General features: G+C 70.8%; 106 protein-coding genes, 3 pseudogenes and 1 riboswitch (2 of these 110 running past the window's edge). Of the genes and pseudogenes, 39 read left to right on the forward strand and 70 right to left on the reverse strand.

Annotated elements, in window-relative coordinates:
• Nucleotides 1-163 carry the beginning of a vWA domain-containing protein gene (locus OHA64_RS12235; protein ID WP_405612078.1) on the reverse strand. The gene continues 563 nt to the left of window position 1, outside the view, so 163 of the gene's 726 nt are visible here — the first part of the coding sequence; its start codon is at nt 161-163; the stop codon falls past the left edge of the window.
• A gap of 70 nt (nt 164-233) precedes the next feature.
• Between OHA64_RS12235 and OHA64_RS12240 the strand changes: the two genes are divergently transcribed.
• Entirely contained in the window at nt 234-1,202 is a 969-nt protein-coding gene (locus OHA64_RS12240; protein WP_405612080.1) for a chitosanase, read from the forward strand.
• A 27-nt stretch (nt 1,203-1,229) separates the two neighbouring features.
• Here the strand turns inward: OHA64_RS12240 and OHA64_RS12245 are convergent, their stop codons facing one another.
• Together OHA64_RS12245 and OHA64_RS12250 are read right to left on the reverse strand one after the other, a co-directional pair.
• Entirely contained in the window at nt 1,230-2,150 is a 921-nt protein-coding gene (locus OHA64_RS12245; protein ID WP_405612082.1) for a glycoside hydrolase family 113, read from the reverse strand.
• A 241-nt stretch (nt 2,151-2,391) separates the two neighbouring features.
• Nucleotides 2,392-2,949: pseudogene (locus OHA64_RS12250) on the reverse strand (RNA-guided endonuclease InsQ/TnpB family protein); the annotation flags it as partial.
• On the opposite strand from OHA64_RS12250, the pseudogene tnpA reads away from it, so the two are divergent.
• Nucleotides 2,912-3,121 (forward strand): annotated as a pseudogene (tnpA, locus tag OHA64_RS12255) (IS200/IS605 family transposase); the annotation flags it as partial. The pseudogenes OHA64_RS12250 and tnpA overlap by 38 nt on opposite strands.
• A gap of 377 nt (nt 3,122-3,498) precedes the next feature.
• Here tnpA and OHA64_RS12260 read toward each other — a convergent pair.
• The 3 genes from OHA64_RS12260 to OHA64_RS12270 form a co-directional block, all read right to left on the reverse strand.
• Nucleotides 3,499-4,962 carry a glutamate synthase subunit beta gene (locus OHA64_RS12260; protein WP_405612084.1) on the reverse strand — a complete coding sequence of 488 codons (1,464 nt, stop codon included), beginning with the start codon at nt 4,960-4,962 and terminating at the stop codon, nt 3,499-3,501.
• Nucleotides 4,955-9,556, reverse strand: coding sequence for a glutamate synthase large subunit (gltB, locus tag OHA64_RS12265; protein WP_405623950.1), 4,602 nt, complete (start codon nt 9,554-9,556; stop codon nt 4,955-4,957). Before gltB ends, OHA64_RS12260 begins: the two co-directional genes overlap by 8 nt.
• Nucleotides 9,557-9,926: 370 nt before the next feature.
• On the reverse strand, nt 9,927-10,658 hold the full coding sequence (locus OHA64_RS12270; RefSeq protein WP_405612086.1) for a VIT1/CCC1 transporter family protein: 732 nt from the start codon (nt 10,656-10,658) through the stop codon (nt 9,927-9,929).
• A 259-nt stretch (nt 10,659-10,917) separates the two neighbouring features.
• Between OHA64_RS12270 and OHA64_RS12275 the strand changes: the two genes are divergently transcribed.
• Genes OHA64_RS12275 through OHA64_RS12300 form a run of 6 tightly spaced genes read left to right on the forward strand, consistent with a single transcriptional unit; the run spans nt 10,918 to nt 17,989 of the window.
• A complete protein-coding gene (locus OHA64_RS12275) occupies nt 10,918-12,030 on the forward strand; it encodes an ADP-ribosylglycohydrolase family protein (RefSeq protein WP_405612088.1) in 1,113 nt (370 codons plus the stop codon).
• On the forward strand, nt 12,027-13,316 hold the full coding sequence (locus OHA64_RS12280) for an ADP-ribosylglycohydrolase family protein (RefSeq protein ID WP_405612090.1): 1,290 nt from the start codon (nt 12,027-12,029) through the stop codon (nt 13,314-13,316). The genes OHA64_RS12275 and OHA64_RS12280 overlap by 4 nt, the downstream gene beginning before the upstream one ends.
• A gap of 8 nt (nt 13,317-13,324) precedes the next feature.
• Nucleotides 13,325-14,500: an ADP-ribosylglycohydrolase family protein gene (locus OHA64_RS12285; protein ID WP_405612092.1), complete on the forward strand. Its 1,176-nt coding sequence runs from the start codon at nt 13,325-13,327 to the stop codon at nt 14,498-14,500.
• On the forward strand, nt 14,488-15,948 hold the full coding sequence (locus OHA64_RS12290; RefSeq protein ID WP_405612094.1) for an ADP-ribosylglycohydrolase family protein: 1,461 nt from the start codon (nt 14,488-14,490) through the stop codon (nt 15,946-15,948). Before OHA64_RS12285 ends, OHA64_RS12290 begins: the two co-directional genes overlap by 13 nt.
• Nucleotides 15,945-17,162, forward strand: coding sequence for a CaiB/BaiF CoA transferase family protein (locus tag OHA64_RS12295; protein ID WP_405612096.1), 1,218 nt, complete (start codon nt 15,945-15,947; stop codon nt 17,160-17,162). Before OHA64_RS12290 ends, OHA64_RS12295 begins: the two co-directional genes overlap by 4 nt.
• Complete coding sequence (locus OHA64_RS12300; RefSeq protein WP_405612098.1) at nt 17,159-17,989, forward strand: HpcH/HpaI aldolase/citrate lyase family protein; 831 nt, start codon at nt 17,159-17,161, stop codon at nt 17,987-17,989. Before OHA64_RS12295 ends, OHA64_RS12300 begins: the two co-directional genes overlap by 4 nt.
• 237 nt (nt 17,990-18,226) lie before the next feature.
• Here OHA64_RS12300 and lgt read toward each other — a convergent pair.
• The 11 genes and pseudogenes from lgt to hisI form a co-directional block, all read right to left on the reverse strand.
• A pseudogene (gene lgt / locus OHA64_RS12305) lies at nt 18,227-19,088 on the reverse strand (prolipoprotein diacylglyceryl transferase); the annotation flags it as partial.
• 94 nt (nt 19,089-19,182) lie between these two features.
• Entirely contained in the window at nt 19,183-19,959 is a 777-nt protein-coding gene (locus OHA64_RS12310; RefSeq protein WP_405612100.1) for a DsbA family protein, read from the reverse strand.
• 89 nt (nt 19,960-20,048) lie between these two features.
• Nucleotides 20,049-20,867, reverse strand: coding sequence for a tryptophan synthase subunit alpha (gene trpA / locus OHA64_RS12315; RefSeq protein ID WP_405612102.1), 819 nt, complete (start codon nt 20,865-20,867; stop codon nt 20,049-20,051).
• 14 nt (nt 20,868-20,881) lie between these two features.
• Nucleotides 20,882-22,168 carry a tryptophan synthase subunit beta gene (gene trpB / locus OHA64_RS12320; RefSeq protein WP_405612104.1) on the reverse strand — a complete coding sequence of 429 codons (1,287 nt, stop codon included), beginning with the start codon at nt 22,166-22,168 and terminating at the stop codon, nt 20,882-20,884.
• A 131-nt stretch (nt 22,169-22,299) separates the two neighbouring features.
• The gene (gene trpM, locus OHA64_RS12325) at nt 22,300-22,467 is read right to left on the reverse strand and encodes a tryptophan biosynthesis modulator TrpM (protein ID WP_189947481.1); all 168 of its coding nucleotides are present in this window, start codon (nt 22,465-22,467) and stop codon (nt 22,300-22,302) included.
• A gap of 22 nt (nt 22,468-22,489) precedes the next feature.
• Nucleotides 22,490-23,299, reverse strand: coding sequence for an indole-3-glycerol phosphate synthase TrpC (trpC, locus tag OHA64_RS12330; RefSeq protein ID WP_405612106.1), 810 nt, complete (start codon nt 23,297-23,299; stop codon nt 22,490-22,492).
• Nucleotides 23,300-23,476: 177 nt separating this feature from the next.
• Nucleotides 23,477-23,932: a DUF2752 domain-containing protein gene (locus OHA64_RS12335; RefSeq protein ID WP_405612108.1), complete on the reverse strand. Its 456-nt coding sequence runs from the start codon at nt 23,930-23,932 to the stop codon at nt 23,477-23,479.
• Between the two features lie 95 nt (nt 23,933-24,027).
• A complete protein-coding gene (locus tag OHA64_RS12340; protein WP_405612110.1) occupies nt 24,028-24,279 on the reverse strand; it encodes an HGxxPAAW family protein in 252 nt (83 codons plus the stop codon).
• A 161-nt stretch (nt 24,280-24,440) separates the two neighbouring features.
• The gene (locus OHA64_RS12345; RefSeq protein ID WP_405612112.1) at nt 24,441-25,079 is read right to left on the reverse strand and encodes a TIGR02234 family membrane protein; all 639 of its coding nucleotides are present in this window, start codon (nt 25,077-25,079) and stop codon (nt 24,441-24,443) included.
• Nucleotides 25,080-25,149: 70 nt separating this feature from the next.
• Nucleotides 25,150-26,637, reverse strand: a complete 1,488-nt coding sequence (locus OHA64_RS12350) for an anthranilate synthase component I (RefSeq protein WP_405612114.1) — start codon at nt 26,635-26,637, stop codon at nt 25,150-25,152.
• Nucleotides 26,638-26,648: 11 nt separating this feature from the next.
• Nucleotides 26,649-27,047, reverse strand: coding sequence for a phosphoribosyl-AMP cyclohydrolase (gene hisI / locus OHA64_RS12355; RefSeq protein ID WP_405612116.1), 399 nt, complete (start codon nt 27,045-27,047; stop codon nt 26,649-26,651).
• A gap of 83 nt (nt 27,048-27,130) precedes the next feature.
• Between hisI and OHA64_RS12360 the strand changes: the two genes are divergently transcribed.
• Entirely contained in the window at nt 27,131-27,766 is a 636-nt protein-coding gene (locus tag OHA64_RS12360; protein ID WP_405612118.1) for a TIGR03085 family metal-binding protein, read from the forward strand.
• Between the two features lie 11 nt (nt 27,767-27,777).
• Complete coding sequence (locus OHA64_RS12365; RefSeq protein WP_405612120.1) at nt 27,778-28,176, forward strand: VOC family protein; 399 nt, start codon at nt 27,778-27,780, stop codon at nt 28,174-28,176.
• A gap of 6 nt (nt 28,177-28,182) precedes the next feature.
• On the opposite strand, the gene OHA64_RS12370 is transcribed toward OHA64_RS12365, so the two are convergent.
• The 10 genes from OHA64_RS12370 to hisD form a co-directional block, all read right to left on the reverse strand.
• On the reverse strand, nt 28,183-29,430 hold the full coding sequence (locus OHA64_RS12370; protein ID WP_405612122.1) for an MFS transporter: 1,248 nt from the start codon (nt 29,428-29,430) through the stop codon (nt 28,183-28,185).
• A 14-nt stretch (nt 29,431-29,444) separates the two neighbouring features.
• Complete coding sequence (locus OHA64_RS12375) at nt 29,445-30,026, reverse strand: ArsR/SmtB family transcription factor (RefSeq protein ID WP_405612124.1); 582 nt, start codon at nt 30,024-30,026, stop codon at nt 29,445-29,447.
• A gap of 139 nt (nt 30,027-30,165) precedes the next feature.
• Nucleotides 30,166-30,921: an imidazole glycerol phosphate synthase subunit HisF gene (gene hisF / locus OHA64_RS12380; protein WP_405612126.1), complete on the reverse strand. Its 756-nt coding sequence runs from the start codon at nt 30,919-30,921 to the stop codon at nt 30,166-30,168.
• Complete coding sequence (locus OHA64_RS12385) at nt 30,918-31,316, reverse strand: RidA family protein (RefSeq protein WP_405612128.1); 399 nt, start codon at nt 31,314-31,316, stop codon at nt 30,918-30,920. The genes hisF and OHA64_RS12385 overlap by 4 nt, the downstream gene beginning before the upstream one ends.
• Nucleotides 31,313-32,062 (reverse strand): bifunctional 1-(5-phosphoribosyl)-5-((5-phosphoribosylamino)methylideneamino)imidazole-4-carboxamide isomerase/phosphoribosylanthranilate isomerase PriA, encoded by a 750-nt coding sequence (gene priA, locus OHA64_RS12390; RefSeq protein ID WP_405612130.1) that lies wholly within the window; start codon nt 32,060-32,062, stop codon nt 31,313-31,315. The genes OHA64_RS12385 and priA overlap by 4 nt, the downstream gene beginning before the upstream one ends.
• Complete coding sequence (gene hisH, locus OHA64_RS12395) at nt 32,062-32,709, reverse strand: imidazole glycerol phosphate synthase subunit HisH (RefSeq protein WP_405612132.1); 648 nt, start codon at nt 32,707-32,709, stop codon at nt 32,062-32,064. Before hisH ends, priA begins: the two co-directional genes overlap by 1 nt.
• Nucleotides 32,700-32,864 carry a hypothetical protein gene (locus OHA64_RS12400; protein ID WP_405612134.1) on the reverse strand — a complete coding sequence of 55 codons (165 nt, stop codon included), beginning with the start codon at nt 32,862-32,864 and terminating at the stop codon, nt 32,700-32,702. Before OHA64_RS12400 ends, hisH begins: the two co-directional genes overlap by 10 nt.
• A 180-nt stretch (nt 32,865-33,044) precedes the next feature.
• Nucleotides 33,045-33,638, reverse strand: coding sequence for an imidazoleglycerol-phosphate dehydratase HisB (hisB, locus tag OHA64_RS12405; protein ID WP_123988567.1), 594 nt, complete (start codon nt 33,636-33,638; stop codon nt 33,045-33,047).
• The gene (locus OHA64_RS12410) at nt 33,635-34,753 is read right to left on the reverse strand and encodes a histidinol-phosphate transaminase (protein ID WP_405612136.1); all 1,119 of its coding nucleotides are present in this window, start codon (nt 34,751-34,753) and stop codon (nt 33,635-33,637) included. Before OHA64_RS12410 ends, hisB begins: the two co-directional genes overlap by 4 nt.
• Nucleotides 34,750-36,075 (reverse strand): histidinol dehydrogenase, encoded by a 1,326-nt coding sequence (gene hisD / locus OHA64_RS12415; protein ID WP_405612138.1) that lies wholly within the window; start codon nt 36,073-36,075, stop codon nt 34,750-34,752. Before hisD ends, OHA64_RS12410 begins: the two co-directional genes overlap by 4 nt.
• Nucleotides 36,076-36,248: 173 nt before the next feature.
• Between hisD and OHA64_RS12420 the strand changes: the two genes are divergently transcribed.
• From OHA64_RS12420 to ybaK, 4 genes are all read left to right on the forward strand, one after another.
• Entirely contained in the window at nt 36,249-37,826 is a 1,578-nt protein-coding gene (locus OHA64_RS12420; protein WP_405612140.1) for an oxidoreductase, read from the forward strand.
• A gap of 148 nt (nt 37,827-37,974) precedes the next feature.
• Nucleotides 37,975-39,045 carry a hypothetical protein gene (locus OHA64_RS12425; RefSeq protein ID WP_405612142.1) on the forward strand — a complete coding sequence of 357 codons (1,071 nt, stop codon included), beginning with the start codon at nt 37,975-37,977 and terminating at the stop codon, nt 39,043-39,045.
• Nucleotides 39,046-39,056: 11 nt separating this feature from the next.
• Nucleotides 39,057-39,797 (forward strand): LON peptidase substrate-binding domain-containing protein, encoded by a 741-nt coding sequence (locus OHA64_RS12430; RefSeq protein ID WP_405612144.1) that lies wholly within the window; start codon nt 39,057-39,059, stop codon nt 39,795-39,797.
• A gap of 38 nt (nt 39,798-39,835) precedes the next feature.
• The gene (gene ybaK, locus OHA64_RS12435; RefSeq protein ID WP_405612146.1) at nt 39,836-40,336 is read left to right on the forward strand and encodes a Cys-tRNA(Pro) deacylase; all 501 of its coding nucleotides are present in this window, start codon (nt 39,836-39,838) and stop codon (nt 40,334-40,336) included.
• A gap of 146 nt (nt 40,337-40,482) precedes the next feature.
• Here the strand turns inward: ybaK and OHA64_RS12440 are convergent, their stop codons facing one another.
• From OHA64_RS12440 to OHA64_RS12455, 4 genes are all read right to left on the reverse strand, one after another.
• Nucleotides 40,483-41,187 carry an AAA family ATPase gene (locus tag OHA64_RS12440; protein WP_405612148.1) on the reverse strand — a complete coding sequence of 235 codons (705 nt, stop codon included), beginning with the start codon at nt 41,185-41,187 and terminating at the stop codon, nt 40,483-40,485.
• Between the two features lie 34 nt (nt 41,188-41,221).
• Nucleotides 41,222-42,043: an ABC transporter permease gene (locus OHA64_RS12445; protein WP_405612150.1), complete on the reverse strand. Its 822-nt coding sequence runs from the start codon at nt 42,041-42,043 to the stop codon at nt 41,222-41,224.
• 82 nt (nt 42,044-42,125) lie between these two features.
• Nucleotides 42,126-43,091 carry an ABC transporter ATP-binding protein gene (locus OHA64_RS12450; RefSeq protein ID WP_405612152.1) on the reverse strand — a complete coding sequence of 322 codons (966 nt, stop codon included), beginning with the start codon at nt 43,089-43,091 and terminating at the stop codon, nt 42,126-42,128.
• Between the two features lie 132 nt (nt 43,092-43,223).
• On the reverse strand, nt 43,224-44,447 hold the full coding sequence (locus OHA64_RS12455) for an NYN domain-containing protein (protein ID WP_405612154.1): 1,224 nt from the start codon (nt 44,445-44,447) through the stop codon (nt 43,224-43,226).
• A gap of 222 nt (nt 44,448-44,669) precedes the next feature.
• On the opposite strand from OHA64_RS12455, the gene OHA64_RS12460 reads away from it, so the two are divergent.
• A complete protein-coding gene (locus OHA64_RS12460) occupies nt 44,670-44,834 on the forward strand; it encodes a hypothetical protein (protein ID WP_405612156.1) in 165 nt (54 codons plus the stop codon).
• Between the two features lie 91 nt (nt 44,835-44,925).
• Here OHA64_RS12460 and dnaE read toward each other — a convergent pair whose 3' ends face one another.
• On the reverse strand, nt 44,926-48,465 hold the full coding sequence (gene dnaE, locus OHA64_RS12465) for a DNA polymerase III subunit alpha (protein WP_405612158.1): 3,540 nt from the start codon (nt 48,463-48,465) through the stop codon (nt 44,926-44,928).
• A gap of 226 nt (nt 48,466-48,691) precedes the next feature.
• On the opposite strand from dnaE, the gene OHA64_RS12470 reads away from it, so the two are divergent.
• The 5 genes from OHA64_RS12470 (at nt 48,692) to OHA64_RS12490 (ending at nt 53,960) form a co-directional block, all read left to right on the forward strand.
• The gene (locus OHA64_RS12470) at nt 48,692-50,041 is read left to right on the forward strand and encodes a DUF2252 domain-containing protein (protein WP_405612160.1); all 1,350 of its coding nucleotides are present in this window, start codon (nt 48,692-48,694) and stop codon (nt 50,039-50,041) included.
• A 79-nt stretch (nt 50,042-50,120) separates the two neighbouring features.
• Nucleotides 50,121-50,819, forward strand: a complete 699-nt coding sequence (locus OHA64_RS12475; RefSeq protein WP_405612162.1) for a hypothetical protein — start codon at nt 50,121-50,123, stop codon at nt 50,817-50,819.
• A gap of 114 nt (nt 50,820-50,933) precedes the next feature.
• Nucleotides 50,934-51,743, forward strand: a complete 810-nt coding sequence (locus tag OHA64_RS12480) for a thioredoxin domain-containing protein (protein WP_405612164.1) — start codon at nt 50,934-50,936, stop codon at nt 51,741-51,743.
• Nucleotides 51,744-51,837: 94 nt separating this feature from the next.
• Entirely contained in the window at nt 51,838-53,508 is a 1,671-nt protein-coding gene (locus OHA64_RS12485; RefSeq protein ID WP_405612166.1) for an alkaline phosphatase D family protein, read from the forward strand.
• Nucleotides 53,509-53,606: 98 nt separating this feature from the next.
• On the forward strand, nt 53,607-53,960 hold the full coding sequence (locus OHA64_RS12490) for an SH3 domain-containing protein (RefSeq protein ID WP_405612168.1): 354 nt from the start codon (nt 53,607-53,609) through the stop codon (nt 53,958-53,960).
• Between the two features lie 124 nt (nt 53,961-54,084).
• Here the strand turns inward: OHA64_RS12490 and OHA64_RS12495 are convergent, their stop codons facing one another.
• On the reverse strand, nt 54,085-54,654 hold the full coding sequence (locus OHA64_RS12495) for a dienelactone hydrolase family protein (protein ID WP_405612170.1): 570 nt from the start codon (nt 54,652-54,654) through the stop codon (nt 54,085-54,087).
• Between the two features lie 119 nt (nt 54,655-54,773).
• Between OHA64_RS12495 and OHA64_RS12500 the strand changes: the two genes are divergently transcribed.
• Nucleotides 54,774-55,913, forward strand: a complete 1,140-nt coding sequence (locus tag OHA64_RS12500) for a mechanosensitive ion channel family protein (protein ID WP_405612172.1) — start codon at nt 54,774-54,776, stop codon at nt 55,911-55,913.
• Between the two features lie 241 nt (nt 55,914-56,154).
• Here OHA64_RS12500 and OHA64_RS12505 read toward each other — a convergent pair whose 3' ends face one another.
• The 5 genes from OHA64_RS12505 to OHA64_RS12525 form a co-directional block, all read right to left on the reverse strand.
• Nucleotides 56,155-57,741 carry a Na+/H+ antiporter gene (locus OHA64_RS12505; RefSeq protein WP_405612174.1) on the reverse strand — a complete coding sequence of 529 codons (1,587 nt, stop codon included), beginning with the start codon at nt 57,739-57,741 and terminating at the stop codon, nt 56,155-56,157.
• An 89-nt stretch (nt 57,742-57,830) separates the two neighbouring features.
• Nucleotides 57,831-58,301, reverse strand: a complete 471-nt coding sequence (locus tag OHA64_RS12510; protein ID WP_405612176.1) for a GNAT family N-acetyltransferase — start codon at nt 58,299-58,301, stop codon at nt 57,831-57,833.
• Nucleotides 58,298-59,242 carry an RluA family pseudouridine synthase gene (locus tag OHA64_RS12515; protein ID WP_405612178.1) on the reverse strand — a complete coding sequence of 315 codons (945 nt, stop codon included), beginning with the start codon at nt 59,240-59,242 and terminating at the stop codon, nt 58,298-58,300. The genes OHA64_RS12510 and OHA64_RS12515 overlap by 4 nt, the downstream gene beginning before the upstream one ends.
• A gap of 72 nt (nt 59,243-59,314) precedes the next feature.
• Entirely contained in the window at nt 59,315-59,935 is a 621-nt protein-coding gene (gene lspA, locus OHA64_RS12520; protein WP_405612180.1) for a signal peptidase II, read from the reverse strand.
• A 70-nt stretch (nt 59,936-60,005) separates the two neighbouring features.
• The gene (locus OHA64_RS12525; RefSeq protein WP_405612182.1) at nt 60,006-60,611 is read right to left on the reverse strand and encodes a TraR/DksA C4-type zinc finger protein; all 606 of its coding nucleotides are present in this window, start codon (nt 60,609-60,611) and stop codon (nt 60,006-60,008) included.
• Between OHA64_RS12525 and OHA64_RS12530 the strand changes: the two genes are divergently transcribed.
• Nucleotides 60,610-61,203, forward strand: coding sequence for a hypothetical protein (locus tag OHA64_RS12530; RefSeq protein ID WP_405612184.1), 594 nt, complete (start codon nt 60,610-60,612; stop codon nt 61,201-61,203). The genes OHA64_RS12525 and OHA64_RS12530 overlap by 2 nt on opposite strands.
• 876 nt (nt 61,204-62,079) lie before the next feature.
• On the forward strand, nt 62,080-65,235 hold the full coding sequence (ileS, locus tag OHA64_RS12535; protein WP_405612186.1) for an isoleucine--tRNA ligase: 3,156 nt from the start codon (nt 62,080-62,082) through the stop codon (nt 65,233-65,235).
• 169 nt (nt 65,236-65,404) lie between these two features.
• Here the strand turns inward: ileS and OHA64_RS12540 are convergent, their stop codons facing one another.
• The 16 genes from OHA64_RS12540 to rsmH all read right to left on the reverse strand — a co-directional run bounded on the left by OHA64_RS12540 (nt 65,405) and on the right by rsmH (nt 83,383).
• Nucleotides 65,405-66,577, reverse strand: coding sequence for a DivIVA domain-containing protein (locus OHA64_RS12540; protein WP_405612188.1), 1,173 nt, complete (start codon nt 66,575-66,577; stop codon nt 65,405-65,407).
• Nucleotides 66,578-66,623: 46 nt separating this feature from the next.
• Nucleotides 66,624-66,908, reverse strand: coding sequence for a YggT family protein (locus OHA64_RS12545; protein WP_362662074.1), 285 nt, complete (start codon nt 66,906-66,908; stop codon nt 66,624-66,626).
• A 72-nt stretch (nt 66,909-66,980) separates the two neighbouring features.
• Nucleotides 66,981-67,640 (reverse strand): cell division protein SepF, encoded by a 660-nt coding sequence (locus tag OHA64_RS12550; RefSeq protein WP_405612191.1) that lies wholly within the window; start codon nt 67,638-67,640, stop codon nt 66,981-66,983.
• Between the two features lie 130 nt (nt 67,641-67,770).
• Complete coding sequence (locus OHA64_RS12555; RefSeq protein WP_405612193.1) at nt 67,771-68,490, reverse strand: YggS family pyridoxal phosphate-dependent enzyme; 720 nt, start codon at nt 68,488-68,490, stop codon at nt 67,771-67,773.
• 6 nt (nt 68,491-68,496) lie between these two features.
• Entirely contained in the window at nt 68,497-69,228 is a 732-nt protein-coding gene (gene pgeF, locus OHA64_RS12560) for a peptidoglycan editing factor PgeF (protein WP_405612195.1), read from the reverse strand.
• A gap of 10 nt (nt 69,229-69,238) precedes the next feature.
• Nucleotides 69,239-70,441: a cell division protein FtsZ gene (gene ftsZ / locus OHA64_RS12565; protein WP_405612197.1), complete on the reverse strand. Its 1,203-nt coding sequence runs from the start codon at nt 70,439-70,441 to the stop codon at nt 69,239-69,241.
• A gap of 283 nt (nt 70,442-70,724) precedes the next feature.
• Nucleotides 70,725-71,519 (reverse strand): cell division protein FtsQ/DivIB, encoded by a 795-nt coding sequence (locus OHA64_RS12570; protein WP_405612199.1) that lies wholly within the window; start codon nt 71,517-71,519, stop codon nt 70,725-70,727.
• A 25-nt stretch (nt 71,520-71,544) separates the two neighbouring features.
• A complete protein-coding gene (gene murG / locus OHA64_RS12575) occupies nt 71,545-72,642 on the reverse strand; it encodes an undecaprenyldiphospho-muramoylpentapeptide beta-N-acetylglucosaminyltransferase (protein WP_405612201.1) in 1,098 nt (365 codons plus the stop codon).
• Between the two features lie 6 nt (nt 72,643-72,648).
• A complete protein-coding gene (ftsW, locus tag OHA64_RS12580; RefSeq protein WP_405612203.1) occupies nt 72,649-74,004 on the reverse strand; it encodes a putative lipid II flippase FtsW in 1,356 nt (451 codons plus the stop codon).
• Between the two features lie 90 nt (nt 74,005-74,094).
• Nucleotides 74,095-75,543 (reverse strand): UDP-N-acetylmuramoyl-L-alanine--D-glutamate ligase, encoded by a 1,449-nt coding sequence (gene murD / locus OHA64_RS12585; protein WP_405612205.1) that lies wholly within the window; start codon nt 75,541-75,543, stop codon nt 74,095-74,097.
• Nucleotides 75,525-76,613, reverse strand: coding sequence for a phospho-N-acetylmuramoyl-pentapeptide-transferase (mraY, locus tag OHA64_RS12590; RefSeq protein WP_405623951.1), 1,089 nt, complete (start codon nt 76,611-76,613; stop codon nt 75,525-75,527). The genes murD and mraY overlap by 19 nt, the downstream gene beginning before the upstream one ends.
• Entirely contained in the window at nt 76,613-78,019 is a 1,407-nt protein-coding gene (gene murF / locus OHA64_RS12595) for a UDP-N-acetylmuramoyl-tripeptide--D-alanyl-D-alanine ligase (protein ID WP_405612207.1), read from the reverse strand. The genes mraY and murF overlap by 1 nt, the downstream gene beginning before the upstream one ends.
• A gap of 4 nt (nt 78,020-78,023) precedes the next feature.
• Nucleotides 78,024-79,553 (reverse strand): UDP-N-acetylmuramoyl-L-alanyl-D-glutamate--2,6-diaminopimelate ligase, encoded by a 1,530-nt coding sequence (locus OHA64_RS12600; protein ID WP_405612209.1) that lies wholly within the window; start codon nt 79,551-79,553, stop codon nt 78,024-78,026.
• Between the two features lie 206 nt (nt 79,554-79,759).
• Complete coding sequence (locus OHA64_RS12605; RefSeq protein WP_405612211.1) at nt 79,760-81,736, reverse strand: peptidoglycan D,D-transpeptidase FtsI family protein; 1,977 nt, start codon at nt 81,734-81,736, stop codon at nt 79,760-79,762.
• Between the two features lie 5 nt (nt 81,737-81,741).
• The gene (locus tag OHA64_RS12610; RefSeq protein ID WP_405612213.1) at nt 81,742-82,332 is read right to left on the reverse strand and encodes a septum formation initiator family protein; all 591 of its coding nucleotides are present in this window, start codon (nt 82,330-82,332) and stop codon (nt 81,742-81,744) included.
• Nucleotides 82,333-82,423: 91 nt separating this feature from the next.
• A complete protein-coding gene (rsmH, locus tag OHA64_RS12615) occupies nt 82,424-83,383 on the reverse strand; it encodes a 16S rRNA (cytosine(1402)-N(4))-methyltransferase RsmH (RefSeq protein ID WP_405612215.1) in 960 nt (319 codons plus the stop codon).
• Between the two features lie 419 nt (nt 83,384-83,802).
• Between rsmH and OHA64_RS12620 the strand changes: the two genes are divergently transcribed.
• From OHA64_RS12620 to OHA64_RS12635, 4 genes are all read left to right on the forward strand, one after another.
• Nucleotides 83,803-84,351, forward strand: a complete 549-nt coding sequence (locus tag OHA64_RS12620) for a beta-class carbonic anhydrase (RefSeq protein ID WP_405612217.1) — start codon at nt 83,803-83,805, stop codon at nt 84,349-84,351.
• A gap of 335 nt (nt 84,352-84,686) precedes the next feature.
• Nucleotides 84,687-85,721, forward strand: coding sequence for an AAA family ATPase (locus OHA64_RS12625; protein ID WP_405612219.1), 1,035 nt, complete (start codon nt 84,687-84,689; stop codon nt 85,719-85,721).
• On the forward strand, nt 85,721-87,085 hold the full coding sequence (locus tag OHA64_RS12630) for a DUF58 domain-containing protein (protein ID WP_405612220.1): 1,365 nt from the start codon (nt 85,721-85,723) through the stop codon (nt 87,083-87,085). The genes OHA64_RS12625 and OHA64_RS12630 overlap by 1 nt, the downstream gene beginning before the upstream one ends.
• The gene (locus OHA64_RS12635) at nt 87,082-89,472 is read left to right on the forward strand and encodes a DUF3488 and DUF4129 domain-containing transglutaminase family protein (protein WP_405612222.1); all 2,391 of its coding nucleotides are present in this window, start codon (nt 87,082-87,084) and stop codon (nt 89,470-89,472) included. Before OHA64_RS12630 ends, OHA64_RS12635 begins: the two co-directional genes overlap by 4 nt.
• A gap of 249 nt (nt 89,473-89,721) precedes the next feature.
• Here the strand turns inward: OHA64_RS12635 and OHA64_RS12640 are convergent, their stop codons facing one another.
• The 3 genes from OHA64_RS12640 to OHA64_RS12650 all read right to left on the reverse strand — a co-directional run bounded on the left by OHA64_RS12640 (nt 89,722) and on the right by OHA64_RS12650 (nt 91,975).
• Entirely contained in the window at nt 89,722-90,126 is a 405-nt protein-coding gene (locus OHA64_RS12640; protein ID WP_405612224.1) for a DUF3040 domain-containing protein, read from the reverse strand.
• Between the two features lie 286 nt (nt 90,127-90,412).
• Nucleotides 90,413-91,183, reverse strand: coding sequence for a methyltransferase (locus tag OHA64_RS12645; protein ID WP_405612226.1), 771 nt, complete (start codon nt 91,181-91,183; stop codon nt 90,413-90,415).
• Between the two features lie 225 nt (nt 91,184-91,408).
• A complete protein-coding gene (locus OHA64_RS12650; protein ID WP_405612228.1) occupies nt 91,409-91,975 on the reverse strand; it encodes an SAV_6107 family HEPN domain-containing protein in 567 nt (188 codons plus the stop codon).
• A gap of 236 nt (nt 91,976-92,211) precedes the next feature.
• On the opposite strand from OHA64_RS12650, the gene OHA64_RS12655 reads away from it, so the two are divergent.
• From OHA64_RS12655 to OHA64_RS12665, 3 genes are all read left to right on the forward strand, one after another.
• Nucleotides 92,212-92,841, forward strand: a complete 630-nt coding sequence (locus OHA64_RS12655) for a TetR/AcrR family transcriptional regulator (RefSeq protein WP_405612230.1) — start codon at nt 92,212-92,214, stop codon at nt 92,839-92,841.
• Nucleotides 92,842-93,297: 456 nt separating this feature from the next.
• Nucleotides 93,298-93,912, forward strand: coding sequence for a DUF4126 domain-containing protein (locus OHA64_RS12660; protein ID WP_405612232.1), 615 nt, complete (start codon nt 93,298-93,300; stop codon nt 93,910-93,912).
• Nucleotides 93,913-93,979: 67 nt separating this feature from the next.
• Complete coding sequence (locus tag OHA64_RS12665) at nt 93,980-95,482, forward strand: phytoene desaturase family protein (RefSeq protein WP_405612234.1); 1,503 nt, start codon at nt 93,980-93,982, stop codon at nt 95,480-95,482.
• A gap of 28 nt (nt 95,483-95,510) precedes the next feature.
• On the opposite strand, the gene OHA64_RS12670 is transcribed toward OHA64_RS12665, so the two are convergent.
• From OHA64_RS12670 to OHA64_RS12695, 6 genes are all read right to left on the reverse strand, one after another.
• Nucleotides 95,511-96,470: a hypothetical protein gene (locus OHA64_RS12670; RefSeq protein WP_405612236.1), complete on the reverse strand. Its 960-nt coding sequence runs from the start codon at nt 96,468-96,470 to the stop codon at nt 95,511-95,513.
• 56 nt (nt 96,471-96,526) lie between these two features.
• Nucleotides 96,527-97,450 (reverse strand): methylenetetrahydrofolate reductase [NAD(P)H], encoded by a 924-nt coding sequence (gene metF / locus OHA64_RS12675; protein WP_405612238.1) that lies wholly within the window; start codon nt 97,448-97,450, stop codon nt 96,527-96,529.
• 117 nt (nt 97,451-97,567) lie between these two features.
• Nucleotides 97,568-98,221 carry a thiamine phosphate synthase gene (gene thiE / locus OHA64_RS12680; RefSeq protein WP_405612240.1) on the reverse strand — a complete coding sequence of 218 codons (654 nt, stop codon included), beginning with the start codon at nt 98,219-98,221 and terminating at the stop codon, nt 97,568-97,570.
• Nucleotides 98,222-98,339: 118 nt separating this feature from the next.
• Nucleotides 98,340-98,711: an Rv2175c family DNA-binding protein gene (locus tag OHA64_RS12685; protein ID WP_362442167.1), complete on the reverse strand. Its 372-nt coding sequence runs from the start codon at nt 98,709-98,711 to the stop codon at nt 98,340-98,342.
• Between the two features lie 63 nt (nt 98,712-98,774).
• Nucleotides 98,775-100,016 (reverse strand): NAD(P)/FAD-dependent oxidoreductase, encoded by a 1,242-nt coding sequence (locus OHA64_RS12690; protein ID WP_405612243.1) that lies wholly within the window; start codon nt 100,014-100,016, stop codon nt 98,775-98,777.
• A 28-nt stretch (nt 100,017-100,044) separates the two neighbouring features.
• Nucleotides 100,045-100,398: a hypothetical protein gene (locus tag OHA64_RS12695; protein WP_405612245.1), complete on the reverse strand. Its 354-nt coding sequence runs from the start codon at nt 100,396-100,398 to the stop codon at nt 100,045-100,047.
• 52 nt (nt 100,399-100,450) lie between these two features.
• A riboswitch (TPP riboswitch) is annotated at nt 100,451-100,562 on the forward strand.
• On the opposite strand from OHA64_RS12695, the gene thiO reads away from it, so the two are divergent.
• The 5 genes from thiO (at nt 100,560) to OHA64_RS12720 (ending at nt 105,901) form a co-directional block, all read left to right on the forward strand.
• Nucleotides 100,560-101,798, forward strand: a complete 1,239-nt coding sequence (gene thiO, locus OHA64_RS12700) for a glycine oxidase ThiO (RefSeq protein ID WP_405612247.1) — start codon at nt 100,560-100,562, stop codon at nt 101,796-101,798. It overlaps the preceding riboswitch by 3 nt.
• Entirely contained in the window at nt 101,795-101,995 is a 201-nt protein-coding gene (gene thiS / locus OHA64_RS12705; protein WP_405612249.1) for a sulfur carrier protein ThiS, read from the forward strand. The genes thiO and thiS overlap by 4 nt, the downstream gene beginning before the upstream one ends.
• Nucleotides 101,996-101,998: 3 nt before the next feature.
• Nucleotides 101,999-102,793: a thiazole synthase gene (locus OHA64_RS12710; RefSeq protein ID WP_405612251.1), complete on the forward strand. Its 795-nt coding sequence runs from the start codon at nt 101,999-102,001 to the stop codon at nt 102,791-102,793.
• Nucleotides 102,794-103,032: 239 nt separating this feature from the next.
• A complete protein-coding gene (gene pknB / locus OHA64_RS12715; RefSeq protein WP_405612253.1) occupies nt 103,033-104,967 on the forward strand; it encodes a Stk1 family PASTA domain-containing Ser/Thr kinase in 1,935 nt (644 codons plus the stop codon).
• 34 nt (nt 104,968-105,001) lie between these two features.
• The gene (locus tag OHA64_RS12720; protein WP_405612255.1) at nt 105,002-105,901 is read left to right on the forward strand and encodes a deoxyribonuclease IV; all 900 of its coding nucleotides are present in this window, start codon (nt 105,002-105,004) and stop codon (nt 105,899-105,901) included.
• A gap of 55 nt (nt 105,902-105,956) precedes the next feature.
• Here OHA64_RS12720 and OHA64_RS12725 read toward each other — a convergent pair whose 3' ends face one another.
• Complete coding sequence (locus OHA64_RS12725) at nt 105,957-106,604, reverse strand: sulfite oxidase-like oxidoreductase (protein WP_405612257.1); 648 nt, start codon at nt 106,602-106,604, stop codon at nt 105,957-105,959.
• A gap of 175 nt (nt 106,605-106,779) precedes the next feature.
• Between OHA64_RS12725 and bfr the strand changes: the two genes are divergently transcribed.
• Nucleotides 106,780-107,259 (forward strand): bacterioferritin, encoded by a 480-nt coding sequence (gene bfr, locus OHA64_RS12730; protein ID WP_405612259.1) that lies wholly within the window; start codon nt 106,780-106,782, stop codon nt 107,257-107,259.
• 11 nt (nt 107,260-107,270) lie between these two features.
• Here the strand turns inward: bfr and OHA64_RS12735 are convergent, their stop codons facing one another.
• Nucleotides 107,271-107,513 carry a bacterioferritin-associated ferredoxin gene (locus OHA64_RS12735; protein ID WP_405612261.1) on the reverse strand — a complete coding sequence of 81 codons (243 nt, stop codon included), beginning with the start codon at nt 107,511-107,513 and terminating at the stop codon, nt 107,271-107,273.
• Nucleotides 107,514-107,661: 148 nt separating this feature from the next.
• Nucleotides 107,662-109,014 (reverse strand): class II 3-deoxy-7-phosphoheptulonate synthase, encoded by a 1,353-nt coding sequence (locus OHA64_RS12740; RefSeq protein WP_405612263.1) that lies wholly within the window; start codon nt 109,012-109,014, stop codon nt 107,662-107,664.
• A 96-nt stretch (nt 109,015-109,110) separates the two neighbouring features.
• On the opposite strand from OHA64_RS12740, the gene OHA64_RS12745 reads away from it, so the two are divergent.
• Complete coding sequence (locus OHA64_RS12745) at nt 109,111-109,167, forward strand: trp operon leader peptide (protein ID WP_082319877.1); 57 nt, start codon at nt 109,111-109,113, stop codon at nt 109,165-109,167.
• Between the two features lie 140 nt (nt 109,168-109,307).
• Nucleotides 109,308-111,203, forward strand: coding sequence for an anthranilate synthase family protein (locus OHA64_RS12750; protein ID WP_405612265.1), 1,896 nt, complete (start codon nt 109,308-109,310; stop codon nt 111,201-111,203).
• 97 nt (nt 111,204-111,300) lie between these two features.
• Here the strand turns inward: OHA64_RS12750 and OHA64_RS12755 are convergent, their stop codons facing one another.
• From OHA64_RS12755 to OHA64_RS12770, 4 genes are all read right to left on the reverse strand, one after another.
• Nucleotides 111,301-112,329: a 6-phosphofructokinase gene (locus OHA64_RS12755; protein WP_405612267.1), complete on the reverse strand. Its 1,029-nt coding sequence runs from the start codon at nt 112,327-112,329 to the stop codon at nt 111,301-111,303.
• Between the two features lie 125 nt (nt 112,330-112,454).
• A complete protein-coding gene (locus OHA64_RS12760; RefSeq protein ID WP_405623952.1) occupies nt 112,455-113,105 on the reverse strand; it encodes a response regulator in 651 nt (216 codons plus the stop codon).
• Nucleotides 113,106-113,143: 38 nt separating this feature from the next.
• Entirely contained in the window at nt 113,144-114,376 is a 1,233-nt protein-coding gene (gene macS, locus OHA64_RS12765; RefSeq protein ID WP_405612269.1) for a MacS family sensor histidine kinase, read from the reverse strand.
• A 37-nt stretch (nt 114,377-114,413) separates the two neighbouring features.
• A complete protein-coding gene (locus OHA64_RS12770) occupies nt 114,414-115,169 on the reverse strand; it encodes a lysophospholipid acyltransferase family protein (protein ID WP_405623953.1) in 756 nt (251 codons plus the stop codon).
• A gap of 160 nt (nt 115,170-115,329) precedes the next feature.
• Here OHA64_RS12770 and OHA64_RS12775 point away from each other — a divergent pair, with 160 nt between their 5' ends.
• Nucleotides 115,330-115,343, forward strand: the beginning of a protein-coding gene (locus OHA64_RS12775; RefSeq protein WP_405623954.1) for an alpha/beta hydrolase. 766 nt of this gene lie beyond the right edge of the window; 14 of the gene's 780 nt are visible here — the first part of the coding sequence; its start codon is at nt 115,330-115,332; the stop codon falls past the right edge of the window.

Consider the following 115,343-nt stretch of genomic DNA (forward strand, 5'->3'; position numbering starts at 1 on the left):
TCTTGTAGTAGCGCCGCATGGACCCGGAGTGGTCGACGACCAGGTAGACCGCGGCCCGCAGCCCGTCCAGGCCGTGCCGCTCCAGTGCCGCCCCGGCGCTCTTGTACAGGCTGACCAACGCGGGCGCCGTCTCCGTCACCTTGCGCAGACTGATCGCGGACATCGGAAGTCCCCCTCGCTCACCGAACCGTCCGCCGACGCTACGGCACCGCGCGACCGTACGCTTGGGCACCATGAAACGTGCCGGTCTGCTTCTGCTCGCCGCCGTGCCCCTCGTGGTCGCGGCGACGGTCTACGCCACGACGGCGATCCCCTTGGACGGGGACGCCGGGGGCGACGGGGACGGCGGAGCGCGGGCGAGCACGAGGCCGACGGCCGCTGCCCGTACACCGGCCGTGGCCGCGCCGACCGCCCGTACGCCGGCCGTGGCCGCACCGGCCGTGGGTACGCCGACCGCCCGTAAGCCGGCCGCGCGTACGTCGGCCGCCCGGCCCGCGAGCCTGGCCGACCCCGGCAAGAAGGAACTGGCCCAGCGGTTGGTGGCCAGCGCCGAGAACTCCACCCTCGACTGGCGCGCCGCCTATGCCTACATCGAGGACATCGGTGACGGACAGGGCTACACGGCCGGCCTCATCGGCTTCTGCACGGGCACCCACGATCTGCTCACCCTCGTGCAGACCTATACCGACAAGCACCCCGGCAACGGCCTCGCCCGCTACCTCCCCGCCCTGCGTGACGTCGACGGCACGGACTCCCACGACGGTCTGGACCCCGGCTTCACCGCGGCCTGGAAGGCGGAGGCCGCACGTCCCGCGTTCCGCAAGGCCCAGGACGCCGAACGCGACCGGGTCTTCTTCGACCCCGCGGTCCGCCGCGCCGAGCAGGACGGTCTGGGTGTCCTCGGCCAGTTCGTCTACTACGACGCGCTCGTCTACCACGGCCCGGGCAGCGACCCCACCAGCTTCGACGGCATCCGCGCCGCGGCCGTGCGCCGCGCGGCCACCCCCGCCCGGGGCGGCTCCGAGAAGGCCTACATCGAGGCCTTCCTCGACGTCCGTCGCGCCGCCATGGACACCCTGCACCCCGGCACGGACACCAGCCGCGTCGACACCGAACAGCGCCGCTTCCTGGACGAGGGCAACCTGCAGCTCACCACCCCGCTGGAGTGGAAGGTGTACGGGCAGACGTACAGGGTGGCGTAGGCCCTGTAGCGCTGTAGCCCTGTCCGCCTAGGAGGCGCCCCACCTCTCCCGCAGCACCCGCTCCGCCGGCTTGCCGTGCGGTGTGTAGGCCAGCGCGGCCGGGGTCTCCCCGCTGTCCGGCCAGTCGTCCCACATCCACCAGCACACCCCGGCCCACCACGGGCGGTCGGTGAAGGTGTCCAGCAACGCCCGGTAGGCGGCGGCCTGTTCGGCGTCGCCGGTGCGACTGCTGATGTCCCAGGCGTACGGCGCGGGCGTGGAGCCGTGCTGGCTGACGTATCCCGCCTCGGTGAACAGGATGCGCCGGTCGTGGCGTCGGGAGAACGCGGCCAGTTCCTCGCTGATCGGTTTCCAGGCGCGGCGCAGCCGTGCGGTGTCGTCGGTGGGTCTGCCGGACAGTGGCCAGTAGGCGTCGATGCCGATGAGGTCGAGCTCCTTCCAGAAGCCGATCCTCGTGTACTCGTCGTAGTTGGCCGCGTAGGTCAGAGGGCCGTCGTAGTGCCGGCGGACGGTGTCGACGACCCGGGTCCACGCCTCGCGATCGCCGGAGACCCCGGCGAGTTCGGTGCCCACCGCGAACTGCTCGGCGCCCGTGTCGGCGGCGAGGTCGGCGTAGTGGGTGATGAAGCGGCGGTAGGAGGTGAACCAGGCGGCGCGGGCACGAGGGCGGATCCCGGCGCGATCGCCGTCGCCGGGCAGGTCCACGTGCGGCTTGAACATCACCTTGAGGCCGGCCGTGTGGGCACGGCGCGCGATCCTCCTCAGGCTCGCGTCGCTCGCGGTCTCCTCGGTGGGACGCATTAAGGAGTCGGTGCGCCGGTGCTGGTACCAGGTCGGGGTGAGGGTGACCCAGCGTGCCCCGGTCGCCCTGATGTCCCGCAGATACCGGCCGGCGGCGGGGCTGTCGTAGTCGGTGCGGTACCAGGAGGGCAGGGTGATGCCCCGCATGGTCCCCGTCGGCTCCTTCCCGCGGGAGGAGCCGGTGGCTGTGCACCCTCCGGCGGCGAGGAGGACCGCCACCGCGGCAGCGGCGACGGTCCTCCTCCGCGCGACCGGTGCTCTCACAGGCTCGTCGGGCTGACGAAGGTGTAGCCCAGGGCCTTGATGCCGTCGATCGTGTCCTTGAGGGGCTGGGTCGGGTAGTACGGGTGTTGAAGTGCTCTCCCGGCTGGAGCCGGGAGATTCCTGCTTACCTTGCGGCAGCGGGCTTGACGCGCTTGGCGCGCCTGACGACTGCCCTCCCGGCAGCCGGGACGAGCGCGAGGCCCATCCGGTACAGATGCAGGACGTTGCGGGCTGCGTTGTGGTCGGCGTTGCCCGACCATCCGCAGTCCGGGTTCTTGCACACGAACACGGCCTGGGACTCCCGGCTGCCGGGCGTGGTGCAGCCGCACGCCGAGCAGCGCCGGGAGGTGCCGGGGGCGGGGACCTTGACCACGGTGCCGCCGAGCTGTGCGGTCTTGTACGTCAGCATGGTGACCGTCCGGCCCCACGCCTCCCCACTGATGGAGCGGTTCAGCCCGGATTTCCGGGCCACGTTCTTCCCCGGCTCTTCGATCGTTCCCTTGGCGGACTTGACCATGTTCGTGATGGTGAGTGCTTCGACCACGACCGTGCCGTACGTGCGGGCGATGGCGGTGGTCGTCCGGTGCTGCCAGTCCAGGGCCCGGCACTTGGCTTTCGCGCGCAGTCCTGCGATCTGGTCGTAGGTGCGGTGCAGCCGGCGGCTGGTGCGCTCGCCTGGCCTGCACGTTCACTTGGTTTTCGTCACCAAGTTCAGGCGGAATGCGTTCACGGACGCCATGCTGACCCGCACCGAAGAGATCATGCGGGAGGTCTGCGCCGACTTCGAAGCCGAGCTGAAGCAGTTCAACGGAGAACAGGACCACGTGCACCTGCTCGTGCACTACCCGCCCAAGCGCGACCCCGCCTATCCGGGCGGGCAGCGCTTCCTGGCGACCGGGCGGACGACGTACCCGGTGGGTGGCTGGTACGACGTGCGGGTCGAGCAGCGGGGGCGGTGCTGTCGGTGTCGGTGGGCGGGACGCCGCTGGTGACGTTCACGGACGCCGAACGGCCTTACCACCGGGGCCGGGTGGGCGCGTACTCGGAGGACGCGACGGTGGAGTTCGAGGGCCTGGAGGCGAGTTCGGGCTGAGGGCCGGAAAAGCCGACGGCGCCTGCCCCTCGTCCGGTCGGGGACTGAGGGGCAGGCGCCGTCTCGGGGGGTCCGGGGGCGTACCCCCGGATATCCCGCCCGTACGCCTTTGTACGGGACGTCTGTCGATCCTGCGGATCAGACCATCAGCGAGCGGTCCGTCGGGCGGATCGGGGCGTGCAGCTCGCTGCCACCCGTCAGGAAGCGGTCGACCCCGCGGGCGGCCGAGCGGCCCTCCGCGATGGCCCACACGATGAGGGACTGGCCGCGGCCGGCGTCACCGGCGACGTACACGCCCGGCACGTTGGTCTGGAAGTCGGCGTCGCGGGCGACGTTGCCACGCTCGTCGAGGTCCAGGCCGAACTGGTCGACCAGGCCGTTGTCGCGGTCGGTGCCCGTGAAGCCCATCGCGAGGGTGACCAGCTGGGCGGGGATCTTGCGCTCCGTGCCCGGCTTCTGGGTCAGCTTGCCCTCGACGAACTCGACCTCGGTGAGGTGCAGCCACTGGACGTTGCCGTCCTCGTCGCCCTCGAAGTGGGTGGTGGAGACGGAGTAGACCCGCTCGCCGCCCTCCTCGTGCGCGGACGTGACCTTGTACAGCATCGGGAAGGTCGGCCAGGGCTGGGAGACCGGGTTCCGGTCGTCGTTCGGGCGGGGCATGATCTCCAGCTGCGTGACCGAGGCCGCACCCTGGCGGTGGGCGGTGCCCACGCAGTCGGCGCCGGTGTCGCCACCGCCGATGACCACGACGTGCTTGCCCTCGGCGGAGATGGGGGGCGCCACGAAGTCGCCCTCCTGCACCTTGTTGGACAGCGGCAGGTACTCCATGGCCTGGTAGATGCCCTGGAGTTCACGGCCGGGGACCGGGAGGTCACGCGCGGTGGTCGCGCCGGCGGCGATGACGACCGCGTCGTACCGCTTCTTCAGGTCGCTCGCCTTGAGGTCGCGGCCGATCTCGATGCCGGTGCGGAAGCGGGTGCCCTCCGCGCGCATCTGCTCGATACGGCGGTTGATGTGCCGCTTCTCCATCTTGAACTCGGGGATGCCGTACCGGAGGAGGCCTCCGATGCGGTCCGCGCGCTCATAGACGGCGACGGTGTGGCCGGCCCGGGTGAGCTGCTGGGCGGCGGCGAGTCCGGCGGGGCCGGAGCCGATGACCGCGACGGTCTTGCCGGACAGCCGCTCCGGGATCTGCGGGGCGACGTCACCGGTCTCCCACGCCTTGTCGATGATCGAGACCTCGACGTTCTTGATGGTGACGGCCGGCTGGTTGATGCCGAGCACACACGCCGACTCGCAGGGCGCGGGGCACAGCCGGCCCGTGAACTCCGGGAAGTTGTTCGTCGCGTGCAGACGCTCGGAGGCGGCCGCCCAGTCCTCGCGGTAGGCGTAGTCGTTCCACTCGGGGATCAGGTTCCCCAGCGGACAGCCGTTGTGGCAGAACGGGATGCCGCAGTCCATGCAGCGGCTGGCCTGCTTGCTGATGATCGGCAGCAGGGAGCCGGGGACGTAGACCTCGTTCCAGTCCTTCGTGCGCTCTTCGACGGGGCGGGTCTTGGCGACCTCACGGCCGTGGTTCAAAAAGCCCTTCGGGTCAGCCATTGATCGCCGCCTCCATCATCTTCTCGGTGATCTCGGTCTCGGTGAGACCCGCTCGCTCGGCGGCGTCCTTGGCGGCGAGCACTGCCTTGTACGTACTGGGGATGATCTTGCTGAAGCGCTCCACGGACACGGTCCACTCGGCGAGCAGCTTCTCGGCGACCGTCGAGCCGGTCTCCTCGGCGTGCCGGCGCACCACGTCGTGCAGCCACTGCTTGTCGGTGTCGTCCAGCGCCTCGACCGCGTCGACGTTGCCCACGTTGACGTTGTCGCGGTTCAGGTCGATGACGTACGCGACGCCACCGGACATGCCGGCCGCGAAGTTGCGGCCCGTCTCGCCCAGGACGACCGCGTGACCGCCGGTCATGTACTCGCAGCCGTGGTCGCCCACGCCCTCGGAGACGACCGTCGCGCCGGAGTTGCGGACGCAGAACCGCTCGCCCGACCGGCCGCGCAGGAACAGCTCGCCGCCGGTCGCGCCGTACGCGATGGTGTTGCCCGCGATCGTCGAGAACTCGGCGAGGTGGTCGGCGCCCCGGTCGGGACGGACGATCACCCGGCCGCCGGAGAGGCCCTTGCCGACGTAGTCGTTGGCGTCGCCCTCCAGGCGCAGCGTGACACCGCGCGGCAGGAAGGCGCCGAAGGACTGGCCGGCGCTGCCGGTGAAGGTGATGTCGATGGTGTCCTCGGGCAGGCCCGCACCGCCGAACTTCTTCGTCACCTCGTGGCCGAGCATGGTGCCGACCGTGCGGTTGATGTTGCGGATGGCGACCTGGGCGCGCACCGGCTGGGCGTCGGTCGCGGAGTCCGCGGCGAGGGCGTCGGCGGCGAGCTTGATCAGCTCGTTGTCGAGCGCCTTCTCCAGGCCGTGGTCCTGCTCGATCACCCGGTGCAGTGCGGAGCCGTCGGACAGCTCGGGCACGTAGAAGAGCGGAGCCAGGTCCAGGCCCTGCGCCTTCCAGTGGTTGACCGCGCGGGTCACGTCGAGCGTCTCGGCGTGACCGACGGCCTCCTCGATGGACCGGAAGCCCAGCTCGGCGAGGATCTCGCGGACCTCCTCGGCGATGAACTGGAAGAAGTTCACGATGTATTCGGCCTTGCCGGTGAACCGGTCCCGCAGGGTCGGGTTCTGGGTGGCGATGCCGACGGGGCAGGTGTCCAGGTGGCAGACGCGCATCATGACGCAGCCGGAGACGACGAGCGGCGCGGTCGCGAAACCGAACTCCTCGGCGCCGAGCAGCGCGGCGATCACGACGTCGCGGCCGGTCTTCAGCTGGCCGTCGGTCTGCACGACGATGCGGTCGCGCAGGCCGTTGAGCAGCAGGGTCTGCTGGGTCTCGGCGAGACCGAGCTCCCAGGGGCCGCCCGCGTGCTTCAGCGAGGTCAGCGGGGAGGCGCCGGTACCGCCGTCGTGGCCGGAGATGAGCACCACGTCCGCGTGTGCCTTCGACACACCCGCCGCGACCGTGCCGACGCCGACCTCGGAGACCAGCTTCACGTGGATCCGCGCCTGCGGGTTCGCGTTCTTCAGGTCGTGGATCAGCTGGGCCAGGTCTTCGATGGAGTAGATGTCGTGGTGCGGCGGCGGGGAGATGAGGCCCACGCCCGGCGTCGAGTGACGCGTCTTGGCGACCCACGGGTACACCTTGTGGCCGGGCAGCTGGCCGCCCTCGCCGGGCTTGGCGCCCTGGGCCATCTTGATCTGGATGTCGTCCGCGTTGACCAGGTACTCGGAGGTCACACCGAAGCGGCCGGAGGCGACCTGCTTGATGCTGGACCGGCGCGCGGGGTCGTACAGCCGGTCGGCGTCCTCGCCGCCCTCACCGGTGTTGGACTTGCCGCCCAGCTGGTTCATGGCGATGGCGAGCGTCTCGTGGGCTTCCTTGGAGATGGAGCCGTACGACATGGCGCCGGTGGAGAAACGCTTGACGATCTCGGACGCCGGCTCGACCTCGTCGATGGAGATCGGCTGACGGTCCCCGGCCTTGAAGCCGAACATGCCGCGCAGCGTCATCAGACGCTCGGACTGCTCGTTCACGCGCTCGGTGTACTTCTTGAAGATGTCGTACCGGCCGCTGCGCGTCGAGTGCTGGAGGCGGAAGACCGACTCCGGGTCGAACAGGTGCGGCTCGCCCTCGCGGCGCCACTGGTACTCGCCGCCTATGTCGAGGGCACGGTGGGCGGGCGCGATGCCGCTGGCCGGGTACGCCTTCGCGTGGCGGGCGGCGACCTCCTTGGCGATGACGTCGATGCCGACGCCGCCGATCTTGGTGGCCGTGCCGCTGAAGTACTTGGTGACGAACTGCTCGTCCAGACCGACCGCTTCGAAGACCTGGGCGCCCCGGTAGGAGGCGACCGTCGAGATGCCCATCTTGGACATGACCTTCAGAACACCCTTGCCGAGGGCGTAGATCAGGTTGCGGATGGCCTTCTCGGCCTCGATGTCCGACAGGAAGGTGCCGGCGCGGACCAGGTCCTCGACCGACTCCATGGCCAGGTACGGGTTCACGGCGGCGGCGCCGAAGCCGATGAGCAGGGCGACGTGGTGGACCTCGCGGACGTCACCGGCCTCGACCAGCAGGCCCACCTGGGTGCGCTGCTTGGTGCGGATGAGGTGGTGGTGGACGGCCGCGGTGAGCAGCAGCGACGGGATCGGCGCGTGCTCGGCGTCCGAGTGGCGGTCCGAGAGGACGATCAGGCGGGCGCCGTTCTCGATGGCGGCGTCGGCCTCGGAGCAGATCTCCTCGATGCGCGCGGCCAGGGCGTCGCCGCCGCCGGAGACGCGGAAGAGACCGGAGAGGGTCGCGGCCTTCATGCCCGGCATGTCGCCGTCGGCGTTGATGTGTATGAGCTTGGCCAGCTCGTCGTTGTCGATCACCGGGAAGGGCAGGACGACGCTGCGACAGGACGCGGCGCTCGTCTCCAGCAGGTTGCCCTGGGGGCCCAGCGACGAGCGCAGGGAGGTGACGAGCTCCTCGCGGATCGCGTCCAGCGGCGGGTTGGTGACCTGCGCGAACAGCTGGGTGAAGTAGTCGAAGAGCAGCCGCGGGCGCTCGGACAGCGCGGCGATCGGCGAGTCCGTGCCCATCGAACCGATCGGCTCGGCACCGGCCTTGGCCATCGGCGCCAGGATGACGCGCAGCTCCTCCTCGGTGTAACCGAAGGTCTGCTGGCGGCGGGTGACGGAGGCGTGCGTGTGCACGATGTGCTCACGCTCGGGCAGGTCGGACAGCTCGATCTCGCCGGCCTCCAGCCACTCGGCGTAGGGCGCCTCGGTGGCGAGCTGGGCCTTGATCTCGTCGTCCTCGATGATGCGGTGCTCGACCGTGTCGACGAGGAACATGCGGCCGGGCTGCAGCCGGCCCTTGCGGACGACCTTCGCGGGGTCGATGTCGAGGACGCCGACCTCGGAGCCGAGGACGACCAGGCCGTCGTCGGTGACCCAGTAGCGGCCGGGGCGCAGTCCGTTGCGGTCGAGGACCGCGCCGACCTGCTTGCCGTCGGTGAAGGTGACGCAGGCCGGGCCGTCCCAGGGCTCCATCAGGTTGGAGTGGAACTGGTAGAAGGCGCGCCGGGCCGGGTCCATGGAGTCGTGGTTCTCCCACGCCTCCGGGATCATCATCAGCACGGAGTGCGGCAGGGAACGGCCGCCCAGGTGCAGGAGTTCGAGGACCTCGTCGAAGGACGCCGAGTCGGAGGCCTCGGGCGTGCAGATCGGGAAGACCCGGTCGAGGGCCTTCTGGTCCGCTCCGAACAGGTCGGAGACCAGCTGGGACTCGCGGGCGGCCATCCAGTTGCGGTTGCCCTTGACGGTGTTGATCTCGCCGTTGTGCGCGACGAACCGGTACGGGTGGGCCAGCGGCCAGCTCGGGAAGGTGTTCGTCGAGAACCGCGAGTGGACCAGCGCGATCGCGGAGGCGAAGCGGCGGTCGGACAGGTCCGGGAAGAAGGGCTCCAGCTGGCCGGTGGTCAGCATGCCCTTGTAGACGATCGTCCGCGCGGACAGCGAGGGGAAGTAGACGCCGACCTCGCGTTCGGCGCGCTTGCGCAGCACGAACGCCGTGCGGTCGAGGGCGATGTCCGTCGAGGAACCGTCGGTCACGAAGATCTGCCGGAAGGCGGGCATCGTGGAACGGGCGGTGGCGCCGAGGAGCCCGGGCGCGACCGGCACCTCACGCCAGCCGAGAACCGTCAGGCCCTCGTCCGCGGCGATCGTCTCGATCTGTGAGACAGCGTCCTCGGTGCCGTCCTCCGGCAGGAAGGCGATGCCTACGGCGTACGCACCGGCCGCGGGCAGCTCGAACTCGGTCACCTCGCGGAAGAAGGCGTCCGGCACCTGGGACAGAATGCCCGCGCCGTCGCCCGAGTCGGGCTCGGAGCCGGTGGCGCCCCGGTGCTCAAGGTTGCGCAGAACCGTGAGCGCCTGCTCGACCAGCGCATGGCTCGCCTCGCCGGTGAGGGTGGCCACGAAGCCGACGCCGCAGGCGTCGTGCTCGTTGCGGGGGTCGTACATACCCTGCGCAGCAGGGCGAGCATCCATGAACGACCAGTTCTGGCCATTCGTGGAGTGCTGGGACGGCTGGCGCGGCGTACGCATCGGCTCTCCCGTCGTCGTCATGTGGCATATGCAGATTGCCGAGGGACGACGTTGGCCCTCTGCGTGAGTGCAAAATTTCGTGCAGGTTACATGATGGAGCGGTTCTCGGGAACCGGATGCTCCGTTCCAACATGCGGACGCCACGCGGGTGCGAGGGGGTGTCGCGCACATGGCTTGAAGTATGTGGGGACCGAGCGGGACAGGTCAGTGTCCGTCGGCCCAGGGGGCGGAGGGGGCGACGTCGCCCACCCCGCGAGTGCGCCGCAGGCGTCATTGCCCACAGCGCTTACGGCTCATGCCCGGTGGTTAAGCATTCGAAACCAGCGAGTAACGGCTACTTATGCGGCCCAACGCATAACTTGTAGCCGAACTATCCTACGGCCGTTCCGAACAGACTGCCCAGGGCGTACGTCACACCGGCCGCCGCACCCCCGAGAGCGAGCTGCCGCAGCCCGCTGAACCACCAGGTTCGCGCGGTCACCCTGGCCACGACGGCACCGCACGCGAACAGCCCCAGGAGCGCGAGCAGTACGGCGGGCCACAGAACGGTGGCGCCGAGCAGATACGGCAGCACGGGCAGCAGGGCACCCAGCGCGAACGCCCCGAACGACGACAGGGCGGCGACCAGCGGCGACGGCAGGTCGCCGGGGTCTATCCCGAGTTCCTCCCGTGCGTGTATCTCCAGCGCCTGCTCGGGATCGCGGGACAACTGCCGGGCCACCTCACGCGCCAGCCCGCGCTCGACCCCCCGCCCCTCGTACAGGGCGGCGAGCTCGGCCTCCTCGTCAGCGGGATGCTTCCTCAGCTCCCCGCGCTCCACCTCCAGCTCGGCCTCGACGAGCTCGCGCTGCGAGGCGACCGAGGTGTACTCGCCGGCGGCCATGGAGAAGGCGCCGGCTGCGAGTCCCGCGAGGCCGGTGATGACGATGGTCTGGTGCCCGACCGAACCGCCCGCGACACCGGTCATCAGGGCGAGATTGGAGACCAGGCCGTCCATCGCGCCGAAGACGGCGGGGCGCAGCCAGCCACCGTTGACGTCCCGGTGCGTGTGATTGTCGCGGTGCGCCTCGTGCAGCGCGGCCTCGGTTTCGATGAGCGCCATTCCGGTCCCCCAGAAGCTTTTTTGGACTGATTCCACTTTTTGACAACGCACACACTACGCTTCGACATTCCCGCCCACCAGCAAGGAAAGGCTCGGCTAACCTGCGGCTTTGCCCTCGGACGCTCATTCGATAGAGGTACCGCACAGATGTCGACCGGGTGATGATGAAGCCTCCTAGGCTCCGGCGAACCACTTGGGTGGGACACATCCGCAAAGGGTTTCGCGCCCTGTGCGAGACCCCCGTCGGAGGAGGCCGCGGATGGCATCCATCGCCTGCATTCCCTCGAGCCCGGCGCCCGGGAACGCCGCCGACCTCCGCGAGCGGGCCCGCGGCGCGCTGCTCGGCCTGGCCGTCGGGGACGCCCTCGGAGCCCCCGCGGAGAACATGAAGCCCTCCGAGATCCGCGCCCGCTGGGGCCGTATCACGGGCTACGTCACCGACACCCCCGCGGGCACGGACGACACCGAGTACGCGATCTTCTCCGGCCTCCTCCTGGCCCGGCACGGCTCCGCGCTCACCCCGGCCCATGTGGAGGGGGCCTGGCACCTGTGGATCGCGGACCGCGCGGAAGGCCCCTTCCGGGGCGCGGGCTTCAGCGAACGCGGCACTCTGGAGAACCTGCGCCGGGGCCTGGCCGCCCCCATCTCCGCCCAGCACCGCCACGCCTGGAGCGACGGCCTCGCCATGCGTGCCGCCCCCTTCGGCGTGTTCGCCGCGGGCCGCCCCGCCGAGGCCGCCCGCCTGGTCGCGATCGACGGCTCGGTGAGCCACGACGGCGAGGGCATCTACGGCGGCCAGGCGGTGGCGGCAGGGGTCGCGGCGGCGATGGCGGGCGCCTCGGTCATCGCGGTGGTCGCCTCGGCTCTGGCGGTCGTCCCCGACGACTCCTGGACGGCCCGCTCACTGCGGCGTGCCGTGACCGTGGCCCACCGAGGCGAACGCGCGGTCCGCTCCGCCGTGGTCATCGGCGGCTACCCCTGGACCGACCTGGCCCCCGAGGCGGTCGCCCTCGCCTTCGGGGCCTACGCGTCGGCCGACGGCGACTTCGTCCAGGCGGTACTGACCGCCGTCAACATGGGCCGCGACGCCGACACCACGGCGGCGGTGGCGGGCGCCCTGGCCGGCGCCACCCGCGGCGCCTCCGCGATCCCGGCCGACTGGGCCTCGGCCATCGGCCCGGCCCGGGGCAGCTGCCTGCCGTCGATGGCGGGCCACCACGTCCTGGACGTGGCGGAACTGCTGACGCCGGGCGAGGACGGCCGGTGGGGCGCCGGCGGATTCGTACCGAGCGAGGATGCGGGACGAGCCGACACCTCGCTGCCGCCCACCCTGCCCTTGCGGGCGCACGGCGAGACAGAGGTCGCCTCATGACACCCCCCGCCCCCTGGGACGAGACGACGCTCACCCTGGGCACGACCGAACCCGCGGCCGCCGACGGCGAGGACCCACCACCGGGGCCACCCGCACCCGACAACGAAAGCGGCACGGTTGGTGCGGGTGGGAACAAAGAGGCCGAAGGCGAAGCCGAGGCCGTTCACATCACAAGCCGCCGCATCGAAGGCCTCCTGCTCGGCCTGGCCGCAGGCGACGCCGCCGGCTGGCCCGCCGCCCGCCATCGAGCCGCCCGCATGCCCGACTGGACCCGCCGCCTCACCCGCGAACTCGACACCTTCGCCGAACAGAACGCGACCACGACCCTGCCCGTCCCCATCGCCCTCAACCAGGCGCCGGAGCCCCTGCGTCTCGGTCCGTCCGACGACGCCGAGTGGGCGGCCTTCGCCGCGGAGGCCCTGCTGCGGGCCGGCGACGACAGCGCCCTCGGCGACCTGAGCCGACAGCGACGCACCCGCGCCGCGATCGACCTCACCTGGAACGCCGTGGCGAGCGAGGTGGCCGCCGCCGCGAACCGCGCCCCCGAGATCGAGTCCGCGGTCCTCCCCCTCCGCGCCCGCATCTCGGTCCGCGCCGGCCTCGGCAACCTCGCCGCCGGCCTGCGCCCGCCCGCCACCGGCCACGACAACCCGCACTACTTCGACGACGCGGCCTGCGTCCGGGCGTGCGTCCTCGCCGTGGCCCACCCCGGCGACCCCCGACTCGCCGCCGACCTGGCCGAGTTCGACGCCCGCTACACCCAGGACGGCGACGGCGTGCACGGCGCCAGGGCGATGTCGGCGGCCCTCGCCCTGGCCCTGGCCGGAGCCGACGTCCACACCTGCACGACCGCCGCCCTCGCGGAGCTCCCCGAGTCCACGGAGATCGGCCGCAACGCCCGCCACGCCCTCACGCTGGCCCGTGACGCCGAAAGCACCTTCGCCCTGATCCCCCTGCTGGAACACCAGATCGTCGACCACGTCTACAGCTACGGCATCGCCGCCGCCGAGACAGTCCCGGTCGCCCTCGCCCTGGCCACCGCCGCGAACGGCCGGATCGCGGAAGCGGTACCCGCGGCGGCCTGCCTCTCCCGGGTCGCCGACTCGGCCCCCGCCCTGGCCGGCGCCCTCACCGGCGCCCTGGGCGGCGGCGCGTCGATCCCCGCCTCCTGGCGCGCCGCCTGCCGCACCCTCTCCGGCTGCGCACTGCCCCGGCTCACCGGCACGGACCTGGTGGAACTCGCCGAACTCCTGGAAGCCGCACAACCAGCCCCACCAGAGGGATGATTCAGAACATGACGCCCAAAACTGAAGAAAGTCGAGAAGTGAGCCTGGACGAGCGCATCGCCGGCGCCCTGGTCGGCGCGGCCGTCGGCGACGCGCTGGGCGGTCCCGTCGAGGGCTACTCCCCCGCGCAGATCCTGGAACGCCACGCCGGCCGCGTCCACGGCGTCGTCGGCCCCTGGAACGGCGACACCTGGCGCACCGCCCGCCCCATCGCGCCGTACCACAAGGGCGACGGCCACGTCACCGACGACACGTTGATGACGCACGCACTGGTACGGGTCTACGCCCAGGTCCGCGACCACCTGGACGCGTACGCGATCGCGGAGCACCTGGTCCCCGACCTGATGACCACCCCGCGCTGGATCCCGGAGCTGGAGGCGGAGGCCCTTCCCCTGCACCGTGTCTTCCTCGCGGAGAAGTGGCTGGTGGCGAGGCTCCACTACGGCCATGTCGACCCGCGCGAGGCCGGCGTCGGCAACATCGTCAACTGCGGTGCCGCGATGTACATGGCCCCGGTCGGCCTGGTCAACGCGGCCAACCCCCCGGCCGCCTACACGGAGGCCCTGGACATCGCGGGCGCCCACCAGTCGTCGTACGGCCGGGAGGCGGCGGCCGTCCTCGCGGCGGCGGTGGCCGCGGCGACCACACCGGGCGCCGGCCCCGACTCGGTCGTCGCCGCCTGTCTGTCCCTGGCGAAGGACGGCACCCGGGAGGCGATCGAGAAGGTCTGCGAAGCCGCGTCCCACCACACGGACTTCGAGTCGGCGCTGGGCCCGCTCCGCGAGGCGGTCGCGCCCTACGACACGGTGGGCCCCGACTACCGGGCACCCTCGCTGGGCGCCCGGCGCCCGTCGCGTCTGCACGCCATCGAGGAACTCCCCATCGCGCTGGGCATGTTGCTGGTCTCCGGCGGCGACTACCGGCACGCGGTCCTCGGCGCGGTGAACTACGGCCGCGACTGCGACTCCATCGCGACGATGGCCGGCGCGCTGGCGGGCGCCCTGGGCTCCCCGGTCCCGGAGGACTGGTCGAAACAGGTCTCGGAGGCGAGCCGTCTGGACCTGTGGGCGCCGGCGGCCACCCTGACGGCCGTCACCCGGGAGATCTTCGAACGGGACGTACGCCGACGCCGCACCCACGAGCAGGCACTCACCCTCCTCGGAGGCACCGGGTGCTCCGCCTGACCTGGGTCCAGCCGGAGGACCTCCTCGGCCACGAACTCCGTCAGGCGACCCAGGACGGCCGTGAACCCTCGGCGATCGCGTCCCGCTGGAAGGCGGCCGGAGGCCGACAGGCCCCGGAGACGGCGGGCGCCTCCCCCTGCCGCGTCTCCCGCGGTCTGCGCAGCCTGGCAGTGGATCTCCTGGACGAACTGGCGGACCTGCCCAGCCCCTTGGCGGACCGGGAGCCGACGGACCTGGACCGGATCAAGTCCCTGTGCCCGGACTGGCCGAGCGAGGCCGGCGGACGCGGCCGCGCCCATCCCGACGCCCACGCCACCGACCACGTCTCGGCCCAACCCTCCACCCATCCCGACACCCATGTCACCGCCCGGCCCACCGCCCCCACCCGGGCCCGCCTGGAAGCCGCCTGGCTGGGCCGAGCCGTCGGCTGTCTCCTGGGCAAACCCGTCGAGAAACTCCCTCTGGCAGCCATCCGCCAACTGGCCGAATCCGCTGGAAACTGGCCCCTGACCAGGTACTTCACAGCGCGAGGAGTCCCCGCCGCCCTGCTGATGGCACACCCTTGGAACCGCCGCTCGGCCGCCACCTCCCTCGCCGAGAACATCGACGGCATGCCCGAGGACGACGACCTCAACTACCCCCTCCTCAACCTCCTCCTGCTGCGACGCCACGGAAAAACCTTCACCACCAGCGACGTGGCGGCCCTCTGGCTCGACGAACTCCCCGCCGGCCGCACCTTCACCGCGGAACGCGTCGCCTACCGCAACCTCCTCACCGGCCTGGAACCCCCGCACACCGCCCGCCACCACAACCCCTTCCGCGAATGGATCGGCGCCCTGATCCGCGCCGACGTCCACGGCTGGACCAACCCCGGCGACCCGGCCGCCGCGGCCGAACAGGCCCACCGGGACGCCACCCTCACCCACACCGCCAACGGCGTCTACGCACCGATGTTCATCGCGGCCACCATCGCCCGCGCGGCCACCGGCACCACCGACATCCACACCGCGCTGCGCACCGGCCTCACCGTGGTCCCCCCGGCCTCCCGCCTGGCCCGAGCCGTCCACCACGCCCTCGAACTGGCGGGCGGCCAGCAGGACTTCGACATCGTCGTCGACGCACTCCACGCCGCCCACGCGCACACCCACTGGGTCCACGCCGTCCCCAACACGGCGCTGATCGCCGCCGCCCTCACCCACGCGGACGGCGACTTCACGGGCTCCATCTGCCGTGCCGTGTCCGGCGGTTGGGACACCGACTCCAACGGCGCCACCGCGGGCAGCGTCGCCGCTCTCCTCGCCGGCACCCCCTGCGCCCTGCCCGACCGCTGGACGGCCCCGCTGAAGAACCGTCTGTCCACCACCATCGGCGACTTCAACGGCATCGGCTTCGACACGCTCGCCCAGCTCACCCGCACGCTCACCCGCCCGGAGGCACCCCGCCCATGACTCCCATCGCCGCGGAGCACGTCAAGCCCCAGAGCCCTCTCACCGGTCTCCGTGTCCTCGACCTCGCCACTCTCTTCGCGGGCCCGCTGGCCGCCACCATGCTCGGTGACTTCGGTGCGGAGGTCATCAAGATCGAGCACCCCACCAGACCCGACCCGTCCCGGGGGCACGGCCCGTCGAAGAACGGCGTGGGCCTGTGGTGGAAACTCCTCGCCCGCAACAAGCGCACCATCACCCTCGACCTCTCCACCCCCGGCGGCCGCGCCACCCTCCTGCGCCTGGCCGCCACCGCTGACGTCGTCATCGAGAACTTCCGCCCCGGCACCCTGGAGAAGTGGGACCTCGGCTGGGAGGAACTGTCCGCCGCCAACCCGCGCCTGGTCCTCACCCGGGTCACCGGCTTCGGCCAGTTCGGCCCCGCCGCCCACCGCCCCGGCTTCGGCACCCTCGCCGAGGCGATGAGCGGCTTCGCCGCGATCACCGGCGAACCGGACGCTCCCCCGACACTCCCGCCCTTCGGCCTCGCCGACTCCATCGCGGGCCTCGCCACCGCCTACGCCGTCATGACGGCCCTCGCCGCCCGCGACCGCACGGGCGAAGGCCAGGTCGTCGACATGGCGATCATCGAACCGATCCTGACCGTGCTGGGCCCACAGCCGACCTGGTACGACCAGCTCGGCCACGTCCAGCCCCGCACCGGCAACCGCTCCCAGAACAACGCCCCGCGCAACACGTACCGCACGGCGGACGGCACCTGGGTCGCCGTCTCCACCTCCGCCCAGTCGATCGCCGAGCGGGTGATGCGGCTGGTGGGCCGCCCGGAACTGATCGACGAACCGTGGTTCGAGACGGGCGCCGGCCGGGCCGCCCACGCCGACGTCCTCGACGAGGCGGTCGGCACCTGGATCGCCGCCCGCACCCGCACCGACGTCCTGGCGGCGTTCGAGAAGGCGGAGGCGGCCGTCGCCCCGATCCAGGACGTCCGGGACGTGATGACCGACCCGCAGTACCAGGCCCTGGACACCGTCACCACGGTCGACGACCCCGAACTGGGCCCGCTGCGCATGCAGAACGTCCTCTTCCGGCTGTCCGCCACGCCCGGCGCGATCCGCTGGGCGGGCCGGCCGCACGGCGCGGACACGACGGAGGTTCTCACCGAACTGGGCCTGACCGAAGCGGAACTGGCCGCCCTGCGCGAGGCGGGCGCCGTATGACAGCGCCCCCGCTCACCTGGCTGTACGCCCCCGGCGACCGTCCGCAGGTCGTCGCGAAGGCCCTCACCGCGGGCGCCGACGTGGTCGTGGTCGACCTGGAGGACGCGGTCGCCCCCGACCGCAAGGACTACGCCCGCGCGGCCACCGCCGAACTCCTCACCGAACCGCAGCCGTTCCCCGTCCACGTCCGCGTGAACGCGCTCGGCACACCCGGCGCCGACGCGGACCTGAAGGCGGTCGCCGCCCTCCCGGGCGTGCGCGGACTGCGCCTGCCCAAGGTGACCTCCCCCGAGCAGATCGTCCGCGTCGCCGAGGACACGGCCCCCGCCGACGGCGGCGCACTCCCGCTGTACGCCCTCCTGGAGTCGGCCCTGGGCATCGAGCGGGCCCACGCGATCGCCTCCTGCCACGCCGCCCTGCGCGGAATCGCCCTCGGCGAGGCGGACCTCCGCGCCGACCTGGGCGTACGTGAGGACGCGGGCCTCGACTGGTCCCGCTCCCGGGTGGTCGTGGCCGCACGGGCGGCGGGTCTGCCCCCGCCGTCCCAGTCCGTCCACCCCGACATCGGCGACCTGGAGGGCCTCGCGGCCTCCTGTGCCCACGGCCGCACCCTGGGCTTCCTCGGCCGCGCCGCCATCCACCCCCGCCAGCTCCCGGTCATCGAGCGGGCCTACCTGCCCACACAGCGGGAGATCGAGGAAGCGGAGATGATCATCAAGGCGGCGACCGCGGACCCGGGCGCCCAGGCGTTGCCGGACGGCAGGTTCATCGACGCGGCGGTGGTGTCGGCGGCGCACCGCACCCTGTCACTGGCCCGCCGGACCTGACCACCGCCCACACACGATGAGGGCGCCCCGGAATCCCAGGGCGCCCTCATCGTCGTACGACGTGACGTCAGCTCTTCTTCGCCGACTCGGCCTCGTTCTTCACACCCGCGTCGGCGTCGGCATCCGCGTCCTTGTCCGGGGCGGCATCCGTGTCGGGGCCGGCTTCGGCGTCCGCGTTCTCGTCGCTCTTCGCGTCGGCTTCGGCCTCATCACCATCACCGGAGGCACCGTCCGCGCCGTCCGCAAGGTCCCCGGAGTCCGCGCCGTCGGCCGTACCGTCGGAGACACCCGGCTCCACGACGGCCTCCCGCCCCGGCCGCTTCTTCTGCGACAGCACGATGTACACCACCGCGAGAACGAACACGACCAGCGCGGTCCAGTTGTTCAGCCGCAGACCCAGGATGTGGTGGGCGTCGTCGATGCGCATGTACTCGATCCAGAACCGGCCCACGCAGTACGCCGCGACGTACAGCGCGAAGGCCCGCCCGTGTCCGAGCTTGAAGCGGCGGTCCGCCCAGATCACCAGCGCCGCGACACCGAGGCACCACAGCGACTCGTACAGGAACGTCGGGTGGTAGGTGCCCGGCACCCGTCCGTCCGCCGTCGACGTGATCTTCAGCGCCCATGGCAGGTCGGTGGGCTTCCCGTACAGCTCCTGGTTGAACCAGTTGCCCCAGCGGCCGATCGCCTGCGCGACGGCGATACCGGGGGCGAGGGCGTCGGCCCACGCCGGCAGCGGGATGCCCCGGCGCCGGCAGCCGATCCACGCGCCCACCGCGCCGAGCGCGATCGCGCCCCAGATGCCGAGGCCGCCCTCCCAGATCTTGAAGGCGTCCACCCAGTCACGGCCCGAGCTGAAGTACAGCTCGTAGTCCGTGATCACGTGGTAGAGCCGGCCGCCGACCAGACCGAACGGCACGGCCCAGACCGCGATGTCGGCCACCGTGCCGACCTGGCCGCCCCGGGCGACCCAGCGCCGGTTGCCGAGCCAGACGGCTACGAAGACGCCGATGATGATGCAGAACGCGTAGCCGCGCAGCGGAATGGGGCCGAGATGCAGCACCCCGCGTGACGGGCTGGGAATGAAGGCAAGTTCCATGGCAAGGTCGACGCTACCCTGCCGGGCCGCGCGCACGGCAGGCAGCCCGGCTACGGGTCCATAACAGGCGGGTGGTGAAGCCCTCCGGCGCCGCTTATCCCTTGTCGGCCTGCTTCACCAGTTGCTTCAGCTTCGCCGGGGTCATCGTCCGGTCCTGGTAGATGTTCTTGCCGTTGAGAAGCACCGTCGGCGTGCCGCTGAAGCCGCCCTTGCGGAAGGCCGCCGCGGACTTGTCGACCCAGCTGTTGTGCGTCCCCTTCTCGACACATGTGCGGAACGCGGGCGTGTCGAGACCGTCGACCTTCGCGGCCAGCTCGATGAGCCTGCCGTTGTCGGCGTAGCCGTCGTCGGTCTCGGCGGGCTGGCTGTCGTAGAGCACGTCGTGGTAGGCGGGGAACTTTCCGAGGTCCTGCGCGCAGGCCGCGGCGTTGGCCGCGTTGCGGGATCCGGTGCCGCCCAGGTTGCCGTCGATGATCGTCGCCAGGTGGTACTCCGCCTTCAGCTTCCCGGCGTCGGTCAGCTCGTGGATGGCGGGCCGGTACGCCGTCTCGAAGGCCTTGCAGGCCGGGCAGCGGAAGTCCTCCCAGACCGTGAGCGTCGACTTGGCGCTCTCCTTGCCGACCGGGATGGCGAGGCCGTCCTTGCCCTGTGCTCCCGAGGGCACCACGAGCGGGCCCGCGTCCTTGCTGCCGTCGTCCTTGCCCGCGTTGGCCGCGACGACACCGATCACCGCCGCGAGCCCGAGGACGCAGACCACGCTCGCGCCCACGATCAGGACCCGGCGGCGCCTCTCCGCGGACTTCTGCTTCTCACGCTCGACCGCCAGACGCTCCCGGGCGGTGCCTTTTCTCGCTCGATTCTTCTCGCTCACATCCCGCAGAACGAACCGGGGAGGCGCACCGCGCCTCCCCGGTCCCAGGTCCACCCGTTCGAGTGACCCGTACGACATGTCCCGACTTGTTACGCCTTTCCGCGCACGCCCTGGGCGAGCTCCCCGGCAAGCGCGCGGACCGCCTCGACACCGGCCGCGTCGTCCGGCGCGTCCAGCATCCGCTTGACGAAGGCCGAGCCGACGATCACGCCGTCGGCGAATCCGGCCACCTCGGCGGCCTGCCCGGCGTCGGAGACCCCGAGGCCGACACAGACCGGCAGGTCGGTGCCCGTGGCCCGGGTGCGCTCGACCAGGTCCTGCGCCTGCGCGCCGACCGACGCGCGAGTGCCGGTGACCCCCATCAGCGAGGCGGCGTAGACGAACCCACTGCCCGCCGCGGTGATCTTGGCGAGCCGTTCGTCCTTGCTGCTGGGCGCCACCACGAAGACGGTCGCGAGGCCGTGCTTCTCCGCGTGCTCCCTCCACAGCGCCGACTCCTGCACGGGCAGGTCGGGCAGGATGCAGCCCGCCCCGCCCGCGTCCGCGAGTTCGGCGGTGAAGCGCTCGACGCCGTAGCGGTCGATGGGGTTCCAGTACGTCATCACGAGCACCGGCTTCCCGGTCGCCTCGTGGGCCTCCCTGACGGTCCGCATGACGTCGGCGATCTTGACGCCGCCGCGCAGGGCGATGTCGTCGGCGGTCTGGATGACCGGTCCGTCGAGGACGGGGTCGCTGTGCGGCAGACCCACCTCGACGATGTCGGCGCCGCCGTCGAAGACGGCCTTGATCGCCTCGATGCCCCCGTCCACGGTCGGGAACCCGGCCGGGAGGTAGGCGATGAGCGCGGAACGCCCCTCCGCCCTGGAGGCGGCGAGGGTGTCTGAGAGCAGCTGACGCTTTCCACCCATGGATGCGGTCCCGCTCACTTGACGTCCCCCTCGATCTCCGCGGTGTCGTTGTCCGCGTCAGCGGCGACCTCGGCGTCGGTGTCGTACAGGCCGAAGTAGCGGGCGGCGGTGTCCATGTCCTTGTCGCCGCGGCCGGACAGGTTGACCACGATCAGGCCGGCCCCGCCCAGCTCCCGGCCGACCTCCAGGGCGCCGGCCAGCGCGTGGGCGCTCTCGATGGCCGGGATGATGCCCTCGGTGCGCGACAGCAGACGCAGCGCCTGCATGGCCGCGTCGTCGGTGACCGCGCGGTACTCGCCGCGGCCGATGTCCTTGAGGTAGGAGTGCTCGGGTCCGATGCCCGGGTAGTCCAGACCCGCCGAGATCGAGTACGGCTCGGTGATCTGGCCCTCCTCGTCCTGGAGGACGTAGGAGCGCGAGCCGTGCAGGATGCCCGGCTCGCCCGCGGTGAGCGTGGCCGCGTGCTCGCCGGTCTCGACGCCGTGCCCGGCGGGTTCGCAGCCGATCAGGCGGACGCCCTCGTCCGGGATGAAGGCGTGGAACAGACCGATGGCGTTGGAGCCGCCGCCGACGCAGGCCACGGCGGCGTCGGGCAGCCGTCCGGCCTGCTCCAGCAGCTGGCGCCGCGCCTCGACGCCGATCACCCGGTGGAAGTCGCGGACCATGGCGGGGAAGGGGTGCGGTCCCGCCACGGTGCCGAACAGGTAGTGGGTGCGGTCGACGTTGGCGACCCAGTCACGGAACGCCTCGTTGATCGCGTCCTTCAGCGTGCGGCTGCCGGACTTCACGGCGATGACCTCGGCGCCGAGCATGCGCATCCGGGCCACGTTCAGCGCCTGCCGCTGGGTGTCGATCTCGCCCATGTAGATGGTGCACTCGAGGCCGAACAGCGCACAGGCGGTGGCCGTCGCGACACCGTGCTGGCCGGCGCCGGTCTCGGCGATGACACGGGTCTTGCCCATGCGCTTGGTGAGCAGGGCCTGGCCGAGCACGTTGTTGATCTTGTGCGAGCCGGTGTGGTTGAGGTCCTCGCGCTTGAGGAACACCCGGGCGCCACCGGCGTGTTCGGCGAACCGCGGGACCTCGGTGAGGGAGCTGGGCCGGCCGGTGTAGTGCACGAGCAGGTCGTCGAGCTCGCGGGCGAACTCGGGGTCGTGCTTGGCCTTGTCGTACTCGACGGCGACCTCGTCCACGGCGGCGACGAGTGCCTCCGGGATGAACTTGCCGCCGAACGCGCCGAAGTAGCCGTCGGCGCTGGGGATCCGACCCTCGGGGTCGGGGATGAAGAACTCGCTGGGCATGCGGAAACCTCACGGTGAGTTTGGGACATACCGAATCGCCGTGGGGGCGGGGTGGTCAGTCGGCCGCGAGCCGCGTGTGGCTTGTCGCGCCCACACGGCAGAGCCGCACATTCAGAACTGCCCCCGCGCCCCTAAAGGGCGCGCTGCCATCGACGGCCGTTCACCTGACCGGGTTCGTCACCGATGACGTACCGGACCCTCCGCCCGTGCACCCGACGTGCCGGCGCACGGCAGCCTCGGGGACGGCAGCCACGCGCGAGGCGGGCGTACCGGTCCACGGTCGTCACAGTGAGAGTCATCGGCGCCAACCCTACTCGGGAATCAACCGCGCCCGTGCCGCAGTGCGGGGTGTTCGCCGGCCGCGACCAGGTCGGAGACCGCGGTCTTCGGGTCCTTGCCGGTGACCAGGGACTCGCCGACCAGGACCGCGTCGGCGCCGGCGTTGGCGTACGCGATGAGGTCGTGCGGGCCGCGGACACCCGACTCGGCGATCTTGACGATGTGGGCGGGGATCTCCGGAGCGATCCGCTCGAAGGTGCCGCGGTCGACGTCCAGCGTCTTCAGGTTGCGGGCGTTGACGCCGATCACCTTCGCGCCCGCGTCCACCGCACGCTCGATCTCGTCCTCGTCGTGCACCTCGACGAGGGGGGTGAGCCCGATGGACACCGCGCGCTCGATGAGGGACTCCAGGGCCGACTGCTCGAGGGCCGCGACGATCAGCAGCGCGAGGTCGGCGCCGTAGGCCCGGGCCTCCCAGAGCTGGTAGGAGGTGACGATGAAGTCCTTGCGCAGTACGGGGATGTCCACCCGCGCGCGCACCGCCTCCAGGTCGGCCAGCGAGCCGCCGAAGCGGCGCTGTTCGGTCAGGACGGAGATGACGGCCGCGCCGCCCGCCTCGTAGTCCGCGGCGAGCCCGGCCGGGTCGGCGATCGCGGCCAGCGCGCCCTTGGACGGGCTGGAGCGCTTGACCTCGCAGATCACCTTGACGCCGTCGCCGCGCAGGGCGGCCACCCCGTCCTTGACGGCGGGGGCCTTCGCCGCGCGATCCTTGAGCTCGTCGAGGCTGACGCGCGCCTGCCGCTCCGCGAGGTCGGCACGGACTCCGTCGATGATCTCGTCGAGCACACTCACGCGAGCGGCCCCCTTCCAGACGGTTGACTGTTCAAGCGGTTCGGCTTTCGCCACCGGCCCGCCCCATCGGGTGCGGGCGAGAAGAAAACCGATGGTCACTGCGATGGTATCCGGAGGAAGGCGTAGGCCTCACATCCGGTTGACGTCGGTCCCACTACCTGGACCTCCGCCAATTGATCAAGGGTGGAGCCAGCCACCGAACGGCAGGTTCCGGACAACCGAGAAGACCAGCAGCAACGCGCCCAGGGTCCAGACGAGCGCCGGAGCGGGATCGATCCGCAGCGGGCGTCCGCGCACCGCGTGCGCCACCCAGACGGTCCACAGGACGGCGAACCCCAGATAGCCCAGGACGGCCGCGGCGTTGTCGTGCAGCGCCGTCAGGAAGTCCCCGTGGACGAAGGCGTGCGCGCTGCGCAACCCGCCGCAGCCCGGGCAGTACAGGCCGGTGTAGCGCAGCAGCGGGCAGACGGGGTAGTGGCCGGGCTGATTGGGGTCCACGGTCCCCACGTACGCGAAGGCTCCGGCGACCGCGGCGAGGATCCCCACGGGCACCGCCAGCCGACCCACCATGCTCCCGGCGTCGGAGGGTGCCCCTGTCGCCCTGTGCTGGCTGTCGGCGTTCACGTCAGGCATTGTGCCGCGCCCCGGCCGTGCACGCGCGGGAGGGGCGGCCCCGACGGCACCGCCGGGTCGCCCCTCCACGAGCGCGCTTGTCGCGCCGTCGGTCTTCAGCTCTCCACGCCGGCCGGCTCGCGCTGCTCGGCGCCGCTGTGCACCGGGTGGGCCTGCTTCGGCATGCCCAGGCCCATCGCGCTCATGATCCAGCCGACCACGCCGCCGAGGACCGTGATCGCCATACCGGCCCAGAAGCCCGCCGGCTGGGCCAGCACCATGAAGGCGCCCGCCACGCAGAAACCGATGATGACGATCGTGACACCGGTCCAGGCGGCCGGGGTGTGACCGTGGCTGCTGCCCGCCATGACTTGCTCCTCGTTGCTGTGTACGTGTCTGAGCCGGACGCTCACGGTCCATCATCCCGTACGCCCGCGTGCGGGCTGTTCGGGGGTCGCCCTCGCGTGCCCGGCCGCCGGACGCCCGTGCTGTCGGGGCGGACCCCGTCGGTGTCCGGGCGGATCGGGACCTACGCCCCGGTGGGGTCCTCGCCCCGGTCGAGGGCCTTCCACAGCTCCTCGGGCCGGTCGGGGTCGACGACGGCCGTACGGCGGGGGCGGGGAGCGCCCGAGCGTTCGTAGCGGCCGGACATCGCGGGCCACAGGCGGCCGTAGCGCAGGGCGAGCAGCCCGGCGAGGAGGAGCAGGAGGCCGCCGACGGCCGCGACATACGGCCAGGCCGTGTGGGTCAGCGAGTCCACGGTGGCCGAGGTGTCCCCGGAGGCCTCCGCGGCCTTCTCGTCGAGCGCGGAGGTGTCGGACGCGCCGAGCAGGGCCGCGGCGATCGTGCCGGCGCCGGAGAGCGCGAGCAGGGCGGCCACGGCGAAGCGGCCGGTCCTGCGGACGGCGAAGACGGCGACGAGCGCGGCGAGGCCCACTATGGCGAGGGCCGCGGGGACGCCGGTGACGTCGCTGCCGGTGGCGGTCAGCGGGAAGTCGCCGCCGGCCACCGTCGCGGTGCCCTGCGACCACTGCTGTCGGGTGGCCAGCAGCGCCACGGCCGCGCCGAGCGCGCCGGACAGCAGAGCTATGGCAAGGCTTCGGCGGCCGGCCCGGGCGGGGCCTGCGGCTTCGGAACGAGGGTGCGGTACAGCAGTCACGTACCCCACTATCGCCTGAACCCCGGGCGAACGGTCACCCGGGGCCGAGTGAGAAGCGCCCCATTGTCGGCGATGCGCCCTACTTGCCCAGCCGGTTGGCCGTGTGCACCGCGCGCAGCACCGCCGCCGCCTTGTTGCGGCACTCCTGGTCCTCGGCGACCGGGTCGGAGTCGGCGACGATGCCCGCGCCCGCCTGGACGTACGCGGTGCCGTCGCGCAGCAGGGCCGTGCGGATGGCGATGGCGGTGTCGGAGTCGCCGGCGAAGTCCAGATAGCCCACGCAGCCGCCGTACAGGCCGCGCCGGGAGGGCTCCAGCTCGTCGATGATCTGCATCGCGCGGGGCTTGGGCGCGCCGGAGAGTGTGCCCGCCGGGAAGCAGGCCGTGAGCACGTCGAAGGCGGTACGGCCCCCGGCGACCTTGCCGGTGACCGTCGAGACGATGTGCATGACGTGCGAGTACCGCTCGACGGACATGAAGTCGACGACCTCGACCGAGCCCGGCTCGCAGACCCGTCCCAGGTCGTTGCGCCCCAGGTCGACGAGCATGAGGTGCTCGGCGCGCTCCTTGGGGTCCGCCAGCAGTTCGTCGGCGAGGGCCTGGTCCTCCTGCGGGGTGGCCCCGCGGTGCCGGGTGCCGGCGATGGGGTGGACCATCGCCTGCCCGTCCTCGACCTTCACCAGGGCTTCCGGGCTGGATCCGACGATGTCGAAGCCGTCGAGACGAAGCAGGTACATGTATGGCGACGGGTTGGTCGCCCTGAGGACCCGGTAGACGTCCAGCGCGCTCGCGGTGCAGGGCGTTTCGAAGCGCTGGGAGGGGACGACCTGGAAGGCCTCGCCCGCGCGGATGCGCTCCTTGACGTCCTCGACGGCCTCCTGGAAGTCGGGGCCGCCCCACAAGGCCGTGTACTCGGGGAGTTCGGAGGGCGGCAGGACGGCCGGGGGCTGGGCCACCGGCCGCGAGAGGTCGGCCTCCATGGCGTCCAGGCGGGCCACCGCGTCGTGGTACGCCTCGTCGACACCCGTGGCGAGGTCGTTGTGGTTGATCGCGTTGGCGATCAGCAGGACCGAGCCCTCCCAGTGGTCCATCACGGCCAGGTCGCTGGTGAGGAGCATGGTCAGCTCCGGCAGCCGCAGGTCGTCCCGCTCGCCGGGGCCGATCTTCTCCAGGCGGCGCACGATGTCGTAGCCGAGGTAGCCCACCATGCCGCCGGTGAAGGGCGGCAGGCCTTCCTGGTGGGGGGTGTGCAGGGCCTCGATGGTGGCGCGCAGGGCGGCGAGGGGGTCGCCGTCGACGGGGACGCCGACGGGTGGGGTGCCGAGCCAGTGGGCCTGGCCGTCGCGCGCGGTGAGGGTGGCGGCGCTGCGGACGCCCACGAAGGAGTAGCGGGACCACTGGAAAGCTGTGCGGCCGTTCTCCGCGGACTCCAGCAGGAACGTGCCGGGGCGCTCGGCGGCGAGCTTGCGGTAGAGCGCGACCGGGGTGTCGCCGTCGGCGAGGAGCTTGCGGGTGACGGGGATGACCCGGCGGTCGACGGCCAGCTTGCGGAACGTGTCGAGGTCCATGGCGGCTGACCTTACTGAGCCGACGACGGCGCGTCGGAATCGGCGCCCTCGACGGCCTTGAGGACGTCCTCGTCGAAGCAGGTGCGGGCGCCGGTGTGGCAGGCGGCGCCCACCTGGTCGACCTTGACCAGCACGGTGTCGGCGTCGCAGTCGAGGGCGACGGACTTGACCCACTGGAAGTGGCCGGAGGTGTCGCCCTTGACCCAGTACTCCCGGCGGCTGCGGGACCAGTAGGTGCAGCGGCCGGTGGTGAGGGTGCGGTGCAGCGCCTCGTCGTCCATCCAGCCGAGCATCAGCACCTCTCCGGAGTCGTACTGCTGGGCGATGGCGGGCAGGAGGCCGTCGGCGCTGCGCTTGAGGCGCGCGGCGATCTCGGGGTCAAGGGTGCTGGGCGCGGGCGTGCTGGTCATGGTGGCCATTGTGCCGCGCGCCACTGACCGTGACGGTGGTGCGTCCACTGGGCGGACCCGGTGGGCGGTCGTAGGCTGACACCATGTCCACTTTCGCCAAGCGTGAACGGCTCCTGCTCGCCGACCTCTTGGAAACCGCGGGTCCCGAGGCCCCGACCCTCTGCGAGGGCTGGCAGACCCGGGATCTGGCCGCGCACGTGGTGGTGCGCGAGCGCCGCCCGGACGCCGCCGGCGGGATCCTGATCAAACAGCTCGCGTCCCGCCTGGACAAGGTGATGGAGGAGTTCGCCGCCAAGCCGTACGAGGAACTGATCCAGCTGATCCGGACCGGCCCGCCGCGTTTCTCGCCCTTCCAGCTCAAGCAACTGGACGAGGCGTCGAACACGATCGAGTACTACGTCCACACCGAGGACGTCCGCCGGGCCCAGCAGGGCTGGACGCCGCGCGAGCTCGACCCCGTCTTCCAGGACGCCCTGTGGTCGCGTCTGGAGCGGACCGCCCGTCTGATGGGCCGCGGCGTCCCGACCGGCCTGGTCCTGCGACGCGCGGACGGCCGTACGGCGGTCGCCAACCGGGGCACTCCGGTCGTGACGGCGACCGGGGAGCCGTCGGAGCTGCTGCTGTTCCTGTACGGCCGGCACGACGCCGCCAAGGTGGAGCTGGACGGGGAGAAGGACGCGATCACCAAGCTGCACGGCGGAAAGCAACTCGGGATCTGAGAGGGCCGGTCATGATCAAGGTCGCGATGACGAGCGTGTACGTCGACGACGTCTCCAAGGCCCACGCCTTCTACACGGAGGTCCTGGGCTTCGAGACCCGCGTCCACATGGACCTCGGCGGCGGCACGCTGTTCGTCACGGTGGGCGCTCCTCAGGGGGCCCAGCAGGACCTTCAGCTGCTGCTGGAGCCCGGCCAGGGGCCCATCGCCGACCCGTACCGCAAGGCGGTCCGCGAGGCGGGCCTGCCCTGCATCGTGTTCTCCGTCGACGACATCGAGGCGGAGTACGAGCGGCTGCGGAAGCTGGGGGTCGAGTTCGTGCAGGGCCCGCAGGAGCAGGGGCCGGTGATCATGGCGGTGCTCGACGACACGGTGGGGAATCTGGTGCAGTTGGCGCAGCCGAAGGACTGACGAGGGTCAGCGGGGCAGTTCGGCGCGGCGCAGGTCCCCGACGCACAGCGCGACCACGCCGCCCAGCCCGCACACCCCGGCGCTGACGACGAACACGGGGCCGGTGCCCCAGGCCCCGATCGCCGCGGCGGACACGGGCATGCTCAGCGGGGCCAGACCGAGACTGACGAGGCTGGTGACCGCGGTGACCCGGCCGAGGAAGGCGGGGTCGGCGTGGGTCTGCAGCAGGGCGTTGCACATGGCTCCGCTGAGCCCGGCGAGCAGCCCGATGAGCAGCGCCGTGCCGACGGCCGCGACGACGCCGGGCACGTAGGCGAGAGCTCCGATGGCGACGGAGCCCGCCAAGAGGGCGTGACCGGCGACCTGTCCGGCGTGCGGCAGCCGTCCCCGCACGGTCAGCAGGAGCGAGACGGCCCCCGCACCGACACCGAACCCCGCGAGCACCCAGCCCATCCCGGCGGCACCCCAGCCGCGCTCGTCGGCCAGCAGGGTCAGGCCCACGTTGAGCGGTGCGACGAAGCCGAGGTCGCCGAGGGCGATGGCGAGCGTCAGCGGGGCGAGGACGCGATGGCGGCGGATGTAGCGGAGGCCGACCACCAGGTCGCTCCAGGCGGTGGTGGCGGATGCCCCGGTGGCGTCCTGGGGCAGCTCCCTGACCCTTACGGAGATCAGCAGCGGCACCGACACGGCGATCAACAGCCCGGCGAGCCCGAACGCGGCCCCCGCACCCCCGAGCACCACGCCGAGACCGCCGAGCGGGGCGCCGACGATCACGGCGAACCGGTACGCCAGGCCCCGCATCCCCTGCACCCGGGCGAGCTGTCCCTTGCCGGTGATACGCGCGGGCAGCGCGCCCACGGCCGGCACGAACACGGCGTCGACAGTGCCGAAGACCAGGGCGAGCACGGCCAGCGGCCACAGTCCCGGGCCGGTGAGGAACAGCAGCGCCGCCACCGCGAGGACGGCCGCGCAGCGGGCGGCGTCGCTGCCGATGACGACCCGGCGCGGACCGAAGCGGTCGGCGATCACGCCTCCGCCCAGCATCAGTACGGCGCGTGGCAGTGCGCTGACCGACATCACCAGTCCGGCCTGCGAGGGGGTGCCCGCCTGTACGGCGGCCCAGGACAGGGCGATGTAGTAGACGCCGTCGCCGGCCATCGACGAGGCGTACGCGCCCAGCCACCGCAGGACGTTGGGGTCGCGATGGGCAGGTCTGTCACCCAGGCCGACGGGGGACGCGGACGTGGCGGTCACAGCGGAGCGTCCTCTCAGGTGCGGAACGGGAAGCCGTACGTGTGCACCGCGACGTTCTCGCGGCCCTCGGTGTCGTCGGCGGCACGGCCGCGTTCCTCGTACCTGCGCACCAGGGCGCACATCTCCTTCGACAGCTCGGCCAGTTCGTCCGGCGTGAGCCTGAGCAGCCACTCGGAGGAGTCGGAGGCCGTCGTCCACGCGTCGCTCCAGTGGGCGCGCTCGTCGAGGTAGCGGCGGTACAGGTCGGAGCGCTGCTCGAAGAAGAGCCTGCTGGCCGCGGTGTGGGCGGCGGCCTTCTCGGGGGCGTCACGGAAATCCTGGTCGCGGATACTGACCCCGTCCGAGGCCGGCTCCCACCACCGCTCCCGGCCGTCCGCGCTCTGCGCCTCGGTCTCCTCGATGAGGCCGTGCTCGGCCAGTTTGCGCAGGTGGTAGCTGACCAGTGAGACGGCCTCGTCCACCTGGTCGGCGAGCTGCGAGGCGGTCGCCGAGCGCGCGATGATCAGCCGTCGGTAGAGCTGCGCCCGCAGCGGGTGCGCGAGCGCCTTCAGCGTTCCCACGTCGGTGATCCGGCGGTCTCTCCATTTGGCTGCCATGCTCGGCACCGTAGACAGAAAGGAAAAGTTGCACAATCTTTTTTGCGCAACTTCCCTTTCGCATCCCTTCAAGCAGAAACCCCGGCCGCGTTCAGGCGACCGGGGTTCACATCGCCGCCGACGACATCAGTCGGCAGCGTCACCTCACCGGATGCCCCGACTCCCGCAGCACGTCCTTGACCTGCCCGATCCGCAGATCGCCGAAGTGGAACACGGACGCCGCGAGCACCGCGTCCGCGCCCGCCGCGACGGCCGGCGGGAAGTCCGCCGGCTTGCCCGCGCCGCCGGAGGCGATCACCGGGACCGTCACATGCTTGCGGACGGCGGCGATCATCTCCAGGTCGTAGCCGTCCTTGGTGCCGTCCGCGTCCATCGAGTTGAGCAGGATCTCCCCGGCGCCCAGCTCGGCGGCCCGGTGTGCCCACTCGACCGCGTCGATGCCGGTGCCCTTGCGTCCGCCGTGGGTGGTGACCTCGAAGGAGCCCGACCCGGTACGGCGCGCGTCCACCGACAGCACCAGCACCTGACGGCCGAAGCGCTCGGCGATCTCGCGGATGAGATCGGGACGGGCGATCGCGGCCGTGTTGACGCCCACCTTGTCGGCGCCCGCCCGCAGCAGCTTGTCCACGTCCTCGGCGGTCCGGACACCGCCGCCGACCGTCAGCGGGATGAACACCTGCTCGGCGGTACGGCGCACCACGTCGTACGTCGTCTCACGGTTGCCCGAGGAGGCGGTGATGTCCAGGAACGTCAGCTCGTCGGCGCCCTCGCTGTCGTACACCCTGGCCATCTCGACGGGGTCGCCCGCGTCGCGCAGGTTCTGGAAGTTCACGCCCTTGACGACCCGTCCGTTGTCCACGTCCAGGCAGGGGATCACTCGTACCGCAAGGGTCATGCCGCGCCCTCTCCTCGGAACGCCTCCACCTCGACCTCGACGACCAGGCTGGGGTCCACGAAGCCGGAGACGATGATCATGGACGCGGCCGGTCGGACGGCGTCGAACAGCTCCTTGTGCGCCCTGCCGACGTCGTCCACGTCCCGGGCGTGGGTGAGGTACAGCCGCGTCCGCACGACGTCCTCCCGGCCGAGCCCCAGTTGCCCGAGCGCCGCGAACGCGACGTTGAAGGCGTTGACCGTCTGCTCGTACGGACCGCCGCCGGCGATCTCGCCGTCCACGATCGAGGTGCAGCCGGAGACCAGCACCAGGCCGTTGGGCAGTTCCACCGCGCGGGAGTACCCGAAGGTCTCCTCCCAGGGCGCTCCGGTGGCAACGCGTCGCAGCTCGCTCACCGGGCCACCGCCTCCAAGGCCTCTTCGAGGGTGAACGCCTTCGCGTACAGGGCCTTACCGACGATGGCGCCCTCGACACCGAGGGGCACCAGCTCGGCGATGGCCCGCAGGTCGTCCAGCGACGACACGCCACCGGAGGCGACGACCGGCCGGTCCGTCGCCGCGCACACGTTCTTCAGCAGCTCCAGGTTCGGGCCCTGCAGCGTGCCGTCCTTCGCGATGTCGGTCACCACGTATCGCGCGCAGCCCTCCTTGTCGAGCCGCTCCAGCGTCTCGTAGAGGTCGCCTCCGTCGCGGGTCCAGCCGCGCCCGCGCAGGGTCGTCCCCCGTACGTCGAGACCGACCGCAATCTGGTCGCCGTGCTCGGCGATGATCTTGGCGACCCACTGGGGCGTCTCCAGGGCGGCGGTGCCGAGATTGACCCGGGCGCAGCCGGTGGCCAGGGCGGCGGCCAGCGTGGCGTCGTCGCGGATGCCGCCGGACAGCTCCACCTTGACGTGCAGGTCCTTCATGCGCTCGGCGACCTCGCCGATCAGGGCGCGATTGTCACCGGTGCCGAACGCGGCGTCCAGGTCGACCAGGTGCAGCCACTCGGCGCCCGAGCGCTGCCAGGCCAGGGCGGCCTCCAGCGGGGAGCCGTACGAGGTCTCCGAGCCGGACTCGCCGTGCACGAGCCGGACCGCCTGGCCGTCACGGACATCCACGGCGGGGAGAAGTTCGAGCCGTCCTGAGGGGGTGGAAGACATCAGAGGGTTCCGATCCAGTTGTTCAGCAGCTGCGCTCCGGCGTCGCCGGACTTCTCGGGGTGGAACTGGGTGGCCCACAGGGCGCCGTTCTCCACGGCGGCCACGAACGGCTTGCCGTGCGTCGCCCAGGTCACCAGCGGGGCGCGCATCGCCGGGTTCGCGACCTCCAGGCTCCAGTCGTGCACGGCGTAGGAGTGCACGAAATAGAAGCGCGCGTCCGCGTCCAGGCCCGCGAACAGCTCGGAGCCGTCCGGCACGTCCACGGTGTTCCAGCCCATGTGGGGCACGATGTCGGCCTCCAGCGGCGCGACCGAGCCGGGCCACTCGTCCATGCCCTCGGTCTCCACTCCGTGCTCGATGCCGCGCGCGAACAGGATCTGCATGCCGACGCAGATGCCCATGACCGGACGGCCGCCGGACAGGCGACGGTCGATGATCCAGTCCCCGCGGGCCTCCTTCAGGCCCTTCATGCACGCGGCGAAGGCACCGACACCCGGCACCAGCAGGCCGTCCGCGTTCATGGCCGTGTCGAAGTCACGCGTGATCTCGACGTCGGCCCCCGCGCGCGCGAGGGCACGCTCGGCGGAACGGACGTTGCCGAAGCCGTAGTCGAAGACGACCACCTTCTTGGATGAGCTCAACTCCACACCTCCAGCCTCATGACACCGGCGACGAGACACATCGCGGCGCCGATGGAGACCAGCACGATGAGGTTCCTCGGCATCTTCTGCTTGACGAAGGAGTAGACGCCGCCGAGGAGGAAGAGCCCGAAGACGATCAGGATGGTGGACAGCCCGTTCACAGCGCCCCTCCGTTCGCTTCTCCGCCCGCGCGGCGCAGAGGTGCGGCCATCGTCCTCGCCTGCGGCCCGGCGGCCGCGCGTGCGTCGCTCACAGCGCCCCTCCGTTCGCTTCTCCGCCCGCGCGGCGCAGAGGTGCGGCCATCGTCCTCGCCTGCGGCCCGGCGGCCGCGCGTGCGTCGCTCACAGCGCCCCCTTCGTCGAGGGCAGGATGCCGGCCGCGCGCGGGTCGCGCTCGGACGCGTACCTGAGGGCCCGGGCGAGCGCCTTGAACTGGCACTCCACGATGTGGTGCGCGTTGCGTCCGTAGGGCACGTGGACGTGCAGCGCGATCTGGGCCTGGGCGACGAACGACTCCAGGATGTGCCGGGTCATCGTCGTGTCGTACTCGCCGATCATCGGCGCCATCTTCTCGGGCTCGGTGTGCACGAGGTAGGGGCGGCCCGACAGGTCGACGGTGACCTGGGCGAGGGACTCGTCCAGCGGGACCGTGCAGTTGCCGAAGCGGTAGATGCCCACCTTGTCGCCGAGCGCCTGCTTGAAGGCGGCGCCCAGCGCGAGGGCGGTGTCCTCGATGGTGTGGTGGGAGTCGATGTGCAGGTCGCCCTCGGTCTTCACGGTCAGGTCGAACAGACCGTGCCGGCCCAGCTGGTCGAGCATGTGGTCGTAGAAGCCCACGCCCGTCGACACCTCGACCTTGCCGGAACCGTCGAGATCGATCTCGACGAGGACCGAGGTCTCCTTCGTCACTCGTTCAACGCGGCCTACGCGGCTCATGCGCTCTCCTTCTTCAACTCACGGACCGCGTCGAGGAACGCGTCGTTCTCTTCGGGGGTTCCCGCGGACACCCGCAGCCAGCCGGGCACGCCGTTGTCCCGGACCAGGACGCCCCGGTCGAGGATCTTCCGCCACATCACGTGCGCGTCGTCGAACCGGCCGAACTGCACGAAGTTGGCGTCCGACGCGGTGACCTCGTAGCCGATCGCCCGCAGTTCGGCGACCAGCCGGTCCCGCTCGGCCTTCAGCTGCTCGACGTACCCGAGCAGGGTGTCGGTGTGCTCCAGGGCGGCCAGGGCGGTCGCCTGGGTGATCGCCGACAGGTGGTAGGGCAGCCGTACGAGCTGGACGGCGTCCACGACCGCCGGGTGCGCGGCGAGATAGCCGAGGCGCAGGCCGGCCGCTCCGAACGCCTTGGACATCGTCCGCGAGACGACCAGGTTCGGCCGGCCCTCGATCAGCGGTAGCAGCGAGTCGCCGTGGCTGAACTCGATGTACGCCTCGTCGACCACGACGATCGCCCCGGCAGTCGCGGCCTTCGCGGCCTGCGCGGCCTCGTACAGCGCGAGGACCGTCTCCGGCGGGACCGCGGTGCCGGTGGGATTGTTGGGGGTGGTGACGAAGACGACGTCGGGCTGGTTCTCGGTGATGGCCTTCTCGGCGGCGGCGAGGTCGATCGTGAAGTCGTCGTTGCGGGGCCCGGAGATCCAGCCCGTGCCCGTGCCGCGCGCGATCAGGCCGTGCATCGAGTACGACGGCTCGAAGCCGATCGCCGTACGGCCCGGTCCGCCGAAGGTCTGCAAAAGCTGCTGGATGACCTCGTTGGAACCGTTGGCCGCCCAGACGTCGGCCAGGCCGACCTCGTGACCGGCCGTGTCCGTGAGGTACTTGGCGAGCTGCGTGCGCAGCTCCACCGCGTCCCGGTCCGGGTAGCGGTTGAGGTTCCTCGCCGCCGCGCGCACCCGCTCCGCGATCCGCTCGACCAGCGGCTCGGGCAGCGGGTAGGGATTCTCGTTGGTGTTCAGCCGTACCGGGACGTCCAACTGGGGCGCCCCATAAGGGGTCTTGCCGCGCAGCTCGTCCCGTACGGGGAGATCATCGATTCCGAAGCTCACTTGCTCTCAGGCACCTTCCACCCGAACCTTGCTTTGATCGCCGCGCCGTGCGCGGGCAGATCCTCCGCCTCCGCCAGCGTGACCACGTGATGCGCCACGTCGGCCAGCGCGTCCTTCGTGTAGTCGACGATGTGGATGCCGCGCAGGAAGGACTGGACGGACAGGCCCGAGGAGTGGCAGGCGCAGCCGCCGGTGGGCAGGACGTGGTTGGACCCGGCGGCGTAGTCGCCGAGGGAGACCGGCGCCCAGGGCCCGACGAAGATCGCGCCCGCGTTGCGCACCCGGTCGGCCACAGCGACCGCGTCCGCCGTCTGGATCTCCAGGTGTTCGGCGCCGTACGCGTCGACCACCCGGAGGCCCTCGTCGATCCCGTCGACCAGCACGATCGCGGACTGCCGGCCGTGCAGCGCGGGGGCGATCCGGTCCTCGACGTGCTTGCTCGCGGCGACCTGCGGCTCCAGTTCCTTCTCGACCGCGTCGGCGAGTGCCACGGAGTCGGTCACGAGCACGGCGGCGGCCAGCGGGTCGTGCTCGGCCTGACTGATCAGGTCGGCGGCGACATGCACCGGGTCGGCCGTGTCGTCGGCGAGGACCGCGATCTCGGTCGGGCCGGCCTCGGCGTCGATGCCGATCTTGCCGGTGAAGTAGCGCTTGGCGGCGGCGACCCAGATGTTGCCGGGGCCGGTGACCATGTTGGCGGGCGGGCAGGACTCGGTGCCGTACGCGAACATCGCGACGGCGGTCGCGCCACCGGCGGCGTACACCTCGTCGACGCCGAGCAGGGCGCAGGCGGCGAGGATCGTCGGGTGCGGCAGCCCGTCGAACTCGGCCTGTGCCGGGGAGGCGAGCGCGATCGACTCGACGCCGGCCTCCTGTGCGGGGACCACGTTCATGATCACGGAGGACGGGTAGACCGACCGGCCGCCGGGCGCGTACAGCCCGACCCGCTCGACCGGGACCCATTTCTCGGTCACCGAGCCACCGGGCACGACCTGGGTGGTGTGGGTCTCGCGCCGCTGCTCACGGTGGACGAGCCGGGCGCGGCGGATGGACTCCTCCAGGGCCGCGCGCACGGCCGGGTCGAGTTCCTCCAGGGCCCTGGTCAGCGCCTCGGCCGGCACCCGCACCGACTTCAGCCGGACGCCGTCGAACTTCTCCGCGAAGTCGATCAGTGCCGCGTCGCCCCGATGATGCACGGCCTCGCAGAGCGGACGCACCTTCTCCAGGGCGGCCTGAACGTCGAACTCGGCTCGGGGCAGCAGGTCGCGCAGGGCGGGGCCCTCGGGAAGGGCGTCGCCACGCAGATCGATTCGAGAGATCACGCGGTCAATTCTCTCAGACCGGGATCGGGCACTGTTCGCGCGTATCAATGGCTGATACAGATCCCGGAGGAGATCTGGAAGATCCCCTTCACGCTGAGCGTTCGGGGCGTCACCCAGCGGGCATGAACGGTTGTACGGGGCAAGGAAACTCTACTGAGGAGGAAGGAAGTCTGGTGACCGAGGGCGCCGGCGTCCGGGACGGGGAACTGCCGGGCGATCTGACTGCCGCCGAGACCGGAATGTGGCAGGCATTCCGCAACGGCAGCGTGTACGACCTGAGCAGCGGCGACACGGTGGTCGACGATCCGCACGGCGGCCATCCCTGGGGCCCCGACCGGACCGTGCGGGCACGGATCGTGTGCTGGCTGCTCCTGGACGGCCCGCCGGCGCTCGCCGGCCGCGTGTCCTCCCTGAAGCTCGTGGGCGTGCAGATCAGCGGCACCCTGGACCTCGCGGGCGGCACGGTGGTGCCGTATGTCGAGATGCGCGACTGCCGCTTCGAGCGGGACGTCCTGCTGCCGGAGGCCCACTTCACGACCGTGCGGCTGGTGGACTGCTCGGTGCCGCGCCTGGAGGCCGCCCGGGTGCACACGGAGGGCGATCTGCACCTGCCGCGCTGCCGCTTCCACAACGGCGTACGGCTGACCGACGCGCAGATCGGCACGGACCTGCTGATGAACCAGGCGGTCGTCTACCGCGACCGCAGCGGCCGTTCGATCGCCGCCGACGGCATGACCGTCGGGCAGGACCTCCAGGCCGAGATGCTGGAGTCGCACGGCGAGCTGAGTCTGCGCAGCGCCAAGATCGGCGTCTCGCTGAGCCTGCGCGGCGCCCGGCTGGTCAACCCGTACTCACCGCTCGCCCTGAACGCCCCCCAACTGACCGTGGAGCGCTCGCTGTACCTCACCCCGGCCGGCCTCGGCGCCACCCAGCCGAGCGGCGCGACCCCCGCACGCGGGACGCGCGTCCAGCGCTTCGAGTGCCAGGGCGGACTACGGCTGGACGACGGGCGGTTCGGGGACGCGGTCGATCTGGAGCGGGCCCGGTTCACCTTCACCGACGAGCAGGAACTGTCGCTGCGCCGCGTGCAGACGTCCGAGCTGCGCTTCCTCGGGGAGCGGCCGGCCCGGGGCATGGTCGTGCTGTCGGGGGCGCGGGTGGTCAACCTGATGGACCGGGCGGACGCCTGGCCGGGGCCGGGCCGCCTGCACATGGGCGGCTTCAGCTACGAGAACCTGGTGCCGCGTGGCCCGTTCCCGCTGAACGACCGGCTGGAGTGGGTGGCGGCGGCGACCGCCGAGTACAACCCGGAGCCGTACGAACGGCTTGCCACCGTGCTGCGCGCCGGCGGCGAGGACGAGGACGCCCGCGAGGTGCTGCTCGCCAAGCAGCGCCGGCGCCGCGAGAGCCTGCCGATCGCCGCCAAGCTGTGGGGGTACGTCCAGGACTGGACGGTCGCCTACGGATACCGGCCGGGGCGGGCCGCCGTATGGATGGCGGTGCTGTGGGCGGCCAGTTCGGTGGCGTTCGCGCACGCCGACCATCCACCGCTGAAGAGCGGTGAGCATCCTCCGTGGAACCCCGCTCTGTTCTCGCTGGATCTGCTGCTGCCGGTCATCGACCTCGGACAGGTCGGGTTCTGGCGACTGCGCGGCGGCTGGCAGTGGCTGGCCGCCGCGATCATCCTGCTGGGCTGGATCCTGGCGACGACGGTGGCGGCGGGGGCGACCCGCTTGTTACGGCGTAGCTAGGACAGGTCACCGGCGGCGTGTAACGGGAGGGGCTGGTGGTGCCACAGTTGTTGAACGGTCACCTTTTTGCCTTCCTTTGACCTGGGCGCGTACAACTTTCCGCGAGTTGGCCGTTCCCGCTGGCGCCCGCGTGACCTGCGGACCTTCAATGGTCGACACCATGGCTCTGCTGCCCCCCTTCATCCGCGGTTCTCGGATGCCCCGGAAGCCCTCGCGCCACGCGAGCGGACTGCCCGCCGACGACGAGGTGCTGCTCGACGCGCCCGACGACCGGCTGGGTCTGGCTCTGGTCGCGGCCGCTCGCGGCGAGTACGGCCCCGTGTCCGCGCTGCTGACCGCCACCCGCGCGAGCGCGGACTGGGAGAACCGCGATCGCTACGCGCGAAGACTCGCGACCTTCGCCCGCTCCCGCGACGAGTGGTACGAGGCCTGGCGCACGGCCGCTCCGCACGACCCGGACGCGCTGCTGGTCGGCGCGCAGCTCGCGGTGGACCGGGTCTGGCGGTCACCGGCGCGGGCGGAAATGCTGCGCGAGGTGAGCCCGTTGATCACGGCCGCCGGGCACGGCGACCTTCGCGATCCGGTGCCGTGGCGGATCGCGCTGGACCACGCGCGCGGCTCGAACGCGGGACACAAGTACTTCGAGGAGCTGTGGGAGGCCGCGGTCCGCCGCGCCCCGCACCACTACGGCTGCCATGTCGCGGCCATGCGGTATCTCGCCTCTTCCTCGCAGGGCTCCCTGCCCGCGTGCTTCGACTTCGCCGAACTGGCCGCGCACGACGCCCCGGCCGACTCGCTGGTCCAGGCGCTGCCGGCCCGGGCCGCCTTCGCCTGTCTCACCGCCGCTCCGGCCGACGGATCAGCCGGCTCCCGCGGCCCCGAGGTCACTCGGGAGCGGCTGGACGCGGCAGCCGACCGGGCGATCGCGCTCTCCGCCCGCTTCCCGGCGGCCGACCCGTGGCCCGCCGAGGTCCGCAACAAGCTGATGTACGTCCTGGTGCGACTGGAGCGCTGGACGGACGCCGCGGAGCAACTGCACCAGATCGGCCCGTACGCCACCTCCTTCCCCTGGGGCCGGTTCTCGGACGATCCGCTCGCCGGATTCCTGGAGATCCGCCACGAGATCCGGGACCGGATCCGGGACGAGACCCGGCGGCGGACCGCTTCCCCCCATCCACGAAGTGAGCACGGCGAACGTGCCCGCTCCGGCGACCACTAGGCTCTTGCGTCGTGACCACCGTGCGGCTCCCGCTCTTCCCCCTGAACTCAGTGTTGTTCCCGGGGCTCGTGCTTCCTCTGAACATCTTCGAGGAGCGCTATCGCGCCATGATGCGCGAGCTGCTGAAGACCCCCGAGGACGAGTCACGCCAGTTCGCCGTCGTGACGATCCGCGACGGCCACGAAGTGGCGACGACCTCACCCGGCCTGCCGGACCAGACGGCCGTACCCGAGCGCGGACCGGCGGCGGGCTTCGGCGACGACCCGATCAAGGCATTCCACGGCGTCGGATGCATCGCGGACGCGGCGACGGTCCGGGAGCGGCCCGACGGCACCTTCGAGGTACTGGCGACCGGCACCACGCGGGTGCGCCTGCTGTCCGTCGACGCGTCGGGCCCGTACCTGACGGCCGAGCTGGAGGAGCTTCCGGAAGATCCGGGCGACGAGGCGGGGGCGCTGGCCGAGGGGGTACTGCGGTCCTTCCGGCAGTACCAGAAGCGGCTCGCGGGAGCCAGCGAGCGGTCCCTGTCGACCGGCGCGGACCTGCCGGACGAACCGTCCGTGGTGTCGTACCTGGTGGCCGCCGCGATGATGCTGGACACCCCGACGAAGCAACGCCTGCTCCAGGCCCCGGACACCGCGTCCCGGCTGCGCGACGAGCTGAAACTCCTTCGCTCGGAGACGTCGATCATCCGTAGTCTGCCGTCGTTGCCGGCGTCGGAGCTGACGCGCGGCCCGACGAGTCTCAACTGACGCACGACCTCCGGGAAAACAGGCGGGATCATGCCGCGATGGCGAAGAAGACGAAGAAGCAGCAGACGGGCGGTACGCCCGCGACGGTGGCCCTGACCGCGGCGGGCGTGTCGTACACGGTGCACTCCTACGACCACGACCCCTCCCACCCGTCCTACGGCGAGGAGGCGGCCGAGGCGATGGGCGTCTCGCCGGAGCGGGTGTTCAAGACCCTGGTGGCGGACGTGGACGGGGCCCTGACGGTCGCGGTGGTCCCGGTGGCGGGCCAGCTGGACCTCAAGGCCCTGGCCTCCGCGGTCGGCGGCAAGCGCGCCACGATGGCCGACCCGGCCCTCGCCGAACGCACCACGGGGTACGTACGCGGCGGCATCTCCCCGCTCGGTCAGCGCAGAAAGCTGCCCACGGTCCTCGACGCGTCGGCGTCCGCCCACCCGACGATCTGCGTCTCGGCCGGCCGCCGCGGTCTGGAGGTCGAACTCTCCCCCGCGGACCTGGCCGACCTCACGGACGCGGTGGTGGCGCCCATCGGGCGTGCGTGACCCGCTCGAAGAGAGCCGCTTCCTCGGTCGAACCGCGGATGGCGCGTCCCGAAGAGCCGCTCCCGCCACGGCAGGCGAAGGCCTGGCGGGATTCAGGGCCCGCCGGACAGACCTGGCACGGTCCGGTCAGGCCTGGCACGGTCCGGTCAGGCCGGCGGGGCTCCGTACGGATCCTTCGGGACGGGGCCCTGCTCATAGGGGCCCTCGGGCTCCGGATCCCGGGGCCCGAACAGGGCGGTCAGACCCAGATGCACCACCATGGCCGCCAGCGACCACGCCAGAAGTGCCCCCTTGGTTCCCAGCTTCAGCGGCGCGGAGAACGTGACTCCCTTGCCCGCGGACTTCGCGTGGGCGATCACGTCCTGGGCCGGCCCGAGCCACACACCGAGCCGCCAGGCCAGCAGCGATCCCAGCAGCCCTCCGACACCGAGCGCCACCACCAGCGGCACTCCCCCGCGCCTACGCAGCAGGAAGACGGCGAGTGCGCTCAGCGCGCCGAAGGCCAGCCCCAGCAGAGTGAACGTTCCATCGACACCGACCGCCTGCTCGCCCTCGGATTCCTTCAGGTAGACGACCCAGCTCTTGTCGACCACGTCACCCACCAGCGGGACGTGCGGGGCCAGCCACCACCACAGCACGCCCAGCAGCGCCCCGGTGATCGCCACCGCCACCGTGATCACGGCAGCTTCCCGCACTTCGGTCTTCATCCCGGGCCCATCCTGTCCGTACGAACCGTGCGCGCCGTACGACTGGTCCGGCACGGGAGCCACATACCCGGGAGGCGGCCCCTGCCACGCACTGTGCGCGGGCTGTTCATGGGGCGGTGGCGGAGGAGTCAACGGTGCGGTCACCCTGACATCGTGCCAGGCCCGCCTGTGCGGCGCGTCACCGGACGGCTGCCCGGCGGTACGCCCAGGTGGCGACGGCCAGCGACACCACGCCGACTCCGCCGCAGACGGCGAGATCACCGAGTACGAAGGCCCAGTCCGGGTGCGGTCCGAAGGTGCGCGCGAAGGCCTCGACGCCGTACGTCGACGGCAGCAGATCCCGGGTGAACCGCACCGCCTCCGGCATCCGGTCCGCGGGCAGGACCCCCAGCAGCAGCGCCGCCGACATACCGAGCTGTCCGAGCAGCGTGGCCAGTTCCGGGCGCGGCGCGAGCAGCCCGAGCGCGGCCCCGAGCCCGGCGAGCGCGGCGCCCGCGAGCGGGATGACGGCCACCAGGACCCACAGGTGCGACATCGGCAGCCCGAACAGCACACAGCCGAACACCGCGGTCACCACGGTCCCCGGCACCGTGAAGGACGCGTACGCGCCCGCCGCGCCGAGCACCACCGCCGCCGGGGGCACCGGCAGCGTGGCGTAGTGGTCCAGTCCGCCGCTGGCCCGCAGCTGCCCGAAGTACTGCGCGAGCAGGTTCAGCGCGACGAAGGCGACGACCAGCACCGACGACCCGGCCACGACCGCCTGCGCCTCACCGCCGCCGTCCACGACCCCGCGCATCAGAATCATGATCCCGATCGACTGGAAGGTCGCCACGAACAGCAGCGGGATGCGCGCGACCCGTGCCCGGGACAGCTGCGCCCGGTACACGGCCGCCATTGCCGGCCACAGCCGCGCCCGGGGCCCGAGCTCGGCCGCTTCCCGGACCGGCTCCTGAGCGGCCAGGGCACTGCCCGGCAGAACCTCGGCGGGTACGACACTCACCTCGTGCGGCTCCCCTCTCTCGGTCTCACTGCGGCAGTCGTCCTGTTGCGTACGGATGTGACGGTCCGGGCACTCAACGTGCTCACGCCTTCACCAGCCCCTGCTGCGCGGCACCGCCCAGGGCCAGGTACACGTCCTCCAGGCTGGGCGTGGCGAGCGTGAAGTCGTCCAACGCCGCGAAGGCGGCGCCGCCGGTGACGGTGGCGACGACCGCGCGGGCCTCGTCCGGGGCGAGTCTGAGGGTCCAGCGGCGCCCGGACTCCACGGACCGGTCGCGCAGCGCGGCGACCTCGGGCACGTGCAGCGGAGCCGTCTCCCGCCACACCAGGTCGACCCGCACCTCGCCGGCGACCTGTTCCTTGAGTCCGGTCGGAGTGTCGCAGGCGATCACCCGGCCCCGGTCGAGGACGGCGACCCGGTCGAGGACGGTCTCGGCCTCGATGACGTTGTGGGTGACGAGCAGGACGGTCGCACCATGTTCGGCCCGGCGCCGGTCGACCGCGCCCCAGACCGCGCGGCGCGCCACGGGATCCATGCCGGTGGTCGGCTCGTCGAGCACGAGCAGCGGCCGCTGCCCCACCAGCGCGGCGGCGAAGCAGGCCAGTCGGCGCTGCCCCCCGGACAGCTTCTTGAGCGGCCGCCCGGCGAGCGGCGTGAGGCCCAGCTCCTCCAGTACGGCGTCCCGCTCGGTGCGCGCCCGTCCCGCGTCGAGTCCGCGCAGCCGGCCGGTGGTCTCGGCGGCGAGGGACACGGTGAGTTCGTCGAGGGCGGAGGACTCCTGCCCCAGGTAGGCGAGGATCCGGGCGGCCCGCTCCGGGTGCCGGACGATGTCGTGTCCGAGGATCTCGACACTCCCCCGGTCGGGCCGCATCAGCCCGGTCAGCTGCCGCACGAGGGTGGTCTTCCCGGCGCCGTTCGGCCCCAGCAGCCCGAAGATCTCACCGAGCCGGATGTCCAGGCGTACGTCGTCGGTGGCTCTCACCTCGGATGTCGCGGGAACGCCGCGCCGACCCCGTACCGCCGGATAGGTCTTGGTCAGCCCGCGCACGGCGCATACGACATCACCACTGTGCCGAAGTGCCGGTGCCGCGCGCGTACTCACAAGTGACGAGACTACGGGGTCCGCCGCCCCGGCCGGTTCCCGGGGCGGCCCAGAAGGGGGAATCCAGAGGTAAGGATCTCACTCGGCCGCGGGCGCGTGGCCCGCCGCCGTCCGAACGTCGATCTCCCGCCAGAACCCGGCCCGGATGGCGTACCGGTCGTGCTCGTCGATCTGGTCGTCCTTGTGGGCGAGCAGCCCGAACCGGGCCGCGTACCGCAGCAGCTCGCCGTCGATGCGGTGCGGGACGCGCGGATACATCCCGGACAGCTTCTGCAGGTTGGCCCCCTGGTCCCCGAGCCGCTCCATCCATCTCCGTGCGAACACCTGTCCGACCTCGTACGGGTCCCCGCCGACCGTGGTGATGTCCTCCTCCCGGTCGGCCCACCGCTGCTCCGCCGTGGTCAGCTGCGCCAGCGTCGGCATGGACGCCACCTCGGGAGGTTCGGAGGCGGCGCCGGGTCGGTCGACCCAGCCCTTGTCGGAGGACCAGCGCAGGGTCGCGGTCTGGGGCGGCTGGGCGGGGTGGACACCGGGAGCGCGCAGCGCGGCCAGGTCCTTCGGCGTGGGTACGCCCTTCGGAGCCGGCGCCGGCTCCTCCGCGCCGTTCTCCGAGGCGCCGGCCGTCGTGGGGTGCTCGGGCTCCTCGGCGGGCCGCTCCGCCCCGGAGGAGAGGCCGGACTCGGGCAGCGGCGCCGACAGGATCGCGGCGATCTCGGGCCGCGGCACGGGCGGCGGCGCGCAGATCCCGCCGAGGTCCTTGGCGCGTACCGCCTTGGTGATCCAGGTGCGGTCGAGTACGCGCCGCTCGTCGGCCTCCGCGACCAGGTCCTCGGACTGGTTGTAGTCCCCGTCGGCGGCCTGCACGGCCCACAGGTGTACGGCGACGCCGTGCTCCTTGGCCGCCATCATGCCCGGGAGCAGGTCGCCGTCTCCGGTGACCAGGACGACGTCGGAGCAGGCGCGGTTGCGGGCCAGCTCCGTCAGCTCGGCGTGCATCGCGGCGTCCACGCCCTTCTGGGCCCACCGTCCGTCACTGCGGGTCAGCGCGCCGAGCCGGACGGTGACCCGGGGCATCACGCGCAGTCTGCGGTGTTCGGGCTGCGGGACGCGGTCGGGGGCGCCGTCGAACCAGTAGATGCGCAGCAGCGGCCGTTCCGTGTCGGACTCGGCGCGTTCGCGCAGTCCCTGGATGAGGGCGGCGTGGTCGACGGTGATACGGGATCGCGAGGGTTCTCCGGCAAGGAGACTGGCGGCGGCCCCCAGCAGATACCCGGCGTCCACCAGGACGATGCAGCGGTCCACACGACTCACCCTCTTCCCGGGAGGTTTGCTTCGGGCTTGCTTCGAGTCTGCCCGACCGCGCGGGGGTTAACGGCCCGAACTCGATCTTCGGCGTGGCGTTTCGGCTCCTCGCGCTCCGACAAGCCCTGTCACAGACGGTAATTATCCGACATGCGCTCTTTGTCAGCCTATGTGAATCTGGTCCCGGCCCTGGCCCCTAGATCCCCCACAGGAGGCACCACCATGGCCAAGAACAAGAAGCAGGACCGGAAGCAGCCCCGGGCCGAGCGCCCTCAGCAGCCCGCCCGCCAGTCGTCGATGGAGTCGCAGGCGGAGGAGCACACCACGCAGGCGACGCCGGGCGACATGGCCCGCAAGGGGCGTCACAAGCGCTTCGGCCACAACTGACATCCGCGCGACGGGCTGTTGATGCCCAGGTACGCACTGAGGGGCGCATCCGAGATGGGATGCGCCCCTCGCACACGTCAAGAGCCTGCCGTCAGCCCGCCAGGCAGGACGGGCCCAACAGCACCTTCAGGTCGCCGAACAACGCCGGGTCGGGCTTGACCCGGTGGCGGTCGAGACGCAGCACGGTCGTCTTGCGCGGGCCCTGGAGCTTGATCCGGACCTCGCTCTCGCCCTTGTGGTGACTGAGGATCTCACCGAGGCGGCTGACCATGGGCGGAGTGACCCGGGTGGCCGGGATGGTGAGGATCACGGGCGCGTTGGTGCCCGCGTTCGACAGGTCGGGCACCTGGAGTTCCATGGCGACCAGGCGCGGCACGTCCTCGCGCTTGTCGAGGCGGCCCTTCACGAACACCACGGCGTCCTCGACGAGTTGGGTCGAGATGAGCTGGTAGGTGGCCGGGAAGAACATGCACTCGATAGAACCGGCCAGGTCCTCCACCGTGGCGATGGCCCAGGCGTTGCCCTGCTTGGTCATCTTGCGCTGGAGGCCGGAGATGATGCCGCCGATGGTGACGACCGCGCCGTCCGCGTGCTCGCCTCCGGTGAGCTGGGCGATGCCGGCGTCCGCCTTGTCGGACAGCACGTGCTCCAGACCGAAGAGCGGGTGGTCGGAGACGTACAGGCCGAGCATCTCCCGTTCCTGGGCGAGGAGGTAGACCTTGTCCCACTCCTCGGTGGCGAACTCCACGTCGAGCCCGAAGCCGGGCTCGTCGCTCTCCGCCTCGCCCATGCCGCCGAAGAGGTCGAACTGCCCCTCGGCCTCCTTGCGCTTGACCGCCACCACGTTGTCGATCATCGGCTCGAAGTGCGCGGTGAGGCCCTTGCGGGTGTGCCCCATGGTGTCGAACGCGCCCGCCTTGATCAGCGACTCCGTGGTCCGCTTGTTGCACGCGACCGCCTCGACCTTGTCGAGGTAGTCGGGGAAGGAGGCGTACTTCCCCTTGGCCTTGCGGCTCTTGATGATCGACTCGACCACGTTGGTGCCGACGTTGCGCACGGCTTCGAGGCCGAAGAGGATCACGTCGTCGCCCTGCGCGGCGAAGTTGTGCACCGACTCGTTGACGTTCGGCGGCAGCACCTTGATGCCCATGCGCCGGCACTCGTTGAGGTAGACGGCCGACTTGTCCTTGTCGTCCTTGACCGAGGTGAGCAGCGCGGCCATGTACTCGGCGGGGTAGTTCGCCTTCAGATACCCGGTCCAGTACGAGACCAGGCCGTACGCGGCGGAGTGCGCCTTGTTGAAGGCGTAGCCGGCGAAGGGCACCAGCACGTCCCACAGTGCCTGGATCGCCTCGTCGCTGTAGCCGTTCTTCCGGGCGCCCGCCTGGAAGAGGACGAAGTTCTTCGCCAGTTCGTCGGGCTTCTTCTTGCCCATCACGCGGCGGAGGATGTCGGCCTCGCCGAGCGAGTAGCCGGCGATGATCTGGGCGGCCTTCTGCACCTGCTCCTGGTAGACGATCAGGCCGTAGGTGACCGCGAGGACCTCTTCGAGGGGCTCCTCCAGCTCCTTGTGGATCGGGGTGATCTCCTGGAGCTTGTTCTTGCGGAGCGCGTAGTTGGTGTGCGAGTCCATGCCCATCGGGCCCGGACGGTAGAGCGCCGAGACGGCGGAGATGTCTTCGAAGTTGTCGGGCTTCATCAGGCGCAGCAGGGAGCGCATGGGGCCGCCGTCGAACTGGAAGACGCCGAGGGTCTCACCGCGCTGGAGCAGTTCGAAGGTCGTCGGATCGTCGAGCGGCAGATCGAGCAGCTGGAGGTCGATGCCCTTGTTGGACCTCACCATCTTGACGGCGTCGTCCATGATCGTCAGGTTGCGCAGGCCGAGGAAGTCCATCTTGAGCAGGCCGAGCGACTCACACTGGGGGTAGTCCCACTGCGTGATGGTCACGCCGTCCGTGTGCCGTACCCAGATCGGGGCGTGGTCGACGATGGGCTCGCTGGACATGATGACGCCGGCGGCATGCACGCCCATCTGCCGGACCAGGCCCTCGACGCCCTTGGCGGTGTCGATGACCTTCTTGACGTCCGGCTCGTTCTCGTACATCGCGCGGATCTCGCCGGCCTCGCTGTAGCGCGGGTGCGAGGGGTCGGTGATGCCGTTGAGGTCGATGCCCTTGCCGAGGACGTCGGCGGGCATGGCCTTGGTGAGGCGGTCGCCCATGGCGTACGGGTAGCCCAGGACGCGCGCGGAGTCCTTGATGGCGTTCTTCGCCTTGATCTTGCCGTACGTGCCGATCATGGCGACCTTGTCGGCCCCGTACTTCTCCGTGACGTACCTGATCACCTCGACGCGCCGACGCTCGTCGAAGTCGATGTCGACGTCGGGCATGGAGACGCGCTCGGGGTTGAGGAACCGCTCGAAGATCAGGCCGTGCGGGATCGGGTCGAGGTCGGTGATGCCCATGGCGTACGCGACGATCGAGCCGGCCGCGGAACCACGGCCCGGACCGACCGCGATGCCCTGGTTCTTGGCCCACATGATGAAGTCGGCGACGACGAGGAAGTACCCCGGGAACCCCATCTGGATGATGACGTCCATCTCGTACTCGACCTGCTTCTGCCGGTCCTCGGGGACGCCGCCGGGGAAGCGGCGCTCCATGCCCCGGCGGACCTCCTCCTTGAACCAGGTGACCTCGGTGAAGCCCTCGGGGATGTCGAACTTCGGCATGAGGTTCTTCGCCTCGAACATCCCGGCGGTGTCGATCTGCTCGGCCACCAGAAGGGTGTTGGCGCAGCCCTCCTGCCAGGCGTCCGAGGAGTCGATGGCGTACATCTCGTCCGTGGACTTCAGGTAGTAGCCGGTGCCGTCGAAGCGGAAGCGGTCCGGGTCGGAGAGGTTCTTGCCGGTCTGGATGCACAGCAGCGCGTCATGCGCTACCGATTCGTGCGCGTACGTGTAGTGCGAGTCGTTGGTGACCAGCGGCGGGATGCCGAGCTTCTTGCCGATCTCCAGGAGGCCGTCGCGGACCCGGTGCTCGATGTCGATGCCGTGGTCCATCAGCTCAAGGAAGTAGCGGTCCTTGCCGAAGATGTCCTGGTATTCGGCGGCGGACTTCAGGGCCTCGTCGAACTGGCCGAGGCGCAGCCGGGTCTGGAGCTCGCCGGAGGGGCAGCCGGTGGAGGCGATGAGCCCCTCGGACCACTGGGAGATGGTCTCCTTGTCCATCCGGGGCCACTTCTGCAGCCAGCCCTCCGCGTAAGCGTCCGAGGAGAGCCGGAAGAGGTTGTGCAGGCCCGTCGAGTTGGCCGCCCAGATCGTCTTGTGGGTGTAACCACCCGAACCCGAGACGTCGTCGCGCTTCTGGTGCGGCTGGCCCCACTGGATCTTGCGCTTGTTGCGGCGGGACTCGGGCGCGACATACGCCTCGATGCCGATGATCGGGGTGACCCCGGACTTCTTCGCGGTGTGGAAGAAGTCGTACGCCCCGTGGAGGTTGCCGTGGTCGGACATGGCGATGTGGGTCATGCCCATCTCGTTGCACGCGTTGAACATGTCCTTGAGCCGCGCGGCACCGTCCAGCAGCGAATACTGGGTGTGGACGTGCAGGTGCGTGAACGGCGGCTTTGACACGGTTTCGGCCTCCAAGGCAAACAGGCGTCGACGGGGTTCCCGACGGGCTGCGAACAGTCCGGGGGACAGCGTCGAAGTCTATGCCTCGGCGCTGACACCCAGCGGGCTCCCCCGCGTACCTTCATGTGAAGAAGAACGGGCACTCCGGCCGGCCGCCACACGTTGGTCCCGGCGGGAGATCCGGTCCCCCTCGAAACGCACATTCCGTACCAGGAGGCACCCAGCGATGTCGGTCCCGCAGCTCAACGACGAGCACCGCGGCGAGGAGATCCTCGCCGTCTTCGACACCGCCTTCGGCCGGCTCCTGGCCGCCGACCCGGCCGCGTTCCGCGTGAAGTTCCGGAAGATGGCGGCCTCGGCCTTCGCGTTCTACCGGGGCACGGCCGCCCTCTTCTACCACGACCTCGACGCCGAGAACGCCGGGCGGGGTGGTGGGAGGATTCTCAGTGGCCCGTACCTGGACGAGCGCACCTCCCGCGTGTGGATCCACGGCGACCTGCACGCCGAGAACTTCGGCACGTACATGGACGCCAACGGCCGGCTGATCTTCAACGTGAACGACTTCGACGAGGCGTACGTCGGCCCCTTCACCTGGGACCTCAAGCGGTTCTCCGCCTCCATCGCCCTCATCGGGTACGCGAAGGCGCTCGGCGACGACCAGATCACCGAGCTGGTGGAGGTGTACGCGGGTGCGTACCGCGAGCGGATCCACGCCCTGGCCACCGGCGCCAAGAGCGACGAGGTGCCGCCCTTCACCCTGGACACCGCCCAGGGCCCGCTCCTGGACGCGTTGCGCGACGCCCGCTCCCTGACCCGTTTCGGGCTGCTGGAGTCGATGACGGAGATCCGTGACTTCGAGCGCCGCTTCGCCCCGGGCGGCGGCTCCATCGAGCTGGACGCGGCTACCCGCTACAAGGTCCTCGCCGCCTTCGACGGCTATCTGGAGACACTGCCGGCGACCTCACTGGCCCGCCCCGACTCGTACCGTGTGAAGGACGTCGTCGGCCGTCGCGGCATCGGCATCGGCTCGGCCGGCCTGCCCTCGTACAACATCCTCCTGGAGGGCCACAGCGACGCCCTGGAGAACGACGTCGTGATCTACATCAAGCAGGCCCAGACCCCGGCCGTCTCCCGCCACATCACGGACCCGGCGATCCGGGACTACTTCCAGCACGAGGGCCACCGCACGGTGATCTCGCAGCGCGCCCTCCAGGCGCACGCCGACCCGTGGCTCGGCTGGACCGAGCTGGACGGCTCGGGCCAGTTGGTCGCCGAGGTCTCGCCGTACGCCGTGGACCTCGACTGGGGCGACATCGACGACCCGGAGGAGATCGCGGCGGTCGTCGCCGACCTGGGCCGGGCCACCGCCACCATGCACGCGGCGGCGGACGACCAGTCCGGCGAGTCCCTGGTGCCGTTCTCCACCGAGCGCGCCATCGACGCGGCGATCGCCGCCGACGAGGAGGGCTTCGCGGGCCTCCTGGTCGACTTCGCGCACGGATACGGGGCACGCGCGCGTGCCGACCACCAGACCTTCGTGGACCTGTTCCGCAACGGCCGGATTCCGGGTCTGTGACGATCCGCTGTCGGTAGGCCCACTCACAGGGATCCTTTAGGGGTCCCTTACCGGCCCGCGTGACAGACTCTTCTCCGCTATGGACATATCCGGGACTCAGCTCAGAGCCGTACGCGCGGCACTGTTCACGGCACTCGTCGTGACACTCAGCAGCGCGTCGCACGTGCTGCTGTCCCGGGTCCCGCTGCCGCTGCACACGGTGGCCGCGATCGCGGCCGTCGTGTTCGTGGTGGCCTACGCCCTGGCGGGCCGCGAGCGCGGCTTCGGGCGGATAGCGGCCCTGCTGATCCCGCTGGAACTGGCCGCCGACACGGTGTTCACCACCGGCCAGCACGTCTGTTACGGCGCGGCCGGCGGCCCGGTCACCGGTCCCCTGCGCTCCGTCGGCTTCGACGTGCTGTGCGGCGGCGGCACCGGCCTCGGTGCCCCGCTGGCCCGGGTGACCGGCACCGAGACCGACCGGCTCGCGGGGCTGCTCGCCCACGCCGATCCGGCGACCACCTGGCTGCTGCTCGGCGCGCATGTCGGCGTCGGCCTCCTCGCGGCCGCCTGGCTGCGCCGCGGCGAGCGGGCACTGGCCCAGCTGGTGCGGGCGGTGGCCGCGACCACGTTCCGCCCGCTGCTGCTGGCGGTCGCGGCCGTGACCGTGCGCACGGCCCCCGAGCCGCTCCCCGCGCGGCGCCCCGACCGCCGCACGACCACCGCGCGCGAGCGGCTCCTCGTGCACTCCCTGGGACGGCGTGGTCCGCCGTGCCCGGTCGCGTTCGCCCACGCCTGAGCCCGAGCCGGACCTCGGCACGAGCGGCACCGAACAGCGGCTGAGCACCGGCCGGACCCCATACGTATCCCGCACACGACCACGTCCTGTGCGCGTCCCCTACGGAGAACCACCATGAGCAAGCGGAACAGCCAGTCAGCGAAGACGGCCGCCCGGGAACGGCTGCGCGCGGAGCGCGAGCGGCAGGCCAAGCGCGACAAGGTCAAGCGGCAGGCCATCGTCGCCGGTTCGGTCGTCGCCGTGCTGGCGCTGGCCGGCGGCATAGGTTACGCCGTCGTCCAGTCGCAGAAGCCCAGCCACTGGGAGGCCATGAAGGACGAGAAGGTCGTCGCTCCGGCCAACACCACGGGCACCGACGGCACCACCGTGGTCTTCGGCAAGAGCAGCGCGAAGAAGACCCTCAAGATCTACGAGGACCCGCGCTGCCCCGTGTGCGCGCAGTTCGAGCAGACCGTCGGTCCGACGGTGAAGAAGGACGTCGACGACGGCAAGTTCAAGTTCCAGTACGTCGGCGCCACGTTCATCGACAACAAGGACAACGGCGAGGGCTCCAAGAACGCGCTGAGCGCCATGGGCGCCGCGCTGAACGTGAGCCCCGAGGCCTTCCTCGAGTACAAGACCGCGCTGTACTCGAAGAAGTGGCACCCGGACGAGACGACGGACAAGTTCAAGGACGACGCCTACCTCATCAAGGTGGCGGACACCGTCTCCGCGCTGAAGGGCAACGCGAAGTTCCAGGACGCGGTCAAGAAGGGCACCTACGACGCCTGGGCGATGGCCATGTCGAAGACCTTCGACGACAACAAGGAAGGCGTGACCGGCACTCCGGGCTTCGTCATGGACGGGAAGCAGCTCAACAACGGCAGCCCGCTGATGACCGTGGCCGACTTCGACAAGGTGGTGGGCGCGGCCCTCAAGGGCTGACCTCGACGGGGAATTCCAGCCTCCGCGTGAAGAGCGGGCGAACTTTCCGAGTTCGCCCGCTCTCGGCACATACCGATCAGTAACCTGATCGGTCGTGACCAGTCGATACAGATCATCCGAGAGCGCCGGTTCAGCCAACTCCCTGTCCCCGCGCCGCCGTACGGTCGTCAAGGCCGCAGCCGCCTCCGCGGTGCTGGCCGGTCCGCTCGTCGCCGCCCTGCCCGCGCGGGCCGCCGCCGACACCCCCGCCTTCCTCCACGGTGTCGCCTCCGGGGACCCGCTTCCCGACGGCGTCCTGCTGTGGACCCGTGTGACGCCCACCGCCGAGGCCATACCCGGCTCCGGGCTCGGCCCGGACACTCCGGTCGACTGGATCATCGCCGACGACAAGGCGCTGACCACCGTCGTCGCCAAGGGTTCGGTCATCGCCACCGCCGCCTCCGACCACACCGTGAAAGCCGACGTACGGGGCCTGGCGCCCGCGACGGACTACTGGTTCCGTTTCTCCGCCGGTGGCACCGACTCCCCCGTCGCCCGCACCCGCACCGCGCCCGCCGCCGACGCCGCCGTGGCGGGCCTCCGCTTCGGCGTGGTCTCCTGCGCCAACTGGGAGGCCGGCTACTTCTCGTCGTACCGCCATCTCGCGGCCCGCGGCGACCTGGACGCCTGGCTGCACCTGGGCGACTACATCTACGAGTACGGCACCGGCGAGTACGGCACCCGCGACACCGTCGTACGGCCGCACGCCCCGTCCCACGAGATCCTCACGCTGGCCGACTACCGCGTCCGGCACGGCCGTTACAAGACCGACGTCGACCTCCAGGCCCTGCACAGCACCGCGCCGGTGATCGCGATCTGGGACGATCACGAGTTCGCCAACGACGCCTGGTCGGGCGGGGCCGAGAACCACACCGAGGGCGCCGAGGGCGCCTGGTCCGCCCGCCAGGCCGCCGCCAAGCAGGCCTACTTCGAGTGGATGCCGGTGCGCACGGCCGTCGCGGGCACCACCTACCGGCGGCTGCGCTTCGGCAGGCTCGCCGACCTGTCGCTGCTCGACCTGCGGTCCTTCCGTTCGCAGCAGGTCGCCGTCGGCGACGGCTCGGTCGACGACCCCGACCGTACGATCACCGGACGCGCCCAACTGGACTGGCTCAAGGCCGGATTGAAGGCGTCCGACGCCACCTGGCGGCTGGTCGGCAACTCGGTGATGATCTCGCCGTTCGCCATCGGCTCCCTCTCCGCCGACCTGCTCAAGCCGCTCGCCGAGCTGCTCGGCCTGCCCCGGGAAGGCCTCGGGCTCATCACCGACCAGTGGGACGGCTACACGGACGACCGCCGCGAACTGCTGGCCCACCTGCGCTCGAACGCGATCCGCAACACCGTCTTCCTGACCGGCGACATCCACATGGCGTGGGCCAACGACGTGCCAGTGAATGCCGGCACGTACCCGCTGTCAGCCTCGGCCGCCACGGAGTTCGTGGTCACCTCGGTGACCTCCGACAACCTCGACGACATCGTGAAGGTCCCCGAGGGCACGGTCTCCGCGATCGCCTCGCCGATCATCCGCGCCGCCAACCGGCACGTCCACTGGGTCGACACCGACCGCCACGGCTACGGCGTCCTGGACATCACCGCAGACCGCGCGCAGATGGACTACTACGTCCTGTCCGACCGCACGAGCCCCAACGCGACCTCGTCCTGGGCTCGTTCGTACCGCACGCGCACCGGCACACAGAAGGTCGAGCGCACCTACGACCCGGTGTAGAAATTCCGGGCGCGACCGGAAGGATCTTGGTAGCGTCGCACATCTTGTCGAATCGTCGCACTGGCGAATCCGACAGGCTCATTCATGATTGGAGTCACATGGCCACCCCCCAAAGTGTCCTGACGAAGACCGCGGTGCTCGGCGCCGCCCTGGCCCTCGCCGGGCTCACCGCCTCATCCGCTCAGGCACAGGAAGCCACGGCGGCAGCGGCACCGGCGTACGTCAACCTGACGACCGCCAACAGCACTCCCGTGTACTCCCAGCCCAGTTCCTCGTCGACGAGGTACCGCACGGAGCCGAGGGGCACGACCCTGCGGATCCAGTGCTCGACCACCAAGACCCCCTCGGGGAACATGTGGTTCAGGATCTACGACTCCCAGCCGACCGGCTGGGTGTGGTCCGGGCACTTCCCGTCGCAGGTGCACCCGCCCAAGGAGTGCTTCCCGGGCTAGGTTCTGCGACGTTCCACAACGCCGGTAGTCGCAGGTGAACGCAGGTGAACAGACGGGCCCGGGGCATCCGACAGATGGCCCGGGCCCGCTGCTGCAAGCCCCTCGCCCCGGCGCGGGGTGACCGCTACAGCGAGTCGAGGAAGCCGAGCGCCACCCGCCAGGTGGCCTCGGCGGCCTCCTCGTCGTAGTCCGGCAGCTCGGGGTCGGTGTACAGGTGCCCGGCTCCGGCGTATCGGTAGACCTCGACATCGGCGCCGGTTCTGCGCATCTGGAGATACCAGGCGGTCAGCCAGTCGTCGGTCTCGAAGGGATCCGGCTCGGCCACATGCAGCTGCACGGGCAGTTCGTCCACGGTGGCGTTCGCCGCGATGTCCGAGGTGCCGTGCAGGAGAAGCAGACCGCGGGCCTTGTCGTCGCCCAGCGCGAGCGTCTGCGCGATTGAGGCGCCGAGCGAGAAACCGGCGTACACGAGCCCCCGCTCCGAGTAGGGCGCGGCGGCCAGTACGGCCTGCTTGAGCAGTTCGTCCTTGCCGATCTCGTCCTTGAAGGCCATGCCCTCCTCGACGGTGTCGAACGTGCGCCCGGCGAAGAGGTCCGGCGTCCACACCTCGTGCCCGGCGGCGCGCAACCGGTCCGCCGCCGCGGCCACGGCAGGTCTCGGACCGTAGGTCGAATGGAAGAGCATGATGTTCATGAGGCCATGGTGCCAGCCGGGTACGACACCGGGGATCCCGCCTCGGGAACACCTCCCTACCCAGATCGCGTCCGAAGTCACATGTTCATGAGGGCCCGGGGACGGTTACGTTCGGAGGCATGGAGAACGTACTCCGCCCACTGATCGTGGTCGGCGGCTCGGTCCTGCTCACGCTGATCATCGGCTGGGCCACCGACCTGCTGCTGCGCAAGGCCGACGGACGACATCACGAGACCCCGATGTGGGGTCTGCTGCGTCGTGGCCGCATCCCCTACCAGCTCGTACTCTGCGCGGCTCTGCTGAGAGGGTCGTACGACGAGGCGCAGCTGTTGGAGCGGCACGAGGCCGCGACAGGGCGGGCGCTCACGCTGGTTCTCATCGGGGCCACCGCCTGGCTGGTGATCCGGATCACCGCCGCGGTCGTGGAGACGACCTACAGCCGCTACGCGCGCGCCCACCGCGACCCGGCCCGGGTCCGGCGCGTGCGGACCCAGGTGACGCTGATCATGCGCGTGGTCTCCGCGGTGGTCGGCGTGGTCGCGGCGGCGGCGATGCTGCTGACGTTCCCCGCGTTCCGCGCGGCCGGCGCCTCGCTGCTGGCCTCCGCCGGAATCCTCGGCATCGTCGCGGGTGTCGCCGCGCAGTCGACGCTCAGCAACATGTTCGCGGGGCTGCAGATCGCGTTCGGCGACATGGTGCGCATCGGTGACACGGTCGTGGTGGACGGCGAGTGGGGCACGGTCGAGGAGATCACGCTGACCTTCCTGACCGTGCGGACCTGGGACGAGCGGCGGATCACGATGCCCGTCTCGTACTTCACGTCCAAGCCGTTCGAGAACTGGTCGCGCGGGACCCCGCAGATGACCGGCATCGTGTACTGGCACCTCGACCACATGGCCCCCATGGAGGCGATGCGCGAGAAGCTGCGCGACATCCTGCGCGAGTGCCCGGCCTGGGACGGCCGCGCCTACGGCCTCGACGTCACGGACACCACTCCGAACACCATGCAGGTACGGGCCCTGGTGACCGCCAAGGACGCGGACGACATCTGGACGGTACGGGTCAAGGTCCGCGAAAGCATGATCCGCTGGCTCTCCGAGGAACACCCGTACGCCCTCCCCCGCGTCAACACGGCCGACGCGGCCGTTCCTCGCAGCCGAAGCAACGGCGGGCAGCCCCTCGACGGAGCGACCCCCTCCCGGGACGGCACAAACCACCGCCGCCTTCACGAAGCACCACGAACCGGACCTGGTCGCTGAACCTGTCCGCTTCAGCTCGGCCACCACGAACAGACCGAAGTCCGTCGAGCCCGGCGCCCTCACAAGTCGGCCCCGGGCTCGGCGGGTTCGGGCCGACGGGAACTGGTCCAGGCCCCTGAACCGGCCCCAGGCCGCTGAGTCCGGGACGGCCGCAGACGGGCCGGGAGCAGGTGGTGCGCGGGTGGTGTGCGGGTGGGAGACAGCACGGGGCCGGTCCCCCCACGGCGCCGCACCCCGACACTCACCTCAAGCTACGCACATCAAGATGCCGAAGCACCCGGTCCACCACCTCCGGATCCGCCCCGGGTTCACTCCGCGCCGCCAACACCTCGTGCCGCGCCGCACTCAGCATCTCCCCCTGGATCCGCCGCACCCGCTTGAGCCTGCGCACCCGCTGCACATGCGCCTCCCGCCGCTCCTCCTCCCCCAAGTCGGGACTGATCCGCACCCCGATCTCGAAGGCCCGCCGCACCATCTGCTCGGACAACTCCTCCGACAGCTCCTCCACCGCCTCGATCTCCCGGAGCCTGAGCTTCGCCGCCTTCGCCGCCCGAACCGCCAACGCCTTCTCGAACTCCTTCTCCCGATCCGTGTCGGCCCGCACCCCCAGCCGCTTCACGAGCCACGGCAACGTCAACCCCTGAAGCACCAGCGTCGCCATGATCACCCCGAACGCGATGAACACGATCTCGTCCCGGTCCGGAAACGGCGCGCCCTCATCCGTCTTCAACGGAATAGCCAGCGCCAACGCCACCGAGGCCACCCCCCGCATCCCCGACCACCACATGACGACGGTCTCCCGCCAACTCGTCGGGATCTCCTCGTCGTAGTCGCGCCGCGCGTGCAACCGCTTGGTCAGCCAGGTCGCCGGTATCAACCACAGCAGCCGCACGAACACGACCACCCCCACGACCGCCGCCGCCCACCCGAGCATCTCGGCCCACCGCCCGGACGCCGTCCTGATCGCGTTGTGCAACTCCAGCCCGATCAGCCCGAACGCCACGCCCGTGACCAGCGTGTCGACGATGTTCCAAAAGGTGTGCCCGGCCAGCCGAGTCAGCACATCGTCGGCGTCGGTCGCGTACTCGGCGAGGAACAACGCGGTCGTGAGCACGGCGAGCACCCCGGACCCGTGGAACTCCTCCGCCAGCACGTACGAGGCGTACGGCACCAGCAGCGTGAGCCCGATCTGCAGGGTGGCGTCGTCGAGCAGGTCCATCAACTTGTTGGCGCCCCAGCCCAGCGCCAGCCCGACCGCCACCGCGACGACGGCGGACAGCACCAGGTCGAGCCCGGCCTTCCACGGCGAGAACGCGCCGGTCACGGCCGCCGTGATCGCCACGTTGTACAGCACGATGGCCGTGACGTCGTTGAAGAGCCCCTCGCCCTCCAGAATGGACACCAACCGGCGTGGCAGCCCGAGTTGCCCGGCGACAGCGGTCGCGGCGATCGGGTCGGGCGGTGCCACCAGCGCGCCCAGCGCCACGGCGGCGGCGATCGGCAGCCCGGGCACGATCGTGTTCGCGACGACGGCCACGGTCACCGTGGTGACGAAGACCAGCGCCACGGCCAGCAGGAGGATGGGCCGTATGTTGGCCGTGAACTGCCGCCAGGACGTGCGTCGCACGGCGGCGTAGAGCAGCGACGGCAGCAGCGCGGGCAGGATGAGATCCGGCGGGATGCTGACGTTCGGCACGAATTCGAGCAGGGCGAGGACGATCCCGAAGAGCGTCATCAGCACCGGCGCCGGCAACCCGAGCCGGTCCCCCAGCGGGACGCTCACCACAGCCCCGAGCAACAACACGAACAACAGGGCCAACTGATCCACGGTCAGTGCTCCGGGGTGTCTCGACGTTCACACAGCGGACCTCGAACCTGCCACGCCACCGCGCTCACCTGCCCTTGCGGAACCTTCGGTCACAGAACGCGGCGCATGGCCCGGTGCGGGATCCCCGCGTCCGCGAACTCCGGGCCGTAGGACACGTATCCCAGCCGTTCGTAGAACCCCGTCGCGTGCGTCTGCGCGTGCAGATCCACAGCGGTGAGTCCACGGGCGCGGGCCGCTTCCTCGATGGCCCCGACGAGCGCCGCCCCGACCCCGAGTCCACGAGCGGCCTTCGTCACCGCGAGCCGTCCCAGCGACCCCACGGACAGATCTCCGTCGGTCGTCGCCGCGGCAGCCTCTCCGTGCAGCAGCCGCCCCGCGCCGAGCGGTACGCCGTCCTCCCGGACCGCCAGGACATGCACGGCGTCGGCGTCGTAGGCGTCGTACTCCAGGTCCTCGGGGACCCCCTGCTCACCCACGAAGACCTCCTTGCGCACCGCGAAGCACGCCTCCCGGTCCGCGAGGTCCTCGGCGACGCGCAGCGCGTACGACGTCGAGCTCATGCGTAAGTCTCCTCGCGAACCTGGTCCAGGGCCTGCTGCAGGTCGTCCGGGTAGCCGCACTCGAACTCCACCCACTGACCGTCCCCGGGGTGCTCGAAGCCGAGCCTGACGGCGTGCAGCCACTGGCGGGTCAGCCCCAGTCGCTTGGCGAGCGTGGGGTCGGCGCCGTACGTCAGGTCACCGACGCAGGGATGGCGGTGCGCGGCCATGTGGACGCGGATCTGGTGGGTGCGCCCGGTCTCCAGCTTCACGTCGAGCAGGGAGGCGGCGCGGAACGCCTCGATCAGGTCGTAGTGCGTGACCGAGGCCTTTCCTTCGGCGGTGACCGCCCACTTGTAGTCGTGGGTCGGATGACGGCCGATGGGCGCGTCGATGGTGCCGCTGGTCGGGTCGGGGTGGCCCTGGACGAGCGTGTGGTAACGCTTGTCGACCGTGCGCTCCTTGAACTGGCGCTTGAGCGAGGTGTACGCGTACTCCGACTTGGCCACGACCATCAGGCCGGAGGTGCCCACGTCCAGGCGATGCACGATGCCCTGGCGCTCGGCGGCGCCCGAGGTGGAGATGCGGTACCCGGCGGCGGCGAGCCCGCCGATCACGGTCGTCCCGGTCCAGCCCGGCGAGGGGTGCGCGGCTACACCGACCGGCTTGACGATCACGACCACGTCGTCGTCGTCGTGCACGATCTCCATGCCCTCGACCGGTTCGGCGACGATCTGCACGGGCGCGGGCGCCTGCGGCATCTCGACCTCCAGCCAGGCCCCGCCGTGCACCCGCTCGGACTTCCCGACCACCGACCCGTCGACCGTGACCTTCCCCGCGGCGGCGAGTTCGGCCGCCTTCGTCCGGGAGAAGCCGAACATGCGGGAGATGGCGGCGTCGACGCGCTCGCCCTCCAGGCCGTCGGGAACGGGCAGGGTACGGACCTCGGGAATGGTGCTCACCCGTCGAGTATGCCGGACGGGCCGGACCACCCCGTACGGAGCCTGTGGACAACCCCTCCCGGACCTACGGACTCAGTCCTTGTGGACGGTGCCGTCCGGGTCGAGCCCCCTGAACGAGAGCAGCACGATCAGGATGCCGCCGCACACGATCGCCGAGTCGGCGAGGTTGAAGACCGCGAAGTGCTTGGGCGCGATGAAGTCGACGACCGCGCCCTCGAACACGCCCGGCGAACGGAAGATCCGGTCGGTCAGGTTGCCGAGCGCGCCGCCGAGCAGCAGGCCGAGCGCGATCGCCCAGGGAAGGCTGTAGAGCTTGCGGGCGAGCCGGGCGATGACCACGATCACGGTCGCCGCGATCATCGTGAAGATCACGGTGAAGGCCTCGCCGAAACCGAAGGCCGCGCCCGCGTTGCGGATGGCCTCGAACCGCAGCCAGTCCCCGACGATCTCGATCGGCGCGTGGTGCTCCAGCTTGGCGACCACGATCATCTTGCTGATCAGGTCGAGGGCATAGGCGAACGCCGCGACCGCGAACAGGACGGCGATCCGCCGCTTGCCCCTGGGTCGCGCGCCCGCGTCCTGCCCCGCCGAACCGGAATCCGAACCGGAATCCGGACCGGACGACTGCTCCGGCTCGGCCCCAGCCCCCTCCGGGGAATCCGGCGTACCGATGATCCGCTCCGCCTCTGCCACGTGAGTCCCTCAACCTAGGTACCTGACTGAGGACGAGAGTACGGCACGCCCACCGGCACCCGGGTACTGGTCAGTACCGGCGTTCCTGCTTCTGCTTGCACTCGACGCACAGGGTGGCCCGCGAGAACGCCTGCATCCGTGCCTTGCCGATGGGGTTGCCGCAGTTCTCGCACAGGCCGTAGGTGCCCGCGTCGAGCCGTCCCAGGGCGCGCTCGGTCTGGATGAGCATCTCGCGCGCGTTGGCGGCGAGTGCCAACTCGTGCTCGCGCGTGATGTTCTTCGTGCCGGTGTCCGCCTGGTCGTCGCCGGCTCCGTCCCCCGAGTCCCGCATCAGGCCCACGAGGGACTCCTCGGAGGTGGTGATCTCGTTGCTCAGCCTCGTCGCCTCCGACTGCAGCTCGGCGCGTGCCTCCGCGACCTCTTCCGGGGTCCAGGGGTCCTCGCCGGGGCGCACCGCGAGCTCGCCGGGCTCCGCTGCGGCGACGCGCACGCGCGCCTTGGGTACGGCGGTCTGCGCCGCCGTGGCCGTGCCAGGGGTCTTCTTCGCAACCACGGTCGTGGCTCCCGTCTGCTCCGCGGCCTCGGCCGCGCCCGTCTTCTTGGACGTGCTCTTCCTGGCCGCAGTCGTCTTGGCTGCGCCCTTCTTCTGGGCGCTCTTCGTAGCAGCGCGTTTCATGGCCGCACCCCTCGCGGAGGAACCCTCCTTGGACGCACCCTTCGCGGAAGCGCTCTCTTCGGACGCACCCTTCGCGGAAGCACCCTCCTTGGACGCACCCTTCGAACCCGCGCTCCCTGAAGAGGCGCGTTTCGTGGAGGCACTCCCCGCAGACGCCTTCCCCGCAGACGCTCTCCTGGTCGAGGCGCCCTCCGTCCAGGCGCCCTCCGTAGACCCGCCTTTCCCGGCAGCACTCTTCTTCGCGGCCGTCTTCTTCCCAGCCGCCTTCTTGGCCACGGCTCTCCTCGCCACGGCCGCCTCGTCCCCCTCTGCTTCCCGGGCACCCGCGCCCTCGGCACCCGCCTTCCCGGCCGCCGCCTTCCTCCCGGCCGCCGTCTCGCCGCCCTCCCCCTCCTCGCCCCCTGGTCTCTCCGCCACCTCTTCCCCGACCGCCTTCTTGGGAGGAGCCCCCGTCGAAGCCGCAGCCGTCTTCCTGGAGGCAGTTTTCCCAGACGCCTTCTTCCCCGAGGCCGTCCTCCCCGAGCCCTTCTTCTCGGCAGCCTTGTCGACATCAGCCGTCGTCCCAGGGGTCTTCCTCCCCGGTGCCGCCTGATTCCCAGCCGCCTTCTTCGCGACAGCGCCCTCGGCGGCCTTGCCCCCCACCCCCGTCCCCGTCCCCCCGGCGGCCGCCTCGTTCGCGACGGCGTCCTTCACCGCGGTACCCACTGCCGGACTCACCGCCGTATGCACCGTCTGCACAGCCTTGCTCTCCCGCTCGGCCGCACCCCCCTGCACGCTCTTCATCCCGCCGACGCCCCTGGCCGCACCGCCGGAGGCACCCGGGGACCCGGGCGCCGACTGCTGTACGGCGGTCTTCTTCGCCACCATGGCCGCGGCCCCTTCACATATTGTGATCTTGCACGTGAATCGTGCTGGGACGATAAATCGACTTCAGCCCCGCGGCAACGGGGCAAACCGCCCGAATCACCACCTCGCGGAAGCCGTGCGGCAAACCTGCATGCGTTGTGCCCAGCTCCCCGCCGGGTAATCCGCCGGGCGGGCCGTCCCAGGATCCGAACCAAGGCACCTCGCCATTCGGGTCACGCCGGGCGCCGCCGAGCCCCGCAGCCCGGCGCCGGAAAACCGGTCGGCCGCTGTCCTCGCGGCGCCGTACACTGGGCGGAGCGAAAAGCGTGGATGGGGACGAGTAGCGGCGTACGCAGCCCAGAGCGACCCGGGGACGGTGGAAGCCCGGGGGCGAGCGCGACGTGAAGATCACCCCGGAGTCGCCGGAAGAAAGCCGCAGAGACCCACCAGCGGCGAGTAGAACCGGCATCGCGACCCCAATGAGGGGGCTCACCGGCGTGCAAGGCGCACCGGAGAGCCAAGGAGGGTGGTACCGCGGGAGCGCGCCGAAAGCGGCGCAGGAATGACACAGCTCTCGTCCCTCCGGACGGAAGGCAGCAAGTCCGCCGGAGGAAGCTCGCTGATGACAACGCCGACGTACCGCCAGGTGCCCGCCCAGGTCGACCTGCCCGCGCTCGAGCACGCGGTGCTCGACTTCTGGCGCGAGCAGAAGATCTTCGCCAAGACCCTGGACCAGTCCGAGGGCCGCCCCGAGTGGGTGTTCTACGAGGGCCCGCCCACCGCCAACGGCATGCCGGGCGCCCACCACATCGAGGCACGCGTCTTCAAGGACGTCTTCCCCCGCTTCCGCACCATGCGCGGCTACCACGTGGCCCGCAAGGCCGGCTGGGACTGCCACGGTCTGCCCGTCGAGCTGGCGGTGGAGAAGGAGCTCGGCTTCAGCGGCAAGCAGGACATCGAGGCGTACGGCATCGCCGAGTTCAACGCCAAGTGCCGCGAGTCCGTGACCCGCCACACCGACGCGTTCGCCGAGCTGACGACCCGCATGGGGTACTGGACCGACCTCGACGGCGCCTACCGCACGATGGACCCGGCGTACATCGAGTCGGTGTGGTGGTCGCTCAAGGAGATCTTCGACAAGGGCCTGCTGGTCCAGGACCACCGCGTCGCCCCCTGGTGCCCGCGCTGCGGCACCGGCCTGTCGGACCACGAGCTGGCGCAGGGCTACGAGACGGTCGTGGACCCGTCCGTGTACGTCCGCTTCCCGCTCACCTCCGGCCCGCTCGCCGGCGAGGCCTCGCTCCTGGTCTGGACGACGACCCCCTGGACGCTGGTGTCCAACACGGCAGTCGCCGCGCACCCCGAGGTCACCTACGTGGTCGCGACGAAGAGCGCAGAGGGCACAGAGGGCACAGAGAAGCTGGTCGTCGCCGAGCCGCTCGTCGGCAAGGCGCTCGGCGAGGGCTGGGAGACCACCGGCCAGACCTTCACCGGCGCCGAGATGGAGCGCTGGACGTATCAACGCCCGTTCGAGCTCGTGGAGTTCCCGGAGCCCGCGCACTACGTGGTGAACGCCGAGTACGTCACGACCGAGGACGGTACCGGCCTGGTCCACCAGTCCCCCGCCTTCGGTGAGGACGACCTCAAGGTGTGCCGCGCCTACGGCCTGCCGGTCGTGAACCCGGTCCGCCCGGACGGCACCTTCGAGGAGGAGGTCCCCCTGGTCGGCGGCGTCTTCTTCAAGAAGGCGGACGAACGGCTCACCGAGGACCTCCAGCAGCGCGGCCTCCTCTTCAAGCACATCCCGTACGAGCACAGCTACCCGCACTGCTGGCGCTGCCACACCGCGCTCCTCTACTACGCGCAGCCGTCCTGGTACATCCGCACCACCGCCATCAAGGACCGTCTCCTCCAGGAGAACGCGAACACCAACTGGTTCCCGGACACGGTCAAGGACGGCCGGTACGGCGACTGGCTGAACAACAACATCGACTGGGCGCTGTCCCGCAACCGCTACTGGGGCACCCCGCTGCCGATCTGGCGCTGCGAGGACGACCACCTCACCGTCGCCGGCTCCCGCGCGGAACTCACCGAGCTGACGGGCACCGACCAGTCGAACCTCGACCCGCACCGCCCGTACATCGACGACGTCACCTTCGCCTGCCCGCAGTGCGAGAAGACCGCCACGCGCGTGCCGGAGGTCATCGACGCCTGGTACGACTCGGGTTCGATGCCGTTCGCGCAGTGGGGCTACCCGCACAAGAACAAGGAACTGTTCGAGGCGCGCTACCCGGCGCAGTTCATCAGCGAGGCCATCGACCAGACCCGCGGCTGGTTCTACACGCTGATGGCTGTCGGCACGCTGGTCTTCGACAAGTCGTCGTACGAGAACGTGGTCTGTCTGGGCCACATCCTCGCCGAGGACGGGCGCAAGATGTCCAAGCACCTGGGCAACACCCTTGAGCCGATCCCGCTGATGGACCAGCACGGCGCGGACGCGGTCCGCTGGTTCATGGCGGCCGGCGGCTCCCCGTGGGCGGCCCGCCGCGTCGGCCACGGCACGATCCAGGAGGTCGTCCGCAAGACCCTCCTGACGTACTGGAACACGGTCGCCTTCCAGGCCCTGTACGCGCGCACGTCCGACTGGGCGCCCAGCGAGGCGGACCCGGCCCCGGCCGACCGCCCGCTGCTGGACCGCTGGCTGCTGTCCGAGCTGCACGCCCTCACCGACCAGGTCACCCAGTCCCTGGAGGCCTACGACACCCAGCGCGCCGGCAAGCTGCTCTCGGCGTTCGTCGACGACCTGTCCAACTGGTACGTACGCCGCTCCCGTCGCCGCTTCTGGCAGGGCGACAAGGCCGCGCTGCGCACGCTGCACGAGGTCGTGGAGACGGTCACCAGGCTGATGGCCCCGCTGACTCCGTTCATCACCGAGCGGGTCTGGCAGGACCTGGTGGTCCCGGTCACCCCGGGCGCCTCGGAGTCGGTGCATCTGACGTCATGGCCGGAGGCGGACCTGACGGCGATCGACCCGGAGCTGTCCCAGCAGATGCTCCTGGTGCGGCGCCTGGTGGAACTCGGCCGCGCCACCCGCGCGGAGTCGGGCGTGAAGACGCGTCAGCCGCTGAGGCGGGCGCTGATCGCGGCGACGGGCTTCGACGCTCTGAACCCGCAGCTGCACACGCAGATCACCGAGGAGCTGAACGTCGAGGCGCTGGCGTCCCTGAGCGAGGTCGGCGGCAGCCTGGTCGACACCACGGCCAAGGCCAACTTCCGTGCCCTGGGCAAGCGGTTCGGCAAGCGCGTCCAGGACGTGGCGAAGGCCATCGCGAACGCGGACGCGGCGGCACTGTCGCTGGCGCTGCGCGCGGGCACCGCGTCGGTGGAGGTCGACGGCGAGACGGTCACCCTGGCTCCCGACGAGGTGATCATCACGGAGACCCCGCGCGAGGGCTGGTCGGTGGCGTCCGACTCGGGTGCGACGGTCGCACTGGACCTGGAGATCACGGAGGAACTGCGGCAGGCGGGCCTGGCCCGTGACGCGATCCGCCTGATCCAGGAGGCCCGCAAGAACAGCGGCCTGGACGTGGCCGACCGCATCGCCCTGCGCTGGACGGCGACGGACCCGGCGGTGATCGTGGCCCTGACCGAGCACGCCGGCCTGATCGCCGACGAGGTCCTCGGTACGGACTTCGCCCAGGGCGAGGCGGACGACAGCTACGGCACTCCGTTCACGGACGAAGGCCTCACACTGACGTTCCGCCTGCGCAAGGCGTAAGCCGAACGCACAAGGGCCCGGTCTCCCGTCTCGGGGAGGCCGGGCCCTTGTGACGTTCAACGCCGCCAGGACACGCAAAAGGGCGGGGCCCCGGATCGAAATCCGGGGCCCCGCCCTGAACGCTTCCGACATCTACGTCGTACTACCAACCGTCAGTTGTCCACCAACATCAGTTGTCGTCCTCGTCGATCAGGAAGCCACGCATCGGCGAGGGAGCCTGCCCCATCGACGACGGGCCCTGCGGCCGTACCGGCGCCATCGGCTGGGTCATGGCCGGGGACATCTGCTGCTGACCGCCGTAGGACGGAGGAGCAGGCGACGGCCCGCCGCCCATCGACTGGTTGCCACCGTACGACGGGGCGCTCGCACCGGCCGGCGCCATCGACGGCGCCGGGGACGGCGGCAGCGACGCGGCAGCCGGAGCACGCGGCGGGGCCAGCGAGTCGTCGGCCTGAGTCTCCAGCTGACGCAGCTGCGACTCCAGGTACGACTTCAGGCGCGTGCGGTACTCGCGCTCGAAGCCACGCAGGTCCTCGACCTTGCGCTCCAGCGTGGCGCGGGCGGACTCCAGGGAGCCCATCGCGACGCGGTGCTTCTCCTGCGCGTCCCGCTCCAGGGCATCGGCCTTGGCACGGGCGTCACGCTCAAGACCCTCGGCACGCGAACGCGCCTCGCCGACGATCTTGTTGGCCTCGGAACGCGCCTCGGCGATCGCCTGGTCGGCGGTCTGCTGGGCGAGCGAGAGGACACGGGCGGCGCTGTCGCCACCAGGGCCCTGACCGGGGCCGCCCATAGGACCGCCCATGGGGCCACCCATCGGGCCACCCATCTGCTGCTGCATGGGGGGCTGGCCACCCATCGGGCCCTGACCCATGGGCCCCTGGCCCATCGGACCGGGACCCTGCGGGCCGCCCTGGCCACCGGGGCCGGCGGGCAGCTGCGGCGCACCGCTCGGCAGCTGGGGCGGGCCACCCATGGGGCCACCCATCTGCTGCTGCGGCGGGCCAGATATGCCGGCTGGCACCGGAGCGCCGGGACCGCGCATTCCCTGCTGAGGCATACCCTGCTGAGGCATTCCCTGCTGGGGCGGCATGCCCTGTTGCTGCTGTTGCTGCTGGTCCTGCGGCGGTTCCGGAGGCTTGCGCATGTTCTGCTGGTTCTGGGCAGCAGCGCGCGTGGCCGCGGCCAACTTGGCGCGCAGGTCCTCGTTCTCGCGAAGCAGTCGGGTCAGTTCGGCTTCAACCTCGTCGAGGAAGGCATCGACCTCGTCCTCGTCATAGCCTTCTCGGAGGCGGACGGTCGTGAACTGCTTGTTCCGCACGTCCTCGGGGGTCAACGGCATCTCTTCACCTCAACGTAGTCGTCGGCATTCGGCAAGACCGTATCGTTCACAGCCGGCTCACGACGGAGATCAGGATGTAGACGATGATCATCAGTACGAAGAAGGACAGGTCGAGCGCCACGCCCCCGAGACGCAACGGCGGGATGACCCGCCGTAGAAGCTTGAGCGGTGGATCAGTGACAGTGTAAGTGGCCTCCAGAACGACCACCATCGCCTTGCCGGGCTGCCACGAGCGGGCGAACTGGAAGACGTAGTCCATGACCAACCGGAAGATGAGCACGATGAGGAAGCACATCAGCGCGATGTAGACGACATCCAGGACCACGCTCATTACTGGTGCTTCCCTCTCCCCTGTTTCCGTGCTGCTGGGTACTGCTTGTCCCGCTGTTTCCGGTCGTGCGTCTCAGCTCTGGTTGAAGAACCCGCCCTCTGCGATGCGGGCCTTGTCCTCCGCCGTGACATCGACGTTAGCAGGCGACAACAGGAACACCTTCTGCGTCACCCGCTCGATGCTGCCGTGAAGACCAAACACCAAACCGGCCGCAAAGTCGACAAGTCGCTTGGCGTCGGTGTCGTCCATCTCGGTCAGATTCATGATCACCGGGGTGCCCTCACGGAAGTGTTCCCCGATGGTACGGGCCTCGTTGTAGGTTCGAGGGTGAAGTGTGGTGATCCGGTAAGGCTCTCGTTCCGACACGACCTTGGGCATGATCACCGGTGCGTTCTTCTCCAGACTTGCGCGTTCTTGTGTGATGGATGCCACGGGCGCGATGCGCGCCGGCCGCCCGGATTCCGCGGCGAGCGAAGCGGATCGGGGCACCGGCTCGCGCGGCACCGAAGGCTGTACGACTCGTACCGATTCGTCCCTTTCAGACTGAAGCGCCTGGTGGGACTGGTGCGAGCCGTGCGACTGGTGTGACGGCTCATGCCGTCGACGGTCCCGCTCGGGCTCCGGGTCCAGTTCGGGTTCGAAGTCGTCATCGGGGTCAAAACCGCGGCCGTCGTACCCATCGTCCTCCACGAGGCCGAGGTAGACCGCCATCTTGCGCATCGCGCCGGCCATTGCTCTGAGTCCTCCGCTCTGTGGTGGATCGACTGACTGCTGCCAAGTGCCCGCGATCCACGAGGTCGTTATGCCCGCTTTTAAGCGGTAATGACCATATTTTCGGCTGTGGTCCGACTTCCTGGCGACGTTACCCGAGCCTGGGGCGGACTCCGAGTACCGAGGTGCCAACGCGTACATGTGTCGCTCCGGCCGCCACGGCCTGCTCGAGGTCCGCACTCATCCCTGCCGAGACCATGGTGGCAGTCGGATGGCCTCGGCGCAGGTCAGTCGACAAATCCATCAACCGCTCGAACGCCGCCTGTTGACGCCCCGCATACTCGCCGGTGAGCGGCGCGACGGTCATCAGTCCGTCCAGCCGCAGACCCGGAGCCTCGGCGATGAGGCCGGCCAACTCCTCGATCCCGCCCGGCGCCACACCACCTCGCTCCCCCCGCTCATTCTCGCCCGCGTCGAGGGCGACCTGGATCAGGCAGCCCACCTCGCGCTCGGTCCGTACGGCCTCCTTGGACAGGGCCGTCACCAACTTGGAACGATCGACGGACTGCACAAGATCCGCGTAGCCGACCACGGATCGCACTTTGTTGGTCTGCAACTGGCCGACAAAATGCCAGGAAAGCGGCAGATCCGTACACGCGGCGGCCTTTGGGGCCGCGTCCTGGTCACGGTTCTCGGCCACGTGCCGCACGCCGAGTTCCGACAGCATCCGCACGTCGCTCGCGGGATACGTCTTGGTGACCACGATCAAGGTCACCTCCGCGCGCTCTCGCCCGGCGGCCGCGCACGCTGAGCCGATGCGCTCCTCCACGTTCGCCAGATTCGCGGCGAGTTCGTCCTTACGTTCCGTCATGCCCCATCAGTCCAGCCAGACATAGCTCGCGAGCCGTCCCGTGGTCCGGTCGCGGCGATACGAGAAGTGGTCCCCCGACTCCAGCGTGCACACCGGCGACTGCTCCCGGTCGCGCACCCCGAGCCGTTCGAGTTGCGCATGCACTCCGGCGGCCACGTCGACCGCCGGAGTGCCCCAGCTCGTCCGGGCGTGCGCCGTCGGTTCGACGGCGGCGACCTCGGCGCGCATCTCCTCCGGCACTTCATAGCACCGGCCGCAGACGGCGGGTCCGGTGCGGGCGACGATCCGGGACGGTTCGGCGCCGATTTCGATCATGGCCCGGACGGCTGCCGGGACGACCCCTGCGACCATCCCGGGCCGCCCCGCGTGAACGGCGGCGACCACCTGGGCGACCGGGTCGGCGAGCAGGACGGGTGTGCAGTCCGCGGTGAGCACGGCGAGGGCCACTCCGCGCCGGGCGGTGACGACCGCGTCGACCGCGGGGACCGCGGAAGCGGAGCCCCCGGGTCCGTCGACCACGAGGACGTCCGACCCGTGCACCTGATTCATCCAGACCACCTGGGCGGGTTCGAGGCCGAGGGACTTGGCTGCCAGTTCACGGTTGGTCCGTACGGCGTCGGGGCCGTCGCCGACCGCCCCACCGAGGTTGAGCTCCTCGTACGGAACGGCGCTCACCCCGCCCCACCTGTCGGTGAAGGCGAAGTGCGCGCCGCTCACGGTGTCGCGCTGTCTTATCACGTCAGGAGAATCACTTGAGGAAGTCCGGTACGTCCAGTTCCTCGGCCGCGCTGTCCGTGTAGGACCGCGACGGCGGAACCGGCGGGGAGACCTGGATGTCGGCCACGGGCTCCGGAGCGGACTCCTGCTCCTCCTTCGGCGTGACGCTGCCGAGCGAGCCGAAGGTCGGACGGCTCTCGGGCTGTCGTACCGGAGTGGGCTCCTCGCGGCGGGCCGAGGACGACGAGGATGTCGAACCCAGGACGTTTTCCCGGCGGGCCGGCGGCTGGCCGCCGTCGAAGCCGGCCGCGATCACGGTGACCCGCACCTCGTCGCCGAGGGCGTCGTCGATGACCGCGCCGAAGATGATGTTGGCCTCGGGGTGAGCGGCCTCGCTGACCAGCTGGGCGGCCTCGTTGATCTCGAAGAGACCGAGGTCGGATCCGCCGGAGATGGAGAGCAGCACGCCCCGGGCGCCGTCGATGGAGGCCTCGAGCAGTGGCGAGGAGATCGCCATCTCGGCCGCCGCCACGGCGCGGTCGTCGCCGCGGGCCGAGCCGATGCCCATGAGGGCCGAACCCGCCTCGGACATGACCGACTTCACGTCGGCGAAGTCGAGGTTGATCAGACCGGGGGTGGTGATGAGGTCAGTGATGCCCTGAACACCGGAGAGCAGGACCTGGTCCGCCGACTTGAACGCGTCGAGGACGGAGACCTGGCGGTCCGAGATGGACAGCAGCCGGTCGTTCGGGATGACGATGAGGGTGTCGACCTCTTCGCGGAGTTCGGCGATGCCGTCCTCGGCCTGGTTCGCGCGACGCCGTCCCTCGAAGGTGAACGGGCGCGTGACCACGCCGATGGTGAGGGCGCCGAGCGTGCGGGCGATGTTGGCTACGACGGGCGCGCCGCCGGTGCCTGTGCCACCGCCTTCACCGGCCGTCACGAAGACCATGTCGGCCCCCTTGAGGACCTCCTCGATCTCCTCGCGGTGGTCCTCGGCGGCCTTGCGGCCGACGGCCGGGTTGGCTCCGGCGCCGAGTCCGCGGGTGAGTTCACGGCCGACGTCGAGCTTGACGTCGGCGTCGCTCATCAACAGCGCCTGTGCGTCGGTGTTGATGGCGATGAACTCGACACCCTTGAGACCGACTTCGATCATCCGGTTGATGGCATTGACACCACCGCCGCCGACACCGATGACCTTGATGACTGCGAGGTAGTTCTGCGGTGCTGCCACGTCGAAGGCCTCTCGCCTCGAATTACGTTGCCGCCGCCTCACGGGTGTGAACCCGCGGTCCGACGACAGATGCCGAATGGGACGGTCCATAACGCCGACCCGAACCCTAACGCTGAAGTTTAGGGTTACCAGTGTGTCTGTTCCCTGGAGTCTTCTGAACAGGACACTAAGTCGACAAGTGGCGCACGTTCAACGAACACGCCGAACCTCCCGTTTTTCTTTTCACCCTATGTGATCAGGCGTAGCACTGCCCAACCAGGGTGCTGGCCTGCGCGGATGTGCGTCAATTCCCTGATGACGCAGGCGCGGTGGGGACGCTGACATCGAAGTGCCGCGCGCCGGGGGTGGCTTTCATGAGAGCTGTGAGCGTACGGGCCTTGGCGGCACCCTTCTCGCCGCTACCCCACGCGACGGTGCGACCGCCTCCCAGGTCCAGCGAGATGTCGTCGTACGAAAGCACCTTGACGGTTCGGGTGTCACGGGCGACGGCGGCCGGAAGGGCGCCGGCGACCTGGACCGCCTCGCGCACCAGCCGGTCCTCGCCGAAGCGGCGCAGGCTCGCGGTGCGCGAACCCGGCTGCGAGAGCGTCAATTCCAGTACGGGGACGCCATTCGGCGCCCGCGAAACCGTAGCGAATCGGACACCTTCATCGTCCACTTCAATGAAGTTTCGACCCTTTTGGACAAGGAGAACCGGAGTACGCTCAGTCACGTCCAGTCCGATTTCATGGGGCCAGGAACGCACTACCTCAACCGAGTCAATTCGGGGCAATCTTCGGCGCAGTCGTGTCTCAATCGCCTCAGTGTCGACGGAAATCAGCGGCGCCCCGACCGGCACGTCGGCCGCCTTACGCACCTGCGCGGGCGTCAGGACCCGGGTCCCGGAGACGGACACCTCTTCCGCCCGCAGCCACTGCGAGCCGTACAACAGCCAGACAGTGCCCGCGCCGAGGAGAACCAGCGCGACGGCGAGAATGATGATCACACGAAGGGGGGGTGGTGTGAACCTCCGGGTGGGCGGCGGGCCGGACGACTTCTGCTGGCGTTCTCCGCGCTCGGCGGTCGTCGATCCGGCCACGCTCCCTGCCTTCCCTCATACGTGCCTAGCGGTGTGCACGACTCGCGGCGATCGCCTCGTACACCATGCCGACGAGCAGGTCGTCGGCGTCCCGGCGGCCGAACTCGGCGGCGGCGCGGGACATCTGGTACAGCCGGTGCGGGTCGGCGAGCACGGGCAGGACATTCTGCTGGACCCACTGGGGGGTCAGTTCCGCGTCGTCGACCAGCAGTCCGCCGCCGGCCTTGACCACCGGCTGGGCGTTCAGCCGCTGTTCGCCGTTGCCGATGGGCAGCGGGACATAGGCGGCCGGGAGTCCGACGGCGGAGAGCTCGGCGACGGTCATCGCGCCCGCGCGGCACAGCATCATGTCGGCCGCGGCGTACGCGAGGTCCATCCGGTCCACGTACGGTACCGGGATGTACGGGGGCATCCCCGGCATCTGCTGCACGTGCGGCAGTTCGTTCTTCGGGCCGACCGCGTGCAGGACCTGGATCCCGGCCTGCTGGAGCCAGGGCGCGACCTGCTGGACCACCTCGTTGAGCCGACGGGCGCCCTGCGAACCACCCGAGACCAGCAGCGTCGGCAGGTTCGGGTCGAGCCCGAAGGCGGCCCGGGCTTCGGGGCGTACGGCCGCTCGGTCGAGGGTGGCGATGGCCCGGCGCAGCGGGATGCCGATGTAACGGGCGTCCCGCAGCTTGCTGTCCGGGGTGGAGACGGCGACCTTGGCGGCGTACCGGGAGCCGATCTTGTTGGCGAGGCCGGGCCGGGCGTTCGCCTCGTGGATGATGATCGGCACGCCCAGACGCTTCGCGGCGAGATAGCCGGGCAGCGCCACGTAGCCGCCGAAGCCGACGACGGCGTCCGCCCTGGTGCGCTCCAGGATCTGCTCGGCGGCCTTGATCGTGCCGCGCAGCCGGCCCGGGACGGTGATCAGCTCAGGGGTGGGCCTGCGTGGCAGCGGTACCGCGGGGATCAGCGCGAGGTCGTAGCCCCGCTCCGGTACGAGCCGGGTCTCCAGGCCGCGCTCCGTGCCCAGGGCCGTGATCCCCACGGTCGGGTCCTGCCTGCGCAGGGCGTCCGCGAGGGCGAGCGCGGGCTCGATGTGGCCGGCGGTCCCCCCACCGGCGAGTACGACATGCACCGAAATTCACCGCTCTCCGGACGAGCGCGCCGCCGAGGCACGCCGTCGCATCGTGTTCCATCTCCGGGGCCCCCGCACAGGGCCCCCCGCGCGCTTTCTGCCAAAGCGGGTCTGCCGCATGGAAAGCGCCATCCGCGCAGCGGGGTCCTCACGCGCGAAGGCGATCAGGAGCCCGATGGCGAACATGGTCGGCAGCAGGGCGGAACCCCCGTAGGAGAACAGCGGGAGGGGGACACCGGCGATCGGCAGCAGGCCGAGCACCGCACCGATGTTGATCACCGCCTGCGCGATGATCCAGGTGGTCACACCTCCCGCGGCATACCTCACGAAGGGGTCCTCCGTGCGTCCGGCCACGCGGATACCCGCATAGCCTAGAGCCGCGAAGAGGGCGAGCACGGACAGCGTCCCCGCGAGGCCCAGTTCCTCACCGGTCACGGCGAAAATGAAGTCCGTGTGCGCTTCCGGGAGTTGACCCCATTTCTCCACACTCGCACCGAGCCCGGACCCGAAGAGTCCGCCGCTGGCCAGGGCGTAGATGCCGTGCACGGCCTGCCAGCAGTCGGCCACTCCGGACTTCGGCTCGGTGGCTCCGATGCACTGGAGGCGGGCCATCCGGTTGGGGCTGGTCTTGATGAGGATCACACCCAACGTGGCGGCGACCGACAGCACGCCGACGAACAGCCGGGTCGGAGCGCCCGCCAGCCACAGCACACCGAACAGGATCGCGGTCAGGATGATCGCCGTACCCATGTCGCCGCCGAGCATGATCAGTCCGAGCAGCATGAAGGCGACCGGCACGAGCGGCACCAGCATGTGCTTCCACTGGGCCAGCAGCTTCCTGTCCTGCTTGCGGGCCATCAGGTCGGCGCCCCACAGCACCAGCGCCAGCTTGCCGAACTCGCTGGGCTGGATCTGGAAGGAGCCGCCGAGCGAGATCCAGTTCTGGTTGCCGTTGACCGACATCCCTATCCCCGGCACCTGCACCAGGGCCATCAGGAAGACGGCGCCCGCCAGGATCGGGTAGGCGAGCGCCCGGTGCAGCTTCACCGGCATCCGGGAGGCGATCAGCAGCAGCACACCGCCTATGACGGCCGCGAGGAGTTGCTTGCGGAAGAAGTAGGAGCCCGGCAGGGACATCTGCAGCGCTGTGATCTGGGAGGCCGAGTAGACCATCACCAGACCGAGCACGATGATCAGCAGACTGCCCCCGAGGATCAGGTAGTACGCGGTGAGCGGCCGGTCCCAGGCGCGGCGGGCCCGCGTGTACAGACGGAGGAACGGGTTCTCGCGCACCGTCCGGGGGGCGACGGGCCGCGCCACCCGCCGCTGCACGGACGGCCGTCCGGTACGGCTACCGGACATCGGCGTCCTTGCTGTACGTCGGCCACGTGTGCGTGGCCGGGTTCGCGAGTCCCACGCGTCCCTCCCAGGGTCGCCCGGCAGGCGGCCGGGTCATAGGGGGTGTCTGGTGCTCCCGGCGTCGAGCTCGCGAACCGCTTCCGCGAACGCGTCACCGCGCTTGTTGTAGTTGGCGAACATGTCCATGGAGGCACAGGCCGGGGCCAGCAGAACCGTGTCGCCCTCGACCGCGAGCCGCTTCGCCTCCTGGACTGCCTGGAGCATCGCCCCAGTGTCGGTCCGGTCGAGGTCGACGACCGGTACCTCCGGGGCGTGTCGCGCGAGGGCTTCCCGGATGAGGGCACGGTCCGCGCCGATCAGGACGACCCCGCGAAGTCGCTGTGCAGACCTGGCGACCAGCTCGTCGAAGGACGCGCCCTTGGCCAGCCCGCCGGCGATCCAGACGATCGACTCGTACGCCGCCAACGAGGCCTCCGCCGCGTGGGTGTTGGTGGCCTTGGAGTCGTCGATGTACGTGACTCCGGCCACGTCGGCGACCTTCGCGATGCGGTGGGCGTCCGGGGTGAAGGCCCGCAGGCCGTCCCGTACGGCCGCGGCGGGCACCCCGTAGGCGCGCGCGAGAGCGGCCGCCGCGAGGGCGTTGGCGATGTTGTGCGGGACCGGCGGGTTGACGTCGGAGATCTCCGCCAACTCCTGGGCGTTCTTCTGCCGGTTCTCCACGAAGGCGCGGTCGACCAGGATGCCCTCCACCACACCGAGTTGGGAGGGGCCGGGCGTGCCGAGGGTGAAGCCGACGGCTCGGCAGCCCTCCTCGACATCCGCTTCGCGCACCAGGTTCTCGGTCGCCTTGTCGGCGACGTTGTAGACGCAGGCGACCTGATTGCCCTCGTAGATATGGCCCTTGTCGGCGGCGTACGCCTCCATGGAGCCGTGCCAGTCGAGGTGGTCGGGCGCCAGGTTCAGGACGGCGGCGGAGTGGGCGCGCAGGGAGGGCGCCCAGTGGAGCTGGTAGCTCGACAGCTCCACGGCGAGGACGTCGTACTGCTCGTCGCCGAGCACCGCGTCCAGCAGCGAGACGCCGATGTTGCCGACGGCGGCCGTGCGCAGGCCCGCCGCCTTGAGGATCGAGGCGAGCATCTGGACGGTGCTCGTCTTGCCGTTGGTGCCCGTGACAGCCAGCCAGGGAGCTGCTTCCCGGCCTTCCCGGCCGCGCAGCCGCCAGGCGAGTTCGACGTCGCCCCAGACGGGGACGCCGGCCTGCGCGGCGGCGGCGAACAGCGGCTTGTCCGGCTTCCAGCCGGGTGTGGTGACGATGAGTTCGGTGCCCTGCGGCAGGGTCGCGCCGTCGCCGAGGCGCACGGTGATGCCCAGGGCCTCCAGTTCGGCGGCCTGGGCGCGGGCCCGCTCGTCGTCGCCGTCGTTGACGACCGTGACGACGGCGCCGAATCCGTGCAGCACCTTGGCCGCCGGGATGCCGGAGACACCGAGTCCGGCGACGGTGACGCGTTTCCCCTGCCAGTCGGTCACTTTTCCGCCGCCCATCCCGCGTAGAAGAGACCCAGTCCGACGATCACACAGATGCCCTGGATGATCCAGAAGCGGACCACGACAAGGACTTCGGACCACCCCTTTAGTTCGAAGTGGTGCTGGAGTGGCGCCATACGGAAGACCCGCTTGCCGGTGAGGCGGAACGAGCCGACCTGGATGACGACCGACATGGTGATGAGGACGAACAGGCCGCCGAGGAGAGCGATCAGCAGCTCGGTGCGGGAGCAGATCGCGAGACCTGCGAGCACACCGCCGAGGGCCAGCGAACCGGTGTCCCCCATGAAGATCTTGGCGGGCGAGGTGTTCCACCACAGGAATCCGAGACAGGAACCCATCAGCGCGGAGGCGATGACCGCGAGGTCGAGCGGATCACGCACCTCGTAGCAGGCGCCCGGGTTCGTCAGGGTCTCGCCGTTGGCGCAGGACTCCTGGTACTGCCAGACACCGATGAAGGTGTAGGCGCCGAAGACGAGCACGGAGGCGCCGGTGGCCAGACCGTCCAGACCGTCCGTCAGGTTCACGCCGTTCGACATCGCGAGGATCATGAACAGCGCCCAGACCACGAACAGCACGGGGCCGATGGTCCAGCCGAAGTCCGTGATGAACGACAGCTTCGTGGACGCCGGCGTCTGTCCCCGGGAGTCCGCGAACTGGAGCGAGAGCACCGCGAAGGAGATGCCGACGATCAGCTGGCCGGCCATCTTCGCCTTGGCCCGCAGACCGAGCGAACGGCGCTTGACGATCTTGATGTAGTCGTCGAGGAAGCCGACCATGCCCATGCCGACCATCAGAGCGAGAACCAGCAAGCCCGAGAAGGTCGGAGGGGGCGTCTTGGCCTCGCCGAGTCCGGTGAACACCTTGGACAGGAAGTACGCGGCGACCGTCGCCAGGATGAAGGCGATACCACCCATGGTCGGCGTACCGCGCTTGCTGCCGTGGGTGCGCGGGCCGTCGTCGCGGATGTACTGGCCGTAGCCCTTGCGCGCAAGGAGCTTGATCAGCAGCGGGGTGCCGATCAGGGTCAGGAAGAGGCCAATGACTCCTGCGAACAGGATCTGCTTCATCATCGGGCGGAAACCTCACCCTCGGCACCGGTCTCGACGAGCGCCTGCGCCACGCTCTCGAGCCCGACCGACCGGGACGCCTTCACGAGTACGACGTCTCCCGGGCGCAGCTCGCTGCGCAACAGGTCGATCGCCGCCTGTGCGTCGGACACGTGCACCGACTCCTCACCCCACGAACCCTCGTTATATGCGCCCAGTTGCAACCAGGACGCTTCCCTGCCCCCGACCGCGACGAGCTTGCCGACATTGAGCCGGACGGCCAGCCGTCCGACCGCGTCGTGCTCGGCGAGCGCCTCGTCCCCGAGCTCGGCCATCTTGCCGAGCACCGCCCAGGTCCGCCGCCCCCTGCCCATCGCCGCGAGCGCGCGCAGGGCGGCTCGCATGGACTCGGGGTTCGCGTTGTAGGCGTCGTTGACGACTGTCACGCCGTCCGGGCGCTCGGTGACCTCCATACGCCAGCGGGAGAGGGAGCCCGCCTCGGAGAGCGCGGTGGCGATCTCAGCTACGGACATGCCCAGTTCGTGGGCGACGGCGGCCGCGGCGAGCGCGTTCGACACGTGGTGCTCACCGTACAGGCGCATGGTCACTTCGCTTGCACCGGAGGGTGTGTGAAGCCTGAAGGCGGGCTGTCCGCTGTCCGTGAGTCGCACGTTCTCGGCACGTACGTCCGCTTCGCCGGACTCTCCGAAAAGGATCACCTTCGCCTTCGTCCGGGATGCCATGGCCCGTACGAGGGGATCGTCCGCGTTGAGGACCGCCGTGCCGTCCTCCGGCAGACTCTCGACGAGTTCGCCCTTGGCCTGCGCGATCTGCTCGCGGCCGCCGAACTCGCCGATGTGCGCGGAGCCGACGTTGAGGACGAGGCCGATCTTCGGGGGCGTCAGCTCGGCGAGGTAGCGGATGTGGCCAATGCCGCGGGCGCCCATCTCCAGCACGAGGAACCTGGTGTCCGCGGTGGCGGACAGGGCCGTCAGCGGCAGCCCGATCTCGTTGTTGAGCGAGCCCGGCGTCCACACGGTCGGCGCCGCGCGCTGGAGCACCTGGGCAATGAGGTCCTTGGTGCTGGTCTTGCCCGCGGACCCGGTCAGCGCGACCAGGGTCGCGCCGAGCCGTCGTACGACGTGACGCGCGAGGGCGCCGATGGCCGTCTGGACGTCCTCGACGACGATGGCGGGCACGCCGACGGGGCGGGACGCCAGTACGGCGACCGCGCCCGCTTCGACGACCGCGCCCGCGAAGTCGTGGCCGTCCACGCGCTCGCCCGCGAAGGCGACGAAGAGGCTGCCCGGCTCCACCTCACGGGAGTCCCGGACGACCGCTCCGGTGACCTCGACGGACGGATCCGGTATGTCGTGTGTCTGCCCGCCGACGACTGCTGCGATCTCGGCGAGGGAGAGGGCGATCACAAGTTCATCCCTGGGTCTTCTGGATAGCTTCGCGAAGCACCTGGCGGTCGTCGAAGGGACGTACCACCCCGGCGATGTCCTGGCCCTGCTCGTGGCCCTTGCCCGCGACCAGCACGGTGTCGCCGGGCCGGGCGCGGGACACGGCGGCGGCGATCGCGGCGGCCCGGTCCTCGAAGACCTGGACCTCGCCGCGCTCGTGGGCCGGCACGGAGGCCGCGCCCTGAAGCATGGTCGCGAGGATCGCGAGGGGGTCCTCGGAGCGGGGGTTGTCGGAGGTCAGTACCGCGGTGTCGGCGTGCCGGGCCACGGCGGCGCCCATCGGCACCCGCTTGGTCTTGTCCCGGTCACCGCCACAGCCGAGCACCACGTGCAGCTGCCCCTCGGTGACCTTGCGCAGGGCGCGCAGGACGGATTCGACGGCGTCGGTCTTGTGGGCGTAGTCGACGACCGCGAGATAGGGCTGCCCGGCGTCCACCCTCTCCAGGCGGCCCGGTACGCCCGGCACGGCGCCGATGCCGTCGGCGGCGGTCTGCGGGTCGAGGCCGGCGGCGGCGAGGGTGACGATCGCGGCAAGGGTGTTGGCCACGTTGAAGGGCCCGGCGAGCGGCGAGCGGGCGGTGATCCGCTCCTCCTTGGGGCCGATCGCGGTGAACGTCGAGTCCAGGGGCCCGACTTCGACGTCCTCGGCCCGCCAGTCGGCGTCCGGGTGGCCCTCGGCGGAGAAGGTGACGACCGGGACGGTGGCCTCCTCGACCAGCCGGCGCCCGTACTCGTCGTCGAAGTTGACGACGCCGAGCCTGCTGCGTTTCGGCGTGAACAGCTGCGCCTTGGCCTGGAAGTAGTCCTCCATGTCGGAGTGGAACTCCATGTGCTCCGGGCTCAGATTGGTGAAGACACCGAGATCGAACACACAGGCGTCGACCCGCCCGAGAACCAGGGCGTGGCTGGAGACCTCCATGGCGACCGCCTCGACGCCGCGCTCGCGCATGACCGCGAACAGGGCCTGGAGGTCGGTGGCTTCGGGGGTGGTGCGCTCGGACTTGATGCGCTCGTCGCCGATACGCGTCTCGACGGTTCCGATCAGTCCGGTGGCCCTGGCCGTTCGCAGGCCGCCCTCGACGAGGTAGGCGGTGGTGGTCTTGCCGGAGGTACCGGTGATGCCGATCTGGAGCAGATCGCGGCCCGGGTGGCCGTAGATCGTGGCCGCCAGTTCGCCCATCAGCGCACGCGGTTCGGCGACGACCAGCACCGGCAGCCCGGTGGCGGTTGCCCGTTCGGCGCCCGTCGGGTCGGTCAGCACGGCGACCGCGCCGAGGCCGGCGGCCTGGGTGACGAAGTCGGCGCCGTGCAGGCGGGCGCCCGGGAGGGCGGCGTACAGGTCTCCGGGGCGGACGGCGCGCGAGTCGTGGGTGATGCCCGTGACCTCGGCGGCGCCGGCCGGATCCGTCGGCTTTTCGGCACCCAGCTGATCGGCGAGCTCCACGAGGGGCGTTGCGGAGACCTGGACCGGCCGGGGCGGTCCCTGATATGTCACGGGTGCGCCCTTCTGGGTGTTTTGGGGCTGATCAGGGTGTGGCACGGCGGTGAGCGTACCGGGCGCACCGGCCTCGGAGCGAAGTGAGGGGCGGGGCGTTGCCTGGTTCCCGGAATCGGGGGTGATCGTTGTCACGAGGTGGTTCCTGGGTGCTCGGTACTGATCAGGATGTGGGGTCCTGACTGGTCGGGACGGAGCCCGGCCGGTCAGGGTTTGTAGCTGACCGGGAGGCTGGCGGCCTTGGCCCCGGTCGGCGGGATCTGCAGCGACTTCAGAGCGAACTCCATGACCTGTTTGTAGACGGGTCCGCAGATCTGGCCACCGAAGTAGTTGCCCTTGGTGGCGTTCTGGATGGCGCAGTAGACGGTGATGCGGGGCTTGTCGGCGGGCGCGAAACCGGCGAACGACGAGGTGTAGCCCTTGTACTTGCCGGTGGCCGGATCTACGCGGTTGGCCGTGCCCGTCTTGCCCGCGACCCGGTAGCCCGGGATACGCGCCTTGGTGCCGGTGCCCTCCTCGTCGTCCACGACGGACTCCAGCATCCGGGCGAGGGTCTTGGCCGTCTTCGCGCTCACGACCCTTGTCTCCTTGGGCTTCGCGGCGGGCGTGAAGCGTCCGTCCGGTCCCTTGGTGCCGCGCACGAGCGAGGGTTCGACGCGTACGCCGCCATTGGCGATGGTCGAGTAGACCGAGGCCGCCTGCACCGCGTTGAGGGACACACCCTGGCCGAAAGGAATCGTGAACTGCTGAGAGGTCGACCAGTCGCCGGGCGCCGCGAGGATGCCCTTCGTCTCGCCGGGGAAGCCGAGCCCGGTGTAGCTGCCGATGCCGAACTTGCGCAGGTACGAGTAGAGGACCTGGTTGGCCTGCCGCTGCGTCTTGCCGAGCTGGCCGGTGGCGAGGATGGTGCCGATGTTGCTGGACTTGGCGAGCACGCCGTTGAGCGTGAGGTACCAGGTCGGGTGGTCGATGTCGTCCTTGAACAGCCGGTCGCCGCGGTGCAGCCGGTTGGGCACGACGACGTGGGTCTGCGGGGTGGCGACGTTCTGCTCGAGGACGGCGGCCATCGACATGACCTTGGCGGTGGAGCCCGGTTCGAAGGCGTCCTGGAGGGCGGCGTTGCCCATGTTCACCGAGCTGGCCTTGGACAGGTCGTTCGGGTCGAAGCCGGGCGAGTTCGCCATGGCGAGGATCTCACCGGTCCGGGTGTCCTGCACCATCACATAGCCGCGATCCGCTCCGGACGCCTTGACCTGCTCCGTGATCGCGTTCTGCGCGGCCCACTGGATGTCGCGGTCGACGGTGAGCTCGACATCGCTGCCGGGTACCGCGGGAGTCTCCGTGGAGCCCACGGTCGGCACCTGGCGGCCTCCGGCCTGGGCGTAGCGGATCTTGCCGTCCTTGCCGGACAGCAGGCTGTTCAGCTGCTGCTCGACCCCTCCGGCGCCCTTGCCCTCGGCGTCGACCCAGCCCAGTATCCCGGCGGCGAGATCTCCGTTCGGGTACACCCGCTTGCTGGTCGGGACGGCGAGGACGCCCGAGAGGGCGTTGACGGTGCTCGGGTCCGTCTCGGCCTTGTCGGCCAGCGCCGTCTTCAGGTCCTTGATCTGCTTCCAGACCTGTGGGGTCTGGCGATAGGCGAGCACGGCGTAGCGCAGGTTCGGGTTCGCGGGCCTGAGCTTCTTGACGAGCGTGTCCTGTTCCACACCGAGGATCGGGGCGAGGAGAGCGGCCGCCTGCTCGGGCCCGTCGTCGACCTTCAACTGCTTGCGGGTGAACAGCGTGGGGTCGGCGGTGATGGTGTACGCGTCCACGCTGGTCGCGAGGGCCACGCCGGCGCGGTCGGTGATCCCGCCCCGGTCGGCGGCCAGGGTGTAGCCGACATACCGGTTCTGTTGGGCCTTGGCGGCGTACGTGCTCGCGTCGACGGCCTGCACCTGGAGCAGTCGTACGACGAAGGCGATGAGTACGAGGGCGAGCGCGAGGCCGACCATGCGCAACCGGGGGCGCGGGCTGCCCAGCCGGATGGCGTTGGGGGCCGCAGGGCGGGGTGCGGAGCGGGGCGCCGGGCGGCGGGGCGGGCGGGCGCCGGGGCCCGGGCCGCGCCGGGCGGCGGGGCGGACGGGACGCTCGGGTCGGGCCGGCCGGGGCACGCGGCGGCGCGGTGGTTCCCTGTCGGACACTTCCGTCACCTGCCGGGGGTCGGAGTCGGGGTCGTAAAGGACGGGAATACCGGGGTCGCCCCGGCCGGCTGGGCGGGTTCGGGGGCGGCGGGGCCGGGCGTGGGCGTCGGCGTCGGCGCAGTGGCCGCCGGGACGGCGGGGTCGGTCGCCGGGGTCGGCCGGGTCCCGATGCCCATCGCTTCGGGGGCCAGAACGAGCGGGATCCGTGCGGAGGCCGGCTCGGCGCCGGCGGCGGGGCTCGGTACGCCCCTGACGGTGCCGTCGGGGTTCAGGAAGGCCGGGTCGCCGCCGGGCACCATGCCGAGTTCGCGGGCGCGGCGCTGGAGGGCTTCGGGAGCCGAGTAGGCGTCGATGTCCCGTTGGAGCGCCTGTTCCTCGTCGGTGAGGTCCGTCGTCCCCTTCTGCACGTCGTCGAGTTTGAACGAGCCTTCGGAGAGGGCGGAGTTCAGCATCAGCAGCCCGATGAGGCCACCGCCGAGGAGGAGTACCACCAGCAGGACGAAGGGGGTGCGGGCGGCTTGGCCGGAGCCGGCCGTGACCGGGATGAGCCGCGCGAGCCGAGCGGCCCTGCCCCTCAGTCGGGGTTTCCTGCTCACTCGCCCTCCCCCTGAGTCCCCTGAGTGCGGATGTCCGACCTGCCCACCCCTGGCTTCGGGTCGCACCGGACCGCCGGCCCCTGCGCCTGCCTCACTCGATGTCCTCCCTGATGCGCTCGGCTCCGCGCAGTCGCGCCGGTGCCGCCCGCCGGTTCTCGGCGATCTCTTCCTCGGTGGGAAGTTCGGCACCCCGCGTGAGCAGCTTGAGCCGCGGCTGGTAGCGCTCGGGGACGACCGGCAGCCCGGCGGGCGCGGTGGTGGCGGCGCCGGCCGCGAACACCTGCTTGACCAGTCGGTCCTCCAGCGAGTGGTACGACAGGACGGCGATCCGGCCGCCCACGTCCAACGCCTTCACCGCGGCCGGGATCGCCCGCTCCAGGACGGAGAGTTCACCGTTGACCTCGATGCGCAGGGCCTGGAAGGTGCGCTTGGCCGGGTTTCCGCCGGTGCGCTTGGCGGCCTGCGGCAGGCTGTCGCGGATCAGCTCCACGAGCCGCGCGCTGTTGCTGAAGGGCTCCTTGTCGCGCTCCCGCACGATCGCGGACACGATCCGCTTGGCCTGCTTCTCCTCGCCGTACGCCCTGAGGATCCGGACGAGTTCACCGGCCGGATAGGTGTTGAGAACCTCGGCGGCGCTGATCCCGGTCGTCTGGTCCATGCGCATGTCGAGCGGGGCGTCCTGGGCGTAGGCGAAGCCGCGGTCGGCCTCGTCGAGCTGCATGGAGGAGACACCGAGGTCGAAGAGAACACCTTGGACGCGCGGCACACCGAGGCGGTCCAGGACCTCGGGCAGCTCGTCGTACACCGCGTGGACGAGGCCGGCGCGCTCTCCGTAGGGCGCGAGCCGCTCGCCGGACAGGCGCAGGGCCTCCTTGTCCCGGTCGAGGGCGACCAGCCGGGCCTCGGGGAATCGCGCCAGCAGGGCCTCGCTGTGGCCGCCGAGGCCGAGTGTGCAGTCGACGACCACTGCTCCCGGCCGCTCCTCCAGGGCGGGTGCCAACAGGTCCAGGCACCGTCGGAGCATCACCGGGACGTGTCGACTCTCGCTCAAGGGGCCCTCTCAGGTCCGGCGCGGGCCGTACGCACCGCCGGGTCCCCGCCCGCTCATGAAGGGGAGGTCTGCCGGCGCCGGGAGCGTCAGCCGACCGGGAGCGGGAGGAGGCCGAGCCGTACGTACGCGCCGCGCACGTAGGGGGATCTCCGGAAAATCGCCGGGATCTCCAGGGAAAAACAGTCCGCTGGGAGGCCTCGCCTCCCGCTTCGCGTCACTTTAGTCCACGGTCTCCCGCGGTCAATCAACCGGCCTGCGCGTCGCGCCTGCGGGTGCGGTCGATACGGCGAATCGGGAAGAATCACTCGTACGGTCACACTCGCGCCCCCGTGTGGGTTAGCTCACAACAAGACTCAATGGCGTTCTTTGTCCACTCTCACGCCGGGCCAGGATCGAGCGTGACCAGTACCGTGATGGCCATGACGACTTCCGCATCGGTTCCCGCAGGTCCCGAAGCCGCCATAGTCACCGGCGGCACCGTCACCGACCGCCTCGTCGAGGCGAACGAGCGCTACGCGGCAGCTTTCACCGACCCCGGCATGGACGCCCGCCCCGTTCTGCACGTGGCCGTCGTGGCCTGTATGGACGCCCGGCTCGACCTGCACGCCGCGCTCGGCCTGGAGCTCGGGGACTGTCACACCATCCGCAACGCCGGCGGAGTCGTCACCGACGACGTGATCCGCTCGCTCACCATCAGCCAGCGCAAGCTCGGCACCCGCAGCGTCGTCCTGATCCACCACACGGGCTGCGGCCTGGAGGCGATCACCGAGGACTTCCGCAACGACCTGGAGATGGAGGTGGGCCAGCGTCCGGCCTGGGCGGTGGAGGCCTTCCGGGACGTCGAGCAGGACGTACGGCAGTCGATGCAGCGGGTGCGGACCTCGCCCTTCATGCTGCACACCGACGACGTACGCGGCTTCGTCTTCGACGTGAAGAGCGGCCTGCTGCGCGAGATCGACCCCGCGTAGACGTCGGGCAGGCCCCTTCGTCCGCATTGGGTGGGCCCGCCCGTAGGCATCGGGCAGGCCCACCCAATGCGTCGGACTGAGCCTGCGCAGCCCCCTGACCATCCGCCGCAGCTGTCGTTTCGCTGTTAATTCCCGGCTCCGGGGTACTCAAAAGACCGCAAGCCCTGACATATCGCGGGCAGTTGTCCACAGGCGAGTGACACGAAACGGTAACGGCAGCAAGAATGCGGGTGTGACGTCACGCGGAACTTTCCACGTGTGGTGTCCGTGTTTCGGGGTGGGTCAGTCGCGCATCGAGTGCGTCGGCCCGGAAAGAACGGGCCGAGGAGGGCCGGGTGACGACCTATGACGATCGAGCGAGCCTCACTGATCTGACCGCCACTGTGGAGCGTGTCCGCAGTTCGGTGGAGGGTGTGATCGAGGGCAAGCCCGAGGTCGTACGGCTTTCGCTGACCGTACTGCTCGCCGAGGGACACCTTCTGATCGAGGATGTCCCCGGCGTCGGCAAGACCATGCTGGCCAAGGCACTCGCGCGGTCCATCGACTGCTCGGTGCGCCGGATCCAGTTCACACCCGACCTGCTGCCCTCGGACATCACCGGGGTGTCCATCTGGGATCAGCAGCGCCGGGACTTCGAGTTCAAGCCGGGCGCGATCTTCGCGCAGATCGTGATCGGCGACGAGATCAACCGGGCCTCGCCGAAGACGCAGTCGGCGCTCCTGGAGTCCATGGAGGAGCGTCAGGTCACCATCGACGGGCAGACCTACGAGCTGCCCAGCCCCTTCATGGTGGTCGCCACGCAGAACCCGGTCGAGATGGAGGGCACCTACCCGCTGCCGGAGGCCCAGCGCGACCGCTTCATGGCCCGCGTCTCCATCGGCTACCCGAGCGCCGAGGCCGAGCTGGAGATGCTCGACATCCACGGCGGGGTGAACCCCCTGGACGACCTCCAGCCGGTGGCGCACGCGCACGAGATCGTGAAGCTGATCGACGCCGTCCGCGGCGTCCACGTCGCCGACCCGGTCCGCCGTTACGCGGTGGACCTGGTCGCCGCCACCCGCACCCACCCGGACCTCAGACTCGGCGCCTCCCCGCGCGCGACGCTGCACCTGCTGCGCGCGGCGAAGGCGTCCGCCGCCCTGAGCGGCCGGGAGTACGCCCTGCCGGACGACGTGCAGGCGCTCGCCGTCGCGGTCCTGGCCCACCGTCTGCTGCCGACCGCCCAGGCCCAGCTGAACCGTCGTACGGCCGAGCAGGTCGTGCAGGAGATCCTGCAGCGCACCCCGGTGCCCGCCGCGCCCCAGCAGGGCGGCATCGGCCTGGGACGCGGCGCGACCGCGTTGGGCGCGCAGCCGCCGCGGAGGCTGTGATGACCTCCGGGGGACCCGGGCAGGCGGAGGCGGATCGCGGCGAGAAGGGCGGGATGCGCACCGCGCTGGCCGGTCTGACCACCCGTGGCCGCTCCTTCTTCGCCGCCGGTGTCGCCGCGGCCATCTGCGCGTACGTCCTCGGGCAGAGCGACCTGCTGCGGGTCGGGCTGCTGCTGGCCGCGCTGCCGCTGATCTGCGTCGCCGTGCTCTTCCGTACCCGCTATCGGGTGGCCGGCAGCCGTCGGCTCTCCCCGGCGCGCGTACCGGCCGGCAGCGAGGCCCGCGTCCATCTGCGGATGGACAACGTCTCGCGGTTGCCCACCGGGCTGCTGATGCTCCAGGACCGGGTGCCGTACGTGCTGGGCCCGCGCCCTCGCTTCGTGCTCGACCGGGTGGAGCCGGGCGGCCGCCGCGAGGTGTCCTACCGGGTCCGCTCCGACCTGCGCGGCCGCTATCCGCTGGGCCCGCTGCAACTGCGCCTGACCGACCCGTTCGGGATGTGCGAGCTGACCCGGTCCTTCTCGACGTACGACACCCTGACGGTGATCCCGCGCGTGGAGCCGCTGCCGCCGGTGCGGCTCAGCGGTGAGGCGAAGGGGTACGGCGACGGTCGGCACCGCTCGCTGGCACTGGCCGGCGAGGACGACATCATTCCGCGCGGATACCGCTACGGCGACGACCTGCGCCGGGTGCACTGGCGCTCCACCGCGCGCTACGGCGAGCTGATGGTGCGCCGCGAGGAGCAACCACAGCGCGCCCGCTGCACGGTCCTGCTGGACACCCGGGGCCTCGCCTTCCAGGGCGCGGGCCCCGATTCGGCCTTCGAGTGGGCGGTGTCGGGCTCCGCGTCGGTCCTGGTCCACATGCTCGAACGGGGCTTCTCTGTACGGCTGCTGACGGACACCGGCACCTCGGTGCCCGGCGAGGGCGCCGACGGGTTCGCGGGCGTGAGCCAGGGCACGGCGGACGCGGCCGGGCTGATGATGGACACCCTCGCGGTGATCGACCACTCGGACGGCGCGGGTCTGTCCCGGGCCTACGACGTGCTGCGCGGCGGCAACGAGGGACTGCTGGTGGCCTTCTTCGGCGACCTCGACGAGGAGCAGGCCGCGATCGCCGGCAAGATGCGGCAACGCAGCGGCGGAGCGGTCGCGTTCCTGCTGGACAGCGACAGCTGGGTGCGGGAACCGGGCGATGTGTCCGACCCGTTGGGGGGGAGCCAGGAGCGGCTGCGGATGCTGCGCGAGGCGGGCTGGACGGCACTGAACGTGCCCCGGGGCGCCTCGCTGGACAACCTGTGGCGCCAGGCGGAGCGGGAGCGCACCGGCGTCGGTGCGCTCGGCACCGGGGAGGGATGGTCATGAGCGGGCGGGTACGACTGGCGCTGTGCGCCTGGGCGGCCACGCTGATGTCCGCGTGCGCTCTGCTGCCGTTGGTCCGGCCGGCCACCTGGATCGTGCAGGCCGCCTTCCTGCTGGCGGTGCAGTCGGGCGTGGGCGCGGCGACCCGGCGGGTGCCGCTGGCCCGGCCGCTGACCGTGGCCGCGCAGGCCCTGGTCGCGCTGATGCTGCTGACCCTGACCTTCGCGCGCGAGCAGGCGGTCGCCGGGCTGGTTCCCGGCCCGGACACCTTCGTACACTTCGCCGACCTGCTGCGACAGGGCTCGGACGACATCGCCCGGTATGCGATCCCGGCGCCGCTGGAGTCCGACGGCATCCGGCTGATGCTGGTCGGCGGAGTGCTGATCATCGGGCTCGCGGTGGACGCCCTGGCGGTCACCTTCCGCAGCGCGGCCCCGGCCGGCCTGCCACTGCTCGCGCTGTACTCCGTCGCCGCGGGACTGTCCGACGGCGGCACCGACTGGCTCTGGTTCCTGGTCGCGGCGGCCGGCTACCTGCTGCTGCTCCTGGCCGAGGGGCGGGAGCGGCTGTCGCAGTGGGGCCGGGTCTTCGGCGGGGCCGCCCGTGTTCCGGGCGAGGAGTCCGGGGTGGTGGCGCCGGTTCGTACCGGGCGGCGCATCGGTGTGGTCGCGCTGGGCGTCGCCCTCGTGGTGCCACTGGCCCTGCCCGCGATGAACGGCGGCCTGCTGGACGGCGCCGGGGCGGGCGTGGGCTCCGGCAGCGGGGGCGGCGGCACGATCTCCGCGGTCAACCCTCTGGTCTCCCTGCGCGACAGTCTGAACGTGGACGAGGACCGGCGGGTCCTCTCCCTGCGTCCCGAGGCGGACACGGACGTCTCCAACCTCTATCTGCGGATCGTGTCCCTGGACGACTTCGACGGCACGACCTGGAAGCCGTCCAAGCGGTCCATCACCGCCGTACCGAAGGGCGCGTTCCCAACCCCCATCGGCCTCGGCCCGGACGTCAAGCGCACCGAGATCGAGACGACCGTCTCGGCGGCCGACTGGTACGCCCAGGACTGGCTGCCGATGCCGTACCCGCCCAGCGGGGTGCGGATCGGGGGGAACTGGCGCTACGAACCCGAGGGCATGACGCTCGTCGGCGACCACGGCCAGAACACCCGTGGTGCGACGTACCAGGTGAAGAGCCTGGACGTGCAGCCGACGGCCGAGCAGCTCGCCGCAGCACCGGAACCGCCCCCGGCCCTGACCCGCGAGTTCACCGAGCTCCCGGACTCCCTGCCGCCCATGGTGGGGGAGACCGCTCGCCAGGTCACCGCGAACGCGACGAACCCGTACGAGCAGGCGGTCGCGCTCCAGGACTACTTCGCTGTGACCGGCGGCTTCGAGTACGACACCCAGGTACAGGTCGGCAGCGGCTCACAGGCCATCGCCCGCTTCCTGCGGGACAAGCAGGGCTTCTGCGTGCACTTCTCCTTCGCGATGGCGGCGATGGCCCGCTCCCTGGGCATACCGGCGCGGGTCGCGGTGGGTTTCGCACCCGGTTCCCCGCAGGCGGACGGGTCGGTGTCGGTGGGGCTGAAGGACGCCCACGCCTGGCCCGAGCTGTACTTCGAGGGCGTGGGCTGGACCCGCTTCGAGCCGACCCCGAACCGGGGCACGGTGCCGTCGTACACCATCCCGGACGCCTCCGGCAGTACGCTCCCGGACACCACCCAGCCGTCCGAGTCGGCAAGCACGTCAGCCTCCGCCGCGCCGTCGGCCAGTGAGACCTGCACGCCGCAGCAGCGGAAGGTGGACGGCTGCGCGAGCCAGTCTCCGCAGGCCGCGCCGGCCGGGAGCGACGACGGCCCGAAGTGGTATGTGCTGCTGATGTGGGTCCTCGGCGGCCTGGCCGCCCTGGCGATCCCCTCGGCTCCGATGCTGTGGCGGCTGCGGGCCAGAGCCGCACGGCTGGGCGGGCACGGCCGCGGCGAGGCCGATGTGGCGCTGACCACTCTGGCGGTCTGGCAGGAGCTGACCGACACGGCGTGGGACGTCGGGATCGAGCCGGACGAATCACAGACCCCGCGCAACGCGGCCGCCCGGATCGTCCGGCTCGGGCATCTCGACCCGGCGACGGCTGCCTCGGTGCACCGGGTGGCGGACGCCGTGGAACAGGTCCTCTACGCGCCGCGGCCGCGCCCGACGACGGGCCTCGCGGACGACGTCCGCCGGGCGGTCGTGGCGCTGCGGAGCACGGTCAGCGGGACCACCAGGCTGCGGGCGGTGGTGGCCCCGCGTTCCGCCATACGAGTGGTGTGGGCGTTGTCGGAGTGGTGGACCGGTCTCACGGCCCGCGTGGCGCAGGCTCGGCCGAGCCTGCGTAAACCGTCGGGTCAGGAGAGCTGAGGCCGTCGGCCGTCCCCTGGGGTCTCCTCGACTGAGGCAGGAGCCAGGCTCCACAGCAGAGAGCGGGCCCCAGGTCGCATCGACCCGGGGCCCGCTCCTGTCCGTCCGAAGCTCACCGCTGCCCACCCCGACAAGGCCGCTTCGCATCCCCCGATACCGGCCAGGTCGCCCCGCCGCGGCCATGCGTGAGGGGGTGACCACCCATCGGATGGTCACCCCCTCACATGTCTGCGAGAGCTGTTCGTCGAGCTAGTGGCCCTGTTCGTCACGGCGCCGCTGCCAGCGCTGTTCGATCCTGTCCATCATGGAGCGCCGTTGCCGTCCCTGACGGCGTGCCTGTGGGCCACCGGCCTGTGGGCCACCGGCGGGCTGTTCGCCCGGCTTGGGGGCCTTGCGCCAGCCGGTCACCGCGAGCACCGCACAACCCAGCATGACCAGGAAGCCCACCACGCTGAGCCAGACCTGCTTGGCGACCATACCTGCCATGAGGAGCGCGATACCCACGAGGAAGCCCGCGACCGCCTGGTAGACCCGTCGCCGGGTGTACGTGCGCAGCCCGCTTCCCTCAAGCGCTGTCGCGAACTTGGGATCTTCGGCGTACAGCGCTCGCTCCATCTGCTCGAGCATTCGCTGCTCGTGCTCCGAGAGCGGCACGGAGTCCTCCTCATCGTGCAGTCGCCGGGGCGACTAGGGGGTCCCTTCAGGATAGGCAGGGAATCGCCCCCGTGAAACCCGCCCCTCTGCGCCAATTGGCCAACCGGATCCCGCCATGAAGTCCCGGCTCGCTGAAGATTCCATTCCCCAGCGGCCGACCCGTCATGCCGGGCGGTCTCCCTCGATCATACGGCGCGAGGCGCGCGATCGGGTGGCCTGTGGCGTACTCCATGTGCACACAAGTACCTGATCAGCGACGCACCCCTCCGCCCGGCACGGAGACGGCTCAGGCCTCGTCGGCCCCGCGGGCCTCACCGAGCACATGCAGTTGTGTGGCCACGGAGTGGAATGCGGGGAGCTCGGCCGCTGCTTCCTCCAGCTTGAGCAGGGCCTCCAGGGCGCCTGGCTCGGTGTCCACCAGCACGCCGGGGACGAGGTCGGCGAAGACCCGCACGCCGTGCACCGCGGCGACCCTGAGGCCCGCGCCCTCGACCAGGCCGGTGAGCTGCTCGGTGGTGAAGCGGTGCGGCACGGGGTCGCTGTCGCCCCAGCGGCCGTTCGGGTCGCCGAGGGCCTGCTGGGCCTCCTTGAAGTGGCCCGCGAGGGCACGCGCGAGCACGGCGCCGCCCAGGCCCGCGGCGAGCAGGCTGAGGACGCCCTCGGCGCGCAGGGCCGCCACCGCGTTGCGGACGCCCTCGGCGGGGTCGTCCACGTACTCCAGGACGCCGTGGCACAGCACCGCGTCGTAGCCACCGCGCTCGACAACGTCGAAGAGGCCGTGGGCGTCGCCCTGGACGCCCTTCACGCGGTCCGCGACGCCTGCCTCGGCGGCGCGACGCTCCAGAGCGAACAGCGCGTTCGGGCTGGGGTCGACGACGGTGACGCGGTGGCCGAGGCGGGCCACGGGCACCGCGAAGTTGCCGCTGCCGCCTCCGGTGTCGAGGACGTCGAGCGACTCCCGACCCGTGGCCTTGACCCGACGGTCGAGGGCGTCCTGGAGGACCTCCCAGACCACGGCGGTACGGAGAGAGGCGCGGGGGCGCATCGGGTCCGACACGGCAGTTGACTCCTCGGCGCGGCACCGCCTCTTGCGCGGCGGAGCTAACGGGGCGCCTCCCCGCCCCGGCGCACGGGAGGAGAAGGCTTCAGGCCTTCCCCACCCTATTGCCTCCGGTGCCGCGGCATTGCCTCCGGTGCCTCGGCCTGTCACCGCGGTGCCGCACCCTCCCGCACGTCCCCTCGCACCTCGCGGCGCGCCGCCCTCGGGTCAGCCGGCGTCGAGTCAGCCGGCGTCCGGGAAGTCACGGTCGGCGAGGTCGCCGTCCGCCGGCGGGTCGGTGTCCTGGCGGGGCTGCGGCAGGACGGGCTGGAGCACCAGCATGCGCTCGACGAGGCGCAGGAACATCGCCGCGTCACGTATCAGGTCGTCTGCGTCGCGGCGGCTGGCCGCGCCCTGGATGCCCGCCTCGGCCCGGGCACGGCGCCTGGCTCCGGAGGCGAACAGCACGCTCCACTCGGCGAGTTCGGGGGCTATTTCGGGGAGCACTTCCCACGCGCTCCGGATGCGGGCCCGGCGTCGGGGCGTGGTCTCCGGGCGGCCCCGGGCGGCGAGCACGGCGGCGGCGGTGCGCAGGGCCGCCAGGTGGGCTGTCGCATAGCGCTCGTTCGACGTTTCCAGGGCGGTGGCCTCGTCCAGTCCGGCGCGGGCCTGGGCGAGCAGATCGAGGGCGGCCGGCGGAGCGGTGGTCCGGCGCAGCACAGGGTGCACGTCGCTCGCCGGGCCGGCCAGTGAGGGGGCAGGGCCGGTGGCGCGGCGCCGGTGAGCGGCTGCTGCGTGATAGCTGGCCATGACGAACCTCCTGTCGTCTGTGTGACGGCACGCCCTGATACGGGATGCCGTATGTGCCCATCGTGCGGTATGGCACTGACAATCCGTTGTGACCTGGCCTTTTGCTTCAAACGAAGGTTCGAGTCACTTCTTGCACTGGCCAGTCGGTTCAACAAAATGCCCCGACTGCCCACGGAGCTGACCCTGTGAGTACTTCGGTGACTCCTCGGAGCCCGGCTCCTGTGAGAATCAGGACCATGGAAAGCAGCAGCATCACGCCGGGTGTCAGCACACGCCGCGAGGCCACCCGGCAGAAGCTCTACGAGGCGGCCGTCACACTCATCGCCGAGCAGGGGTTCTCCGCCACCACCGTGGACGAGATCGCCGAACGCGCGGGGGTCGCCAAGGGCACCGTCTACTACAACTTCGCGAGCAAGTCGGTCCTCTTCGAAGAGCTGCTGCGGCACGGAGTGGGCCTGCTCACCGCCTCCCTCCGGGAAGCGGCCGAGCGGACCGACCGGGGCGGCGGCGGCAAGGTCGACGCCCTCGACGCGATGATCCGCGCGGGTCTCGTCTTCATCCAGCGCTACCCGGCCTTCACCCAGCTGTACGTGGCGGAGTTGTGGCGCACCAACCGCGCCTGGCAGTCCACCCTCATGGTGGTCCGTCAGCAGGCGGTGGCGGTGGTCGAGGGTGTGCTGCGCGAGGGCGTGGAGAACGACGAGTTCAGCGACGAGATCGATATCCAGCTCACCGCGGCCGCGCTGGTCGGCATGGTGCTGGTGGCGGCCCTGGACTGGCAGGCGTTCCAGCCGGAGCGCTCCCTGGACGACGTGCACGCGGCGCTGTCCCGGCTGCTCCAGGGGCGGGTGAGCGGGCGCCGCTGAGGAGGGCCCCCGAAGAGACGCGCAAGAGCAGAAACACGAGAGCAGACACGCAAAAGCCGAGACGCAAAAGCGGAGACACAAAAGCGCCGGTCCGATGTGGCCGCGTCCCCCGCGGGCCACCTCGAACCGGCGCTCCCTTGTGCTTCCCCCGTGCTCCCCCGATTTCCCCCGTGCTCCCCGTGCCCCCGTTGGCCCCCGTTCGGCCGTCCCCCGGTCCCCCCGTGCCTCGCTCCCGCCGGCATCGACCGGCGGAAGGAGCGGATCCAGGGCCGCTCCGTTCCGGCGCCCCGTGTCGCCGGTGCCGGAGCCGCGCCCCTTTTCCGTGCCCCTACTCTCTCGTTCACCCAGGTCGGCCCCCATCCGCGCGGGTACTCAACTCACCCCCTAGGTACGTGTACTCAGACCTGCGCACGCGGGCCCAGGCCGCCGCGTCGCCGACTGGATACGATCGCGTCCGTGTCCGTACTCCCTTTGGTCTTCACCAGCGGCTGGGCCAGCGGCGTCAACGCGTACGCCGTGGTGGTGCTGCTCGGCGTGTTCGGCGCGACGGGACTGAGCGACGACGTCCCCGAGACGCTGCAACGCCCCGAGGTGCTCGTCGTGGCGGGCCTGTTGTTCCTGTGCGAGGCCGTCGCCGACAAGATCCCGTACGTCGACTCGGCGTGGGACGCGGCGCACACCGTGATCCGGCCGGTCGCCGGTGCGTGGGTCGGTGCGCTGCTGGCGGGGCAGAGCGGTTCGCTGTCCGATGTGGCGGCGGGCTTGATCGGTGGTTCGACGGCGCTGGCCAGCCACACGGTGAAGGCCGGCACGAGGATGGCGGTCAACGCCTCCCCGGAGCCGTTCAGCAACATCGTGGTGAGTCTCGCCGAGGACCTCGGGGTCGGCGTACTCGTCACGTTCGCGATGTTCCATCCGATGGCCGCGGCGATCATCGCGGGCGTGGTGCTGCTCACCGGACTCGTCGTGCTCTGCTTCCTGGTCTCCAGGATCCGGCGGTTCCTGCGCCGCAGAGCCCGACGGCGTGAGGAGCGACGGCTCGCGGCGGGGGCCTGGCAGCCGCCGCCCTGAGCCGGGGAACATCGCTGGTCACAGGCCCGCGACCGGATTGTCGGTGGCGGCCGATAGAGTCGCGGTCATGGCACGGATTGCGGTGATCGGCGCCGGGACGGGCGCGATGGCGGCCGCCGCCCGGCTGGCCGTCGCGGGCCACCGGGTGACGGTGTACGAGCGTACGGAGACGTACGGCGGAGCGGTGCGCCGCCACGAGCGCGACGGCTTCTCCTTCGACACGGGCCCGGGGCTCCTCCCCCTCCCCGCGGTCTACCGCGACCTGTTCGTCAAGACCGGCAAGGAGCCGCTCGAGGCCTGCGTCGAGCTGACTCAAGTCGACCCGTCGGCACGGCACGTCTTCGCGGACGGCACCCGGTTGTCCGTGCCCAACGCCTCACGCGCGGGCGTCGTCGGGGCTCTCGACGAGGCGCTCGGGTCGGGCGCCGGGCAGCGCTGGGGCGACTTCCTGGTCCGGGCCCGGGAGGCCTGGGACCGGACCCGCCGGCCCCTCCTGGAGGAGCCGCTGTGGCCGAACTGGTCGGTGCTGGCCGACCGCGAGCCCTATCCGGCGGTCCCCCACAAGCGCCTGCTGCGCACCCGCAGGGCCACGACCCTCGCGGAGATCGGCACCTGGGAACTGCGCGACCCCCGTCTGGCTGCCCTCCTGGAGAGCCACGCCCTGGCGTACGGCTTGGACCCGCGAACGCTCCCGGCGAGCGCGGCCGTGCTGCCGTACCTGGAGCACGCCTTCGGTACCTGGTATGTCCGCGGCGGCATGCGGGAGTTGGCGCGCGCGGTGTATGAGCGGTGCGTGGCCAGGAAGGTCGAGTTCGTCTTCGGCGCCGAGGTCACCGGGATACGGGAGAAGGACGGTCGGGCGGCGGGAGTGGAACTCGCGGGCGGTGAGGTGGCGGAGGCCGAGTTCGTGGTCGCCGGCGTCGCGCCGGAGGTGCTGAGCCGCGTCGTCCGCGGCACGGAGGCACGGGGCGCGGAAGAGGTGCCGCCGCAGCGCGGACTGCCGAGCCGGATGACGGTGCTGCTGGCGCTGCGCGGCGGGCGCCCGGAGGGGGCGGCGCACCGGACCGTGGTGCACACGGATGACCGCGAGAGCGAGTTGGACCACCTGTTCGGCACGGCTCCCGAGACGCCCTGGCGCCCGACGGTCACGGTGCTGCGGCCGGACGACCCCGGGCTCGTCCCGGACACGCAGCACGAGGCCGTCACGCTCACCTCCGTGGTGCCGGCCGGTCGGCCCGAGCCGGAGGTGGTGGCCCGGTACACCGAGGCCATGACGAGGGCCGCCGAGCATGCCGTACCGGAGCTGCGCGAGCGCCTTCTGTGGCAGGAGGTCCGTACCCCGGCCGACATCGCGGACGCGACGGGCGCGGAGGGCGGCGCCGTTCCCGCACCGGCGCTCGCCGCGGGGGACGGCCGTCTGCTGCACCCGTCCAACAGCACGGCGATACCTGGCCTGTTCACCGTCGGCGGCTGGTCACATCCGGGCGGTGGTCTCCCGCACGCCGGAATGTCGGGCGCGCTCGTCGCCGGACTCATCGTGGAGGGGCCGGAGTTCCGGGGTTCCCAGTGAAGGCGTGACACCCCGGCCGCGGAACGCTCTAGAAGCGGTACTGCTCGTCGAACCCGTTGCCCTGGTTCTGGTTCTGGTCGTGGCCCTGCTGGCCGTACTGCTGCTGCTCCTGCGGGAAGTCGCCGTAGGGGTCGTCGGTGCTGCGCTGTTGCGGCACCCACACCCCGCCGGCCGGGGTGTCGCCGTAACTGCCGGTGGCGTACTGGTCCTGGCTGTAGCCCTGCTGCCCGTACTGCTGCTGGCCGCCGTAGGAGGTGTCGTACGCGGCGCCGTCGTAGGTCTGGGTGCCGATGTACGGGTCGGAGTAGGCGGCGTACTGCTGCTGGCCGGATGTGTCGTAGCCGTACTGCTGCTGGTCGTAGCCGGTGTAGCCGTCGTAGGAGTACGACGGGTCGGCGGCGGCCGTCGCGTACTGGTCCTGGGTCTGACCGGCGGTGGCGTAGGACGCGTCGGCGGCGGCGTACCCGGGGTCGTATATGCCGTAGGAGCCGGTTTCGTCGGGCAGGGGCTGCGGCTCGTACACGGAGGTGTTCTCGGCGGCCGTCGCGACGGGGCGGGCGGGCGTGAACACGTCGTCGCGGTCGTACTCGTCGTCACCGCCGTAGGCACCGGCGTCCTGGCCGAAGTCGGCGTTCCGGCCGTAGCCCGCGTCAGCCGCCTCGAGGCCGGTGACCTCCAGGGCCGGATCCTGTCGGTCGTCCCTTCCGCGGCGCCGCTTACTGACGTCGGCGCCCGGGCGGCTGACCGCCCAGCCGGACGCAAAGCCGCGGCGGAAGGAGAGCGTGACGTAGGTCTGGCCGATCGCGAAGGCAACGGCACCCAGTGCGATGACGACCACGGACGGGATCAGCACGCCGAGCACGACGCCGAGGAAGCCGGCGAAGGCGAGCAGCCGCCAGCGCAGGCGTGCCTTGTACTGCAGCAACACCTCGCCCAGCAGCCACAGCGCGACGATGCCGAACGCGATGTAGAGGACCGTCCAGCCCATGTACGCCCCTCTCACAGTGGCCGTTACGCAGTGTGTCGTATGCCGGTGCGACCGGTCTAGGCCTGGGGCGGGTTGTGCAGTCCCAGGTTCTCGTAGATCTCCAGCGTCGCGGTGGAGTTGTTGAGCGTGATGAAGTGCAGTCCGGGCACTCCCTCGGACAGCAGCCGCGCACAGAACTCCGTGGCGAATTCGATACCAATGGAGCGTACAGCCGCCGGATCGTCTTTGACTGTGAGGATCCGCTCTTTCAGGGCGGGCGGGAAGGCCGCGTTGGTGAGGGACGGAATCCGAGCCAGCGTCTTGGCGCTGCCGATCGGCATGACCTCGGGGATGATCGGGGTCTCGCAGCCCGCGGCCGCGACCCGGTCACGCAGCCGCAGGTAGTCCTCCGGCTGGAAGAACATCTGCGTGATCGCGTAGTCCGCGCCGGCGCGGCACTTGTCGACGAAGTTGCGCACGTCGACGTCCCAGTCGGCGGAGCGCGGGTGCATCGCGGGGAAGGCCGCGACACCGACGCAGAAGTCGCCGGACGCCTTGATGAGTTCGACGAGCTCGGCGGCGTAGGTGAGGCCCTGGGGGTGCGCCACCCAGTCACCCATCGGGTCGCCGGGCGGATCGCCGCGCAGCGCCAGCATGTTGCGGATACCGGCGTCCGCGTACTGCCCGATGATGTTGCGCAGGTCGGCCACCGAGTGGTCCACCGCGGTGAGGTGGGCGATCGGGGTGAGCGTGGTGTCGGAGGCGATCGCCTCGGTCGCCTTGACCGTGCCCGCGCGGGTGGAACCGCCCGCACCGTAGGTCACGGAGACGAAGTCCGGCGCCACGGCCTCGACCCGGCGCAGCGCGTTCCAGAGGTTCCGCTCACCCTTCGGGGTCTTCGGGGCGTAGAACTCGAACGAGTACGTCGTCTTGCCGGTCGCGAGCATGTCACGCACGGTGCGGGCGTGGTCCGACCTGGTTGATGCGGTGCCGAGGGCCATACCCGCAGGTTAGTCAGGGTGCGGCGGTCCCCCAACCGGATCACGGAATTTTGACCGATTTGTCTATTTACTGTCCACCCATTGGACGGACAGGTAATACAAGCTGGCCGGGCGGTGTCACCAGGCCTGGCGCAGTCGCTTCGCGAACTCCGCGGCCGCCGCTCCCGGGTCGTCCGCCTCCGTGATCGCCCGGACGACCACGACTCTGCGGGCGCCCGCCTCCAGCACCTCGTCGAGGTTGCCGAGATCGACGCCGCCGATGGCGAACCAGGGTCGGTCGGTGCCGACGGAGGCGGCGTACCGGACCAGGTCGAGGCCGGGGGCATGGCGGCCTGGCTTGGTGGGGGTCGGCCAGCACGGGCCGGTGCAGAAGTAGTCCACGCCCTCCTGGACGGCGGCCGCGGTTGCCTCCGACCCGGCGTGCGTGGAGCGGCCGATGACGACGTCGTCGCCGAGGATCGCGCGGGCGGCGGGCACCGGAAGGTCGCCCTGGCCGAGGTGCAGGACGTCGGCGCCGGCGGCATGGGCGACATCCGCCCGGTCGTTGACCGCGAGGAGCCTGCCGTGCCGGGCGCAGGCGTCGGCGAACACCTTCAGGTACTCGAGTTCCTCCGCCGCCTCCATGCCCTTGTCCCGCAGCTGCACGATGTCGACCCCGCCGGCCAGGGCGGCGTCCAGGAACCCGGCGAGGTCGCCTTGTCGCTTCCGGGCGTCCGTGCAGAGGTACAGCCTGGCGTCGGCGAGCCGGGCGCGGGCGGTGCTGTCGGGCATGGGTGGGTCCCCCGTGGTGGATGGCGTACGGGCCGCGGGCCGCAGTCGACCACGACCGTGGCCTTCGTGGGCCACGGCCCGTACGTCGGGCGATGTTCAGATCAGCAGCGTGCTCGGATCAGACGGCGAGCGCCTGGGCGCGGCGCTTCACCTCCGTGCCGCGATTCTCACTCAGCGCCTGTGCGGGGGTTCCGGGCAGGCTCGGGTCGGCGGTGAAGAGCCACTCGAGCATCTCTTCGTCGGTGAAGCCGTCGTCCCGCAGGAGCGTCAGGGTGCCGGTGAGGCCCTTGACGACCTTCTGCTCGGCCCCGTCGATGAAGGCCGCGGGGACGTGCAGCGCGCGGTTCTCACCACGGCGTACGGCGATGAGCTGGCCCTCCTTGACCAGCTGTCGCACACGCGTCACCTCGACATCGAGCATCTCTGCGATGTCGGGGAGGGTGAGCCAGGCGGGTACGAGAGCATCGATCTTTGCGTCAATCTCGGTCACGGGACAAGCGTGCCATCTCGCACTGACAGTCGGAAGCCAGCAGCGCCCGACCTGCGGTTTTTCCTACGGCGTGGCCGCCTTCAGGGGCCTTGCCGAGTCGGCCAGCAGCGTGGGGTCCAAGGGCGTCCCCGCCTCGATCAGCCGCCGCCCCTGCGCCAGGTCCCGGGGGCGTCCCACCGCCAGCAGGGCGACCAGGCGGTTCTCCCGCAGCCAGCACACCGACCAGGCCGGGCCGGACGGGTCGCCGCGCCACAGGGTGGTGTCGGCGGACGCGTGGTGGCCCGCGTACTGCACGAAGCGCCCGAACTGCTCGGACCAGAAGTACGGCACCGGGTCGTAGACGGCCGGGGGTTCGTCGGTGGCCTCGCCGACGATGTTCGCGGCCACCGTGCGCGGCCCCTGGAGTGCGTTGTCCCAGTGATGGACCAGCAGGCGCTCGCCGTACCTGCCCGAAGGGAACGACGCACAGTCACCGACCGCGTAGACGTCCGGTTCGGAGGTGTGCAGGCGCTCGTCGGCGACGACCTCGCGGTGGGCGCCGAGGGCGATGCCGGATCCGGCGAGCCAGGCCGTGGCGGGGCGGGCGCCGATGCCGACGACCACGGCGCCGGCGGGCAGCCGCGAGCCGTCGTCCAGGAGCACGGCCCCGGGCTCGACGCGCGCCACGCGCGCGTGGGTGCGCAGAGCGGCACCGGCGTCGGCGTACCAGGAGGCCATCGGGGCGGCCACCTCGGCGGGCAGCGCGCCGGCCAGCGGTCGGTCCGCGGCCTCGACGACCGTCACCGCGCAGCCGGCCTCGCGCGCGGCCGTGGCGAACTCGGCGCCGATCCAGCCCGCGCCGACGACCACGATGTCGTGCTGCCGGGCGAGTACCGGGCGCAACCGCTCGGCGTCGTCCAGGGTCCGCAGCAGATGGACCCCGGGCACTGTCTCCGCGCCCGGCAGCCGGATGGGTTCGGCGCCGGTCGCGAGGACCAGGACGTCGTACGGCACCGGCCCCTCGGCGGTGTCCAGCCGGTGCGCGCCGGGGCGCACGCCCAGCACCTCGCGCCCGAGGCGCAGTTCGATGCCCAGGGCCTCGAAGTCGACGTCGAAGGCGACGGCCTCGGCCTTGCCGAGCAGCACGGCCTTGGACAGGGGCGGACGGTCGTAGGGCTGATGGGGCTCCGCGCCGATCAGGGTCACGGTGCCGGTGAAGCCCTGTTCCCGCAGGGCGACCGCGGTCTGTACCCCCGCCATGCCCGCGCCCACCACGACGACACGCCGTGGCGTGGAGGTTCCCTGTTCCTGCGTCTGCTCGCTCACCTGATCACCATAGACAACTGACGGACAGTCAGTCAGGGGCATGCTCCGTGAGCTGCTCCACAACGCTCGTCCCGCTACCGGGCTGCGACTCCCACTCCCAGCTCTCCTCCAGCCGCACACGACCGTCGGACAGGTCGACGACCGTCGACACGCAGTGCCCCGAGGACGTCGTCCCGTCGTGCTTGAGCTGGACGTACCGGAAGTCCAGGCGGTCGCCCTCGCGCGTCCCCACCAGGTGCCCGCGGACGACGTCCCCGCCCGCGTACTCGGCCCAGATCTCGCCGTCCTTCTCGTGGTACGTGAACCGGGTGCGGGTGCCCACCTGACCTGGGGCCTGGTCGACGACCGGGGCGAGGGTGAGTCCGTCGAGCGATCGCGGCACGGGTGGAGGCTCCCTTACTGAGACGGAGGACGTCGGGCTAGGGTGGCCAACGTAAAGCACTCGCGGGAGCCCGGACGCACCGGGCTGAGAGGGAGGCTGGCGGCCTCCGACCGTACGAACCTGATCCGGGTCATGCCGGCGAAGGGAGGGGCTGGACGCCCATGTCGCGTACGCCAGATCCATCGGGCACCTCGGACGTCCCGTCGGGCACCTCGGACGTCCCGTCGGGCACCTCGGACGTCCGGTCGGGCATCTCGGACGTCCTGGTCGTCGGGGGCGGCATCATCGGCCTGGTCACCGCGTGGCGGGCCGCGCAGCGCGGCTTCGCCACGGCGGTCGTGGACCCCGAACCGGGAGGCGGGGCGGCCCGGGTGGCGGCCGGGATGCTGGCCGCCGTCACGGAACTGCACTACGGAGAGCAGACCCTGCTCGGCCTGAACCTGGAGTCGGCCCGCCTCTATCCGGACTTCGCCGCCGAGCTCACCGACCTCACCGGCCGTGACCTCGGCTACCGCCGCAGCGGCACCCTCGCCGTCGCGCTGGACGCCGACGACCGCGCCCACCTGCGTGAACTGCACGCACTGCAACGGCAGTCGGGGCTGGACTCCGAGTGGCTGTCCGGGCGGGAGTGCCGACGCCTGGAGCCGATGCTCGCGCCGGGCGTACGCGGCGGGCTGCGGGTCGACGGCGACCACCAGATCGATCCGCGACGGCTGGCCGACGCCCTGGTGGACGCCTGCGAGCGGGCCGGGGTCGTGTTCCACCGCACCTGGGCCGAGCGGCTGTCGGTGGTACGGGAGCGGGCGACCGGTGTCGTCACGCGCGAGGGCGTGGTGCTGGGCGCCGGGCAGGTGGTGCTGGCGGCCGGCAGTCTCAGCGGGCGCCTCACCGGGGTTCCGGAGGACGTCCTGCCGCCCGTGCGGCCCGTGAAGGGGCAGGTGGTGCGGCTGACGGTACCCGAGCGGTACGCGCCGTTCCTGAGCCGGACGGTTCGGGCGGTGGTGCGCGGCAGCCAGGTCTACCTGGTGCCGAGGGAGAACGGCGAGCTGGTCGTCGGCGCCACCAGCGAGGAGCTGGGCTGGGACACCACGGTGACCGCGGGCGGCGTGTACGAGCTGCTGCGGGACGCCCACGAACTGGTCCCGGGGATCACCGAGCTGCCGCTCACGGAGACCCGGGCCGGGTTGCGCCCCGGCTCCCCCGACAACGCGCCGCTGCTCGGCCCGACCGGTCTCGACGGGCTGCTGCTGGCCACCGGGCACTACCGCAACGGCGTGCTGCTCACGCCGGTCACCGGCGACACCCTGGCACACGCCCTGGTCACCGGTGAACTCCCGGACGAGGCCCGCCCCTTCACACCCAAGCGCTTCAGCACCGTCCTCACGGAGCAGCCCGTATGAACGTCTCGGTCAACGGCGAGCGGCGGGAGGTCGCCCCGGGCACCGCCCTCGACACACTCGTGCGGTCCCTCACCGCGGCGCCCTCCGGAGTGGCCGCCGCCCTCAACGAAACCGTCGTCCCGCGCGCGCGATGGGCCTCGACATCCCTCGCCGAGGGAGACCGCGTCGAAGTCCTCACCGCAGTCCAAGGAGGCTGACCCATGGCCGACAACCCCTTTGTCCTCGGCGGTACGTCCTTCACGTCCCGCCTCATCATGGGTACGGGCGGCGCGCCCAGCCCGGAGGTTCTGGAGCGGGCGCTGGTCGCGTCCGGGACGGAGCTGACGACGGTCGCCATGCGCCGGGTCGATCCGGGCGCGCACGGCTCGGTGCTGTCGGTGCTGGAGAAGCTCGGCATCCGGGTGCTGCCGAACACGGCGGGCTGTTTCACGGCCGGTGAGGCGGTGCTGACGGCCCGGCTGGCGCGGGAGGCGCTCGGGACGGAGCTGGTCAAGCTGGAGGTCATCGCGGACGAGCGGACCCTGCTGCCGGATCCGATCGAGTTGCTGGACGCCGCCGAGACGCTGGTCGACGACGGGTTCACGGTGCTGCCGTACACGAACGACGATCCGGTGCTTGCGCGCAAGCTGGAGGACGTCGGGTGCGCGGCGATCATGCCCCTCGGGTCGCCCATCGGGTCCGGGCTGGGCATTCGCAACCCGCACAACTTCCAGCTGATCGTCGAGCACGCGCGCGTGCCGGTGATCCTGGACGCGGGGGCCGGTACGGCCTCGGACGCGGCGCTGGCGATGGAGCTGGGGTGTGCGGGGGTGATGCTCGCCTCTGCGGTGACCCGGGCTCAGGAGCCCGTGCTGATGGCCGACGCCATGCGGCACGCCGTGGAGGCGGGCAGGCTGGCTCGGCGGGCGGGCCGGATCCCGCGGCGGCACTTCGCGGACCCGTCGTCTCCCACGGAGGGCCTGGCGGTACTGGATCCGGAGCGGCCGGCGTTCTGAGCGGCGCGCGACGGGTGGGGACCCGCGCCGGATTCCCGTCCCGCCTCCGCCCCGCATCCGTCCCGCCTTTCTCCCGCTCACCACCTGTTTCCCGTCGGTCAGGAGGCGGCCGGCTCCCGTAGCGGGCACCTCCGATGGCGGTTGTGGCGCTGTGGGTTGCGTCACAGGTCCGCTGCAGTCCCGCCTCGATCCTGGCCGAACCGGCGGTCGTGTCAGTCATGGCTCGTACACTCACCTGCGTGGATACGACCCTTCAGGACCCATTGGTCGGGCAGGTGCTCGACGGCCGCTATCGCGTCGACGCGCGGATCGCGGTCGGTGGGATGGCCACGGTCTACCGGGCCCTGGACACCCGCCTGGACCGGGTTCTCGCACTCAAGGTGATGCATCCGGCGCTGGCAGCCGACGCGTCGTTCGTCGAGCGGTTCATCCGCGAGGCGAAGTCCGTCGCCCGCCTGGCGCACCCGAACGTCGTACAGGTCTTCGACCAGGGCACCGACGGGTCGTACGTCTACCTCGCGATGGAGTACGTCGCCGGCTGCACCCTGCGCGACGTGCTGCGCGACCGCGGGGCGTTGCAGCCGAGGGCCGCGTTCGACATCCTCGAGCCGGTGCTGGCGGCGCTCGGCGCCGCGCACCGCGCGGGGTTCGTACACCGGGACATGAAGCCGGAGAACGTCCTGATAGGGGACGACGGTCGGGTCAAGGTCGCCGACTTCGGGCTGGTGCGGTCCGTGAACACCGTGACCAGCACCACCGGGGCCGTGCTCGGCACGGTCTCGTACCTCGCCCCCGAGCAGATCGAGCAGCCGGGCGCCGCCGATCCCCGCGTCGACGTGTACGCGTGCGGTGTCGTCCTCTACGAGATGCTCACCGGCGAGAAGCCGCACGACGGGGACTCCCCGGCGATCGTGCTCTACAAGCACCTCCACGAGGATGTGCCGCCGCCCTCGGCCCTCGTGCCGGGGCTGGCGTACGAGCTCGACGAGCTGGTCGCGTCCGCGACGGCCCGTAATCCCGACATCCGCCCGTACGACGCGGTCGCGCTGCTCGCGCAGGCGCGGGAGGCGCGTGCCGGGCTCGGCCCGGACCAACTGGACGCCGTGCCGCCGCAGGCGGTCTCCGTGGCGCACGACGGCACCGAGGACCGCACGAGCGTGATCCCGCGCTCGCTGACCGTGCCGCGCCCCCTGCCGGTCAACGAGGACGAGGACGCCGGGGCCACTTTCCATCGCACCAGTCGCTTCGAGTCCGGGCCTCCGCTGCCCTCGCGCCGCCGTTCCCGCCCGCCGGGCCGCCTGGTGGCGCTCATCGCCGCGGTGCTGCTGGTCCTCGGGGTCGGCGCGGGCGTCTGGTACATCAACTCCGGCCAGTTCACCCAGGTCCCGTCCGTGCTGGAGAAGACCCAGGCGCAGGCCCAGGACCGGCTGGAGGCGGCCGGGCTCGACGTCGGCAAGGTCGACCACGAGTACAGCGACACCGTGAAGCGGGGCACGATCATCACCACCGACCCGGCGCCGGGCGACCGGATCCGGGACAACGCCTCGGTGCGGCTCGTCATCTCCGACGGCCCCGAGACCGTGAAGGTGCCCGACGTGGAGGACTACCGGCTGGACAAGGCCAGGTCCGTGCTGAAGGAGGACGGACTGCAGCCGGGCATGGTCACCCGGGAGTTCAGCGAGGACGTGGAGAGGGGCTTCGTGATCTCCACGAACCCGAAGGCCGGGACCGAGCGGCGGGCCGGCTCGGCGATCGCGCTCACCGTCAGCAAGGGCAGCCCGATCGACGTCCCGGACGTCACCGGAGAGTCCGTCCAGGACGCGAAGGCGGACCTCCAGGAGGCGGGCCTGAAGGTGAAGGTCGCCTCCGAGCAGGTCAACTCCTCCGACTACGACAAGGGGCAGGTCGCCCGGCAGACACCGCGGGACGGCAGCACCGCCGCCGAGGGCGACACCGTGACGCTGACGCTGTCCAAGGGCCCGGTGATGGTCGAGGTCCCGGACGTGGTCGGTGACAACGTCGATGACGCCCAGTCCGAGCTGGAGGCCGCCGGCTTCGAGGTCGACAAGGACCGCGGGCTGCTCGGACTGTTCGGCGACACCGTCAAGAAGCAGTCCGTCGAGGGCGGGGAGAACGCACCCAAGGGGTCGACGATCACGATCACCATCCGCTGACCGGGCGGACCGGACCGCATGACACCCTGGATGCGTGAAGAGTCAACAGCCCGGCAGCGGAACCGGAACCCCCGGTACCGTGCGCAACCCCGTCGGCGGTCATGTCCCGGTGGCCGGCGGTCTCCACTCGGTGGGCCTGTCGTACGCCCATGACCTGAGGGCCGAGACCGTGCAGGTCTTCGTCGCCAACCCGCGCGGCTGGGCCACGCCCACCGGGAACCCTCGGCAGGACGAGGAGTTCCGGGCGGTGTGCGCGGCCGAGTCGATCCCGGCCTATGTGCACGCCCCCTATCTGATCAACTTCGGTTCGCACACCGAGGCGACCGTGGAGAAGTCGGTGGAGTCGCTGCGGCACTCCCTGCGGCGCGGGCGGGACATCGGGGCGCTCGGCGTGGTCGTGCACACAGGCAGCGCGACCGGCGGCCGGGACCGGTCCGTGGCGCTGAAGCAGGTGCGGGAGCATCTGCTGCCGCTGCTCGACGAGCTCACCCACGACGACGACCCGTACCTGCTGCTGGAGTCGACGGCCGGGCAGGGCGCCTCGCTGTGCTCGCGGACCTGGGACTTCGGGCCGTACTTCGAGGCGCTGGACGCCCATCCGAAGCTGGGCGTGTGCCTGGACACGTGCCACATCTTCGCGGCCGGCCACGACCTGACCGGGCCGAGCGGCATGCACCAGACGCTGGACCTGCTGGTCGACACGGTCGGCGAGGGCCGGCTCAAGCTGATCCACGCCAACGACTCCAAGGACGTGGTCGGCGCCCACAAGGACCGGCACGAGAACATCGGCTCCGGCCACATCGGCGAGGACCCGTTCCGCGCGCTGATGACCCACCCGGCCACCGAGGGCGTACCGCTGATCATCGAGACGCCCGGCGGCAAGGAGGGGCACGCGGCGGACGTGGAGCGGCTGAAGAAGCTGCGCGACGGCTGAAGTAGCTACGGGACGGCTGAAGTAGCCGCGGGACGGCTGGAACCCTGGCCCAGAGTCAGAGCTCGGGGCCGTCCCCCGGGCCCTCCTGGTAGGAGTAGCGCTGCTGCTTCCAGGGGTCGCCGACGTTGTGGTAGCCGCGCTCCTCCCAGAAGCCGCGGCGGTCGGCGGTCATGTACTCGACGCCGCGGACCCACTTGGGGCCCTTCCACGCGTACAGGTGGGGGACGATGAGCCGGAGCGGGAAGCCGTGTTCCGCCGTCAGCAGCTCGCCGTCCTTGTGGGTGGCGAAGATCGCGCGGTCGTCCGCGAAGTCCGCCAGACGCAGGTTGGAGCTGAAGCCGTACTCGGCCCACACCATCACATGGGTGACGGCGGCCGCGGGCGGGGCGATGTCCAGGACGGTCCGGGCGGGGACGCCGCCCCATTCGGCGCCGAGCATGCTGAACTTCGTGACGCAGTGCAGGTCGGCGATGACGCTGGCGTACGGAAGAGCGGTGAACTCCTCGTGGTTCCAGCAGTGCTTCTCGCCGTCCGCGGTGGCGCCGAAGACCCGGAACTCCCAGCGCTCCGGCCGGAACTTGGGAACCGGGCCGTAGTGCGTGACCGGCCAGCCACGCTGCAGCCGCTGCCCCGGCGGGAGATCGGGGTGTGCGACTCCTCCAGAATCGCGCTCTCCCCACTCGCGTTCCACCGGCTGACCCATGACTCCATCCTGACAGACCCGGGGCAGTGCACATGACCAACCCCCGCCCAATTCGGGCAATTAGAACTAAGTGTGCCCTTACTTACTAAGTGAAGACTTACTGGACGATCTTCGTGGCGGATGCAATCATGCGGCGCAACCTGCCAGTTCCCCACGGTTGGAAGGAGCCTCTGCGATGCAGGGCGACCCCGAGGTCATCGAATTCCTCAACGAGCAGCTGACCGCCGAGCTCACCGCGATCAACCAGTACTTCCTGCACGCGAAGATGCAGGAGAACTTCGGCTGGACGAAGCTCGCGAAGTACACGCGAAGCGAGTCCTTCGACGAGATGAAGCACGCGGAGGTGCTCACCGACCGGATCCTCTTCCTGGACGGGCTGCCGAACTACCAGCGCCTTTTCCATGTGCGCGTGGGGCAGACGGTCAAGGAGATGTTCGATGCCGACCGTCAGATCGAGGTCGAGGCGATCGACCGGCTCAAGCGTGGCATCAAGGTGATGCGCGAGAAGGGCGACATCACGTCGGCCAACATCTTCGAGTCGATCCTGGAGGACGAGGAGCACCACATCGACTACCTCGACACCCAGCTGGAGCTCCTGGAAAAGCTCGGCGACGCGCTCTACATCGCGCAGCTGATCGAGCAGCCGGAGAGCTGAACCGACCGAACCTAGGCGGCTTCCTCGAGTGCGTCCGCGCCCTCCGCTTCGGAGAGGACCGGCCCGCCCTGGTAGGCAGGCTCGCGGCGCGGGCTCGCACCACGGCCGAGGATGGCCTGGATCCGACGGACGCAGGATCCGCAGTCCGTACCCGCCTTGCAGGCGGAGGCGATCTGGCGGGGCGTACAGGCGCCGCCGTCCGCGTGCCGCTGGACCTGCGCTTCGGTCACCCCGAAGCAGTTGCAGACGTACACGCGGATTCACCTCCCGCCGCCGAGATCAATAAGGCTAACCTAACCTTACCCATCGCGTCGGATCCACAAAAGTGGGGTGGGGCGCGGATCGTATGTGATCCGCGCCCCACTTCGCGCCCAGGTAACAGGCGCCCCCGCTGATGATCTCCTACTGGTCCCGGTACATCTCCGCGACGAGGAACGCCAGGTCCAGGGACTGGCTGCGGTTCAGCCGCGGGTCACAGGCCGTCTCGTAGCGCTGGTGCAGGTCGTCGACGAAGATCTCGTCGCCGCCGCCCACGCACTCGGTGACGTCGTCACCGGTGAGCTCGACGTGGATGCCGCCCGGGTGGGTGCCCAGGCCCTTGTGGACCTCGAAGAAGCCCTTGACCTCGTCGAGCACGTCGTCGAAGCGGCGGGTCTTGTGGCCGGAGGCCGCCTCGTAGGTGTTGCCGTGCATCGGGTCTGTGATCCAGGCGACGGTCGCGCCCGAGGCACTGACCTTCTCCACCAGCTCCGGGAGCTTGTCTCGGACCTTGTCGGCGCCCATCCGGACGATGAAGGTCAGCCGGCCCGGCTCGCGGTCGGGGTCCAGGCGCTCGATGTACTGGAGCGCCTCCTCGGGCGTGGTCGTCGGTCCGAGCTTGATGCCGATCGGGTTGCGGATCCGCGAGGCGAACTCGATGTGCGCGTGGTCCAGCTGCCGGGTGCGCTCACCGACCCACACCATGTGCGCCGAGACGTCGTACAGGTGCCCGGTGCGGGAGTCGACCCTGGTCAGCGCCGACTCGTAGTCGAGCAGCAGCGCCTCGTGCGAGGAGTAGAACTCGACGGTCTTGAACTCCTCCGGGTCGGTCCCGCAGGCGTGCATGAAGTTCAGCGCCTGGTCGATCTCGCGGGCGAGCTGCTCGTAGCGCTGGCCGGACGGGGACGACTTCACGAAGTCCTGGTTCCAGGCGTGCACCTGGCGCAGGTCGGCGTAGCCACCGGTGGTGAAGGCGCGCACCAGGTTGAGCGTCGAGGCGGAGGCGTGGTACATCCGCTTCAGGCGCTCGGGGTCCGGGATACGGGCGGCCTCGTTGAAGTCGAAACCGTTGACGGAGTCGCCCCGGTACGTCGGCAGGGTCACGCCGTCGCGGGTCTCGGTGCCCTTGGAACGCGGCTTGGAGTACTGGCCGGCGATCCGGCCCACCTTCACCACGGGGACGGACGCGGCGTACGTCAGCACGGCGCCCATCTGGAGCAGGGTCTTGAGCTTGTTGCGGATGTGGTCGGCGGACACCGCGTCGAAGGCCTCGGCGCAGTCGCCGCCCTGGAGGAGGAACGCCTCTCCCTTGGCGACGGCCGCCATCCGGGCGCGCAGCTGGTCGCACTCGCCCGCGAAGACGAGCGGCGGATACGACTCGAGGTCCGCGATCACTGCGCGCAGAGCCTCGGTGTCGGGGTACTCGGGCTGCTGCGCCGCGGGCAGGTCTCGCCAGGTGTTGCCAGCGCTCGCGCTGGTCTTAGCGTTCACGGTCACGCCCTCAACATTACGGGGTCGTGTCGAGTCGTTTTCTCCCGGCTCGACAGGTGAGACACACCCACGCTCAGGTGCGCGTCGGGTAGGGTGCGTCGCATGTTCGCGCACTCGATCCAGACCTGGTGGTGGACCGCTCATCCGGCGGCCCACTGACTGCGCGTACGCAAGACTTCGCGAAGGCCGCCCGAGGGGCGGCCTTCGGCGTTTCCGGGGTCGTTCCTCACCGACATCGACATCGACCGCCGCCGCGTGGACGGCGGCGGCATCGACGGAACATCGACGGAAGAGGAACCATGGACCTGGCACGGCTGCTGCACGACCCCCGCCCCTTCGCCCTGCTCCGCCGCCGCACCCCCGGCCACGACGACCAGACGGTCGAGCTGCTGATCGGTCCGGTCAGCACGTACGACCGTCTCGCCGACCTCCCCGACCAGGGCCTCGCGCTCATCCCTTTCCGGCAGATCCGCGAGCGCGGCTTCGACGTCCGCGACGACGGGACGCCACTGGCGGCGCTCACCCCCGAGGAGACGTACGAGATCCCCCTCGCCACCGCCCTCGCCCAACTCCCCGCGCACGAGGTACGCGTCGAGGACGGCGGCTTCGACGTGGCCGACGAGGAGTACGCGGAGATCGTCGAGCGGGTGCTGCGGGAGGAGATCGGCGCGGGCGAGGGCGCGAACTTCGTGATCCGGCGGACGTACGAGGGCGGGATCCCGGGGTTCTCCAGGGCCGACGCCCTGGCTCTGTTCCGGCGGCTCCTCGAGGGCGAGCGGGGCGCGTACTGGACGTTCGTCGTGCACACCGGGGAGCGGACGCTCGTCGGGGCCAGCCCCGAGGTGCATGTGCGGATGTCGGGCGGGACCGTAGTCATGAACCCCATCAGCGGGACGTATCGCTATCCGGCCGACGGCCCCACCCCCGAGCACCTGCTGGACTTCCTCGCCGACGGCAAGGAGATCGAGGAGCTCTCGATGGTGGTCGACGAGGAGCTCAAGATGATGTGCACGGTCGGCGACATGGGCGGGGTCGTGATCGGGCCCCGGCTTAAGGAGATGGCGCACCTCGCGCACACCGAGTACGAGCTGCGCGGGAAGTCCTCGCTGGACGCGCGGGAGGTGCTGAAGGAGACCATGTTCGCGGCGACCGTCACCGGCTCGCCGGTGCAGAACGCCTGCCGGGTCATCGAGCGGCACGAGCCCCTCGGGCGGGACGGTGTCGCGCGCGGCTACTACGCGGGGGCGCTGGCACTGCTTGGCAGGGACTCGGGCGGCGCCCAGACCCTCGACTCCCCCATCCTCATCCGTACCGCCGACATCGACACGGACGGGCGGCTGCGGGTGCCGGTCGGCGCCACGCTGGTGCGCGGCTCGGACCCGGCGGGCGAGGTGGCGGAGACCCACGCGAAGGCGGCGGGGGTGCTGGCGGCGCTGGGGGTGCGTCCGGGCAGGCCGCGCGAGGAGTCCGCGGGCCCGCGACTGGCCGACGATCCCCGGGTGCGGGCCGCGCTCGACGGGCGCCGGGCGTCGCTGGCGCCGTTCTGGCTGCGGATGCAGGAGCGGTCCGAGGAGCTCTCCGGCCACGCCCTGGTCGTCGACGGGGAGGACACGTTCACGGCGATGCTCGCGCATGTGCTGCGCTCGTCGGGCCTGGACATCTCCGTCCGGCGGTACGACGAGCCCGGCCTGACGGAGGCGGTCCGCGCGCACGAAGGGCCGGTCATCCTCGGCCCCGGACCGGGCGACCCCGCCGACACCGCCGATCCCAAGATGCGTTTCCTGCGCACGCTGACCGCCGAGGTGATCCGGGAGAACCGGCACGGCGTCCTCGGCGTCTGCCTCGGGCACGAGCTGATCGCGGCCGAGCTGGGGCTGGAGATCGTACGGAAGGAAGTGCCGTACCAGGGCACGCAGACGGAGATCGATCTGTTCGGGCGCCGGGAGACCGTCGGCTTCTACAACAGCTTCGTGGCGCGCTGCGACGACGCGACGGCGGCCGAACTCGCCGCGCGGGACGTGCAGGTGAGCCGCAGCGACTCCGGTGAGGTGCACGCTCTGCGCGGATCCGGCTTCGCCGGGGTGCAGTTCCATCCGGAGTCGGTGCTCACCCTGAACGGGGCGTCGGTCGTGCGGGAGCTGGTGGCGCGGCTGCACGGCACCAGCACGTTCCCCGAGCGCCGGCCCGCCCTGTAGTCGAGGACGTCGTCCACCGTGGCGTCGGCGACCTGGTCGGCGGCGTCCACGGTGTACGCCCGTACCCCCGACTCCGGGCGGGCCCGTCCGACGGGGCTCAGCCGAAGAACACCCCCACCTCTTCGTACAGTTCCGGATCGACCGTCTTCAGCCGGGCCGTGGCCTCGGCGATCGGGACGCGGACGATGTCCGTGCCGCGCAGGGCGACCATCTTGCCGAAGTCGCGGTCCCGGACGGCCTGGATGGCGTGCAGGCCGAAGCGGGTGGCGAGCCAGCGGTCGAAGGCGCTGGGGGTGCCGCCGCGCTGGATGTGGCCGAGGACCGTGGTGCGCGCCTCGTTGCCGGTGCGCTTCTCGATCTCCTTGGCCAGCCACTCGCCCACGCCGGACAGCCGCACATGTCCGAAGGAGTCCAGCGACTGGTCCTTCAGCACGATGTCACCGTCCTTGGGCATGGCGCCCTCGGCGACGACCACGATCGGGGCGTACGACGCCTGGAAGCGGGAGGTCACCCAGGCGCACACCTGCTCGATGTCGAAGCGCCGCTCGGGGATGAGGATGACGTTCGCGCCGCCGGCCAGGCCGGAGTGGATGGCGATCCAGCCCGCGTGCCGGCCCATCACCTCGCAGACCAGGACCCGCATGTGCGACTCGGCGGTGGTGTGCAGCCGGTCGATGGCCTCCGTCGCGATGCCCACGGCCGTGTCGAAGCCGAAGGTGTAGTCCGTGCCGGACAGGTCGTTGTCGATCGTCTTGGGTACGCCGACGCAGGGCACGCCGTGCTCGTCGGACAGCCGGGCGGCGACGCCCAGGGTGTCCTCGCCGCCGATCGCGATGAGCGCGCCGACACCCAGTCGGGCGAGGTTCTCCCTGATACGGGCGACGCCGTCCTCCTGCTTGAGGGGATTGGTGCGCGAGGAGCCGAGGATGGTGCCGCCGCGGGGCAGGATGCCGCGCACCGCGGGGATGTCCAGCCGTACCGTGGCGCCTTCGAGCGGACCTCGCCAGCCGTCCCGGAAGCCGACGAAGTCATAGCCGTACTCCTGCACGCCCTTGCGGACGATGCCCCGGATGACGGCGTTGAGCCCGGGGCAGTCGCCGCCTCCGGTCAGTACTCCGACGCGCATGGAAGTGTCCCTTCGCCAGAGAAAGCCTGCGAAGGTCACGCTAATAGTGATCCAGGTCACTTCGGCATGGGTAGGACGGTCAATTCCGGTAAACGGTCAATCCCGGTGAGACACCCGCACGTTGATCACTCGTCGTCGAGCCCGCGCTCTATCGCGTACCGCACCAGTTCGACCCTGTTGTGCAGTTGCAGCTTGCCGAGGGTGTTCTGGACGTGGTTCTGGACCGTCCGGTGGGAGATGACCAGCCGTTCGGCGATCTGCTTGTAGCTCAGGCCCTTGGCGACCAGTCGCAGCACCTCGGTCTCGCGGTCGGTGAGCTGCGGGGCCCGGGGCTGGTCGGCGTCCGGGGCGCCGGGGGCCGGCTCGGAGGCCAGGCGCCGGTACTCGCCGAGGACCAGGCCGGCCAGGCCGGGCGTGAACACCGGGTCGCCGACCGCCGTGCGGCGGACCGCGTCCAGCAGTTCCTCGGTGGACGCCGACTTCAGCAGATAGCCGGTGGCGCCCGACTTCACCGCCTCCAGGACGTCGGCGTGCTCGCCGCTCGCCGACAGCACGAGCACCCGCAACGCCGGGTTGGCGGCGACCAGTTCCTTGCAGACCTGGACCCCGGGCTTGGCCGGCAGGTTCAGGTCGAGCACCAGGACGTCGGGCGCGGCGGCCTTGGCGCGGCGGACGGCCTGGTCGCCGTCGCCCGCGGTGGCGACCACGTCGAAGCCGGACTCGCCCAGGTCACGGGCGACGGCGTCGCGCCACATGGGGTGGTCGTCGACCACCATGACCCGGATCCGGTCCGGCCGGCCCTCGCTGTTGTCCGTCATCGCCTCTCCGCCTTCCCCCGTGAAGACCGCGTCTCCTTCGGTACTTTCAGTTCGACCTCCGTGCCCTGGCCGGGCACCGAGATCAGTTCGGCGCTGCCGCCGAGTTCGCGCAGGCGGCTCCGGATCGACAGGGCCACGCCGAGTCTGCCCTCGCCCTCGGCCTGCGCGAGCCGGCCCTCGGGGATGCCGGGGCCGTCGTCCCGTACGGTCACGATCACCTCGTCCGGCTCGTCCTCGACGAGAAGCCACGCGCGCGCCTGCTCACCCGCGTGCCTGCGTACGTTGTCCAGGGCGGCGCCGACCGCGGCGGCCAACTCCCTCGCGGCGGCCGGCGGCAACTGCACGGGCGCGCCGGGCTCGGCGAGGCTGACCCTCGCGGAGGCGTACGGCGCGAGCAGGGAGCGCAGGTCGACCGGCCCGTCGGCGTCCTCGTCGTCGGGCACCTCGACCGTCCGTACGACGGCCCCCTCGGCCGCGTCCTCCGAAGCGCGGGAGACCGGGACCAGCCCGCCGGAGACCAGGGTGCGCAGGGCGACCTCCTGTTCGCCGGCCATCCGGCCCAGCTCGGCCGCCTCGCCGCCCAGGACGGCACCGCGCCGCTGCACCATCGCCAGCACCTGCAGCACGCTGTCGTGGATGTCCCGGGCCAGCCGCTCCCGCTCCCGGGTCGCGGCCTCGATCTCCAGGGCACGGGCGAGGGTGCGCTCGGAGGCGCGGGCGACCTCGACGACGTAGCCGATGGCGATGGAGGCGACCCAGACCAGGATCACGTTGTGGACGGTGTCGCGGGCCGGGGCGCCGCGCTCGACCAGGTTGACGACGGCGACCGCGGTGGAAGCGAAGGCCGCCCAGCGCCAGCCGCCCTTGACCGCGAAGGCCAGCACCGAGCCCGCGGTCCATATGGACGGCAGGGTCGGGCCACCCTCCTGGATCCGGCCGGGCGCGTCGGCGAGGGGCGTCAGCAGGATGCCGGCGAGCGCCACGGTGAGGTCGGCGGCGAGGAACCGTTTGGTACAGGCCGCCGCGTTCGCGACCCGGGGGATGGTGGCCAGGGTCCAGCCGCACAGCACGACGTAGTAGGCGATGGCCACGCCTGGGCGGGCGAACTTGTCGTAGGCGGTGGCGAACAGACCCACCGCGTACAGCATGGTGAGCACCCGGTACGCGGTGAGCGCACGCCACAGCGGCTGCTCCACCGACATCCTCATGACCCGCTCGCGCTTGGCCAACTCCCCCACCCCCCGACCCGGACTGCCCCGTCCAGGACTACGACTTCTCTTTTTCGGCCTGTTCCTTCTCCGCCTGCGCGAGTGCGGCCCTGGCCGCCTTCTCCGCTTCCTTCTCGGCCTTCGTCGCCTCCGCCATCTGCCGCTTGGCCGCGGTCGCGTAGATGTCGACGTACTCCTGGCCGGAGAGCTTCATGATCTCGTACATGACCTCGTCGGTCAGGGCGCGCAGGACGAAGCGGTCGTGCTCCATGCCCTGGTAGCGGCTGAAGTCCAGGGGCTCGCCGATACGGATGCCCGGCCGCATCAGTTTCGGCATCACCTGGCCGGGCGGCTGGATCTTCTCCGTGTCGATCATGGCGACCGGGATGACCGGCGCGCCGCTGGCCAGCGCCACGCGCGCGAGGCCGCCGGGCTTGCCCCGGTAGAGACGGCCGTCGGGCGAACGGGTGCCCTCGGGGTAGATCCCGAACAGCTCACCGCGCTCCAGGACCTCGATGCCGCTCTTGACGGCAGCCTCGCCCGCGCCGCGCGCGCCGGAGCGGTCCACCGGGAGCTGGCCGACCCCTTTGAAGAACGCGGCCGTCAGCCGGCCCTTCACTCCGGGGGTGGTGAAGTACTCGGCCTTCGCGATGAAGGTGACCTTGCGGTCGAGGACCGCGGGCAGGAAGAACGAGTCGGAGAACGACAGGTGATTGCTCGCCAGGATGGCGGGACCCTCGGCCGGAATGTTCTCCATGCCTTCCACCCAGGGCCTGAAGGCGACCTTGAGCGGCCCTCCGATGGCGACCTTCATCGTGCCGTACAACAACCGAGTGCCTCCTGTGTCTGTCGGTCAGACCATATCCCGCAGCACTGTCAATGAGCCCGACGGCCCTGGTCGGTGTCAGTGCGGTCGCGTACGGTGAACATCACCTGGACTCGTTCACGCCCTTCTCATGAACAGGAGACCGAAGGTGCCGGTCCTCCC

Source organism: Streptomyces sp. NBC_00076 (assembly GCF_045041235.1).
Classification (GTDB): domain Bacteria; phylum Actinomycetota; class Actinomycetes; order Streptomycetales; family Streptomycetaceae; genus Streptomyces.

Coding starts and splice junctions, on each gene's coding strand:
- OHA64_RS12240 (WP_405612080.1), top strand. CDS start 234: ATGAAACGTGCCGGTCTGCTTCTGCTCGCCGCCGTGCCCCTCGTGGTC.
- OHA64_RS12245 (WP_405612082.1), bottom strand. CDS start 2,150: ATGCGGGGCATCACCCTGCCCTCCTGGTACCGCACCGACTACGACAGC.
- OHA64_RS12260 (WP_405612084.1), bottom strand. CDS start 4,962: ATGGCTGACCCGAAGGGCTTTTTGAACCACGGCCGTGAGGTCGCCAAG.
- gltB (WP_405623950.1), bottom strand. CDS start 9,556: ATGCGTACGCCGCGCCAGCCGTCCCAGCACTCCACGAATGGCCAGAAC.
- OHA64_RS12270 (WP_405612086.1), bottom strand. CDS start 10,658: ATGGCGCTCATCGAAACCGAGGCCGCGCTGCACGAGGCGCACCGCGAC.
- OHA64_RS12275 (WP_405612088.1), top strand. CDS start 10,918: ATGGCATCCATCGCCTGCATTCCCTCGAGCCCGGCGCCCGGGAACGCC.
- OHA64_RS12280 (WP_405612090.1), top strand. CDS start 12,027: ATGACACCCCCCGCCCCCTGGGACGAGACGACGCTCACCCTGGGCACG.
- OHA64_RS12285 (WP_405612092.1), top strand. CDS start 13,325: ATGACGCCCAAAACTGAAGAAAGTCGAGAAGTGAGCCTGGACGAGCGC.
- OHA64_RS12295 (WP_405612096.1), top strand. CDS start 15,945: ATGACTCCCATCGCCGCGGAGCACGTCAAGCCCCAGAGCCCTCTCACC.
- OHA64_RS12300 (WP_405612098.1), top strand. CDS start 17,159: ATGACAGCGCCCCCGCTCACCTGGCTGTACGCCCCCGGCGACCGTCCG.
- trpA (WP_405612102.1), bottom strand. CDS start 20,867: ATGGGTGGAAAGCGTCAGCTGCTCTCAGACACCCTCGCCGCCTCCAGG.
- trpB (WP_405612104.1), bottom strand. CDS start 22,168: ATGCCCAGCGAGTTCTTCATCCCCGACCCCGAGGGTCGGATCCCCAGC.
- trpM (WP_189947481.1), bottom strand. CDS start 22,467: ATGACTCTCACTGTGACGACCGTGGACCGGTACGCCCGCCTCGCGCGT.
- OHA64_RS12335 (WP_405612108.1), bottom strand. CDS start 23,932: ATGCCTGACGTGAACGCCGACAGCCAGCACAGGGCGACAGGGGCACCC.
- OHA64_RS12340 (WP_405612110.1), bottom strand. CDS start 24,279: ATGGCGGGCAGCAGCCACGGTCACACCCCGGCCGCCTGGACCGGTGTC.
- OHA64_RS12350 (WP_405612114.1), bottom strand. CDS start 26,637: ATGGACCTCGACACGTTCCGCAAGCTGGCCGTCGACCGCCGGGTCATC.
- hisI (WP_405612116.1), bottom strand. CDS start 27,047: ATGACCAGCACGCCCGCGCCCAGCACCCTTGACCCCGAGATCGCCGCG.
- OHA64_RS12360 (WP_405612118.1), top strand. CDS start 27,131: ATGTCCACTTTCGCCAAGCGTGAACGGCTCCTGCTCGCCGACCTCTTG.
- OHA64_RS12365 (WP_405612120.1), top strand. CDS start 27,778: ATGATCAAGGTCGCGATGACGAGCGTGTACGTCGACGACGTCTCCAAG.
- OHA64_RS12375 (WP_405612124.1), bottom strand. CDS start 30,026: ATGGCAGCCAAATGGAGAGACCGCCGGATCACCGACGTGGGAACGCTG.
- hisF (WP_405612126.1), bottom strand. CDS start 30,921: ATGACCCTTGCGGTACGAGTGATCCCCTGCCTGGACGTGGACAACGGA.
- priA (WP_405612130.1), bottom strand. CDS start 32,062: ATGTCTTCCACCCCCTCAGGACGGCTCGAACTTCTCCCCGCCGTGGAT.
- hisB (WP_123988567.1), bottom strand. CDS start 33,638: ATGAGCCGCGTAGGCCGCGTTGAACGAGTGACGAAGGAGACCTCGGTC.
- OHA64_RS12425 (WP_405612142.1), top strand. CDS start 37,975: ATGGTCGACACCATGGCTCTGCTGCCCCCCTTCATCCGCGGTTCTCGG.
- ybaK (WP_405612146.1), top strand. CDS start 39,836: ATGGCGAAGAAGACGAAGAAGCAGCAGACGGGCGGTACGCCCGCGACG.
- OHA64_RS12460 (WP_405612156.1), top strand. CDS start 44,670: ATGGCCAAGAACAAGAAGCAGGACCGGAAGCAGCCCCGGGCCGAGCGC.
- OHA64_RS12470 (WP_405612160.1), top strand. CDS start 48,692: ATGTCGGTCCCGCAGCTCAACGACGAGCACCGCGGCGAGGAGATCCTC.
- OHA64_RS12475 (WP_405612162.1), top strand. CDS start 50,121: ATGGACATATCCGGGACTCAGCTCAGAGCCGTACGCGCGGCACTGTTC.
- OHA64_RS12480 (WP_405612164.1), top strand. CDS start 50,934: ATGAGCAAGCGGAACAGCCAGTCAGCGAAGACGGCCGCCCGGGAACGG.
- OHA64_RS12490 (WP_405612168.1), top strand. CDS start 53,607: ATGGCCACCCCCCAAAGTGTCCTGACGAAGACCGCGGTGCTCGGCGCC.
- OHA64_RS12495 (WP_405612170.1), bottom strand. CDS start 54,654: ATGAACATCATGCTCTTCCATTCGACCTACGGTCCGAGACCTGCCGTG.
- OHA64_RS12500 (WP_405612172.1), top strand. CDS start 54,774: ATGGAGAACGTACTCCGCCCACTGATCGTGGTCGGCGGCTCGGTCCTG.
- OHA64_RS12510 (WP_405612176.1), bottom strand. CDS start 58,301: ATGAGCTCGACGTCGTACGCGCTGCGCGTCGCCGAGGACCTCGCGGAC.
- OHA64_RS12530 (WP_405612184.1), top strand. CDS start 60,610: ATGGCCGCACCCCTCGCGGAGGAACCCTCCTTGGACGCACCCTTCGCG.
- OHA64_RS12525 (WP_405612182.1), bottom strand. CDS start 60,611: ATGAAACGCGCTGCTACGAAGAGCGCCCAGAAGAAGGGCGCAGCCAAG.
- ileS (WP_405612186.1), top strand. CDS start 62,080: ATGACAACGCCGACGTACCGCCAGGTGCCCGCCCAGGTCGACCTGCCC.
- OHA64_RS12540 (WP_405612188.1), bottom strand. CDS start 66,577: ATGCCGTTGACCCCCGAGGACGTGCGGAACAAGCAGTTCACGACCGTC.
- OHA64_RS12545 (WP_362662074.1), bottom strand. CDS start 66,908: ATGAGCGTGGTCCTGGATGTCGTCTACATCGCGCTGATGTGCTTCCTC.
- OHA64_RS12550 (WP_405612191.1), bottom strand. CDS start 67,640: ATGGCCGGCGCGATGCGCAAGATGGCGGTCTACCTCGGCCTCGTGGAG.
- OHA64_RS12555 (WP_405612193.1), bottom strand. CDS start 68,490: ATGACGGAACGTAAGGACGAACTCGCCGCGAATCTGGCGAACGTGGAG.
- ftsW (WP_405612203.1), bottom strand. CDS start 74,004: ATGTCCGGTAGCCGTACCGGACGGCCGTCCGTGCAGCGGCGGGTGGCG.
- murD (WP_405612205.1), bottom strand. CDS start 75,543: ATGGGCGGCGGAAAAGTGACCGACTGGCAGGGGAAACGCGTCACCGTC.
- mraY (WP_405623951.1), bottom strand. CDS start 76,613: ATGAAGCAGATCCTGTTCGCAGGAGTCATTGGCCTCTTCCTGACCCTG.
- OHA64_RS12620 (WP_405612217.1), top strand. CDS start 83,803: ATGACGACTTCCGCATCGGTTCCCGCAGGTCCCGAAGCCGCCATAGTC.
- OHA64_RS12630 (WP_405612220.1), top strand. CDS start 85,721: ATGACCTCCGGGGGACCCGGGCAGGCGGAGGCGGATCGCGGCGAGAAG.
- OHA64_RS12635 (WP_405612222.1), top strand. CDS start 87,082: ATGAGCGGGCGGGTACGACTGGCGCTGTGCGCCTGGGCGGCCACGCTG.
- OHA64_RS12650 (WP_405612228.1), bottom strand. CDS start 91,975: ATGGCCAGCTATCACGCAGCAGCCGCTCACCGGCGCCGCGCCACCGGC.
- OHA64_RS12655 (WP_405612230.1), top strand. CDS start 92,212: ATGGAAAGCAGCAGCATCACGCCGGGTGTCAGCACACGCCGCGAGGCC.
- OHA64_RS12665 (WP_405612234.1), top strand. CDS start 93,980: ATGGCACGGATTGCGGTGATCGGCGCCGGGACGGGCGCGATGGCGGCC.
- OHA64_RS12670 (WP_405612236.1), bottom strand. CDS start 96,470: ATGGGCTGGACGGTCCTCTACATCGCGTTCGGCATCGTCGCGCTGTGG.
- metF (WP_405612238.1), bottom strand. CDS start 97,450: ATGGCCCTCGGCACCGCATCAACCAGGTCGGACCACGCCCGCACCGTG.
- thiE (WP_405612240.1), bottom strand. CDS start 98,221: ATGCCCGACAGCACCGCCCGCGCCCGGCTCGCCGACGCCAGGCTGTAC.
- thiO (WP_405612247.1), top strand. CDS start 100,560: ATGTCGCGTACGCCAGATCCATCGGGCACCTCGGACGTCCCGTCGGGC.
- thiS (WP_405612249.1), top strand. CDS start 101,795: ATGAACGTCTCGGTCAACGGCGAGCGGCGGGAGGTCGCCCCGGGCACC.
- OHA64_RS12710 (WP_405612251.1), top strand. CDS start 101,999: ATGGCCGACAACCCCTTTGTCCTCGGCGGTACGTCCTTCACGTCCCGC.
- OHA64_RS12725 (WP_405612257.1), bottom strand. CDS start 106,604: ATGGGTCAGCCGGTGGAACGCGAGTGGGGAGAGCGCGATTCTGGAGGA.
- bfr (WP_405612259.1), top strand. CDS start 106,780: ATGCAGGGCGACCCCGAGGTCATCGAATTCCTCAACGAGCAGCTGACC.
- OHA64_RS12750 (WP_405612265.1), top strand. CDS start 109,308: ATGGACCTGGCACGGCTGCTGCACGACCCCCGCCCCTTCGCCCTGCTC.
- OHA64_RS12755 (WP_405612267.1), bottom strand. CDS start 112,329: ATGCGCGTCGGAGTACTGACCGGAGGCGGCGACTGCCCCGGGCTCAAC.
- OHA64_RS12760 (WP_405623952.1), bottom strand. CDS start 113,105: ATGGTGGTCGACGACCACCCCATGTGGCGCGACGCCGTCGCCCGTGAC.
- OHA64_RS12770 (WP_405623953.1), bottom strand. CDS start 115,169: ATGAAGGTCGCCATCGGAGGGCCGCTCAAGGTCGCCTTCAGGCCCTGG.